This is a genomic window from Pedobacter duraquae (assembly GCF_004362245.1).
In the GTDB taxonomy this organism is placed as follows: Bacteria; Bacteroidota; Bacteroidia; order Sphingobacteriales; family Sphingobacteriaceae; genus Pedobacter; species Pedobacter duraquae.
On the sequence record NZ_SNWM01000005.1, the window covers coordinates 230,686 to 346,028 of the forward strand.

Here is a 115,343-nt window from a genome sequence, read left to right on the forward strand (position 1 = left end):
TTTATCTAATGTTTGTACGGTTGAGCTGGCTGGCATTTTACTTGCCGACTGGTAATTGGCATTTTTAGTGTTGCTATGCTCATTTTCATCGAGCTGAAGCCAGATATAAGTTAATACATCAGGAGAGTTATTAAAATAGGTAATGGTTTCATTACCCGTGAGGGTCAATTTCTTTTCGTCCAGGCTACACTTGATATCATAGTCGGCCCGCTGTTGCCAATATTTTACGCCGGGTGCACCACTGGCTGTGCGCTGTTCGTTGGAGGTGGGAAGGATTGTTCCCAATTGTTCAAATTTGTTGCCATGGTTACTTTCAGGGTTGTTCATGATATTCTGAGCAAAGGTTCCCTGAATAGAAACTGCAGCAACGAGTAGAGAAGTGTAGAATCTTTTCATTTCTAATTGTTAGGAGAAGTTTAAATTTAAGTGTTTTTTTGTAAACAGAAAAAATAATCCACGCATGATGGCGATATTCAAAAAAACGATACTAATTTGTTACCTGATTTGCGGAATTTTAATCCCGGAAGGAGTAAAAGCAGAAAAAAAACATCCGTTTCACCTGAGTTCCACAGAAGTGGAGTATAATGCAAAATCTTTAACACTTGAAGTTAGCTGCAGGATCTTTACCGACGACTTCGAGACGGTGCTAGCCAAGAATTTTAGGCAAAAAGTAGATCTTTCTGCCGCTACTCAACATAAAGCAATGGAAGAACTCGTAAAAAAATATGTGTTGACTAACCTGGCATTTCAAGGAAATGGGAAAGCGTTAGCCTTAACCTATGTTGGTTTTGAGCGGGACAACGAGGCCATAGTAGTGTATGTGGAAACAGAACCAGTAAAAAGTCTGAAAAAATTAGAAACGACAAATACTATTCTTTATGACTTGTTTGATGATCAAACCAATATCGTTCATTTTACGGTTGGTGGTAATCGAAAGAGTGCTAAACTAGACTATCCGAACAGAAGGTTAAACACAGATTTTTAATGACTATGAATCCGTATTTGAGTCAGTTATCCAAAATTGGATCTGCATCTTCAAGAAAAATTGTGGGGCTGATGTCTGGCACTTCATTGGACGGGCTTGACATTGCCTTATGTGAGTTTAGTGGTTATGGATTGGAAACTCAGGTTAAGCTTCTTAATTTCAGGACGATAAGTTATAGTTCGGAACTGAAATCGGCACTCAAGCTGATCAGTTCTAAACCCAGAGTTGATTTGGAACAAGTTACAGTATTGAATGCTTATCTGGGTAATATCTATGGGGAGATGGTGTTAGCATGCCTCGGGGATTGGAATGTTGAGGTGACAGATGTTGATTTAATAGCCAGTCACGGACAAACCATCTACCATGCGCCGAAACATCAACATGGTCTGGAGTTTTATCCAAATGCTACCTTTCAAATCGGTGATGGGGATCATGTTGCTGTGAAAACTGGGATAATAACCCTCAGTGATTTTCGGCAGAAACATGTGGCTGCGGGTGGTGAGGGAGCACCTTTATCGATTTATGGTGACTACCTGTTATTCTCGAGCGATACTGAACACCGGGTATTGCTAAATATCGGGGGAATTTCAAACTTTACCTATTTGCCTGCGACTGGTTCTGGGCTGGCGGTAATGTCTACAGATGTGGGACCAGGGAACACGTTAATGGATCAATTTGTACAGCGGGAGTACCCAGGTCTAGGCTATGATGATGGGGGGAGCATAGCTGCTGCCGGTGAGATAAACGAGTCATTGTTGAATCTATTACTTGATGATGCCTTTTTTAAGCGGTCTTTTCCAAAAACGACAGGCCCCGAAGTTTTCAGCTTGAGTTATCTGGATAATGTTTTAGGTAAAGCTGGATTAATTGAATTGACGAATGCAGATGTGCTGGCTACATTATCTGCTTTTACCGTCGCAGGGATTGAACTCGGTCTATCTGCTTGTATTCCGGATAACACGGATTTTAGTTTATATATCAGCGGTGGTGGCATGCACAACACTTTTCTTCGGCAACAGCTTGAAGCAAAGCTTGGACTCAGTATAAAAAGTACGGCTCTGCTGGACATTGATCCGGATGCCAAGGAAGCAGTATTATTTGCTGTATTGGCGAACGAATGTATCAGCGGAGCCGCACTTCAATATCCAACAACTTCAGGTTTGTTGCCTGTAGCTATGGGTAAAATCAGTTTGCCTAGATAGCCTGGGTTTCTGCCCGCAGCCATTCAGCCTCTTCGGCGGTTAACAAAGGACTTAGTTTTTCGTATACGATGCCGTTGTATAGATTCAACCAGTCGATCTGGCTCTGTTCCAACAGGTGCTTCTGAACGATCTTTGTACTGATTGGAGCTATAGTAAGCGTTTCAAACGCATAAAAATCATTGAACTCGTTGCTTACCGATTGAATGGTATTGACGAGATTCTCTATTCTAATTCCATGTTTCCCTGGTCTGTAAACGCCGGGCTCCACGGAAGTAATCATTCCCAGTTCTATAGCTACTGGATTGTTTGTTGGGTTAAAAACCTGAGGACCTTCATGAACGTTAAGCAGATACCCTACACCGTGACCAGTTCCATGGCCATAATTGATGGCGTGATCCCATAGTGGTTTACGGGTGATGGCATCAATCTGGTACCCGCATGTTCCTTTAGGAAAGCGTGCTTTACATCCATCGATCATGCCCTTAAGAACAAGCGTGTAATCCGTATTTTCTTCTTCCGTAGTAGGTCCCATAGGAATTGTACGGGTGATGTCTGTGGTGCCATAAAAATACTGACCGCCAGAATCTACAAGAAATAAGCCTTTTGGCTCAACTTCTACATCGCTTTCTGCTGAGGCGCCATAATGTGGTAACGCACCATGGGCGGCATAGGCGCTGATCGTATTAAAGCTGTCTCCGATATAACCTTCCTGCGCTTTTCTGAATTCCTGCAGTTTCGCTGCTGCCGAAAGTTCAGTAATTCTTGTTTGACCGATGTTTTCAGAAAGCCATTTTAAGAAGCGTGTTATAGCAACTCCATCTTTAACCATTGCAGAACGGGTATTAGCCAGCTCGGTAGTATTTTTAACGGCTTTTAAGTTTGTTGATGGATTGGTGTCTTTTATGATCCTTACAGATTTGGGCAGGAGCTTGGAAAAAGCAAAGCAATTCCTTTTAGGATCAATAAAAATGGAAGAATCTTCAGGAATTTCGGTTAGGGCCTGCTCGATGCTGGTATACGGTGCAAGTGTTACATCGCAGTTTTGTAATGTAGTTTTTGCGGCCTCATCCAGTTTGTTCAGGTCTATAAATAAAGTTGCTTCAGTTTGGCTAATTAAGGCAAAGCTAAGCACAACGGGGTTGTAATTGACATCTTTACCTCTGATGTTAAAAATCCATGCCATGTCATCTAAAGAAGATACAAGATGCCACTGAGCAGACGACGCCTTTAGCGCAGTACGGATTGAGGATAATTTATCTTTTATTGATTCGCCGGTGTGTTCGTCTTCGAGTAGAAACGCAGCCTCAATAGGTAAAGCTGGTCTGTCTGCCCAGATCGGACTGAGGTAGTCTTTGTTGGCCAGGCTGATGCCTTTTAAGTTTAATTTCTCTGTCAGCATTTCGCCCAATAAAATAGAGAGCAATTGTTCATCTGCGCCAACGATGGCGCCAGGCCGTAGCTGCTCTCCCAACCATTGGATGTATTCGGGGGCATGCTGTACCTTTTGTTTAACGAGTTCAAAACCGCTTCCTTCAAGCTCTTCAGCTGCCTGTTCGAAATATCTGAAATCTGTCCAGAGTCCGGCAAAGTCATGTGTGATTACCAATGTACCGGCAGATCCCCTAAAGCCAGAGGCAAAAGGGATGCATTTGTAATATTTAGGAAGGTATTCACTGATATGCGGATCTGCAGATGGAATGATATAAGCATCCACCTGGTCTGCTTTTATCTGTCTGCGGATCTCGCTAAGTTTTTCTTTATAAGTCATGTTGTGCTGTTTAACCTAATATTCAATCAAACAAAGCTAGCATTTTCTGTTATAAAGCTTTTTAATTGGCCGTGTCTTTTTTGGTTTCTACAGCATCCTGAACACTTTGTGACAATGCGGAAAGGAAGTTATAGCCGGTAGCTTTCTCGATGTCACGAACGGTCACGCGGTATTTTTTCCAGTCTTTATCAATGGTGTTTATGTTCGGTGTGTTAACCGCTATCACCCGGGTATTTGCATCAACTCGTTGGAGATCTCCGTTCCCAACAGGTAAAATCACTGCGATTTTCCAGACATTTGATGGAACGGTAACTTTTCCACCATTGATGGTTGTCGCTGATCCATTAGAGCCAACTCCACCAGCTCCGTAACTTCCCATGATAATGAATACTTCATTGCCGAGGATAACCTGAGCTCTGAGGTAAGACTCTAACGACTCCCAGGTCTGTTGATTATTTTGCGGCGCTTGCGGAATCATGTTAGTCATCAAGAACGTTGCACTGTTAGCGTTAGTAGAGCTTGTCCTGTCGCCAGAAGGACAGTTATGTCCCCTGTCAAAACCAGTACCGGAGTAGCTGGTGTTTTGGACAATGTAATAACTTGCAGGGAGCCCACTAAAACCGGCAAAGTTATCTAGTCTTTTCACTGCATTGGAAGCGGTGCTTGCATCTAAATGCCAGCTCACCCAATTTGGCGTGCCACGTGAATTACTATAAGACTCAGTATAATATTTTTGATCAATGTAAAAGTTATCCGCTGTGGCAGAGGTTGCGTTAGACGGATTTCCAAAAATCATATTGCTATTATCTCCACTCATCGGTTGCGCATCTGCTCCTGCGACTACAGTACGTGGTTTTTCCGGAGTTGTAGTTTTCACAGTATCTGCGGGCGCAGTATCTGGAGTTCCAACCACAATTCCCGGATCGCCGCTTCCTTTGAAGATGATATCATCCAGGTTAATCCGTGCGGCATCTGTTGATCCTGCACTGGTGATGCGGAAACGTAGTTTACCAGGGATGCTTACTTTAAAAGAATCTGTTACCAGCTTAGTGCTGGTTTCGGTAATTTGTGCGCCGAGTGCAGTATAATTTGTTCCGCCGTCAGCAGATACATACAGTTGCCAGGTTGATGCGGGATCTGTTCCGTATTTTCCATGGGAAATATATACCATGGTTAAGCCCTCAATATCAAAATTCATGGAGATTTTTCCACTGCGCATGCGTACGCTCTTATTGCCATTTTTTAAATCTGCAGCGAGGTTTCCGATCAAGGCGTTGTCCATGCTCCACGTGCCGGTCGGCATAGTTGCATCGCCAAGGGCATAAGCTCCTTTTACAGCGTTTTCAAAATCCTCAGTAATTTTATAAGATTTAGGAGTAGACAATACCGGATCTTGTGCAGTTTCCGTTGTCGATTTTGCGCAGCCCGCCAGCCCTATTGCCAATCCGGCATATAGAATGAAATTTTTAATAGACATCAATGCTTTCTTTTAATCAAAAATTAGGAGGGCGAATTCAGATTATAAATCTAAGCAATTGTAGATTCTTTCCTGCAAAATTAGGTAAAAAATCGAAAGCCAATGTGTAGTTTGTGTTAATTTTCCGCTTTTCAGACCTCAAGAATTTATTTAAGTTGGTAATCGATAACAATCCCGCTCGCAAGCAATTGGTTTCCTTTAGCGCTCGATTTCTTTGAAGCGGGAATGGATACGATCAGTACAGACGATTTTGCATTGATGGTAACCGAAGTTTTACCCTTAACTCCTTTTGCTATGAACTTGTGATTTATGGAGTCGTACAGGTCGGATTTTTCAGCACAAATTAAGGTTATAGATTTTGTCGATGTATATGGGTTGTAGTATAGGTGGGTCGGGTAGGCGTTGTTTCTGTAAAAGTCTGTCGCCAGAACGTCCAACTCCAATATTCCCTTTACGTTTGTTTCTTTCACAATACTTCCAAAAATTCCTGCATGGCCACTGCCATAAACGCTAAATTGGGAAACATTTGGATTTTGGCCAGGAACCCATTTAGGTCCGTCACCCTGTGCTACCGGAGAAGGCAACTTAGTATATAGCGTATCGAAAGTAGAGGTTTTAGCAATTCCTTCATAGGCAATCACTCCTTTTGTAACCTCGGCAAATTCTGGTAGTGTCTGGTGTTCTTTAGGCATATATTGCGGATAGAAATATCTCGATGCGCTAACCGCATTTAGCATCCATTTACCAATCGCATTGGCATATGCCGGCTGATATCTCACTAAAGGGACCAGGGGCCATGCAGCATCAAAAGTGTTCATTAAAAAACCATAACCGCCATGATCTACTGTACTTCCTACTGTTCCGGATATATCAATGCCATTCCAATTTCCGATAAGAAAGCCCCAGCCTTCGCGACAAACGGCCGTGCCTGCAAAAGTCCAATCCAGCATTTTGGCCAGGTCAAAATTTGTGTGTTGCTCAACGTTCATCCTTGCTGCGAGGTAAGCTCCAAAGGGCATTAATAGTTCATAGGTAGGATTGATTTTTTGACTTTCCAATGCTTTCATCGCGCTAATTGCACCTTTCAGATAACGCGGATCGCCGAATTTTTTGTAGGCGGCGTAAAGCACATAAGCATGACCGGCAGCGGCATCAGGTTGAGCGCAAATGGTATTGGTCATCGGTTTCATTTTGCCGTAGTCAAAATAGGAATAATTGTAATTCCCATTCAGAATGGAATCGGCCTTAAAGAATTTTTCTGCTATGCTTCTGGCAATTTTATCAAAATCTTTTTGTGCAGGGTATTTGGTGTAGATGGCGTAAAACAACAAATTCGGGTATACATCATACCACCAGTCGCGCCCATACCCGCCACCCAATAAGGCAACTTCGGGCGCCGTATTGTTCATCATAATATCCCATCCGGTATCGATATTATAATAGTTTTTAAGCATGGCTACATAGTTCATACCGTTCTGATTGCTCTTATCGATACCAACAAGAGAGGCACCTAATACAGCGCCCATGTTGGTAAGCGCTTCATGAAACATACCCTTATTATGTGCGGCTCCCTGTCTGACATCACCGATTGCGGTATACATACCTAATACCGGCTGTTTAAAATTTTTGCCTGTACTATCCATCCAGACTAAAGGCCAGTATTTGCCTTTTGCGTTGAAGTCATATACTGTTTTGTCAAATTTTAAGGCCATCTTTCTCCAGTCTATAATCTGTAGGGCCTGTGGTATATCAGCCATTTGATTTACCCTGGGAATATCGACTTGTTTAACCTGTGTAAAGGCAGTGGTGGTAAAAAGAAAAAGGAGGCAGGTGAGCGGAAGAAATTTCATTTTCATATCATTCTATTAAATAGCTGCTTCAGCAACTTTAGCATCAATTTGGTTTTCTGTTGGTGTGTGATTTGCAAATTCGCCGTTCATGATTTTGCCTTTTCTGATGATACCTTTTGCTACCCAATAAGAACTGAGTTGTAATACCGCTACAATAATAATGGCATAACGGAGTGCAATTTCGTTAGAGAAAGTGTAGGCAAGTATCAGGAAAGTTCCTGCGCCCGACAAACGCCCTATGTATAGTCCTGCTTCGTGGTTCAGGATATAGGCAAATTCACTTCTCTTTTCTTTTTTTGTCAGGATATCGATCACACTAAATTGTATCGGGAAATAAGCCAAATCCAGCAGCGGTTTAGCAAGCAATAAAAACAGCATAAACAAGATCACTCCAGTTCCATTAAATAAGACTCCATTGATCAGGGCTGCTATAGTAAATAAAACTAATCCTGCACCGAATACATAAATCCGGTGTTCAGGTGTTGTTTTTCGCCCAATGATATACATGAGGATAGCTGCAAATATAGCGCCTACTGATTGGGCGGTACCGAGCGCACCTTCTTTGCCCAGTAATAGCATAATCAGCATTGCTGGCGCAGTTACCAGAAAGCCCTGTACTAATCCTTTTAATACCGCAAGAAACATCAATCTGTACCAGTATGGATCAAACTTAAAATAGATAAATTTTTTGCTGGTCGGGTTGTTGAACTTGCCTTTGAAGCACATGATCGAAGCAAGTATGGTAATAACAAATACAATTCCTGTAACAATCTTATACGCCAGTTTTGCGTCGCCTGTGTTGGCAGAGAATTCAATGAACCAACCGATCATTACCGGAATGACTACCGCAATTATGGTATAGAAAAACGTTTCAAGTCCGTAGTAATAATTCCTGTTCTTATCATTTGTAATCGCCAAAGCCAGGAAATCGCGGTTGGCCCAATAGAACCCGAAAGACATGCCCATTACGATCCCTGCGATTCCGACACCTGTAATATCCAAGGTTTTCAGCGACATCATGATCATCATAGACACTCCGCTTAGTACCATTCCGAGCGAATACAGCACTTTGATCGGGAATTTATTTAAGAGCCATCCGTTAATCAGGAATGTTATGGGAATACCAGTATAGATTGTTAACTGGTAAACCACTACCTTTGTCGGGTCGTTGGAACTCCGCATAACATAGGCAGCAACAAAAATATCGATTACCGGTAACACAATGCTATAAATCAGGTTGGTCAACGTAAGTATTTTGAAATTATGCGTCTGATCCTTAAAATGCGTGATTTCAGATTTTAATTTATTCAGCATGATGATAGGTTAATGAGGACAGAATCTCCTCAATTGAAAACTTAGCGCCGCAAACAAATTCATCTGCAGCTCCATAATATATTGTGAGTTCATCACCATTCACCACGTGTCCGTTTGTAAAAACGACGTGTCCAAAAAAGCCACTTACTTCATATTCAGCGGTAGGTGCCATAATCGGCTCTTCGCTGCGCGCAATAACTTTTGAGGGATCGTTGAGGTCCATCAGAAAAGCGCCTAGGCAATAGCGGTGTTCGGCGTTTGCGCCATGATAGATCTCCAACCAGCCTTTTTCAGTTTTGATGGGTGCTGCGCCTGCACCAACACGTTTACTATCCCAGTGATCTTTGCGGGTTTTGATGATGCATTTATGCCTGCCCCAATGGATGCCATCAGGCGATTCGGCAAGCCAAATGAAATTGCCCCCCAGATCGACACTACTCGGGCGGTGTAAGGCATAATATTTTCCATTAATTCGTTCTTCAAAGATTGCGCAATCTTTATTGTGTGGGGGGATAATCATGCCCTCTGATTTGAAGGTCTTCCAATCTTTTGTTGTCTTCAGACCCACCCCAACACCATTTTCAGATACTGAGGTAAATGTAAGATAATACGTGTCGTCTATCAACGCCACCCGGCAATCCTCAATACCGAAAGATTCCAGATTACCTTCGCCTTGCAAGAGGTTATATCCCGCGGGTTCAATGAAGTTGACGCCATCTTCACTGCACAGTAATCTCAAATGAGAAAGCGTGGTTAGGTAATCGAGCCCTTTAAAATTGATTACTCGAGGATCAGTGGCGATCAGTTCAGGGTGACTCGTTTCAATGGTCATAATCTCTATCCCAGTTGGGGTTAGGATAGGGAACGATATAATTTCTTCAAGTTGCGATGGGCGTTCTGCCACGCGTACCAATAACCATGTTTTTCCTTGAAAGGTGAATACACCGGGGTTAAGCAGGCAGGTTATTTCCAGTCCTTCTAAACTTGGTTTAAGGTCTGCGGGACTTAACAATGGGTTTTGGGAAAATCTTTGAGCAAGGTCTTTCATCAGCATATAGGATTAAGTTGTGCAAGACGGTACAAGCGGCAGGCCTTGTCGGCATGCGCTTATACGATCTGTTTCTTTAAGAATTGAAGTCAGGAATTAATAACCTGGATTTTGTGTGATTGTTCCTCCGGATTTGTCGATATCTCCCTGAGGAATAGGATACAGGTAGTTTTTATCCTGGAAGTTTTTGCCTTGAGCAGTCAATACTGTTTTTGCCGTTTTCCATCTTTTCAGGTCCAGGAAGCGTTGACTTTCTAAGCCAAGCTCTACACGTCTTTCCTGCATCAGCCAATTTTTAACAACGGTCTTGTCTGAAGAAGCAGGGCGATCCGGTAAGGTTCCGGCTGGAGCAGTAGTGCCTGTAATGGTTACTGTATTTCTTGCTCTTGCACGAATCTGGTTAAGGATAGTGACTGCTCCCTGAGTATCACCAGTCTCATTTAACGCTTCAGCCTTCCAAAGGAGCACATCGGCATAACGGATATAAATCTTGTTGCTACCGGCATCGTCATTTCCTTTGTTGGCACCTGTTTTATCACCCAGCAATTTGTAGATGTTTTGTTTGCTTACATCAACGGTATATCCTAAACGCGGATCGTTAGTTTCGAAAGCAGCGATAAAATTCGCTGTAGGTGCAAAAAATCCCCAGCCTAATGGAGCACAATAGCCATTGCCATTTTTAGGGGTTTTTCCAGACTGGTGATCATAGGCAAAGATCACTTCATTATCGGCGAATTCCTTGGTCTGATCAAAGCTATCGAAGTAATTTGTGTTCAGGCTGTAGAAGTTTAATGTTTGCAATTCATTTACAAGACTTACTACCTCGGCATATTTCTCATTGTATAAGGCAGATTTGGCCTGTAAAGCAATTACTGCACCTTTAGACACGCGCCATTTATCCGTAGCGTCAGAAAATTTCGAGGACGGTAATAAAGCTTTCGCTTTAGTAAGATCGGCATTAATCTGATCCCATATCTGCGCTTTAGGAATTCTTTTAGCCACATCATAGGCATCATTAAAGTTGGCAAGCGGTTTTAGGACTAAGGGAACATCACCAAAATTTGTGACCAGGTCAAAATAGTAATAGGCTCTCAGGAAATAAGCTTCTCCAAGCGATCGGTTTCTAATCGCAGCGCTTAAGCCAACTTTGGTTACAATGGCGTCGTCAGTCAGGTAGCTTAATGCAAGGTTAGTTCTTGATACACCTTCGTAATCATAACTCCAGATACCATTGAATGCTTGATTTGTAGAGATGAACCTGAAGTTGTCAACTTCATCCATCCATGCCTGATCACCATCCTGAGCCCATTTTTTCATGGCATCATCAGATGCAATATCCTGAACGATAAAATCATTTCTGAACACTGTACCGTTTGCCCAGTCCCATTGACCTAATAAATTGAGGGTATTCGAGAGCATTTGGTAAGAAGATGTTACAGATGACGTGAGTGTGTTTGCCGTTGGGTCTGTATTTACCTGATCAGGAGTTAACAGGCCGATCGGATCTTTATACAATTCTTTTTTACAGCTTACAGTGAGGATTAACAGCACTGCAAATAATGATGTATATATGGTTTTCATAGTGATTTAGAATTTAACGTTAATACCAAACAAATAAGCTTTTGATTGCGGATAAGTACCATAATCAACAGCATCGATAGATTCAGGATCCAGACCTGTGTACTTAGTGTGGGTATATAAATTTTGTCCGGAGGCATAAATCCGGATATCCTGTACCCCAAGTTTCAGTTTTTTCACTGCTGCCCCAAAAGAGTAACCTATCTCAAGATTTTTTAAGCGGTAGTATGAAGCGTCTTCAACATAGATACTAGATACACGGCTACTACCATTGTCTGTAAAGCTTACCCTTGGAATGGTATTCGATGTACCCTCACCGTGCCAGCTATCTAATACTGCGGTGGTGTGGTTAAACGGTCTGGTATCGTAGTCGATAATCTGTTTCAGGTTGTTGTACTTATCTATCCCATGAACACCTTGGATCAATGCAGAGATGTCGAATCCTTTGTAAGAACCAGAAAGGGTTAAACCATAAGTTAGTTTTGGGATGTTACTTCCAATATAAGTTCTGTCATTGTCGTCGATCACACCATCTCCGTTCAGGTCTGCAAACTTAATGTCGCCGGGTTGTTCAGATGGGTTTGGTGTTCCTTTGAGGTAATTAGTGATTTCGGCTCTGTTCTGATAGATGCCTACCATTTGATAGCCATAGAACTCGTTAAGTGCATGTCCCACCGCTGTTCTGCTTACCGGACCAATGATAGTTGGCAGGTTAGGATGAAGTTTAGTCACTTCATTTGTTAATGTTGCCAGGTTACCATTGATGGTATATTTAAAAGCATTGTTGTTGTTGGTATAGTTGATGCCCAGCTCAAAACCCTTGTTTCTTACTTCGCCTGCATTAACAATTGTAGGTTTTACATCGCCAACGAATTTAGGTAATGACACCGGAAGTAGAATACCAGTTGTTTTTTTATCGAAATAATCGGCGGTGATGTAGAGGCTATTTTTGATCAGACCCAGATCCAAACCTATGTTTGCCTGTGTTGTCGTTTCCCATTTAAGGTCTGGATTTCCGTACCTGTCAGTTACATATTTGTCGCCGTCTTTCCGAATCAGGGTCAGATAGCTGTAATCACCGATTTCTTGATTTCCTAACTGACCGTAACTTCCTCTTAACTTCAGATCAGAAATCCAGGTTACATCTTTCATGAAACCTTCCTGAGAGATTTTCCATCCTGCAGATACTGAAGGGAAATAGCCCCATCTGTTATTTTCGGCAAAGCGTGATGAGGCATCAGCTCTTAAATTACCGGTTAAAAAGTATTTGTTTGCATAGGTATAAGTTGCTGATGCAAATAAAGAGAACAGGCTGGATTCGGCACCAGAACCGCCGTTAAATAAGTCGTTTGCGGTACTACCGAAGTCTATATATTGAAACGATCCTGACGTATAGTCATACCGTCTTCTGGACGCGGAGATTGCATCTGATTTGTTGCTGATATATTCTGTTCCGACTAATGCACTGATTGCATGCTGACCAAAAGTTTTATCATAGTTCAGCGTATTGTTCCAGGTAAAATTTGTCTGTTGACCGCGTTCTTCGTTCAAACCATTTGGTCGGTTGATTCTTCCCTGACCAGCATCAAGAGGATTTGCGCTACCGTCATCATCGCCGAAATTTTCTAAAAAGGCTTTATTATGTCTGTATAATAAATCCACACCCAGGTTGGTTCTGATTTTTAAAGATTTGTCTGCCAGTAGTGCATATTCGCCATAAGCATTTCCAAAAGTGCGGAAGTTGTTGCGTGTATCATTGCTGAAATAGGCTAAAGCTATAGGATTCTGAGATCTTTCGAAATTGGCATCCCAGCCACCTGCTGATAAATTGTTGTTTTTGTAGAAAGGAAGATCTGTAAAAGGATTTCTTGCAGAATAAGTAGGGTCAGTAGTGTTTTTATATACACCTAAAACTGGTGGTCTTAAGAAAGCGTGGCGGATAATCCCTGGAGCATCACCTTTAGACGATAAGGCATCCTGCATTTCATTAGAGATTTGCAGGTTTGTACCCACTTTAAAGCGATCTGTGACATTAGCATTTACATTAGCTCTGAAGTTAACCCTGCGATATTGGTCATTGTTGTAAACTACAATACCGTCCTGTTTGTAAAATCCACCAGAAAGCAGGTAAGTCACTTTTTCTGATCCGCCACTGGCAGTAAGCTGTGCACTTTGTGAGCGACCAGTATCAAACAGTTCATTCAGCCAGTCTGTGTTGGAGAGGTCTGTCCGGGCTTTTTCGGCGGTATAAGGATTTGTGCCAGTATAGCCAGCATTGTTCCATGCTTCTTCAGATTTCATTAAGTACTGCGACGCATTGAGCATGTGTGGCAAATTGGTAACCTTTTGAATCCCGTTGAAATAGTTGAGATCTAAAGTCGATTTTCCGGCAACGCCCTGATTGGTTGTGATTACAACAACACCGGCCGATGCCCGCGATCCGTAGATTGCTGCTGCGGATGCATCTTTAAGCACTGTTAAAGACTTGATGTCATTTGTATTCAGGAAAGAGATATCTCTCGATGGGACACCGTCTACAATAAATAGAGGACTATTATTCCCTATGGTTCCCTCTCCACGAATACGGATATTGATGGGATCGCCAGGCGCACCAGTACTTTGCGTAACCTGTACACCTGCTACCTGACCTTGCAGGAGCTGTGCAACATCTGGTACGCGGCGTTTTTCTGCTTCCGCCATATTTACCGTCCCTATAGATCCGGTAACGGTTGATTTTTTCTGGCTAGTATAACCAAGCACAACTACTTCATTTAGATCTGAAGAACTCGGTTTCAGGTTGATGTTCATCGTCGCACTACCGGTAAATGGCATCGTAACAGATTGGTAACCGATGTAGGTAAAGATGAGTGACTGACTGCCACCTTCCTGTAAGGTGATGGTATATACACCATCTTTATTTGTTGCTGCTCTGTTTTGAGTGTTTGCCTGTTGGACGGTAACGCCTGGTACCGGCAAGTTGGTTTCATCTACAACCTTACCCGTAATCCTGACTTGTGCCATTGCGGTAAAACCTGTAAATAACATCAATAATGCAAAACCGAGCGATAAGTATTGGCTTCTTTTCATATGAATTAATATTTGGTTAAGGCAAATGTATATGGATACACTTTTGAAGTAGTATACTATAGTTTCAAACTAGTTCACTATAGTTACAAAATAGGCGTATAGGCCTCAAATTGACGTTGACGGTACTCATTGGGTGCACATTGGTAGATCTTTTTGAATTCTCTGAAAAAGTAAGATCTATTATTGAACCCAGTGCGGTAAAAGATTTCTGAAACTGTAAACTGTGATGCAAGGAGCATATCGGCAGCATGTTTTAACCGGATTCGTTTGATGAACTCAGCTGGTGTCATCCCTGCTAGAGATTTTAATTTCCGGTAGAGTTGCATCTTGCTAATTGCCAAAGCATCTTCCAACATGGCGGCATTAAGCTCAGGTTCGTTCAAGTTGTTCTCAATCACTTTGAGTAGTGATTCCAGGAATTTTTTATCTGTATCCTCAATATCAGCATCCATAAACTGGGTACTGATATGCTGGTCTTTGATCAGGTGCTCCATTTTTAGTTTATAATCGAGCAGTTTCCTGATGCGTACATGCAAATAATTGATATGAAAAGGTTTAGGGATGTAAGCATCGGCACCTACTTCGTAACCTTCGGCTTTATTTTCTACTGAGCCTCTTGCCGAAAGGATGATGAATGGGACTTGCGCGGTGGCAGGTGTGTTTTTGACTTCGGCACATAATTGCAAGCCGTCCATATCAGGCATCATCACATCGCTGATAATCAAATCGGGAATCGTTTTCTTTAAGAAGGCTAACGCCTCGGTACCGTTTCCTGCCTCGTAAATAATATATTGCTCTTTTAACACATTACGGATCAGGTATCGTAGCTCAGGTTCATCTTCAACTAATAAAATACTGTGTTCTGCCCGCTGATGAAGTTCGTCGATCAGGCTATTCTTGTTCTCATGTTCCGCTGAGGGCTGTTCAAATTGTTTTACCAGTGATTCGTAAACATATGAAGGCGCTGAGGTGATCACTTCATCTTCTTTACCGGCTACAGCGATGGCCTCCAGGTGAATAAGCAACGTAAAATGAATCCAGTTTTGTTCTATAGTGACGTTGATCCTGGCACCGATCAGGTTCACGAGCTCTTTGGTAAATGCCAGGCCAATACCTGTGCTGAATTTCTTTTGCTTCTGTTCATTGGTTACAAAAAACCTATCGAATAAATGATCCAGATCTTGCGGGTCCAGCGTACATCCCGAGTTTGAAACCTGTATTTTGAGCAGGTGGTCTTTTTCTGTATATATGGCCTCGAACGTTACTTCGTCGGTTATGTCTGAATGTTTAAATGCATTTGATAAGAGGTTGTACAAGATTTTTTCAAACTTGTCCTTATCTATAAATCCCGCAATTCCATCCTGAACCCGGATGTTATATGGGCGTACTGATTTTTCACTCTGTGGCCTAAACAGTTCTGCCAATCCGTTGAGCATTTTGGTAAGGTCGACATAGTCATCGTTTCTTTTCAGGTAACCCGCTTCTGCTTTTCTGAATTCCAGAAGTTGCTGAACCAGATAGGTCAATCTTACAGTGTGTTGATGAACGATGGAAAGGAAGTAGTTATTTTCTTTATTTCTGAACAATTCATTCTTCCTGGATTGTAGGAAATGCTCTACCGATCCCATAATCATTGTAAGAGGTGTCTGGATTTCGTGGGCAATATTTGTGAAAAAGTTAATTCGTTGCTGGTGCTCATTCTCGTCCTTTTCGCGCATCAGGTGTTCCATCGCCAATCGATAGCGCATCTGAAGTTTGTTTTTACGATAAGCATGGAATGCATAGGCCGATGCCAGAATGATCAGAAGATATAAGGCAATTGCCGGGTAAGTTAACCAGAGGTATTGCTCAACTTTAAGATTGAAAACTTCGATGCCCTCTGTCCAGATACCTTCACCATTGGACCATCTTACCATCATTCGGTATTTTCCTGGCGGAATATTGTTATACATTACATTTCCCATGGCGCCAGAGTAGTTCCAGTTTTTGTCGAGTCCCTCCAGCTTGTAGGAGAATTCATTTTTTTCAGGATTGAGATAGCTCATGGATTTGAGGCTGATCTGAAAGAAATTACTTTTTCGTTCTAAAGTGTATGCGGGGATATCGCCAGGGGAAGTGCTTAAGATCTGCAGCCTGTTTGGATTTAGTGTTTGACCACCCATCTGTAACATGGATACCAGCAGATTTGGCTGCTGTGTATTGCCTTTGATGGTTTGGGGCATGAAGTAATTAAAACCATAGATACCTCCGAAAAAAATATGGCCTGTGGCAGATCTCCATACGGCCCCATCACTAAATTCATTGCTTTGAAGTCCATCGCTTTCTCTGAAACTGGCAATGGCAAGATTTTCTGCATTTAGCCTGGCGAGGCCTTTGTTTGTGCTTACCCAGATATCGCCATCGGCAGCTTCTTCAATAGCATGGATGGTGTTATTAGGGAGTCCGTCGGCCATAATGAACTTCCTGAAAATCGGCTGCGTTTTTTTAGACTCTTCAGGTGTTAGTCTGTTTAGGCCATAGCTTGTGCCTATCCAAAGATTGTTTTTATGATCACGATACAGGGAAAGAACGTCGTTATTGGAAAGGCTTTGTTGGTAGGCAGAGGCTTTGAATGTTTTGAACTGGCCTGATTTTTTATCGAGAACACTCAATCCCCCATAGCGGCAGGCAATCCATAGCCGGTTGTCCTGACCATTTGCAAGGGCATAGATGATATCGTTAGCAGGGCCTGTAGCATCGGCAGATAAATACTGTTTGAAATTTTTGACGCTGAATTCGCCGTTTTCTGTCCGGCTAAGCGATAAGTGGATTAAGCCGCTGCCACTTGTCCCAAGCCAAAGCGAGCTATCCGGATCTTGCAGGATGGCGTACACCGAACTGAAGACGGGAAGTTTTGTAGTGCCTTTGATGCTTGACCACGGGATAATCTTCTTTTTTTGCAGGTCGTAAATATTAATTCCCTGACCATCTGTCCCGATATACATTACGTTGTCTAATCCTTTTTTTAGAGAAAAGACGGAGTTATTGGGAAGGCCATTACCGGTGTTGATATTTTCTTTACGCTGATCTACAGGGTTAGCTGCCCAGAAGTTATTGATCTTTAAGATGCCTTTTCCTTTAGTGCCGATCCATAGTTCGCCATTCGTTTCACTAAATGCACGGACAGGATTACTCAGCGCATATCCGTTAGCGGTATTGATGAGTCCAAAATGATTTAAACGCGGATATATTTTAATCAGTCCATTTCCGTCTGTTCCAACCCATAAGACCTGCCCTTTATTTACTGCCAACGTTGTTACGCGAGTTGCGGCCAGCTGTCTAACCTCGGTTGTCATAAATGCTGAGGGCCTAAAATTAGGGTCGAACGTGCTGATCCCCTGATTCTCCCAGGCAATAACATAGTTGTTGTGATACCAGGCGATAGCCTTGACTCCATCTGTTTGTCCGATTAATGGTTTAATCTGATCATTGGAATTTAGTTCATCAAGTCCGTTATTCCGTGCAAGCAGTACTTTACCATTGATCAGGAAAAAACTTTTATAGAGCCGATGTCCAGGAAATTGTTTGACTAACGTTATTGCTGAGCTATCTATTTTTGCAAGAATAAGATCGCCGTTATCAAGCATCAGCCAAAGTCTGTTTTGTTGATCACCTTCCACCTTTATGACTTTCCGGCCATTTAGGGGCAAGTTCATCGGGAGGAACTTATCCTGTTTTTCATCGAAATGGCTGAGTCCGCCAGATTTGCTGTAGCAGAAAACCTGGCCGTTTCCGGTAACGGCTACTTCATATTCCTTTTCAGCAATTCTATTCTTCTTGTTCTGGTTATAGAAATAACGATAGAATGTGCCGGTAGACTTTTTAAATCTGGTAATCCCTCCAATAGTGCTGATCCATACATTATAGTCCAAGTCTTCCTTGATATCCTGGATTACATTGTTTCCTATACTTCCTGACTGCGTGTCGTTATTGTAGTTGAATATCCTAAAGTCGGTGCCGTCATACATATTTAGGCCATCCCAAGTGCCGACCCAAACCAATTGATCTTTATCCTGCAAGACAATGTTCACGGCACTGTTGGACAAGCCATTTCTATTGTCCATCTGCTGATAATAGAAAGTTTCAGCCTGTGCAGATTGCATTTTTTGCCCGAAAACACCAACTGACATCGTTAGACAGAACAAGATGGAATACAAAAAAAGTTTCATTCTTAGATATGGATTTACAAGGTAGGGAAACCAAAGATAAGCTCCTATTTCTTAACCACATTGTGACCTTGAATATCAGCTTTGGACAGCGCAATAACAATCGGGTTCCATAAAAGTTCTCGAAGAAATTTCGGTAAACAAATTGTAAAGCACAGGCGTTGACTACTGAAATTAATGGGGAACAATGGAGCAAAAGCAAATTAACCTAAGAGATGGCGACTGTGTAAGTCTGTGGCAATCAGAAGTGGTGTCGTCATACAGCGATTCTGCACTGGACATAGCTAAAATATTTGATGTGGTCATTGTTGGTGCGGGGATCACAGGACTGACCACGGCGATCCTGCTACAGCAACAGGGGAAAAAATGTATTCTTTTAGACGGGAATGGTGTTGGTTTCGGAACAACCGGAGGTACAACGGCACATCTGAATACTTTTTTCGATACCACTTATCCTGAAGTGGAAAAAGATTTTGGAGATGGAGAGGCGCGTCTTTTTGCAGAAGCAGGAAAAGAAGGAATCGATACCATTCAGGAACTGACGCGTACTTATGGCATCGCATGTGATCTGGAATACCGCGAAGGCATTCTTTATTCTGAAACTGAAAAGGAAACAAAGCAATTGCTGGAGATCCTTGAAGCATCAAGAAGGGCAGGTGTCGATGCTGTTGAAACGCGTGACAATGGCATTCCCGTGGAGATGCAGTTTGCCGTGTCATTTAAAGATCAGGCACAATTTCATCCTTTAAAATACTGTAAAGGCCTGCTGCAGGAATTTATAGATTTGGGAGGAGTGATTCTAGATCAGGCTTTTGTTTCGGAAGTGAGTTCGCAAGATGATTTGCAGATCGCTCATGTGGGCGAACAACGCATTGCCGGTAAAAGTTTGGTATATGCTACACACGTGCCCCCTGGTGTTACCATCTTCAATTTTGAATGCGCGGCATACCGTAGCTATGTACTTGGAATAAAACTTAAAAATGGGGATTATCCCGAAGCATTGGTTTATGATATGCAGGAGCCTTACCATTATTTCAGGACGCATGAAATTGAGGGGCAACCCTATTTGATTTTAGGTGGTGAAGATCATAAGACAGGACATGAAAATCCAGAGCAAGCTTTTAAAGCATTAGAGGACTACACACGAAAATATTATTATGTGGAAAGTGTTGACTACAAGTGGTCTTCACAATATTATGTGCCTTCAGACGGACTGCCCTTTATCGGTTTGATACCTGGTGAATCAAATACCTACGTCGCCACAGGTTACAATGGGAACGGAATGATGCTTGGAACTATAGCCGGTAAGCTCATTAGTGATCTTATCTTAGGAAAGGAAAATAAGTATCAAAAGCTTTTTAGTCCTTCACGCATCAAGCCGGTTGCTGGATTTTCAGAATTCATTAAAGAGAATGCTGATGTTGCTTACCATTTTGTGGCAGACAGATTTGCTGCTGAAGACATTGATTCTTTTAAGGATTTAGCCGCAGGGACAGGAGCAGTTGTGGATTATAAAGGTGATCAGCTTGCTGTTTATAAAGATGATCAAGGAAAGATTACTGCTTTAAACCCCACTTGTACACATGCAGGGTGTACTGTAAAATTTAATGCTGAAGAGAAAAGTTGGGACTGTCCGTGTCACGGGGGGAGGTTTGATCTGCAAGGACAAGTAATCAGCGGCCCGCCGAGAAAAAATCTGGTCGGCAAAAATGTTATTAATTAAATTTTTAAACTTAATTGTGTTTTTATGGAGAATAATAGATCGAATAATCCGGCAACTAAATATCCAGTGCCACCTTTTCCGGTTCAAAAACAGAATGTTCCTGGCACAGAGGCTGAGCTAAAGCCACTGGCCGATCACGGAGAGTTTTCTTACAAGGGCACAGGAAAATTAGCCGGGAAGAAAGCCATCATCACTGGTGCAGACTCTGGGATAGGTAAAGCCGTTGCTATAGCTTTTGCACGGGAGGGTGCTGATGTTTTGATAAGCTATTTGGATGATCCTGAAGATCAGGATGCACAGGACACTGCTGCGCATGTTTTAGAAGCAGGAAGGGAAGTGATTGTAATAAAAGGAGATATTAGAAGCGAGGAACATTGTAAATATATCGTTGACCAGGCTGTATCCAAATTTGGTCAGATTGACATCCTCGTGAATAATGCGGCGTTCCAAATGGGCAGGAAGACCTTACAGGAAATTCCATCTGATGAATGGCAGAAAACTTTTGATACCAATATCACAGCGATGTTTTATTTGTGTAAAGCAGCGGAGCCGCACATGAAGCCCGGCAGTAATATAATTAATACCGCATCGGTGAACGCTTACCATCCTACACCAGTATTATACACTATGCTGCAACTAAAGCAGCAATACAAAACTTTACGGCAAACTTAAGTCAGATTTTGTTAGAGGGCGGGAATGGCATCCGTGTAAATGCAGTTGCGCCCGGACCAATCTGGACACCATTGATTCCATCAACTATGCCGGAACCAGAGAATTTTGGAAAGGATACGCCTATGGGTAGACCGGACCAGCCCGTTGAGGTTGCTTATGCTTATGTATTTTTGGCGGCTGATGAAGCGAGTTATATTTCAGGGGCAACAATACCTGTGACAGGGGGTAGGATAACGATTTAAATGGAGTATGACAAGGATAGGTAATGGGTAGGTAAAGGATCAGATAAGAAAGGCATCGAAATAGGGTACAAGTAGGGTATGCATAGGGTATGAATAGGGTCCGCAAAGGGTAATTTGTCCTTGGAAAATCCTTACCGGTGCCTTTGCATTTCAAATACTTTTAAGAGCCGTATCAGGCACATCTGGTACTGAATATGAGTGTGTGTAAATGTACTGGCTTGCAGATGAATTTAGGTCTAAGTTTTTATTCCTACTTTTACGCCTATGTCTTTATTATCGTCAGGTCGGATTGCTGTTATTGGGTTGGGATATGTCGGATTGCCACTAGCAATTGAATTCGCCAAGAAATTTGATGTGCTGGGTTTTGATATTAATGCGGCTAGGATTACTGACCTGCAGCAGGGTGTCGACAAGACTAAAGAGGCGGATCTTGAAACTTTGACAACGGTGTTGAAATCAAAAGGTCTTGCGCTATCTTCAGATGAGTCTGACCTACTGGGTTGCTCGGTCTATATCGTTACCGTTCCTACTCCAATCGACCAATATAAGCAACCAGATCTTAAGCCATTATTGGCTGCAACTGAGCAGATCGGAAAATACCTCGTTCCAGGCGATGTGGTTATTTATGAATCAACCGTATACCCTGGTTGCACAGAGGAAGATTGTGTGCCTGTTTTAGAAAAACATTCTGGTTTAAAGTTTAACAAGGATTTCTTTTGTGGCTATTCTCCTGAAAGGATTAATCCCGGGGACAAGATTAATACATTAACTAAAATTAAGAAAGTTACATCTGGTTCTACACCAGAAATTGCTGAACAGGTTGATGCATTGTATCGGTCGATTATTACTGCGGGAACCCATAAGGCACCAAGTATAAAAGTTGCCGAGGCATCAAAGGCAATTGAAAATGCGCAGCGCGACGTGAACATATCTTTTGTAAACGAGTTGGCTTTGATTTTTGATAAGCTGGATATTGATACTACTGATGTATTAGAGGCTGCGGCTACAAAATGGAATTTTTTAAAATACAAACCTGGATTGGTAGGTGGACATTGTATTGGGGTTGACCCTTATTATCTCGCTTACAAAGCAAATGCGCTTGGTTATAACCCACAAGTTATTCTTTCAGGAAGGCAGGTTAACGAGAATATGGGGATATTTGTTGCCGGAAAAATTGTAAAGTTATTAATTGCCCGCGGAACGGTAATGAAAGGCTCCAAAGCACTAATCCTTGGTTTTGCATTTAAAGAAAATTGTCCGGATATTAGGAATACACGGGTAATTGATATTTATACGGAATTGAAGCAGTTTGGGATGGAAGTGGATGTGTATGATCCATGGGCAAATGCCGATGAAGTAGAGAAAGAATATCACTTCAGATTATTGGATTCACTGACAGGGCACAGCTATGATGCTGTGATCATTGCTGTGTCTCATCATCAGTTTCTTGCGATAGACTATCAGAAATACCGGCTGCAAAATGCATTGATTTTTGATACAAAATCTTTCATTCATCGGGATTTAGTTCATGTAAGGCTTTAGTTACCACTAATACCTATAAAAGGGTAATTAACGTGACAGATTATTTACACATCAAATAATTGCCTATATTCGCTCCCTAATCTAGTTAATTGGTAAATTGATGAAAGTCGCGTTGATAACGGGTGTAACAGGTCAGGATGGAGCATACCTTGCAGAATTTTTGCTGAAAAAAGGCTACATGGTTCATGGCCTGAAAAGAAGATCGTCGTTGTTTAATACAGATCGGATTGATCATTTATACCAAGACCAACATGAGAACAATGTGAATTTTAAGCTTCATTTTGGTGATTTAACGGATTCCACTAATCTGATCAGAATTATTCAGGAAACGCAGCCTGATGAGATTTATAACCTTGCGGCGATGAGCCATGTTAAGGTCAGTTTCGACACACCAGAATATACGGCTAATGCAGATGGTATTGGGACATTAAGACTGTTGGAGGCTATCAGAATTTTAGGATTAACAAAAAAAACGAGAATTTATCAGGCTTCAACTTCGGAGTTATATGGACTTGTTCAAGCGGTGCCGCAAAGTGAAACCACACCCTTCTACCCGAGATCACCTTATGCTGTAGCTAAGATTTATGGCTACTGGATCACGGTTAACTACCGGGAGGCTTATGGAATGTATGCATGTAATGGAATACTATTCAATCATGAAAGCCCGTTAAGGGGAGAAACTTTTGTTACGCGGAAAATCACTCGTGCCGCAGCAAAAATTGCTTTGGGACTTCAAAAATGTTTGTACCTGGGGAATTTATCTGCACAACGAGACTGGGGGCATGCCAAAGATTATATAGAGGCTATGTGGTTAATTCTTCAGCAAGAAAAGGCAGAAGATTATGTGATTGCCACAGGTGTTACTACAACTGTCAGGGATTTTGTTAAAATGAGTTTCTCAGAACTGGGGATTGAGGTTGAGTTCAGCGGTAAAGATGAACACGAGCGTGGAGTCATCATCGATGTAGATCAACAATTAGCATCTAGTTTGGGTTTGAATATTGATAAGTTACATATGGGCATGGAAGTGGTTCGTGTTGATCCAAAATATTTCAGGCCAACTGAAGTTGATCTTTTATTGGGAGACCCTACGAAGTCTAAAACGCAGCTTGGTTGGGAACCAAAGTATGATCTACAGTTATTGGTAAAGGACATGATTCAATCGGATTTGCAGCTGATGAAAAAAGATGAATACTTGAAAAAGGGAGGTTTTAAAACTTTAAATTACTTTGAATAATAGTGTACTATCAAATAACATATAGACTAGAAGTGTTGTTAAATCTTTTTATAATTAATCATAGAAATCTTGTTTAGTCAGATTAACATAGTTCCACGATGGATCATTTTTACGCTTGATCTAATGATTTGTTTCGTTTCGTTGACGATAGCATATTTAATTAAATATAATTTTGATTTTAGTGGCATGAACTACACGGAGTTCAGTCGCAATGTTTTGATTATGGCATTGATTAATTCTGTCGTATTCGTGAATGTTAAAACATACTCTGGTATTATAAGATACACAAGTGCCCAAGATACGTTCCGAATTCTTTTTTCTGTGCTGATCAGTAATGGATTGTTTTTTTTTGTTGATATTGTTCTTGTTGCTTTTAACGAACCTATATATATTTCAGGCAGTGTTTTAATAATTAATGGACTGGCTAGTTTTCTGTTGCTTATTACTTATCGCGTATTGATAAAATACTTCTTTCTATATATTAAAAATCTGAAATTAGATAAAAAACGAGTGATGATCTATGGTGCAGGAGAAGCTGGGGTAGCGACAAAGCGTACATTTGATCATGACAATAAGGTAAACAAGAATATAATAGCATTTGTAGATGATGATGAGCGGAAGATAGGGAAAACCATAGATGGTGTTAAAATTTTAGACGCAAAAAATCTTGTCCACTTGATAATAGAGCATGAACTTGATGAGATTATTTTTGCTTCATATACTATTCCATTAGAGCGAAAAAATCAAATCGTAGATGTGTGTTTGGAGAATGATATAAAGGTTCTTAATATACCTCCACCAGATGTTTGGAGCGAAGGTAAGTTACAACCTGCACAAATTCAAAAACTTAATATCGAAGATTTATTGGAACGTAAATCTATTCAAATAGATATTGATGGCATTGGGAAACAACTGAAAAACAAGCGTATTTTAATCACTGGTGCAGCAGGATCGATTGGTAGCGAAATTGTACGGCAGTTAATTCAATTTGAAATTGGATTAATTATTTTAAATGATCAGTCCGAAACGGGACTTCACGATTTATATCTGGAGCTCGAAGAGAAAACAAAAAATCAAAATTTCCATTCTTTTATAGGTGATGTTAGAGATGAAAAGCGTATGGAATATCTATTCGCAACCTATAAGCCTCATTACGTTTATCATGCGGCTGCATATAAACATGTTCCTTTGATGGAAGATAATCCTTCAGAAGCTATAAAAACGAATGTCTTAGGAACTAAGACGATAGCCGACAAGTCGGTAAAGTATGGTGTTCAGAAATTCGTTATGATTTCTACAGATAAAGCTGTAAATCCGACTAATGTAATGGGAGCTTCAAAGCGAATAGCAGAGATTTATGTTCAGTCTTTAAACAATTCATTAACTAAACATAATTTCATTTTCAGTAACGGCCTTAGTTACATTAATGATTTAAACATAAAACCACTTACTAAATTCATAACGACTCGTTTCGGTAATGTACTAGGCTCGAATGGATCAGTAATCCCCCGGTTTAAAGCACAAATAGAAAAAGGCGGACCAGTGACTGTTACACATCCCGAAATAACACGATATTTTATGACGATACCTGAAGCTTGTCGACTCGTGCTAGAGGCCGGATGTATGGGTAAGGGGGGAGAAATCTTTTTATTTGATATGGGCAAGTCTGTCAGAATAATAGAATTAGCTAAGAAGATGATAAGGCTAGCTGGCCTAATTCCAAATCAAGATATCAAGATAGAATATTCTGGTTTGAGACCGGGAGAAAAGTTATTTGAAGAATTGCTTAATGATTCTGAGAACACTATGCCCACTCACCATGAGAAAATAATGATTGGGAAGGTCAGGGAATATGATTTTACAGATGTTGAGTCGCAGATATATTCTTTGATTGATTACGCGAAAAATAGCGATGATATGCAAGTGGTTAAGCGGATGAAGGAATTAGTGCGTGAGTATAAAAGTAACAACTCAATTTTTGAAGAGTTGGATCGTAAATTTTAAGATGCCTATAATGAGTAGAAAACTACTAGCTATCATTTTTCTTTTCGGAATTTTAGGCTGTAAAAAAAATGTTAGAAGTGAGGTCGAGGTATATACCAATGATTTCGAAAGCAATAAACTGGAAGATATTTATAATGGGCAAATCGAGGCTTTTGACGGCGGACATGTGCTTGGAAGATATAATAATCAGGAATTCCAACTTTTGCTTAAAGATCTACCGAAACATTCAATGGTTGAAGTGTCGTTCGACTTGAACATACATGACTCGTGGGACGGGAATACTACGGTGGAAAACAATATTGGTGGACCGGATATATGGAAATTGAATATCGATAAAAATAATTATATAACTACGACCTTTTCAAATGGTTATTGCGATGTAGGCGTATTCTGCGCCCCTCAATCTTATCCAAGCAATTATTTAAATAGCAATAATAACCCCAAGGCCGGGGCGTCTAGAACAGACCTTCCAGGAGTTTGTCACGATGCGGGTGTTATTGGTGGAACTACACAATATAAGATCACAAAGACAATAAAGCACTCAGAAAGTACATTGTTGATTCAGTGTATGGATGAACTAATTCAGAAAAATACAGAAGACAAGAAGTGTGATGAGAGCTGGTCTGTAGATAATGTCAGTGTTAAAGTGATAGATTTATGAGGATTTTGAGGACTATAGTTTGCTATCTTGGATTACTGTCTTTTGGATATAAGGTTAAGGCGCAATCGTTGCCGGTTGGATCCGTCGGGGTAGAAGATTATTACCGTCGCGCGCAGCTACTTGGAGTCCTAGACTCAAATATTTCTTTTACTGTTAGGCCATTGTTTAAGGCTGGATTAAAGGTTAAAGATATTCAATATCCAGATCTAAAGGAAGTCCGGTATAATCTTCTTAATACGGAGTCGGCTTTCAGATCGAACGATGGTAAAATCAATGGCTTGATATTACCATTGAGTATGCAAACACAATTTAACTCCCACCACCCATATGGATGGAATGATGGGGCCATGATTCCGGCAAAGGGATTTCAAACAGTTATAAGTGGAGGATTATTCGCTGAATATGGTCCATTAAGTATTCAGTTCAAGCCAGAACTTGCCATAGCAGGGAATTCTGCCTTTGACACCTTTGATAAAGATCATTATGATATTATTGTAGCGCGATATTATGATTTTTATAACAACATTGATCTTCCTGCTCGTTTCGGCAACCAGGAATATAGCCATGCTTATTGGGGTCAAAGTAGCATACGATTAAATTATAGTTCTTTATCTGTAGGCCTATCAACTGAAAATCTCTGGTGGGGACCAGGTATGCGTAATTCACTCCTGATGAGCAACACGGCACCTGGATTTAAACATCTCACTTTAAATACAGTAAAGCCTATTAAAACTCCTATCGGATCTTTTGAGGGACAACTTATTGCTGGGCGTCTTGAGGGTTCTGGCTTTGGACCACTTGAGCCAAACCGACAATATTTCTACAGTGATCTATATTTACCAAAACCAGACGACTGGCGATATTTAAGTGGTATTGTTTTTACTTACCAGCCAAAATGGGTTTCAGGATTATTTCTTGGATTTACGCAAACTCGCCAGATGTACAGTAAGGACTTAAACGGATTTTCTGATTATTTGCCATTTTTTTTACCTGTAAAAGCTGTTAATGCTGATCAGCCGATTAATAAGCCAGATGAGAGAAATTCTATATTTATGCGGTGGTTATGGCCGGCTGAGCATGCTGAAGTATATTTCGAATTTGGACGTAATAATTTTTCTGGGGATTTTAGAAACAATTTATTAGAACCCAATACATCCAGGGCGTATATTTTTGGATTGAGGAAAATGCTGCCGTTCAACAGACGGACTGACGAAAATATACTAATTGGCGTCGAGGTTACACAGCTTGCAGAAACTTTAGTTGATAAGGTTTTATCGGCTTCCGGGTGGTACACAAGTCCAGGTGTGCGACATGGGTACACGAATAGAGGAGAAGTTTTGGGAGCGGGGATTGGACCTGGAGGTAATTTGCAATCTTTGGATGTAAGTTGGGTTAGAGGTATTAAAAGACTTGGTTTACAAATCGAGAGGTATGTGCATAATGATGATTTTTATTATTATGCTTATCAGGATACTAAAGACTTCAGAAGACATTGGACTGATTTGAGTATAGGGGCTAGTGGAGAATGGAATTATAAGAATTTAATTTTCAATGCTAAACTACAATATATTAAATCCCTAAATTATCAATGGTATTTACTACAGCAACCAGGAGAACCATATATGGTAAACGGTAAGGATGCTAATAATTTGCAAATACAAGCTGGTGCAACTTATCGGTTTTAATCTTGCTGAAACTGTTTCTTTCTAAACATCATTAAAAACAGCGCTGTAAAAAATCCTGCAAGAACTACTCCTGTAAATATACCTGTAGAATATTTAAGTTTGTTTTTCTTTAACGGTGTATCCGGGCTGTCAATTACCTGAAAGGTTGGAGTTTCCTGCATCAACATTGTTCTGCTAACCTCTAGATTTTTAATGATTTCAGAATAAATAGTTTGTAATACGCGTTTATCTCTTTCCTGCAGCTCTGCACTAACTCCAGCTGTAGTATAAGCAGGGTTAAGATCGAGCATTACGCTATTTGCTGCAGATGCAGAATATGTCTTTTTATTAAGGATCCGGCCAATGCTGTCTGCTCTTGTCTGCAAGCGGTCGACATTGGTTCTAAGTTTCTTTGTTTTTGTTGCAATATAAAAATCACTAGCTTCATCAATCAGTCGGTTGCAGAATAGCGCTGCCAGTTTCTCGTCTTTCATCGTGGCATTTAAAGCAAAAAAACTTAGTTTTTTGTCTGGTTTGTTTACAGAAACATCTTTCTCACCAATACGGGTAATCATATCCTGCAATAAACTATCCTGTAACCTTGTGTAATTTTTTGTATTACCAGGAAAGTTGATAGGACCTTTCGCTTCTTCCAATTTTTCCCACTTGCTTTTTAGCTTATTAGATTCAGCATAGCGATCAGCAAGTGTATAATTAGGATCCTTATCAAAGGGGCTAAGCAAGGTTTGCTTTAGCATTTTAGAGCTTACCAATAGTTGAAGTACGTTATCACCAGCCAGCACGCCGCTACTGCCTCCGCTCGCTAAACCGCCAATATCAAATCCCATTTGACTAGCTAAGCCCGATAGTAACGATCCGCCGCCTTTACTATCTTCTACAATGAAAGTTAGTTTCGCAGTGTAAGTGACTGGCCATTTCCATGCAGTGAGCGCGCCAAATAAGCCTCCTAGCAAGCAGAATAATATAATTTTAAGTCTATGCTTCCATAGATAGTTAAAGTCTTTTAAGCGCGTTAAAACAGATTGTTTGAAAGAAAAGTCTTCTTCCGGCTCTGTGTTATTATAATTAGGTTTTTCTAAAACTGACATTTTATTTAACTAGGATTGCTATAAGTGTCACCAATGCACCGATAGCGGAGGTTATTGCAGATATTTCACCCACACCTAGCTTCAGCTTAAATGTTTTTTCTGGAACAACAATTTTACTTCCCGGGGTTACAGTTGGATAATTCCTGAAAAAGAGAAAATGTTTTACAGGCTGATTTGTACCATTGGCATATTGAACATAAGCACCTTTCAATCTCGCGTTTTCCTTAGTGCCACCTGCAGCGTTAGTATAGTATTTGAAGCTACGACTAACGTAATTTAGTAATTGAGGGTTATTTACCGCACCCACAACCTCTACAAAAGGGGTTTCCCTTGGGATATAAACACTATCCCCGGCCATAAATATCATGCTGCTTTTTACCTGTCTTTTATCCTGACCAGTGAGGTCGATATCTACCCGGGTACCATTTCTGTAAATCTTTGCATTGGCAAGAGAGCCCACTGGGGTTATCCCTCCAGCACGTATAATAAACTCATTTCCCGTCTCATCTCTACGTTGAACCGGGTAATCACCAGGGAATAATACTTCCCCACGGATTCTTACAGAGCCCAATGTCCTATAATTGACAAGTCTTGGGACATATAAATAGTCAAGAGGCTCTAAAGGAAGGTCACCTGCTGAGGAACTCAACGCAGAATCCAGATTCACTGTGATGATTGTTAATAATTGATTAGACACAACATCAGATGTGTTTTTAACTAGTCTTGAGATTTCCAATCGATGGCTAGCTGCGTCATTGGTAAAACCACCAGCCATGGCAACAGCGTCTCCAACAGTCATGCCTTTTCGGTAGGTAAAGTTACCCGGCATTCTAACAAATCCGCCCATCGTAATCGAAGACTCATCCTTAAGATCCTGAACAGAAAATATCATTACTGAATCTTCACGAAGAAGTGGGATATCATTAGAGCCAGATAAGAGTTTGCTTAGATCAAAAGGGATCATCAACTTATCCAAGTTGGGGGATATTCTTTTAATGTATCCTTGATTAAGAGATGCATCGTCACGGAGACCATCTGCTTTAGCGATCAGTGACTTAAGTGTTGTGTTTGGAGTAAGTTCAAAAGTTCCGGGCCTGTATACTGCTCCTTCAATTACAACTCGATTTGCAAACCGGCTCAACACAGCCCCAAAATAAACAGAGTCTGCATTGCGCAATACAAAACGATCGAATAGATCTGCAGGGATATCTTTCACACTTCTTTCTTTATTTGTTATCTGAGTAACTTTAGCAATATCTCGATAGGCTAAGTCACTGAATCCACCTGTATACGTGATTAAGTCAGACAGAGTTTCTGCATTTTTCAACTCATACAATCCCGGCCTTTTAACCTGCCCATCAATTGCAACACGTTTAGTATAAACAGGGATGCGGATCACATCCTGATCTTGAAGACTAACATTTCCTTCCAATACACCGCGTTGGAGAAATGTGTAGAAATCCACAGTTTTAATCACCCGGTTACCTCTAATCACCTCAATGTTTCTAAGAGATCCACCAGGAGCGGGACCTCCGCTTAAGTATAAAGCATTAAAAAGGGTTGATAAGGATGACAATGTATATGTTCCTGGTTGCATCGCTTCCCCTATAACGGTTACTCTAATACTACGTACTGAGCCCAGATTTACAGTTAATTTTGTTTGTCCGCTGGCTAATGCAGGATATACCTTTTGCATCTTTTGTTTGATCAGGTTAGTAGCCTGTTCTATCGTGTAACCGTTTAGGTAAACCAATCCGGCATTGGGGATTTTTAAATTTCCATCAGGACTTATCTTTGCAGTTACGCTGGTTTCATTTAATCCATTTAATAGAACGACAACCTCGTCATCAGGACCTAATACATATCCTTTTGGAGTAGCGAGCCTGAGGTTCGGTTCAAATTTCAGGTTCGGATTACTGAAGAAATCAGAGCCGTATATTTTTGATGGTTTAATTACCGGTTTAGGGCTAACTACTGGGGTGGTATCACGGCCAACCTTCAACTCTGGTTTTTTTATTGATACCGTAGCATCGGATTTGCCTTTGCCTCCGGCCTGAACCTCACTTAAACGTTTTTTGAACTTATCTGCTTCGGTAGGATCTAGGCCCCTATCAATGAGCATTTTCATAGCAGCATCTTCAGACAAACCGGAGGCCTCAAACTTTGCCCATATAGCCAAAATCTGTTGGTCGGAAAGCTGATCCACTTTTACTTTGCTGATATTGTCTGTAGATATGGTTTGTGCCGAACCTCTGAAATTAATCAGGGTTAATCCAGTAAACAATATAAAAAGTATGATTTTAAAACGCATGCAGATAGGTGTTAGCTTTTGGTAGTGGTTGCAAATATAAAGTAATAATATTTCAGGATATAAATTCTTTTTACAGCCCAAATCTCACGTTCAGCTGAACTTGCTGAATTTTTTGGTTCCCCTGACTTAATATATTATTCTCCGTATTCCAGAGTACATTTCCTTCTACATATAAATTGTTAAACCATTCGTAGGATGCTTTAAACTGTACCTGGGTATCAGCTCGAAGTACAGTTGACAGGAATTGGGGCTGTGGAAGCGCAAAATACTGATCCAACAAAGATCCCGGATCACCTTTTCTTGTATGTTGTACAAATAAGCTTGTTTTTAAACGGGCCACTGGGGTATATTTTATATAGCCCATAAGTCGGTCGGCATTTGCCCCCATCCAATCACCCAACACATATTTTTGACTTGTGTAGTTCTGTGAAGGAACTAAATTCTGATATGAAAATGGATTGATCCTCGTATATTCGGCTCCAAGGGTGAGGTAAGGCACAAATACATCTGTTATAGATCCGCCGAAGTTAAATCCGATCTGGTTTCTGCTTTTGGATCTATTAAACGCATCTCCTAATCTGATCTCATCAATAAACAGCGTAGCATACAGATGCGTGTTTTTTAAATGGTCTCTTGAATTTGCCTGAAGGAAAAATTGACCGTTGGATCCAGTTGTGATTTTATACCGACTTGCATATTGATCGTACACTTTAAAAAACATTATCGGAATAAGGTAACCGGCTTCGAGATTGCCGCTGTAAATCATTGATTCTCCTACACTTAAAGAAAGTCCTTTTGTAGGGAAGAATGTAAGGCTGTGGGAAGCCATAAATTTAGGAATATAAGATTCTCTATAATTGCCGAAGATGTCGTTGCCTTTGTTATAAGTTCTTGTAGAATCTATGATTGCAGATTGAAGGAAGGCATGCGTATAGTTGAAACTCAACCATTTTAAAGGATGGTAATCCAGTCTGATAAATGGATAGGCGGGAGCTTTGTCGGATAATACCACTCTACCATTTTCTCCATAGCCATAGGTAAGCTGATCTTGTCCTACACTGATCAAGCCGTTATTCCAGCTATAACTGATATATCCTCTGAAATTACTATAATTTAAAGATTTTGCATTCAGGCTTTCCGTTTTGATAACTCCAGTTTCAGGCGTGAAGATTCTGAGACTATCAATCCCCTTCCCGCGTTCGGTATTATCCTGAAAAGAAAATTGAAAAGCGAAGTGATTGCCCGCATGACCCCAGAACTCCAATCCGTTGGCCAATTTGGAACGGTTGCCAGGTGTAGATGCCGTTCCTGTGAAGGATAATGAGGGATCTCCGTTTAATAGAAAACCATCTTTGCGAACTGATAGAAAACGCCATCTCCCGACCTGATCTTTTTTAAAAAAGGTGGTTGTGTCTTTTAAGCCTTCATTAAATTCCGCAAACTCTTTTTGATAAAATGCCAGTTCTTTTTGTTCTGTTGCGCTAAGTTTAGACAGGTCCTCCTGAAGTACTCCAAGCTGAGTTGCAATCTGCTTCCTGGTAATGGGCTGGATGAGATCCCGAAAGGCAATGTTTCCTTTTTGTGCCTGGCGCGAGAGAAAATCATAAACCTGGTGTTTTGGATTTTCGAATACCGCCTGTCCTTGTGATATAAAGGGAAACATCAAAAGTATTGAACAGAGCGTAATCAGAATATAGGAGCGTAGTTGTTGCATCATACGGTTGTTTTTTGAGATACTGTTCTTAAAATGGCATCATGAAATGCCTTGAGGGAATAATGGTTCCGGATTCTTCCGGCTGCTTGCAGACCCATTGTTTTTCTTTTGCCCTCAGCGATAATAATGCCAGTAATTTTTTTTGCTGCTTCGACAGCATTGTTATAGGGAATCAGGATGCCCGTTTCTCCATCCAGGATCATCTCCGTTGCACCACCATGATTAGTCGCCACAACAGGTTTTCCACTGGCCATAGCCTCAAGAATCACTGTTGGAAAAGGGTCAGGCAGGATAGAAGGCAATATGAAAATATCTAACGAATTCAGGATGTTGGCAATATCGGTTCTATAACCGAGATTAGTGACCCGTCCCTGAAGGGCTGGGTTTAATAAGTTATTAGTCAGCTGTTCATAAAGGTGTTCGTTACCCGGATAAGCATCGCCAACCATGATAAATTGTAAGTTTGAATGATCTTTAAGCAGCACCGAGGCCATCTCTAGAAAGTAGTCCTGTCCTTTCCAGTTATTTACCCGGCCAATCATTCCTATCAAGAGCTGGTCTTCCGGGATTTTTAACTCCGTCCTGAGTTTGCCCATCGTGTTTTCGAAGGAGGTGGTTTCAATTCCATTGTAAACACGTTCCAATTTTGCAGGATCTACATATTTAGCCCAATGATTTTTTACGGCTTCAGATACTACGATAATCTGATCAGTATATTTCTTAAACAGATATGCAATCAGTTTAACAAAAGGCATTGGCTTTAAGGTAATCTCATGCACGTGCCAGATGTGCCGGATTCTTTTTCGCTTTGCGAAAAAGGCACCAATGAGGACGCCAATGGTATTTGAATAAACCAGGTCTATTTGTCTGCCTTCGATAAGGTTGCTCAAAGATTTCCATGCAGCAGTTGAAACTACCATTCTGTTGAGAATTCCCTTAGGATTCATATATTTATGGCGGAGTATTCCTAGCCTGATGATGTGAATTTCTACGCCAAGCTTTTCCAGCTCGGGAACTAAGGGGCCGTCTTCCGACAAAACCAAAATGGGTGTGTGTTTCCCCTCTTTAAGAATCTGTACGACAATTAATAAAATGCGACTTCCGCCATACAGATCAGACGTGTTATTGAGGATTAGGATATTCATATGGAAGGACGTATTTTAATTACGCGGGCAGGAACTCCGGCGACCACACTATAGGGAGGGACACTTTTTGTAACAACGCTTCCAGCAGCAATAACTGAGCCTTTACCTATGGTTACTCCAGCCAAAATGACCGTATTTGCCGCGATCCAGCAATCATCTTCAATAATCACAAATTCACGTTTTACCCCCTGTTTCATTATAGGAAGATCGGGGCGGTCGTATAAGTGGTTCTCTGCATAGATACTTACCCTTGGCGACATAATCACATTATTTCCAATTTCGATGTAACCTGAACAGCCTATGTATGCATATGGGCCTATACTTGAATTGTTTCCTATTTTCAAACCTACACCGATTTCTGAACCATATGCATTAACCGGTCTTATAATCGCATATTTTCCGATCGTTACCCTGTCGCCTGCAACAATACCCTGGTGCGCCATACAGTTTACCTCCGCGTAATCCTCGATGATAAAATCTTTACCAACAGATAAATGTCGAGCATAACGAACAGAAACTCCTTTGCCTACCAGCACCATGCCTTGTGAACGTTTGAAGAATAGCCTATGCCAGGTTCCCCTCCATAAAAAGAAAGATAATCTAAATAAAGTTGTTAGAATATCCTGTGTTTTCCAGTCGCCTGGAAAACGTTCTTTAATGAAATTTAAACGTCCCGAAATTAAACTCATAAGCGATTGCTGAGTCACAAAACTATTACTTTTTTTCTAATTTGCTTTTTTTGAAAATCTTTACTAATTCCAGAGCAGTGATTTTCCATGCAAACTCAGAAAGACGCCGGTTACCTTTTTCAATAAGTTCTATCCTTTTTTGTGGGTTGTTGAGGAGGAGTGTGATTTTTTTATAGATATCCTGCACATTAAAGGGGTCAAAGCTAATTACTGCATCTCCACCTACTTCTGGCAAGCAACTGTTATTGGCGATCAGTACGGGAAGCTGATGGTCAAAAGCTTCTAATATCGGGATCCCGAAGCCCTCATTGATGCTGGGAAATATATAGAATAACGCTTTTGAATAATAAGTGCCAAGTAGCCCGTCCGGAACATATCCAGGGAAGATTACCTGTTCTTCCAGCTTATGTAAAGCGATGAAATTTTGAATAGCGACTTTGTCATCCATGTCCGTTTTAGGACTAAACTGTCCGATTAGAACCAGTTTAAGCCCAGGGTCGTCAATCAATACTAAAATGAATGCCTCCAGAAGTCTGACAATATTCTTTCGAATCTCCATCGTGCCCACATGTAACAGGTATCTTTGTTGGAGTACCGGAATACTGGAAGTATCTACTGGGTCGATGTCTTTGATTAATGTTTTAGGCCCTTCAGGAATGGCTACTATTTTTTCTTTGGGGATGCCAGATAGTTTGGCGATAGTTTCTTTCGTGTAATCAGTTGGCGTAACAATCCGATACGCCCTTTTCGCGGATGATATTCCAAAATATTTAAAAAGAAATAACCATGCTTTATTGTAATGTTCAGGATACTCAAAAAAGAAAGCATCATGGAGTACCGGCACAGTTTCATATCCTAAATGAATGTATGGGACAAAAAAATCGCTACAGAAAACGATGTTGCAGCCATGTAACCAGGCTTTAATCGGCAAAATGAGTTGTTTCCAGAGGATGAAACGAATATGTTCTATCAGTTTTAGGAATTTATTTTTACCTGTATATACCGGAAAATTGGTGTCGAAAAAATAAAAGCGTAGCTCAGCGTCCTCCAATAGTTTGAATTCTCTTACCAATTCTTCAAGGTAAGTTCTTGCACCCGTTTTTGCGATTCGGAGATCCCTTATATCAATCCCTATTTTTAACATTGAACTCCCATAAATCAGATCAAAGATACAAACTGAATTTAAGGAGGCAAAGTTTAAGAAGCTTGGTTTAAAAAGCTATATTTGCGCACACATCAAAAAAAATACATGCAGCTTGCAATCGTAGGTATCAGGGGTCTCCCAAACACATATGGCGGTTTCGAAACCCTTGCTGAAAATTTGGTGCATCACCTTTCCAAAGATTTAGATATTACTGTATATTGCTCCTCAAAGGATATGGAAAGCCGGATGGACACTTTTGATGGCGCGCGATTGAAGTACATCCCTGTGACTTCACATGGTGCGTTTGGAATTATTTACGATAGTATCGCGCTTGTCAGGGCTGTACTGAAAAACGATAAAGTTTTGTTTCTGGGCTTCGGCGGAGGATTTGTGGTTCCATTTTTGTGGAGGTACAGGTCAAAACTGATCCTAAACATTGGCGGACTTGACTGGCAGCGTAGCAAATGGTCTGGGTTTGCCCAAAAAATAATTAGAAAAGCGGAAGCATTGTTAATGAAAAACTGTGGAACTCTTATTTCAGACAATGTTGGCATTCAGCAATACATACAAGAAGAGTACGGGAGAAGTAGTACACTGATTGCATATGGTGGTGATCAGGCTATTGCACAAGAGATTCTTCCCGAACACTTAACGATTTATCCTTTCTTATCAAGTCCCTATGCATTTGCGGTGTGCAGGATTCAGCATGATAATAATATCAATATGATTTTGGATGCTTTTGTAGAAAATCCGCTCATTCCGCTTGTACTGGTGGGGAATTTTGTTGATTCAGAATATGGGATTAAAACTAAGAGTGACTATTCTGCAGAACAAAATTTAATATTACTGGATGCAATTTACGACAGAAAACTCCTGGATGTATTGAGGAGTAACTGTACACTTTACATTCACGGACATTCTGCAGGGGGTACCAATCCATCACTTGCCGAAGCCATGTATCTGGGGCTTCCGGTTTTTGCCTTTGCATCTGGGTACAACGAACATACTACCAACTATCAGGCGCTTTATTTCCGAAACCTGACTGAATTAAAGGAATTAATACGTGCCTATTCATCTGTTGATCTGGAGGAGATGGGGAACTCATTGCGGGAAGTCGCTGTAAAAGCTTATCGCTGGAGTACAATAGCAGATCAATACAAACAACTGATTTTAGATTGAAAATAAAACTACACTACACTATATGATAAATGTTGCTTTAATTGGTGCAGGTAAAATGGGATTATCGCATTTGGCTATTTTGGGAGCTCACCCTGAAGTCAAAGTTGTTGGCGTTTGTGATACTGCGAAGTTAATCACGGAAGCGCTGACAAAATATTCCGGATTTAACTGTTACACTGATTATTTGGAAATGATCGAAGAAGTTAAGCCAGACGCAGTCTTCGTTGCTGTTCCAACCAAACTACACGCTCCAATAGTAGAAAAACTGATTGCTAAGGGCATTCACATATTTGCCGAAAAACCTTTTGGCCTAAATCCTGAAGAAGGGATTCCACTGGTTAAAATGGCGAAAGAACACAATATTGTGAATATGGTAGGATATCATACCAAATTCGTGGGGACATTTCAGGAGGTTAAGAAAATCGTAGACCTGAATTTAATTGGTGATATATACCATTTTCAAGCAGAAGCGTATGGCCCTGTTGTAATCAAAAATAAACAGAATAACTGGCGTGCTGATCCATCGGAAGGCGGTGGTTGTTTAATGGATTACACTTGCCACGTTATAGATTTGCTTAATTATCTGATCGCGCCTGTAACGGAAGTATACTCTAGTATCATTAAACCTATATTCTCTTCGCATGTTGATGATGCAGTATATGCTTTGATGAAATTGGATAATGATGTTACCGGAGTTTTGTCTGTTAATTGGAGTGATGAAACTTACCGTAAAATGTCGACGTCTATTACGATTATAGGGACAAAGGGTAAGATCATATCTGATGCAAGTGAACTTAAAGTTTACTTTAAGAATGAATTTGATTGCCCTCCAGGATATAGTAAGGGATGGAACGTTAAAAACGTAACCGAACTAACTGAAGATGTTGACTTCTACTTGAGAGGTGAAGAATATTCGGCTCAGATCGACTATTTTATTCAGGCAATTATGGGTAAAACGGAAAATAATATCAACACATTTGAAACCGCTTGTCAGACTGATCAAATTATCCAGATGATTAAGCAAAAAGCAGTAGCACTTTAATATGGAAAGAATTTTATTTGGAGATAATCAATTTTTTGCGGTAAATCACATATCTGACGAAAAATCTAGATCACAAGCGATTCGTTTCAAAAGTGATGAGGCAATTGTAAAAACCCTGGATAATGCGATGGAAAGTGGCGTAAATACATTTATGTGTACCACGCATGACCGTATTGGGAATATTTGTGGCGTAATCCGCAATAATCCAGAGAAATATAAAGATTTCAAAATTTATCCATGTATGCCTTATGCACACAAATATGCTAACGCAGTAACAGAGCTTGGTATTATGGGAACATTAAAGGCATTTGTTCCTGGTAATTTTCTGGGGTCTATGTTCAAAGGTGGAGTAGCATTTTTATCTAAAGATTATATCTCTATGATGGAGTTGCTGATTGATGCAGAAATGAAGATGTTTAAGGGGATTAATACTCCTGTTATTTTTCTTCAGAACGTAGTAACTGACCTTTTGCTGGGATTGAATATGACCGATATTCTTGTCGGATTCTATAACCATGTGAAGAAAAAATACAATGCAGAGGCTGGTTTTATCACGATGAATATGCCGAAGTTGTTACAGATACTTGAGGATGCTGGGATACAAAATCCTATTATTTGCTCCTCTATAAACAAGTCAGGCTTCAGGATGTCAGGAGGAAGAGCATTATACGAGAAAGTTCTGGCTGAAAAGAAGTTCCGTCCTATTGCAATGCAAGTTTTTGGTGGAGGTGCGATACAGGCCAAAGAAGCATTGGAATATGTTTGTAGTCTCCCTCAGATCGAATCTATACTTTTTGGTGCTTCTTCCAAAGCTAATATTGAAGATACTGTTTCAACTATTCATGCCTTTGATTCAAAGCCTGCGATTGCTGAAGCTGAGCATTAACATCAATAATAGATTTAGAAGTTTGTTTTTCTGAGATCATTTGTACAAGTAATCCCGATAGAAACCAACTCAGATAGCTGATGTAGCTATATGATTCGAATTCTGCAGTTAATAATGGAATAATAAATCCTACTTTCATCAGAAGGAGTGTAAGACAAACTTTACGCTCCTTTCCTTTTAATTTTGGATACCATTTCAGACTCATCCGAATTAGTGAGATTAAAATACTTGCATACAAAAATGCGGTTAAAATCCCTGCCTGTACACCCAAAATTATGAATTGGTTTTCTCCTCCTGTAGTGCTGTTATTGGACATGCCAACCCGTCCGGATTCGCCAAGACCAAGTCCGAACGGATTTTTGATTATTGCATCTATACCCTCGAGCCAGGCAACAATATGCCCTATACTGGATGGATTCGTGAATGTTATTGTTTCATATATGAATTCGTAGAGATCGGGATGGACTACAAAAAGGAAGAATATAAAATAAATTATCCCTGCTATAATACTAAAATGTATAAAGTTTAGGAGACGTCTGTTTTTCGTAACCCAAGCGTAGATATAAATCATGATGAGATAGCTTGCCAGCGATGCCCTGGATACCGCAAGCAAAATGGTAAACTGGGTTGTTATAATCGCGATTATCCCCAAAGTATTTACTTTCAGCTTGTTTTCTGATGTTGTATAAAGACCAGCTATGACAGCCAACGCGACTAGGGTAGCTGCTCCAAATTCAAGTGGGTTAGCGAAAAAACTAGCGAAGCGTTTAATTCCTGTAGAAGTTTCAAAGGTCCAAGACAAGCCGTAATTGCCTTCAGGATCCTGGTTGTAGTAATAGAAATTATAATCTGCATAACCTGTTAATGTTTGCAGTTGCTGATCAGTCATTAACTCGAAAAATAGCACGCCTGCGGCTAGAATGATTACAATAAGGATGTAATTGAAAGCTTTGTTAATGGAAATCTCCCTAGGATTAAAAACCCGTCCGGCTAAATATATAAATGTAAAAAACGAGCTACTTTTAAAAGCAATAGCCTTGTCAAAAAATGAATTTGTTCCGATTGGTAAAAAAACATACAGCAGCGTTACAAAAAAGTAAGAAAGAACAAGATAGTCAACAGTTAGAACCTTCATTCTTTTCTTGAGATCCCAAACGCATGTTCCAATCGTAATTAATACAAGCACCTCTTTAAAGGGCAGCATAAAAGGAACAAGACTTTTAAATCCGGTATTGAATGCCGTTGACAGACTAGTGATATAAATGGGTAAACCAAAAATCAGGAAAATCATGATCCCCTCTTTATTACGGTTGAATAGTTGCTTAAGTGCGTAAACAAATACTGTGAAATAAATTAGCGGGAAAATAATCATTTGTTAAAGATATATAAACTTTCGGCATGGCCTGATATACCATCTTTGATACCGAGCAAGAAAACCTTAAACTTACTGATCCGCCACCTCAACAAAAAGTAGATAAGAACTGCAGAAAAATAAAAAAAAGTATATGGATAAGCTGTCAGCTTTTGCCAGGGATTTAGAAATTTTTTTATGATCCATATCCTATTTCGTGCGTTGTGATAATGCACATGGTGATTCATACTACCTTCCTTTGACTTTTCGCCTAATTGAAAGGCTCCACCAGCGATATGGTAAATCACACTGGTGGGTAAATATGTCAATTTGTAACCAAGACGCTTAATCCTGAAGGATAGATCTGTGTCTTCATAATACATGAAATAACTTTCGTCAAGAAGCCCGGAAACAAGCAGGAGTTTTGTCCTAACCATAAAAGCACAACCTGTAACGCTGTCGACTTCTTTGATTTGATCGCTTCCGGCATCAACATGTTTGTTATAGCCGTAAGTTGTGGCCTTTCCCAACCATGAATTGAAATATGAGCCTCCATTCCAAAGCAGGCTCCTGTCATGTTCGAAATATATCTTAGGCTGGATTACCCCTACCTCCGGATGTTCTTCCATATAATCAACCAGGAGATTCAAGAAATCAGGTTCAACGGTCGTATCATTATTTAATAAGATTGAGTAATTGAAATCGTGTGAGATCGCATATCTTAATGCGAGATTATTTCCGCCAGCAAATCCGCTATTTACATCACTCTGGAGATAGATACATTCTGGAAACTCTTCTTTTAATCTTTGCCCTGATTGGTCTGCAGAGGCATTATCGACTAAAATAATCTCGAAATCCTCAAATACCATTTTACGTAAAGAACGTATGCAGCCGGCAGAGACATCGTAGCTATTCCAATTTACCAATATAATTGCTACCGCTTTACCCATATGTAGATTTCATGATTATCTTATGCTTCTTTACTAAAATATGATACAGTGATAGTGCGGTAAGCTCAATGGCTAATGTATAAACTCCATACCATTGGAAAGAATTGCTTTTTACCAGAAAAAAAGAAGCTCCTATAGATATGAGTAATAAAATCGTGGCAATTTTAAATATCGTGGTTCGATCATTTCTTAGTAGCAGGTCAATAGCATTAAATGAATTCCAAGCAGCGACTATTGGTACAAACGCCATACTTCTAAGCAATGACACTGCAGTTGAATTTACTTCTCCAGATACGATATTGATTGCCAACGGTGCGAGAAAAAACAATGATAAAGATCCACAAAGAAATACTCCGGTGATCGCGTAGCGAATTTTTTTCATAAAATCATACCAAAGCTGGGTTTTTTCATGGTAAAGCTGTGCTGCTTTTGGATAGATTGCGTTTGAAATTGCAATAATCAATATACGAATAGATCCAATGATTTTGTCAGCGACGGAATAAGCACCCAATTCTGAAGGAGTGCCCCATCTCCCGATTGCAAAAACCATTAAAGACTGTTGAAGCTGAACCGAAACATCGTTCATTGCGAGGCTGAAATTCTGTCTTATTAATAACAATTGAGCAGCGGGTCTGGGCAAATAGAATTTGATTTTATTTTCCGACAAACCATAAATCAAGAGGCATAGGTAGGAAATTAAACTTGTCGAACCCATGATGAAATTTACCCACACGGCGTCTTTCTGGCCATGGATAAATAGTATTACAAGAACGATCATCAGTGCTTTGGACAACATGTTCGTGATATTGTAAAAACGCAATTTCTGTATTCCAAGGAAAAAAAACAGAGGATTAAATACCTCTGATAATACAATGGGGATAGCAAACAGTATAAAACGGTAATACTTAACGTTAAGTAAATCTATTGCTAATATCAAAATGATAAAAAAAATAAACATAATTAACCTTACTGCAATGGTAGTATAAAAAACCTTGCTGACAGATTTAAGGTCATGGGAATTTATGGCTATATCTCTGACGGCGGATTGATTAGTGCCGTAGTTAATTAAAATTGCAAATACCCATGCGAAATTGTAGGCAACGTTGTAATAGCCATATGCACTAAGTCCAATCAAATGAGTAATAATTGGGAATATTAAAAATCCGAGTACAATATTTGATAATTGAATACTACCCATATTCAGAAAGTTTGAGAGTATGGGAGTTCCTTTTATATTTTGGAGTGATTGATTTATGATTCGCTTCAATATCTTAATTGTTACAACTTGACGTAATCTGTTGGTAAATTGATGGCTAAATATCGGACATTTATTAGCAAATTGATGAATGTGGGCAGAGTGAAATTAATAAATGTGTTTTCAATTTATTGGTTCTGATTTGGAAATTAACATCGCGGGTGTGTTAGTTCAGTGACAATAACTTGTTTAATTGGTATATCTCTTAATTCTTATATTTAGCGAACTTTTAATTGTTTAATAATCAAATGACAAAAAAATACATCCGTAATATCCGGTTGAGTTTCGGTATATCAATACTCATTCTCCTGATCAGCTCTATCGCTTCGTATTTCAGCATAACCAAGTTATTGGAGAGTGAAAAGTGGGTTTCACATACTTTTCAGGTTATAGATAAATTAGATTTTATTGTCTCCAGAATGAAAGATGCCGAAACGGGTCAAAGGGGGTTTTTATTAACAGGCGATAAGGTGTTTTTGGAACCTTATACAGGATCACAGAATGAAGTTGCAGCGGCATTAGAAGCCGTATCGGGATTAACAATCGATAATTCGGTTCAACAACAGGATATTCCCGTTTTGGAGCAGATGATTGACCAGAAGTATACCTTGATTAAAAAGACAATTGTCGATAAAGAGCGTGGCATACCTGTTACTGAGCCGATCTTACTTCAGGGTAAAGAGATTATGGATGGGATAAGAGTTCAGGTTATAAAAATGGAAGTGGCAGAAAATCAGTTGTTACTTAGAAGACAAAAAGAACTGAAAAAATTTATCACATATACTCCAATTTTCGTTGCTATAGGAGCAATACTGTCATTGCTCATTACAGGATTCTTTTATAACCGCATTCAAAGAAATCTGGACGAAAACAGCAAGTTAGAACAAGATCTGAATGTAAAGAATCAAACTACGCAAAAGGAGATAGAAGAAATAACAAAGATGGCGAAGAAAATATCAGAAGGTAATTACAGTGCCAGAATCGATAATTCTGATTCGTAATAACACAACGATCGATATCTTTGCCCACTTATTATAAAGAACTGTGAAATCGGAAATTCAAAGAATACAAGAGGAGATTGCTCCATTACGTGAAGCAATTATCAACCATTCAGTATACAACAACATCAATACGCTTTCGGATCTACGGATATTTATGGGATACCATGTATATGCGGTCTGGGACTTTATGTCACTTTTGAAAGCGCTTCAAATTAATTTAACATGCGTTAGCTTACCGTGGTTTCCTATTGGCTCAGGAAAAATCCGTTCATTAATCAATGAAATCGTAGCCGGGGAAGAATCTGATTTGGATAATACTGGAAATCAAATGAGCCACTTCGAATTATATCTGGATGCAATGGCGCAATGTGGAGCTGATACCAAAGGGATAAACGTATTTATAAACAGCCTAAGAAATGGATCTGATTTTGATGAGGCCTTTCGGGCGGCAGGTACGCCACTTGCCGCACAGGATTTTGTAAACTTTACATTTGATGTGATCAATACTGGTAAGACCCATTCTCAGGCAAGTGTATTCACATTTGGCAGGGAGGACTTAATTCCAAATATGTTCACTACTATGGTAAATGATTTGAATAAGGCATTTCCCGACGAACTGTCTATTTATAAATATTATCTGGATCGACATATAGAAGTTGATGGAGACCATCATAGTCAGTTAGCCCTTGACATGACGGCAGAGCTTTGTGGTGATCAAGAAATCTTTTGGGATGAAGCACTGGAGTATACAAAAAAAGCACTGAAACAGAGAGCTGCTTTATGGAATGGTGCCCTTGAGGATATCCTCATTAATAAGCAGTCGTTAATTTAGGCCAGTTTCTATTTTTTCAACTCAAATTTTTCAACCAGAATATTTATTTGATCGTTAAGGTGAACGGTATCTCCAAATACCTTTACAGGATCTCCTACATTTAGCTGCGTATAAGCCTTTTCCAGTCGCATAATACTCATGGTTATAATGTAAGTTTTGCCGTCTTTACCGGTGAGGGTGGCCATATAACCATCTTTTCCGGGCACAGTAGCTTTTACAATTCCTTCAGCAGTAAAAGGTTGTTTTAAGTCGACGCCGGGTTTAGTAGCTGTATCAATATGTTTTGTGTTGCTGTCGGTTATCTGAGAAGATTGTGTTTTGTCTGACTGCTGGCATGCTGGCAAAATTCCTGTACCTATTAGCAGGAGGGCCACCAAACTATATATAGTTTTTTTAAACGCTTTCATATGTATTTCTCAGCAAGATTCCTGCCGTTAATTGCTAATTGATAGACAACTATTTTTTTATGCCCATTCGTTTTGTTTTTGTTACATACTGATGCCTCGCTAAATCAGTTAAAACATGTATTTTCTCGAAAAATTTGATATCATTGTCCGGGATTAATTGTCAGGTTATTGTGTTGAAGTATTTTTGTGTAGGAATAATTATCTTATTTTGTTTGAATCCTGCTATGGGGCAGTATGTTTTTAAAGAAGGCACCTTGCCTGCGCAAGTCTCTTTAACTCCCTATGCGAAGATAGCCGACATTGGCCTCAATCCAATTTCTTTTACTGAGGTACAACGAAAATCTGCTCAGATAAATTTCATGCCGATCAAAGACAGGGTCGGTAATCTAGGCTTTACCAATCATATCTATTGGGTTAGATTTCAAATTCAAAATCATACACTTGATCACATCAGCTATTATTTAGAAACGGCAGAACCAGTTACAGACATCGTCAATTTATATGGTATAAGTAATGGAGGAGCTGTTGATCTGCAAAGAAGCGGCGATAAACTTGATTTTTCTGCCCGGGCACTCCCTTTCAATGCCACCCTGTTTAGGATAAAACTGGCACCAGCAGAATCAAAAACATTTTTTATGGAAGTAAGGAATGATGGTGAAAAGAATACGCTCCCTATTGAGCTGATGAGTCCCGAAATGTTATTGAAGAAAATGTATCAGGAGCAGCTGATTATGGGACTTTTTTACGGTGTGCTGCTGATTATTGTCGTGACTTACTTCTTCTTTTATTTCGCACTTAAAGAGTATTCGTTCTTGTATTATGCACTTTATGTATTTAGCCTTATTATTTGTCACGCTGCACTCGATGGTTTTTTACATCAGTATGTAACAAAAGATAACTCATGGCTTAATCTTCATGCAGTTATCTTATCTGCAATAGCAGGATCTTATTTTTTTGGTAAATACAGCGAACTCATATTAAATATCAAGGTGGATTTGCCAATTGTATACCGGATTTTACAAGGGATGTATTTGCTCCTGGGAACGATAACAGTTGGTGTAATTTTTATTCCATCATTCCTTAGTTATACTTATCCCATTGTCAATATAATTACCTTATTTGGCATGGTGATTATCGGTTTATCAGTAGTTGTCAGGATAATTAAACAACAAAAAACTGATCTGTTTTTCAGCGGCGGGCTCCTGATACTTTTTGTATGTTTCTTTTTGGTAATTCTCAGGAATTTCGGAATAAATTTTCCGACATTTTTAATGGACAACATCTCCAAAATAGGAATAGGACTGCAAATTATATCTCTATCACTTTCCATGGCCAATAGGATTTGGGTAATGAAGGTAAAGGAAAAGGAGTTGCATGCAATTGCTTTACAAAGAGCTGAAGAAATGAACGATGTAAAGTCCTTTTTTATGTCTAATATGAGCCATGAGTTAAGGACTCCGTTAAATGCTATTGTAGGTTTAACAAACATTATTGACCAGGAAACAAAGGAGCCTGCTACCAGTGCTAATCTGCAATTGATTAGGAGTGCTTCTGATTCCTTGATATCTTCTCTAGATGATATTTTTGATTTTGCTAAGATAGAAAAAGGCGAATTGCAGCTGGATCAACTGCCATTTCTACTCGCCCCTTTAATGGAAAAGGTATCCCGAAGATTTACGATCCTCGCGCTGGAAAAAAATCTGGATTTCAAAACAGATTTCAGGTTCAATACAGATATACAGGTAATTGGGGATCCGCTTCGGCTGGAGCAAATATTAAATAATATCCTAAGCAATGCAATTAAGTTTACTGTTCATGGCGGCGTGTTGTTTAGCGTATCCAGTAAAATCGACGAACAGCATAAGTTGACACTGGATATTGTAATTACTGACACGGGAATCGGAATCGTACCTGAAAAATTAGATGCAGTTTTTGAGGCATTTTCACAGGTTGAGGCTACCAATACTCGCAGGTTTGGCGGATTCGGAATCGGGCTAAGTATTGTTAAAACTTTAATTGACCGGAAAAAGGGAAAAATAACAATTCAGAGTAAATTGGGTGTCGGAACCACCTGCTCCATTTCTTTGGTCTTCCCGGTAACAGCATATCCTGCGGCAGTTCAAAACCGTTTTCCTCAAAACAGATACGATCTGCTCGGTTCAAAAATCCTCGTTGTAGAGGATAATAAGATGAACCAAATGGTTCTCAAGATGATGTTTAGTAAATGGGGGGGTACCACCGCTTCTTTTGCGGATCATGGAGCTGATGCACTTGAACAACTTTTATTGGAGGAAATTGATCTGGTATTAATGGATCTTCAGATGCCCGTAATGGATGGCTATGAAGCAACCGCCGCAATACGTGGTGGTAAAGCCGGCGATAGGAATATAATGGTGCCAATTATTGCTTTAACAGCCGATCTAATGGATTCTACAAAAAACACGGTTTTTGAGTTAGGGGTGAACGACTTTATGACAAAGCCTGTGGATCAAAAGACATTGTACGAAAAAATTACGTCACTACTTTCCTGAGAATTTAACACACCTTTACCAAAAATTGATTTATCTTGTTTGACCCAAAAACATAGACTATGTCAAAGAAATACTGTTGGATATTGCTGGTTACCGTTCTCGCAATATCAAATTCAACTCATGCTCAGCAGAACTTGATTCAGAACATCCAATCTAGGAAGATTCTTAGCTTGAATGGCAAATGGAATTACATTGTAGATCCATACGAAAACGGTTACTATGACTATCGGCATGAGCCTTTCGATCAATCGGCATCCAAAACCGGTGGCTTTTATGATGATAGGCAGCAGAAGGAAAAATCTGAACTGATTGAATATGATTTTGATCATTCGCCAACAATTAATGTTCCTGGTGATTGGAATTCACAAGCAGAGAAATTGGAATTTTATGAGGGTACAGTTTGGTTAAGAAGACAGTTTAATGCTAGTCCAGTCGATGGCAATCGCTATTACATATATTTTGGTGCAGCAAATTATGAAGCTCATGTATACCTTAACGGCAAGAAACTTGGGGTACATAAAGGAGGGTTTACTCCCTTACAATATGAGGTTACAGGTAAGTTGAAGGTTGGCGTCAATTCCGTTGTAGTTAAAGTGGATAATACCCGAAGGCAAGATGAAATCCCGACAATAAATACAGATTGGTGGAATTATGGTGGGTTGACAAGAGACGTGTTTTTAGCAGAGCTGCCAAAGCAATTTATAGCAGATTATCAGGTGCAATTAGCAAAAGGTAATACGCAACGCATCGAGGGTTTTGTGCAGTTGTCCGATAGTGTAGCTGGAAGAAAGGTAAATATTTCAATACCAGAACTTAAGTGGAATCTGGAGGTAACCACAGATCAGTTTGGCAGGGCACCAATTGGTTCTAAAATTTCAAAATTGTCTTTATGGTCTCCAGAAAGCCCTAAGTTGTATACTGTTACTGTGAGCTCCAATGAAGAAAAAATCCAGGATAAGATAGGGTTTCGGACTATTGAGACGAGTGGAAATAACATTCTGTTAAACGGTAAATCTGTATTCTTAAGAGGAATTTCTCTCCATGATGAAAATCCTTTGCTTGCAGGAAGATTGCGTTCTGAAGGTGATATGCGGATGATGTTGCAATGGGCAAAAGATATGAACTGCAACTACGTGCGACTGGCACATTACCCTCATAATGAGGAGATGGTTAGTTTAGCAGACGAAATGGGGTTATTGGTTTGGGCCGAAGTACCCGTCTACTGGACAATCAGCTGGACTAATCCAGGTACTTATAAAAACGCTGAGCAGCAACTTACGGACCTCATTGTAAGAGATAAAAACAGAGCAAGTGTTATCGTATGGTCTATTGGAAATGAAACGCCACTTAGTGAGCCTCGTCATGTTTTTATGGGGAAACTTGCAGAACACGCCCGACTACTCGATCAAACAAGACTCATTGCTGCGGCATTGGAGGTACATAGAGAAGGGAAGACAATTATCCTCAATGATCCACTTGGGGAAAAAATTGACCTGGTTAGTTTCAACGAATATGCTGGCTGGTACTGGGGCGGAACACCTAAAGAAATCACAGCCTATCAGTTCAATATCAAATATAATAAACCTGTTGTGATCACTGAGTTTGGCGGGGATGCGCTGGGTGGTTTCCATGCCGATGAAGATACCCGTTGGAGCGAAGAGTACCAGGAGGCACTCTATAAAAATCAAATTATACTGCTATCGAAAATTGATGCATTAAGAGGCATGACTCCATGGATCCTCACCGATTTTAGGTCACCCCGTAGACAACACCCGATATACCAGAATTTCTGGAATAGAAAGGGTTTAATCAGTGAAACCGGTAAAAAGAAGAAAGCTTATTACGTGCTGCAGGATTACTACAAGCAGATGGAAGCAAAATATAAACAAGTAAAATAGACATCTGCGTAATCGACGTTATTTCAATCGTAAAAAAAACCAAATATAAAAAATGAGAAAACACCATTATGCCCTGATACTTTTTTTGTTGATTACTCAGGGAGTAGTTGCACAGCGTAAATCCATTGACCAGCGCGTGGATTCTGTGCTCAAGCTGATGACGCTTGATGAAAAAATTGGGCAGCTTAACCAATATACCGGGGATCGTGATGCTACAGGTCCGATCACGAATAATCCGAACAAACTAATAGAAATCAGAGACGGTAAATTGGGCTCTATGCTAAATGTTCGCGGTGCAAAAGAGACGCGCGAGGTACAGGAAGTTGCAATGCAATCGCGTTTGAGGATACCGCTTATTTTTGGTCTAGATGTTATCCACGGTTACAGAGTGACCTTTCCTATTCCGTTAGCAGAGGCTGCGAGTTGGGATTTGCCTGCCATGGAACTTGCAGCGCGCGTTGCGGCACGTGAGACTGCTGCTTCCGGCATCCATTGGACATTTGCACCTATGGTGGATATAGCGCGTGATCCAAGATGGGGCCGGGTAATGGAAGGGGCCGGGGAAGACACCTACCTGGGTAGCCAAATCGCTATTGCAAGAGTTAAAGGTTTTCAGGGTAAAGGTCTTGGGGATTTGGATGCAATTATGGCCTGTGCAAAACATTTTGCGGCATATGGTGCTGCAATTGCCGGTCGCGACTATAACGCTGTAGACATGAGTGAGCACACTTTGTGGGAATTTTATCTACCTCCTTTTAAGGCTGCTGTTGATGCAGGCGCGGCGACTTTTATGAATGCCTTTAATACATTAAATGGTATCCCAGCAACCGCAAACTCCTACCTTCAACGTGATATCCTGAAAGGGAAGTGGGGATTTAAAGGTTTCGTTGTGAGCGACTGGGGCTCAATAGGGGAGATGGTTCCGCATGGTTTTGCAAAAGATAAAAGTCAGGCAGCAGAGCAGGCAATCAAAGGAGGAAGCGATATGGATATGGAAAGTCGCAGCTACTTACCGAACCTTGCGAAGCTGGTTGCGGAAAAGAAAGTACCTGTAGCCCTGATTGACGATGCGGTTAAACGTGTGCTTCGTAAGAAGTTTGAATTAGGACTTTTTGAGGATCCATATCGATTTAGTAATGTGGAACGCCAGGAGAAAGAGCTTAATTCAGCAGAAAATAAAAAGGCTGCATTGAGCATGGCTGAAAAAAGCATGGTTTTACTTAAGAATGAAGGGCAGATTTTGCCACTTTCAAAAAATCTTAAGAAAATTGCGGTAATAGGTCCGCTTGCAAAATCGGAAGAAGACATGCATGGATTCTGGTCCGTACTCTGGCCAAATGATAAGTTGATTTCGCTATATCAAGGATTGCAGGATAAAGTAGGTAAAGGCACTGAGCTTGTTTATGCAAAGGGCTGCGGTATTAGTGATACCTCCAAAACGGGTTTTGCAGAAGCTATTGCTGCGGCAAAATCTGCAGATGTTGTAATTATCGCAGCGGGTGAGGCATTTGATATGACTGGTGAAGCAAAGAGTAAAACCAATATACATTTGCCTGGCGTACAAGAAGATTTAATTAAGGAGATACAGGCTACAGGTAAGCCTGTGGTTGTTCTTATGATGGCTGGTCGTCCTTTGATCTTTAATTGGACTGCCGATCATGTTCCATCCATATTGTATACCTGGTGGCTGGGTAGTGAAGCTGGTCATGCTATGGCTAATGTTTTATTTGGAGATTATAATCCTGCAGGTAAGTTGCCTATGACTTTCCCCAGGGACGAGGGACAAATTCCAGTATATTATAATTATTACAGTACAGGGCGTCCAAGTATGAACGATAGGGATACCAGATATAGGTCAGCATATTTGGATATGCCCAATAGTCCTAAGTTTGCGTTCGGACATGGATTAAGTTATACCACCTTTGCATATTCTAACTTAAAACTAAGTTCCAAGCAAATTAATGCTACTGGTCAAATTAAGGTTGACTTGACCCTAAAAAACACAGGGAAATATGATGGCGAAGAAGTGGTGCAGCTATACCTTCAGGATAAAGTAGCCTCTGTAGTTCGTCCTGTTAAAGAGCTTAAGGATTTTCAAAAGGTAATGCTAAAAGCTGGAGAAACAAAAACTATCTCCTTTACAATAAACAAAGAGAAATTGGCTTTCTTTAACCAACAACTGAAGTGGGGGACTGAGCCTGGTGATTTTAAATTAATGATTGGTACAGCGTCTGACCAGATTAAACTGGAAGATACCTTTGTTTTAAATTAATTTTTTAAGCCTGGTTATAGTGACCGGGCTTTTTTATGCCTTAATGTGATCGAAAGCTGTTCCTTATGAGTGTCAATCACAGTTGGTAATTGCTTGTTGACAGAAATGCGCCTACACTCAATGAAGTTTATTTCCTTATACCGATAAGGAATGAGTCGTGAATTGTATGTATTGTTGAAATCCCTCCTTTGCATAGTCGTTTACGTGGTAGTTGAAGTTTGGACTTGGAAAGGTGATCTGGAAACTCAATTCAGGCTCTATAGATGAGGCAACTAGAAATCAATATCTGGAGTTAAACAAAATTTAATTTGTTAAATAAATCTCGAATAAAAATCTGAAGTTTGCCTAATCTGTTAAAAGTAAAGATATGAGCGATAAAAAAGGATTTACAACTACCATACTTCATTCCGACCGTTTACTAAAACCTGAATTCGGTGCACTTCATCAACCTGTTCATACGGCTGTTACCTGGGGATACGATGATGTTCAAGGTTTGGTTAACGTATTTCAGAATAAAGCGAAGGGGTATGCTTATTCTCGCCAGGGAAATCCTACTGTAACCGCGTTAGAGCATAAAGTTACACAGATGGAGGAAGGCATGGCTACAGTCGCATTTTCGACAGGTATGGCAGCTATTACAGCTACCATTCTTGCTTTACTTAAAAATAATGATCATATAATTGCGAGTTCTTACCTTTTTGGTAATTCAAGGAGCATTATGCAGACTTTCATGGATATCGGTATTGACATCACTTTTGTTGATGCCACGGATGTCGTGAATATTATTAACGCGAGGCAAGAAAACACAAAGATGGTTTTCGTAGAAACGATTGCAAATCCCGCAACACAGGTAGCTGATCTCCCGGCTATCGGAGATTTTTGTGCAGAAGGAGGATTGATATTTGTAATAGATAATACAATGACTTCGCCCTACTTATTTAAGCCAGTTACTGTGAAAGCGAGTCTTGTTATTAATTCATTAACGAAATACATTGGTGGACATGGTAATGCGCTGGGTGGAAGTGTTACTGATACCGGGTTATTCAATTGGAAATCCTTTGGGAATATTGCCCCAATTATCAGGGAACAGATTAGGCCAGAGATGCAAGGACTAACGCAGATTCGTAAACGGGGATTGCGTGACGGTGGTGGAACCCTCTCTCCTGAAGCAGCACATAGTATTTCAGTAGGTGCTGAGACCATCGCACTGAGATTAGACCGTGCTTGTAGTAATGCAATGATGCTGGCTAAGTACTTAGATGCGCACGATAAGGTTAGTCACGTATACTATCCGGGATTGGAAGCACACCCTCAACATGGTCTTTCCACTGGGATTTTTTATCGATATGGTGGCTTAATGAGCTTTGCTCTTAAGGATGGAATTGATTGTTTTTCCTTCCTAAATGAATTGAAGCTGGTTATCAAGTCTAGCAACTTGGGAGATACAAGAACGCTAGCAATACCGGTGGCACACACTATTTTCTTTGAGCTTGGTGCTGAAAGAAGAGCGGAGATGGGGATTCCAGATTCAATGATTCGCCTTTCCGTTGGGATTGAAGATCCAGAAGATTTGTTGGCCGATTTTGAAGAGGCACTTAAAAACGTTTAATAAAAGCAAATCCGGTAACTCCGTTTTGATAAGTCGGGATAACAATACTTGACTTAGTTTCATTGTCTACCCTGAACAGTGTATTTCTTATTAATGGATATAGAAGGTATGCTGCCTTTGTAGAAAGTATACCAACACCTGCGCCTGTGATAATGTCGCTGAACCAATGGTCGCGATTATAAACCCGCAGCACTGCGGTCGCTGTGGCGAAGGAGTAGCCAATTACACCAAACCATGGTGATTTCTCTGCATACTCCTGAGCCATAAATTCGGCAGCGGCGAAAGCATTAGCAGTATGGCCTGAAGGAAAAGAATAATTGTCAGAACGATCTGGTCGTTCTCTGCTTATCACTCTTTTTGTAGCAAAGGTAGTTCCCTGAGCGATAACATTGGATAATAAATACAACGCGGATCTATCAATAAAGGTGTTTTTTCCTTGTATTCCAGCGAGATTTAAGCCGTAAACAATCATGGCAGGAGCATATTGAAAATAATTTTCAATGTGATTCCTGAAGGTCGGATGTTTTCTAATTAAATCATCATAAACATTATAGTCTACCTGTCTTATTCCTTTTACTTCAAGTGAAAGTATTCCGTAACTGATAAACACTGCGGGAGGTATGAAGGATAAAAATCGACTTTCGAGATGCCTTACTGTATCTGGAAGTGCCAATATTTTGGCAGAATCAATTTTAGCTGTTGTATCTGGATTTTGGGCTTTTGCCAAAAATCCAGATACACATAATAATATGGCGATGATGTTTTTCAAATGGATGAATTGTGTTCTACGATCTTTTATTTCTTGCCCTTTTTGGTAGTGTGGGTGCAAAAACAATTATACTGATTTAATTTGAATGGCATTACTCTATTTCGAGAAACATATTAGAAAATTCTAATGATAATTTAACTTTTTTTAGTTTCTTATCAAGAATTTAATGTTTAAATTGCTTGATAAATAGGAGGTTGTCTCTCGTGGTGTGATAACGGGAGACTCGAGATTGATAAGTTTCTTTTTTTAGGTTTGAAGGATAGGGATTATGAATCTCTCAAATTCTTAAAGGTTTACTTCATCCCTATGGAAACTTTTTGCAATTCAAGCATAACGCTCAAAAAAATTATCATGGGATGAAATAAACCAGGTAATAGTTAATAGTAATTAAGGCGCAGAATTTGGATGAAGGCTGCGCCTTATTTTAGTATAGAAAAACTGTGCCACAATTCTTCCTGTTGATATATTAATCCGCTGCCGAATGTTTATCTTGGTCATTTAAATTCCTATGAAGTCATCTAAAGGTTTGAAGCCGTTATTTTTTATTTTCTTTTTTGTTGCTATTAGTTTCTGTGCTCTAGCGCAACAAACTACAGTTCACATTGGTGGAGATGTGTCAAAGCCATTTGATCTTGATGAAAAACTTTTCTCGGAAATGAAGCAAAACCACGTTAAAGTTGTTGGCAGAGATAGTGTAAGTCGTAATTACACGGGGGTTTCTCTGTATGATATAGTTGTTAAGGCAGGGGGAATAGTAGGTGGTCAGCTTAAGGGTAAAGAGCTTGCAAAATACATACTTGTGACCGCTGCAGATGGCTACAGGATTGTCCTGGCGATTGCTGAAATTGACCCTGGTTTTTCTAACCAGAAGATATTACTTGTGAATAAGGAGAATGGATCTTCATTAGCACCCAATTATGGGCCTTATAGGCTAATTGTTGCAGGAGATAACAGACCTGCGAGAAGTGCAATGCGCGTAGTTTCAATCGACATATTTTCTGCAGATAAGCGATGAGAAGTTTTTCAGCCTAATTCATATTGAAACGGCGGTCGTTTATGAAGTTGAGGTCCGTTAGGGTTTTTAGAAATGAAATTAAAGCTTCCTGATCGGCCGTCTTTAATTTTAATCCGTTTCTTCCGCTATCTAGAAGTGGATCTAGGTTTTTATGAGCTTTTATGCCTGAACTATAATGTGTAATCACCTGTTGTAACGTGCGAAATCGACCGTCATGCATATACGGTGCGGTAATTTCGATGTTTCTCAAACTTGGTGTTCTGAACTTTCCGATATCGGCTAAATTGTGTGTTAAGCTATCACGACCAACATCACTATAGGCTATGTCCAGTCCGTTGTTATGGTAACCTTTATCGGTAAACAGTGGTTCAGTGTGGCAGCTGGCACATTTGTCCCGAAAAATCAAGTAACCTACTCTCTCTGTATTCGAAAATTCCAGTTCCTTTTTTTTGACGCGATCGTATTTTGAGTCTGCGGAAATTAGCATTGATGTGAATTGTGCTAATGCATTTAGCACGTATTTTTGATTAATCTTCTTAGTGCCATAGACCTGTTCAAATATTCTTGGATATGCCTCATCTTGTTGTAAAACATAAAGCACGCGTTCCATTGAGTTATCCATTTCAGAGGGGCTAGTTAGTGCATTAATGGGGACAGTCTCCAAGATTTTTTGCCTACCATCCCACATGAATTCTTTTTGCCACATCAGGTTAAAAAGTGCAGGAGTATTTCTTGTGCCTTTGCGTTGTTCGATCCCGCGGCTTACTTGAGTATTGAGATTGGCGAAAGCCGCCGATTGCTGGTGACAGTTGGCGCAAGAGATTGTACCGTCGCGAGATAGCCTGGAGTCATAAAAAAGCCTTTTCCCTAAAAGAAATCCATTATTTGAGACCGGATTAAATTTTGGCTGAACTTCGGGATGGGGAAAGTTCGTTGGGACAGTAAATATATTTATATCGCTAATACTGCCTATACATAGCATAGCGCACAAACAAAATAAAATAACTGAATTTCTGTGTTTCAATGATTTGATATTCGATAGCTGATAGAGCGCAATATGTATTGTGAGTGCTCAGTATAAAGATAGTAGATTTTTGTGTTGTAGATAAAGGTTGAGCTAATTTTATGCTTATCAGTTATTAGTATTCTTAAAAGCTATATTTTTTTAAAAGCAGACGAAAAAGCGGTATAATTGTTTGTATTATTTTTATTACATGAAAGATAAGGTTCGGGCATTAATTGCTAAAACAGGAGTGCCTGGTAGGTTTTACAAATCCCATAAATTTGTTTTTAGTCTTTGGATGTTGGTGACGCTGATATTTGTTGTTCAAAGTCTAGTAACGCATCGATATAATAACTACCTGATATTCGAAAATACTTTTCGAAATCTGCTACTTCAGCAGTCGTTATATGCTGAATATCCAACTTACCATGGCGATGTTAATCACTACGGACCGGTATTCAGTATTCTGATTGCCCCTTTTGCCCTTCTAAATAATTCACTAGGGTTATTGCTGTGGAATATATTCAATTGCGTTGTCCTTTTCAAAGCGATTGGTTCACTTCCTTTGAAGAGCAATGATAAGTTGTTAATCGGGTATATCGCAATTCCATGCTTGGTTGCCAGTATGCTCAATCAACAATTTAATGCTGCAGCGGCGGCTTTCATTATTTTAAGTTACACTATGTTAAATAAAGACAAAGGCATTTGGTCTGCATTATTTATTGCATTGGGTACGTTTGTAAAATTATATGGTGTAGTTGGACTTGCCTTCTTTTTCTTCGTCAAAGACAAACCGAGATTCATCGGTGCATTAATATTGTGGTCTCTTTTGCTATTTAGTTTGCCTATTTGCTTCTCGTCACTATCATTTGTCCTCCATTCCTATGCGGATTGGGAGGCCTCCCTCACAGAGAAAAATATTAGTAATATCTTAGGTGCTGCAAGTGATATATCGATCATGGGATTTTTCAGGAATTTATTGAGCGGGCTAACAATATCGAATGCGTTTTTTCTCGGAATAGGATGCCTCCTTTTCCTCGTGCCCTATGTTAATATAAAAGCGTATAAGATTAGGGATTTTCAATTGATTATCCTTGCTTCTGCTTTACTTTTTCCTGTCCTTTTTAGCACCGGATCTGAAGACTGTACTTATATAATCGCCATTCCAGCTGTTGGTATTTGGTACATCCTTGAGCAAAATAGAAAACTAAAACGATACATCTTACCGTTGACAATGATATTCGCTTGCGATTTTCCGCTGCTCTTTTTTCCTAAGTTTTCAAATGACTATCCCATTGTGTTGGCGATGATCAGTGTTCCCTTTTTTATTGTTTGGATTAGGCTGTTGTACCTCGCTGTTTTATTGAAGCCAGCTCAGACCGTAACGAGAACGGAATTTAATAAAGGTTAGAGCCATTTGTTCTTCATGCACTTATGACAACGATATCGCTTTACTGGGTGTAAAAATGTAAATATTTTTATCCAGATATTACGTTTGATACGTTCCATGTCGCTTCTAAGTCCTTTTCCACAAGGACAGGAAGAGTTGGGATTTATAGTTAATTCGTTAGTCATGATTGGAGGTTTAAGTTGCGAGAAACCCTATCCAATCAGTTTATAATGGTTAACGTAAATATACTAATCTTGAAGTAAAACTAAAAGTTAAAATTAACTATCGGTATTTTATGTGTCGTTATGGGTGATAAAAACGGTGAGATTGTTATTTTAAACGAGAATTTAGGTGCTAGAACCAGATGCTTAATCTGGAATTGATCACTTATTTCTTCTCCCTTAACTCTTCGTATAAATCTATCAGTTTCTTGCTAAGTTTAAGAATCTCTTCTTCTTTAGCTCTTAATTGCTCTTTTAGTTGTCCAAGTTCGACAGAGTGGTTTTCGGCAGCAGGATTCTGACCATCCTTTAAAATCTCTGTGATTGGAACTTGAAATAGTTCTGCGATTTGGTACAACCTTGTAATATTGATATCGGTAAATCCAGTTTCAATTTTTGAATACGCAGGAATTGAAATTTTTAGACGCTTCGAAATTTCCTGTTGGTTCACATTTAACTTATGCCTAAGCTGTCTGATATTATAACCAATGTTTTTCATGCCCAATATTTAAGTTAATTAAGTTTATTAATCTAAGATAAAATTAAAATTCTCATTAATCAATATTTTGTTGCAAATTCTTTTTACAGCGTATTAACTCGGTATTTTGCAGCGTATTAACCGCGAATACGGCTATCTGCTGAAAATAATATTAACTTGCATATGCAATTACCTTGATATGAAATCTTTTTTAGTTACAGTTCATGGATTAATAATCTTGTTGACTATTTTATCTTGTAAACAAGATAAAATACAAAAGGCAATTCACGGAAGTAACCAAAAGGAAGTTGACCGGCTCATAAAGAAAGCAAAAGGCTATCAGAATAGCAATAATGATTCTTTGATTGTATATGCGCAGCAATTGCAAGTTATTGGCAACAAAAGTCTGAATCGTTCGGCAGTAGTGTATGGAGCTATGTTTGCTGCGCAAGTGTATTGGCATGCCGGTAATCATAAAGAGGCGATGATCACAGCAATGAAGGGCTTGGAAAAAGCAGAGCGATATCACGTTACTGAGCCCATACCTATGCTCTATGGATTAATTGCTAATCTTCATAAAGAAAATTCGAATTACAAATTGGCCTTTAACGCCCAGGAAAAGGGATTCCTTGAGGCGGAGCGTTTTAAAGACACTGCGGCCATGATCAAATTGATCAGTAACAAGGCTATGTTTATACATAGCTTCCACCTGCATGACCATACACCTCAATCACAGGATTCATCGATTTCTGTACATCTGAAAGGTTTACTATTAGCAGAATCGAAGGCTGAATATATGTTGCTCAGAATCCCATTTTACAATAATATTGCTCAATACTATAAAGATCAGAAGCAATATCATAAAGCAATTGAATATGCAAATAGAGCAGTAAGCATTGCTACTGATAGAAAACAATATCGATCTTTGACTTATAGTTATGCGTGGCTGGGACAATCTTGGTATGCTTTACATGATCAGGCTAAAGGATTCCGATATTTAAATCAGGGTCTGCAAATTTCTCAACGTCTCAAGCAGCCTTATAGGGAGATGGAGTTACTATCAGATTTATACCAAATGTACTATCAGAGTAAAGATTATAAAAGGGCGTTAGATCTTCATATCAGGGGACAGGAAATTCATGACTCTCTTCAGGTTCAGATGAACGAGAAGCAAATCAGCGAACTGCAAATTAGATATGAGAGTGCTCAGAAAGACAAACAATTGCTATTACTCGACAGTGAACATAAAAAGCAGAATCAAAAACTTTTAGCGGTGCTTGCCGGTGCGTTAATTTTACTTATGCTTCTGCTGTTGCTTATCAATCGTTATAGAATAATCCGTGTCAATAATAGGATGATGCAGAAGAGTAATGCAGATAAAACTATTGCTTTAGAACACATTGCTGTTATCCAGGCACATGATTTAAGGAAGCCATTGTCTTCAATTTTAGGACTCATTCATGTTATTAAAGAAATGGGTGATGAGGTTGATCCCGATTGCCTTAATAATCTTGAAATTGCCGGCCGGGAACTTGATCTTGCTATTCATACGGTCATCTCTACTGTTGAAAAGGCTGAGGCGCGTTTTTAGTGCGTGATTCATCAATCAAAATACCAATGCTCTTCACCATAGGTTTTAGATTGTCGTAATTTGTTTTCCAAGCCGATGGAATCACCTTTTCATCATAAAAAATTTTTCCCATGAGCCGCCCATCTTTAAAGACACAATAGAGATTAGAATCCAAAGCAGGACTGTAAATGGTAAGCGTGACTTTGTTGTATGTGGTAAATGAGTAAGTCATGGGTGTAATATCGTGTGTAAATTTAGCTGTAATCGATATACAGCGCAACAATTTTATAATTACTTTGTAGTAGTATTACATCTTTAAAGATATAAGCACTATGAAAAAAATTATTTGGATGTTTATGGCCTGTATTACCCTAGCTAGTTGCTCGACGCGTAAGGCGAATGTTGACAACACAATTCAACTTTCAGGAACTGTGGAGCAATTAGGCATGTCAACTTTTCAATATGGCACACATTTGATTAAATCTTCCGGGACAACATATTCACTTAAAAGTAACAAAGTAAATTTAGATAGCTTTTCTGGTAAGTCGGTCACTTTGATCGGTATTAAAGTACAAGGATATCCTGTGGAAAATGGACCTGAACTCGTGGACGTCATGTCAATACAAATTAACTAAATGACTCGATTTCTTGTTGGTAATACCTACTTGCAAAGGGAAAAAACTAGAAATTAGCGACCAGTACAATGCCCATTGTTCCTCCAAGCCCATCTCTAACCGGGGTGTATGAATAAATAACACCTTGTACCGTATGTGTGTAAGGCAGCCCGGTATGAAAAACATAGTTCAGTTCTCGCACACCCATGTATTCATATTTTTTCCATAACTCAAGCATGTGTGTATTTACAGTGTTAACTTTGTGGTGTTCGCCTTGAAAATAGCACATTGCTACTGGAGCTGTGGTAATTACTGCTTTTAGTGTACGAATGCTTTCAGCCCTGAAAAGTCTGTCGTTTTCTCGGTCGGTGACGTCGGTCGCCGTGATGAGTAAAGCTATCGCCTTGTCGTTTTGCCCAAGGATCGGCTTATAACAAAAATCTACAAATATAGTCTCAGATTTTCCATTACGCATGAGTACTGCTTTGCCAGCCTTTTGTTTATGAACAACTTTGGTAGTTAATACTTGTTGTATCAATTCTGGATAATGTTGGCCGATTAATTCTGGCATGACATCAAGTAGTCCATATCCGACAGCCGACTTATCCCGTCCCCAGATTTCCAGAATTTCGTCATTCGCCTGTTCGATTCGAAGATTTTCTGCATCAAGTATGCCGCAGGCCATTGGCACATCAATAAAAAGATTGTTGTAGAGTGATAGTTTTTCGTTGTGCATGTGAGCGTATAAATTAACGATATATCGCAAATATATTTTACATACGTACAACTTATAGTTTTGGTTTGCCGGGATTGAAAATAAACCGCTGATTTATAGTGTTGTATTAACTATTTTTTTCGTCTAAATCGCTTGAGTTGACCCAAGTGTTCAGTAGGGACTGTGTCACCAAGTAATTTTCCCCAAGGCTGGAGGCCGTCAATCCTATCGAAAATGATTTTCAGAACTGAGATAAAGGGAATAGATAGGAACATGCCTGAAATTCCCCAAAGTGATGCTCCCATCAATACAATAACAATAGATATAAGCGCATTAATCTCCACTTTTGAAGAGACTATTCTCGGAACGAGAATGTTGTTGTCGATAAATTGTATAATGGCGTAGGCTCCCACAACAAGCAGCTGTGTGCTGAAGCCATCCATACTGATTGTTGCCATAAGTACAGGCAATGCAATAGCTATAATTCCTCCTATATATGGTAACAAGTTGAGGATGGCTCCAATTACTCCAATCAGGATCGCGTTTGGAACCCCTAGTAATAGCAGTGCGGCAGAATTCATGATCGCTACAATTGTGGTCTCGATAAGCAATCCGACAATATAACTTTGTATAGCAGACTTTGTTTGTGTTAATATTTCAGCTACTTTTTGTTTGTGTTCATCAGAAAAAACGTCATAGAAAAAATTAAGAATCAGAGGCTTGTAAAACAAAATCAGAAATGTGTAAACGGGTATTAGAAATACAACACTTAAAATTCCCAATAATCCATTTAACGTTTGCCCAATCACAGCTCTGCTGTTATTAGCTGCTTCCTTCACCATTTGGTTCTGTTTAATTGTGCTCATTCCAAACCGCTCTTCTACCCAGTTTTGAATGTCATGTTGCAACTCTGTTAGTTTCGCGTGAATTGTTTCAACATCGTCAAAGAAATGAGCCACTTGCGTCGATAAAAAATATAAAAGAATAATCAGCAATAATATGGCTAGAAACATGGCTAACGCGATGCTAACTGCTTTAGGTAATTTCCGTTCAAAGCGATTGCACACTGGATTTAACAAAATAGCGATAAAGGTTGCGAAGGCCAGTGGAACTAACACATCTCGTAATATGAACAGGATAAATACAGTAATGACCAAGCCCAGCATTATAATAGGAGCCTTGATATAGAAGGGGACGGTGATATTCATTGGATCTGAATCAGCATCCAAAGTAGCTAAAAAGATTTGCTTCTGCGCATTACTTATTTTCCGTTGATATAATCACGAAGATAACTGCACTCTCTGACTGCTGTTTCGTAAAAAGAGGTATTGCTGTATGTTTTTAATTCTTTAAAATACGCAGATGTACGCAGCGAAGCATCAAATTCTTGTTCTAATTTCTGGTACTGTTTATAATCCATGTTACTGGAATATTCCGGACGGATATGCTGTTTTTGATCGCACTTTGCAAGCATATATGTACAACGTGCTTTCATTTCTGAATCTGTACTCTCCTCCCTGGCTTTGAGGAAATAGCTTTGTGCAAGTGTTGCCCGAATATAGTCGCCGTCGTAATAATAAAAAGGAGCTCTGCCAAGGTCTGTAGAGGACCAAGTGTAAGAAATGTTTCTCCAGGAATTCCCGTCAACCGAAGTACTATACAAGCCAAGACCCAACTTGAACAATGCATTTGCATCCTTAGGATTTGCCTTCAGCTTTCGCTGCGTAACATCCATCTCCCGGGCAAACTGAAGTTTGTTTAGTGCCTTAGTTGAGTAATCCCTTGGATAATCACTGAGCTGCATAAGAAAAGGATCTCCCTGAAGTTGCGTAGTTCCGGAATAGGCCGATTCCTGTCGGATGCTCAACAATTTAGGATTCTGTATTTTTGAGAAAGCAGTTACTGCCAGATTATACTGATGCTCACGTAAATACATCGTACCCAATAATTCATAAAGCAAATCACTCGGGATTCTTTTGATGTCTCTGGCAAGAAATGAAAGATAAGGAGCTGTCACACCTTTTGTCCGCCAATCAACAAGTTGTTTCATAGGTGCTGAATGCATAAAGTTGAACCAGAAATCGGGCATCACGTAGCCAGGGTAAAGTGCAGATGCATCATTCTTTATTTCCTGAAATCCCTGTTGGGTGGTTTTCATCAGTGCGATTGCGGCCATTGCAGTATCCCGCTGCCGCAAATAAGCAGGAGCAAGTACGTACACATAAAAATCACGTTCAGTTTTTTCAAAGTTACTTCCTTTAGTCGCTTTTGCATTTAACCATTGCAATGCAGGTAGCAAAGCATCCTCATCAACTTTTTTAATGCTTTTAAGGCGCTGTGCAGATAATAGTAATTTAACGATCTGCTTCTGGTCATTTAGTTTTGATGTAAGCTGTTTATTGTCAAGTTTACTTAACTCTTGCAGGCCCTCTTCTGGTTTATTCTGCATAAAATATAGATAGGCGTTTGCAAGGTTTCCTATGTTTGGCTCAGGATATTTGTTATCACTAACCAGCTTATTGCAAAAAGTTCTGAGTTTTTCAATATGACCGTTGTATAAGGTCTGCACACTATCTGGCTGTGTTACAAAAAAACTTCCTTCAGATTCTGCGACAGGAATTTTTGCGTCTTTTTTTCCAGATGAAAAAGCAAACCAAATAATCCCCGCCAGACCTAAAACTGATAGTGCTAAAGCAGATCCAAATATTGGCTTTGAACGAACAGATCTTTTATAATAAAATAAAAATATACCTATTGCTATGCCAAGTAGCGCCAATCCGACGTATAAAGGCCATTTTGGGTTTTTGACAATTGTTCTCTGGGCAGGAGTATTAATGCTAGCGGTGCGATAACTATAATCAGAGGCATTATTTAGTAGCGGACTTAAATAATTTTGTTCAAGCTTGTTTATTTCTCTTACCAAAAGCACACCTACCATTGGTGACTGAGGTTGGTATTGATAAACCTTTTCCAAATCCCATATGCTCATATCGGCTTTTCCAAAGCCATTGATGGCATAAATAAATGATTTTTCAGAATCATTTTTAGCCAGTTTAATCTGTGGTTCCAAGTCATTATTCATGTAATGATAGTTTCGATAAGCTTGAACTCTACGTTCAGGATAACCTGCAAAAACTTTTGAGAAAAGGTAGGCTGCCAATATGGTGTCACCCATTTTTCTGGCCTCGCCGGCTTTGAAGGAAAGTGCCCAGCCTTTTACATGACTCGTTGATTTGTGCGAAACAATGTTTTTCTGATAAACGGCAGAGGCTTCTTCGTACTTGAAGCCGAAATGGTAAAGGCGCTGAGCCTGGTAGTAATATCTTAGTTTCACAAAGTCATCAGCAACGCCATCTGCCAGTCGCAATGCTTTTTCAGCGGCAATGCTTAAGGCGGTACTGTCAGGTAAGGTGGGGTTCCATAAATCGTACGCCCGATTGGCAATAGGTTCAACTTCACGGGCGAATCTAAAGTATCCCAATGCAGGTTCACTGCCTGGTGTAGATAATGCTTTTAAAAAGGTATTCCCACTGAGGCTATCCGGCAGGATACCATTTCCTGCTATATAATTGTCCACTGCTGCATTTGCTGTGGGGTCTAGCTGATACATGATCTTTTTAACATCTGCAGGCTTAACGTCGTCACCAAGGTGTGTAGCCCACTCTTTCGCATTGATATCGACTTCACTAGCAGGCTCCTCGTCGTCATATAAGAAAGAGTAGTCTGTAAAGTAGAAAGCTTTGTAATCTTTCCCACCCTGAATATCGGAATGGAAAAATGAGGTATAATAATCGTAGGGGTCAATCTCACCTCCACAAGCCCAAATAACAAGGTTGCCCGTAGAGACAAGGGCGATTAAACTAGCGGAAAATAGCAGTAGTTTTTTCCAAATCTTCATAACTGAATTTTTTGAGTAGCTGTTCGTCTAAATGAAAGTAGATCATGTTGATCTTATTGGTATTGAGGTACTGTGCTATATAAACAGCGGCAGCCTGCAGTTGTTTGATCGGAACAGATTCCCAGCGTAATTCATCATTAATTGTCAGTCCGTACTCTGGTAGGTCCTTTTTTGCAAGAAAGCGATTTGGCTTGATCTCCTTAAATAATGCGGTATCGTGAAGGACAACTTCGGTGATTTTTTTAGGAATTCCGATGTAGGCCTGCTTTCTGAATGCCACAGCCCAGCTAAACAGTGGTAAGCCCACATCTACCGGCAGGGGGTAATTTCCTATGTTTTTACCAATATACTTCTCCAGTTCTGCTTGTTCGAGAATAGAATTTTGATCGCCATACTGACGGAGATTACCCATGTTATAGCACATGAGCATCACACGATCTACCGGAGGAATGCCGCTTGCTATCAGATTTTTAAGTTGATGTAGTCGTAAGGTAGCAGAGAGATTAGTTTGTTGTTTAGATAACTTGTGTTTTAATTCAGTAAGTAAGAAGAAGTAATTTTCCCGTGTGCTTTTTGTCCAGTCGCAGTCTATCTGAAGTTCAGCAATCTTATTTTTTCCAGCTTGGCTTACCTTACCTTTAACAAAGAAAAGAATCTTGGTAGCAAGATCACTTAGTTGCTGGTGCGATCTATTCTTGAGTACATTATTTACAATAAATACCACTGGCACGAGTTCACGACGAGCTGGGATCTTATCCTTAAAAATGACTGGTGAGATCGGTACTGGGGCAGATCCGTTTTCAGATATGTCAATATCCATAATTCGGACATACATTCTGGTGCTGTGCAGCGTATCTAGCCAAGTATCTTCGATTGAACTAGCTTCGTAACTTGTTTTCCAATAATAGAATGACGCATCAACCTCCCGCTTTTTGTGGCAAGAACTGAAGAGAGCGAAAAATAATAACAACACACCTAATCGAAACATACTCAAATATGAATTAATTTGTCGGTACTTTTATTCCAATGATAGTTACATTTATCGCGATATTAACAAGCCTAAATCTTATTGTATGAGTAGCCAGCTGATTACACATATGGAAAAATTCGTGAATTTGTCTCCAGAAGATCGGTTCGCACTCGTTAATTACTTCAAATCTATTGCCTATAAAAAGAAAGAATTGTTACTCAGTTCTGAAGATGTGTGCCGTTCAACTTACTTTGTGATTAAGGGGTGCTTACGGATGTATTTTATTACTGAAAAGGGGGTAGAACAAACGATGCAATTTGCATTGGAAAATTGGTGGATAAGCGACTATATGGCGTTTACAAATCAACAAAGGACCGAATTCTATATACAGGCTGTTGAGGCAACAGAAGTATTGGTTATTGACTACCATTCGCTCGAATTGCTGTATCAACAGGTGCCTGTTACCGAACGGTATTTTAGATTAGTTTATCAAAAAATGGCCGCTGCCGCCCAACAGAGAGCAAAGTATTTCCAAGACTTTTCAAAGGAAGAAATCTATAACCATTTCAATAAGCGTTTTCCGGAGTTTATTCAACGTGTTCCACAATACCTTATCGCCTCTTATCTTGGCTTTACTCCAGAATATCTAAGTGAAATCAGAAAAAAAAATCTTTCTTAAACCAGTTTAAGTTTCCTGGATGTCAGTCCAACTAATTTTGGCTATCAAATTAAACATCATGAAACAAAGAGTAAACATTGAACAAACATTTCCCAAAGGGTATAAAGCGATGTTCGGACTGGAGCTTGCATTACAAGGCGGAAATCTTTCAAAAAGCCATAAAAATCTTATCAAAATCCGGGCTTCTCAAATAAATGGATGTGCATACTGCATTGATATGCATACCAAGGAAGCACTTAAGGCAGGCGAATCCCAACAGCGACTGTTTCTGGTTTCGGCTTGGAGCGAGACAACACTTTTTAATGAAGAAGAAAAAGCAATATTTTCACTGGTGGAAGCTGTAACACTGATTCATCGGGCTGGTGTGTCAGATGAAATATATGAAGAAGTTAGTCGATTTTTTGATGCAGATTATATTGCAGAACTTATCATGGCCATTATCACAATAAATGGATGGAACCGGCTTGCTATAGCAACGCATCTGCAAGTTATAGCCGATTAATAACCGGAAATGTCCATTTTGAAGATTTCACTCAAAATGGGCATGTTCCTTTTACTACGTTATTGTGATTTCGCCCAGTCATCCATCTTGGCTTCAAAGACACTCAGCGGCATAGCTCCGTCTTTCAAAACCTGGTTGTGGAATTCGGCCAAATTAAATTTCTTACCCAAAAGCTGTTCATATTTTTTGCGGAGCTCACGAATTTTAAGTGCACCGGTTTTATATCCTAATGCTTGTGCCGGGATCCCCATGTAACGTTCGATTTCTGCGGTAGCCCCCTGTTCGCTGATCGCTTCATTGTCCATCATATAACTAATTGCCTGATCCCGGGTCATCGCTTTGGTGTGTATAGCCACGTCGACTACCAATCGGATTGCACGGTGCATCTCATCACCCAAAGCTCCCATGTGTTGATAAGGGTCAGTATACAAACCTAGTTCTTTCCCTAAAGACTCGCAGTACAGCGCCCAGCCTTCTACATAAGCGTTTTCGAAAATCAAAAACCGGCGAAATTTTGGTAATGTAGTATTTTCCTGTGTTAAGGAAATCTGATAATGATGACCCGGAATAGCCTCGTGCAGAAAAAGAGATTCCATGCCCGACGTGATATTAAATGTTTTTGCATCCAAAATGGGAACATAAAAAATACCCGGTCGTTTACCGTCTGCAGATCCTGGATTATATTCGGCACTAGCCGAAGCAGCTCTGAATGCTTCAGTCTGTTTGATCATGAATGGTGTTTTTGGTACGTGATTAAACATCTTTTCCAGGTTTGGCTTTATTCGCTGATGAATATTTTCAAAAGCAGCAAGTACTTCCGCCGGGTTTTTATAGGGTGTGAATTTTTTGTCGGTTTTCATGTATTCGAAAAATGCTTTTCTGTCACCCTTAAAGCCGACAACATTTTTGATGCTGTCCATTTTTTTACTGATCCGTACCACTTCACTCAAGCCTGTTTGATAGATTTCTTCAGGTGTAAGCGTAGTGGAAGTTTGTTGTTTAACAAGGTAGGCATATTTAGCCTTCCCGTCTGTTACTGAAGATAAACCCGATGTGTTGCGCGCATGAGCAAGGTATGTGTTTTGTAAATAGTTAGCCAGTTTCTGATAAGCAGGTACTGCGGCATGCATAATGGTAGCGCGATAGGCATCCGTCAACATCTTTTTGTCTACTGTAGAAAAGTTTGCAGGAATATTCTTAATCGGATCGTAGAAAATGCTCTTACTCGGGTCCGTCACCACAAAACTTTGCATTTGCGGAATCATTTTAACAACCAATGCCCTCGGAAGGACTACTCCGGTTTTAATTCCCCTGTCAAAGTTAGCAATTGCAGTGTCGGTCCAGGACGTAAAAGCTGTAAGACGCTTTAGCCAGTCCTCATAGTTTCTAACGGTGTTGAAGGGTTGAGCGTTGCTCCCAGATCCATACTGCCCAATAGTCAAGGGAAGGGCGAACATCTGGTTAAATGGCATGTATTCAAGGTGGTATTTAAACCCATCCAAATTTGTCTGGAGCTCGTATGCGAAAATATCATAGGAGAGTTTATCGTTTGCATTTAACATCGCACGATTAAAGGTCTTGACACTATCAAGATAAGATTGGAAAAAATCCTTGGCAATTTTAAGATCTGCAGCACCTGTATTTGGCAGCAGGTCGTTATAACGTTCATCGCCGATTGAAGTCGCCGTTAATGGATCAATCCTAAGGTATCCTTCATAATAGTTATCAAAAAGCCTTGCTAGTTCTTTATTGGTGCTGATCGGGCTATTTTGATCACTGGTGCCATTTTGTTTACAAGCTGCAATCGCAAGTGTGATACACAATGCAAATACTATTTTTTTCATCTTGATGGGATTTATTATTTAAAGCTAATTGTTTTAGGCGTTAAAGCTGTAAAATTTTCAATGACCGAATTTATAATTCCTTAATGATTCCTTATTGTGGAAGGTAAGGCATTCTGTATACATTAGTCCGATATTGAAAATCTTACTATGAGACGTAGAGACTTCGTTAAAGGCACCGCCATCGCGGCCCTGGGTGCTGTATTAGTTGATCCCTTGGATACCTTTGCCGAAACTGGTGAAACACAATTATCGAGTGACGATGTGTCAATGAGCTCTGCCTTACCTGATGATTACAGCCTACATTTTATGGCGGTGGGGGACTGGGGGCGCAATGGGGAATATGACCAGACTAAAGTAGCCCAACAGATGGGGCTTTGGGCTGCGCAGAGACCTAATAATTTCATCATCTCGACCGGAGATAATATTTATCCCAAAGGAGTAGTCAGTGAGATGGATCCGCAATGGCATTATTGCTTTGAAAGTATCTACACCGCACATTCATTACAATGTGATTGGTTTCCTGTTTTAGGTAACCATGATCATTTGTCTGACCCAGATGCGCAACTCCGCTATTCAAAAATTAGCAGACGGTGGAATATGCCAGCAAAGTATTACACCAAAGAAGTGGATTTGAAAAACGGAAATGGAAAGGTACTCTTCGTAATGATTGATACCGATCCTATGCTTTTTGATGAGAAAAAGGATTACACTACTAAGCAACTAACCTGGATAAATGATACGCTTAAAAATGCTTCGTCAGACATAAAGTGGAAGATTGTTGTTGGCCACCATCCTTATTACACCGTTGGCCCCAGAATCAAAAATTATGACACCTTAAAGATAAGGGAGATCATGACGAAGGTATTTCAGGAGCATAAAGTAGATGTCTATCTTTCCGGTCACGACCACTCCCTGCAGCACATTAAACCGGAAGGTGTTACACATCAATTTATCAGTGGTGCGGGGTCGGAACTTACACCCGTAACATCAGGTGTAGCCAACACACGTTTTCAGGCTTCAGAGCATGGTTTCATGTATTTCTCTATCGATAAAAACAGACTTAATGTAAAAGCTGTAAATATGGATGGTAAGATGTTGTATGAGACCGAATTAACTAAGTAGTTCTTTCTGATGTGTTGTTCGGCTTTTAAATGGCTAGTGTTAAGGCAACGTGTATATTAATTTTAACATTGTTTAGCGTTACTTAACAATTACTATATAATTGAATCGATTTCCTAATGTTAAAGTAAACAAAAGTTGTTGATTAATACCCAATCACTTAACAATCACAGCCTAGTTTTACCGGAAATTAGAAAACGATGAGAAAAACTTTACTACAATTTTCACGATGGCTGTTTACTATAGCTATACTATTTGTATGTGGCAATTTATTTGCCCAAAATAATACCATAAGGGGTATTGTTCTTGACGAGGCAAATCAGCCAATAGCAGGAGTATCTGTATTGGTTAAAGGCACCAAACAAGGTGCTGCCACTGGTGCAAACGGGCGTTTCACAATTTCTGGTTCAAAAGGACAAATTTTAGTATTTAGCTCTATTGGATTTAACAATCAGGAACTCACATTGGGTGACGCAGCGGACGTGTCAGTTAAATTGACATCCAACTCAAATGAATTAACAGAAGTTGTTGTCACTGCTTATGGTATCAAGAAAGAAGTAAAAAAATTAGGCTATTCGGTACAAGAAGTGAAAGGCTCTGACCTGATTAAAGCGCGTGAGCCAAATCCAATTAACGGCCTTGCGGGAAAAGTGGCGGGTTTGACTATTGGTGCCAATGCGGAAATGCTCGGAAGACCAGAAATTGTACTTCGTGGAAGTAAGGATTTACTCTTTGTAGTAGACGGATCACCAATCAATTCTGACACTTGGAACATCAGTCCTGACGATATCGAGACCTATAGTGTGTTAAAAGGTCCTAATGCTGCGGCATTATATGGTTCAAGAGGTATCAATGGTGCCATTGTAATCACGACAAAAAAAGGCACCAATGATGCTAAAGGTTTTCAGGTTGATTTTAACAGTAGTACGCTGTTTGAAGGTGGATTTGTTGCTTCACCAAAAGCTCAAAATGAATACGGACGTGGAAATGCTTACCATTACGAATATCAGGCTAAGGATAATGCCAACGTATATGTACCTGCAGCTGATGTACTCTATGATAACACAAACCGTTTAGGAGAATATGGGCCACGTTTTGAAGGTCAGTTACTGCGTCAATATGATAGTCCCTATAATCCCGTTACTGGCGTTAGAACCCCAACTCCCTGGACAGCGAGAGGTGTAGATAACTTTGATAATTTTGTTCAAACTGGTTTAATATCAACTAACAACGTTGCAGTTGCAGCAGCAGGTTCAAATTATAATATGCGGATGTCTTATACGCATAGTTATCAAAAAGGAATTTTTCCGAATACAAAATTGAACTCTGATAATTTTAACCTAAGCACTTCGTATAATATCTCGTCAAAACTAACTGTTGACGGGAATATCAATTTTAACAAACAATACTCTCCAAATATTCCGGATGTAAGTTACGGACCTAACAGTTATATCTATATGTTTAAGGTATACGGATCGGCAGATTATGATGTTCGTGACCTGGAAGATATTTATAAAGGTCCACAAGGTGTTCAGGATTTAACCCAATATGCTCAGGAATACGGACGCTTGAACAACCCATGGTTTATGGCGAAAAAATGGCTACGTGGCCATGATAAAACAGATGTTTACGCTTACTTAAGATTAAACTATAAAATTACAGATGATCTGAACTTTAGTGTACGTTCTCAGATTTCTACCTGGAACCAGAAAAGAACAGAACAGGTTCCGGCGTCTGCAAACTTAAATGCTTATACACCATGGTATTATTTTGGATGGTATGGAGATTATCGTGAAGATACACGACAACTGTTTGAGAGCAATACTGATGCGCAGTTAAACTACAACAAGACCTTTGGTAAGTTCGCTTTAACGGCTTTAGTTGGTGGTAACAACAGAACTTTTACGTATGATTCGTTTTATGGAACTACGAAGGCGCTACAGTTGCCAAATGTGTATGTGTTATCCAACTCCCAACAACCGGCATTGTCTTATACCTGGGGCAGTAAGATGCAAGTATATAGTGGCTTCTACTCGGTGGATATGTCTTACGACAAGTATTTAAATGTTAATACGACTGGCCGTTATGATGATGCATCAACTTTAGGAACTGGGTATTTCTATCCTTCTGTCTCGTTATCAACACCAGTTTCCGATTATGTTAAGCTTCCAAAATTCATCAGTTTCTTAAAATTAAGGGGTTCGGTGGCGGAAGTTAAAGCAGCACTGACTAAGGCGAGCATTGGTTCTGCTTATCAACAGGTTACAGGGTCAAGTACTTATAACTTGTTAAACTATGGTACAGAATTGATGAGTTCATATGATGGACCAACGTACCTGAACGAAAATAAAGCGGTTACCAATACATATTATAATGGAACGCCTTCTATTCAATATTCAAATATACTAGCCAACCCCAATTTGAAGCCACTAAATCGTAGATCTTACGAAGCAGGCGCCGATATCAAATTTTTGAATAACAGGTTAGGACTTGATCTTACCTATTTCTCAACCCATAATGGGAAAACCATTTTCCAGATCGGTACTGCACCGTCGACAGGTAATGATGCAAGCCTACAAAACGCGGTATCCACAAAGAGATCTGGTTTTGAACTTGCTTTAACTGGATCACCTTTCAAAAAAGCTGATGGCTTTTCTTGGGATATCAGTGCTAATATTGCAACATTCAGAGAAACGATTGCAGAAATTGGATATGGCGATTTAACCGAAATTACTTTGGGTAACCACAACTATAAAATTGGTGATCGTGTTGATGAGATCTATGGAACTAAATATTTAAGGGATCAAAATAACAATATCGTTTATGATGCGAGTGGAGCAATATTAAAGGCAGCAGGTTCATTAAGTCAGACTACAGGATCATTAGGCTTTTTAAATCCAGATTTTACTTTTGGCATCAACAACAGATTTTCTTATAAGAATTTAAGCTTTAGTTTCCAGTTTGATGGCCGTATTGGTGGTGTGATTTACGATTATAACTATTATGCAGCAAGACAAGGTGGAAGTGATTTGTCAACAGTAGAGGGGGCAATTGGAGCTGCACGTTTAGCCGAATGGAATTCTACTGCTAAAGGTACTAAAGCGCCAACGCCGTCTTTCCTTGGGAATGAATTTGGTCCAGGCGTGAAAATAGTTTCAGGAACACCTAGATATGTTAATGGTCAAATTGCCAATCTAAATGAGCTTACTTTCGCACCTAATACAACGCCAATTACAGTTCAGGCTTACTTAAATGGTAACGTTAAAGCAATTGACGAATCATTTATGATTAGCAGGTCTTATGCTAAGCTTCGCGAGGTAACAATTGGTTATTCGTTACCGGCACGAATGCTCAAAGGATCATACATCAAAAATGTAACGTTTTCACTGGTTGGTAGGAACCTGTTATACTTTGCAGCACGTAAAGATTTTGATATTGATCAATATGCTTCAGGTTATGATTTTGCTTCGGGTACCACAGGTGGCGCACCTGCTAATGGTGCTTTGCAAAGCAGTACCACCAGAAGATATGGTTTCAACTTAAATGTTACTTTCTAAGTAATTCTAAAAATACAGACATGAAAAATATAAAGTTTAACTTCATCATAACAAGTCTCGTCCTGATATTTTCAGTGAGCAGCTGTCAAAAAGGAGATCTGATCAATGATCCCAACGCAGTGAATTCAAATGCTTTAGTTCCGGTTTCTCTAATCCTGAATCACCTGACCGCAACATTTATCAGAACAGAAGAATTTCCTTTCGGAACAGTAAACAAGACAAACCAATTTCAGGTTTCAAACTACGATAAATATTGGGGTACCAACGAATATAACTACTCATACTCTACCCATAGTTACGACATTTTGAAATATGCCGTTCAATTAGAAGTTCAGGCGGCAACTCAGGTTGGTCCCAATTCAAAATATGCTGCGGTAGCTAAGTTTTTTAGAGCTTATTCTGCAATCTGGTTGGCACAAAGAGTGGGAGATATTCCTATGACGCAGGCTGGTGATCCTTCATTTATTACGCCTGCCTTTGATACACAGCATGACGTTTATAAAAACTCGCTCAAGTTACTCGAAGATGCCAACGCGATATTTAATACTGCTATAGCTCCAGCTACACAGAATACTGTTTTCAATACAGGAGATATCTTTGGTTTTACCAATTTGCAATGGCAAAAGTTGATCAATACTTACCGTTTAAGGGTGTTATTGAGTTTGAGCAAGAGGGCTGATGATAACGCAGATTTAAATGTAAAAACCCAGTTTGCTACAATCGTGAATAATCCGGCAACCAATCCGATCATGACCAGCAATTCTGATAATATGGTTTATAAGTTTACTGCCATTACTTTATATCCAATTTTCGCAACAGGAAATAGCTCATACAACAATTTCATGAACGTTGGTAAAACAGTATTAGACATTACCACTGCAAGTAAAGATCCACGTACCTTTTTAATGGCTACGCCGATAACAGGAACAACTGCAACAAACGCTGGCGACTTCAGCAGATATGTGGGTGCAGATCCAGGTACAGCACTTGCAACATTACAAAATACTGCTGCTACAGGTATTTACTCTTTCTTTAATGCTAAGCGCTATTTGGGATCAAATACAGGAAGTACTGCTGAGCCTTTTATCTTTATCGGATATCCTGAGTTGTGTTTCAATATTGCCGAAGGAATTAACAGGGGATGGGCACCGGCATTAGCGGCTACGGATGCCAAATCGTATTACGATAAAGGTATTGCAGCTTCATTCGCTAACTTCGGTCTTAATGTTGCCACTAACTCTTCAGTAAATATATCTGATGTGGGTGGTGCAACAGTGGGCACTACAACTACAGATAATGCCACTTTCTTAGCCAATGTTGCATACAATACAGCCACACCTGCAACAGCATTAACTCAGATACTGAGTCAGAAATATGTTGCATTCTTTATGAACTCTGGCTATGAAGCTTTTTTCAACTACCGTAGAACGGGCCTGCCTAACTTTAGTAAAGGTGGTGTAGGTATCGGAACTGCTGGTGGAGCTTTACCGCGCCGTTGGTTATATCCATTAGCCGAAATTAATAACAACTCGGCAAACTATAAAGCTGCCATAAGTTCGCAGTTTGGTGGATCTGAAGATATCTTTAAAGATACCTGGTTAACAAAATAGGATTACACTTAAATAAAAAACCTCTGGATTATTCCGGAGGTTTTTTATTTAAGGATGTTTAGAACCTGTAGGCAACAGTACCCATAAACGTTCTAGGCGGAATAGGATTCACACTATAGTTTTCATGAACATAATAGTTCAACTCGTCAGTGATATTTGAAACTTTGGCTAAAAACGATAATTTTTTGTAAGTATAGCCCGCCGTTAGATCAATTGTGGTAAACCCAGATACCTTAACCGGTAGCCCACGTGCGGCGTAGGGCGGTTTAAGCGTTTGGAAACCGCTGAATCTTTTGCCAGTAACAAATGCCGACGCACCTAGTTTCAAGCCTTTGACGATGCCTTCACTAAAAGTATAAAAGAGAGTTCCATTGGCTGTTGCTTTTGTACTTCCAATAACACGCTCACCTTCCGTAATTCCCGAAGCAAGGGTTTTAGTGTATCTGTAATAATTGTAACTGTATCCGGCTAGGAAATTTAACCCTTTTGCAATTTTTCCGGTTACATCTATCTCCAGCCCATCACTGGTTGTGGCTCCACTAAATTCTTTAACCGTGGCGTCAGCATTTGGCTGGCCAAATTGGTCTAATAGTGCAGTTTGTGCTAGGTTACTGTTTTTGATTTTATAAGCCGTTACGTTAAACGACATTTTACCATCCCAAAAATCATTTTTAATCCCCATTTCGTACTGATCAATGATTGATGGATCAAGTGCTGCCTTGTAGATATCTGTACCAGTATTAGAGGTAAAGTTACTGGCGTAGCTCGCATACAATGAAGTACTCTTCAAAGGTTGATAGATCAGTCCAAATTTTGGAGAAAATGCATGTTCTACCTTCGATCCTGGAAGACTGTTACTAGCCAAGGTTGTTGTGTTGTTGTCTTGGTCATAGGTCACAGCCCTCGGCATTTTTTGGAAGGTATACCTGACGCCAGCTAATACTTTAAATTTCTCTGTTAAACTAATCAAGTCCTGAACAAATGCCCCCATTCTGTAAACCGGAGTATAGGTGTTGCCAGAAATACGTGTATTAGGAATATCTTGGCGTGTATTGTAAGTGCTTGGATCAAGAATGTTGAAATTCCCATAGTTGGCACCAGTAGGCGTATCATACTTAAACGCATAGGAGGTTGTATTTGATTGATCTGCGTCTCCACCAATCAGAATCTGATGTCTAATACGGCCGGTATTGGCTATTCCAGTAAGAGTTAGTTGTTGATTGTATGTGTACTCTTGGGATTTTGATCTCGTGAGTGATCGAGGAGATATACCGGTGGCTGTTCCAACAGGTCTTTCGGCTCCGAAGTAATCGCGGTTGTAAGATTGATAAGCAACTACTGCATTTAACTTCCAGCTATCACTAAAACGATGCGTAACATTTGCTTGAGCTGTTGCAGTATTCGTATTGTTATAAGCCCACACGGTATTCAAAAATGCGCTGCGTGGAATATTCGGGATGGCGCCACCAACGGTTCCTAACCCAAAATCTGGTGTATAATCACTTTTTAAATAGTCGCCCTGAACAAGTAATTCTGTTTTTGTGCCAAGTTTAAAAAGTAATGACGGATTAATATATAAACGATCTGATTTTACGATATCACGGAAACTGTTTGCATTTTCTTTTGTTGCAATTACGCGAAAGGCAATAGTTTTTGAAATCGGGCCATAAATGTCTGCAGTTGGTTTGTAAAAATCATAGCTGCCAACGCGCATGCTTACCTCGCCACCATAGTTAAACTTCGGTTTCTTAGTTACCATATTAACAACAGCACCTCCAGTTACACCACCATACAACAAGGCAGCACTTCCCTTTAAAACTTCCACAGATTCCAAAGTGCTCGCCTCAGGAACACCGCCTGAGGAAGAACGAACACCATTTTTTAATACGTTATTTGCACCAAGGCTATATCCACGTGCAAAAAAAGATTCGTTGACGGAGCCTCTGTTCTCGCCTAAAGCAACACCATTCACATTCTTTAGTACATCGGCGAGTCTGTTAACCTGCTGATCTCTGATCACCGTACTATCCAATATCTGAACACTTTGTGGTAGATCTCGTGCAAGTATTCCGCTCTTTCCAACAGTTACTGTTTTTTGATTTGCAGACTTACGGGAGATGATCTGTATTTCTGTTAATCTGTTCGCACTTTCTGCCAAGTTAAAATCAGTATGAGTGGTTTGGCCAGCAATAACGTCAACAGTTTTCTCCTGGGTTTGCAGGCCAGTAAAACTGATCTTTAAAATGTAGTTGCCTGGTTTAAGGCCTTTGATTGTAAATTCTCCATTTTCTGAGGTAATAGTTCCCTTTTTTGTGTCTTTTATAACTACAGTTACAAAAGATGCAGGGGCACCGTCGCTTGTTTTCACGGTTCCTGATAGACTACCATTTTGATTTTGTGCGTATGCCTGTATGTTAAGCATTGTTGCAAAAATCAAAATACATGACGTTAAGTGCTTGTATAAGTTTCGCATATTGTTATTTAGATTAATTCTATTTTGCGGCAAAAGTATACATGTAGCACTAAAGTTCCAAATTCTAATACCTTTTTAATTTCTTTTAATTTGTCGACAAATTTTTGCGGTATCTCAGACATGCAAATGTTGCAGGCATAGTATATACACTAACAAAGAGGTAACCTAAAAAATTACCATAGATCAATTGAAGTGTTTAACACAAACTGTACTTTTGTCTTAACTTAAAAATCAAGAAAATGAAATTAAAAATTAATGCATTCGTTGCAATGGTAGCTATACTAGCTCTATCGGCTTTCAAACCGGTTGTTTATAACGTCGATGTAACGAAATCTTCTATTACCTGGGTTGGTAAAAAAGTAGCTGGTTCTCACAACGGAACTATTGCGATCAAATCAGGAACATTGAATGTGGACGGAAAAAACGTAACAGGTGGATCATTTGTAATTGATATGACTGCGATCAAAGATGCTGATGGTAGTGACAAATTGGAAGGTCACTTAAAAGCAGACGATTTCTTTGGTTCTGCAAAATATCCAACTTCAACTTTCGTGATCACTAAAGTTACCGGAACATCGGCAAACTTAACTGTTACAGGTAATTTGACGATCAAAGGGATCACTAAACCTTTGAGCTTCCCGGCAACTACAACTGTTAATGCTGATGGTACTGTTTCTGCTCTGGCAGGAAAAATCACTGTTGATCGCACTAAATATGATATCAGATATGGTTCTAAATCATTCTTCGATAGCATTGGAGATAAAGCAATCGATGACAACTTCGAAATCGGCGTGAAATTAGTAGCAAAGAAATAATTCCTTTACAGGATTGAAAAGCCTGCTCAATTGAGCAGGCTTTTTGCGTTTATAAACTCACGTATTCTATTTCAGTAATTTCGATGCCCTCCGGAGATTATCGGTCGACTGAAGTATTTTGTCTTTTAATTTAGGATTGTAATTCGGATGCTGCGCCAGAAATCCAGCTACTACTTGGTATGCTTCAGGACTTTGATAGCTGCCGAAAATCGAGGCCAGCCAAGATTGAGGGAAAAAGATATCGCCCGTAGCTTGTATCTCTTCTAATATGTCGAGGCTTTCACTAAGGAATTTTATGGATGTAGACTGTCTTAAGGGGTGATGCAAATAGCCGAGTCCTGTAGTAACCCAAGATTCTTTTTGTCTATTCTTTCTTTCCTTTAAGCTGTAAAAGAATCGCTCCCGTTCACCCGGATCTGCAGACAGTGCAGGTATTAAAAATGTAAGTCGATCCTTACGGTCCTGGTTATTCATACGGCCAATCTGTTGTGTTAATATGTTCGTGGCAGTATCAGTCTTTAAGGCAATCGATAAGGCCAAAGAAATATAGTCCTCCTCGGTTAGTTTTATGCCTTTCGGTGGCGACTGCAATTGCCAGATGTTATAAATATTCTTAGCGGCATTTGCACTCAGGTAAACGCTTTGATAAGCGCTAAATAATATCTTTTTATTGTTAGCCGCAGACTGTGCCTCCATTGCATTCCAGAGAATAGTTTCTAAACCGACACTTTGTTTTGCTCTGTCTTCAGGCAAGAGATATGTCCAATAGAGATTATTTATATATCCTGTTATCACCTTTAAATTCATCTCGTTTGTTTCCAGAATCAGACATTTTTTAAATAGCTCAAGTAAATCTTCAGGCTTATTCGTATTTCCAGAAAGCGTATTTTCATAAGCATTTATGTATATAGAAGCTCTTTCCAGGGCGCTGTTACGGGCAAATGCATCCTTAAACAAAAGAGGATCTTCAGGAAAAAGTCCATATCCCGTTCCGTCAGCATTAAATAAAATGTACTGTGGCTTATCTAAGCCCAACATAGAATCTATTTCCAGTGTTTGGTTCGTCATATTAACAACAATCGTACGCGTGCTGCCCGGATAAAACAATTTGAGCGTGAATGACTGTGGCCAGGTACGCTGACTTCCACTTTCTGCGACTTGCGTAATACTGAAATGGCTAATCTTATTATCTCTAATGTCCATCTTATAACTAAACACCGGACGCCCTGGTTGATTTACCCACACCTTATTCCAGGCATACAGATCCCTGCTTGTTTTTCTACTCAATATGCCGATAAGATCGTCCCAGGTTGCATTTCGAAAAGCGAAGGTGGTCAAATATTCCCTTATTCCTTGTTGAAATTTATCAGCACCCATCATAGATTCCAGCTGCCTCATCATAATGGGCGCTTTGTGGTAAATAATGTTGCCATACAGTGATCCTGCATCCTGAAGATTATCAAGTTGCTGACGAATTGGATTGGCACCTAATGTTCTGTCGACACCGTATGCCGCAGGATAGTGGTCCTGAAGAAACTTAAGATCAAATGTACTTTTGCCCATCAGCTTTTCTGTAACCTTATCAGCCATAAAATTGGCAAACACCTCTTTCATCCAAACATCGTTAAACCACTTCATCGTTACTAAATCGCCAAACCACATGTGTGCCGTCTCGTGAGAAATTAGATTGGAGCGGGAAATAAATTGGTCTTTGGTCGATCCTTCGTCTAAAAATAAACTGGATGCTTTATAATCAACTGTTCCCGGGTGTTCCATGCCGCCAAATTGAAAATCTGGAATTGCATTAAATCCCACTGATTGAAATGGGTAAGGAATGCCCGTCCATTTTTCCAAAAAGGTCAATGCATCCAAATGTGCCGTAAAGATGCTATCAACGCTATACTGTATTTTTTTGAAATCTGTCTCACGATGCAGGAAAGTCATTGGCTTATTTGAGCGTACCTGGCTTACTTTTTTGAATTTCCCTGCGGTAAATGAGAAAAGATAAGTTGGTAACTTATCTGAATTAGAAAATCTATAGGTACTGGTCATTCCGTTGTTTATAGAATCCTGCAGTTTTCCATTAGCCAATGCACTCCAGCCACTGGGTACAGTAAGGTCGAGCTTGAATCTGGCTTTGAGGTCAGGTTGATCAAAACAAGGAAACATGGTTCTTGCGTGATCTGGTACAAAAAGTGCGTATAGATAATCGTCGTTTCTGTTGAGCGAAGTGCTACCTGCAATAAATTTGATGTCGATTTTATTCCGTCCTTTAATTAGTTGCTTGCCTTCAATTACCAGGTGTTCGTGTTTCCAATTTTTACCAACCTCAGCGCCATTGATAAACAAGCTTTTTATGTCTTCAGCGTTCGATTTAAAATCCAATTGCAAAATCTCAGGAACACTCTTCAGGTCAAATTCAATCTGCTCGACGCCAATAATATCCTGACTTTTAGCAGCTGGTATTACTAAGTTTATGTTGTATTGTATATTGCTTAATAGCGCCGCGCGCGATTTTGCAAGGGAAAGAGAGACGCCGTTTTCTATAACAGCACTTTTTGAGCCAGGTTGAGCAAATGTCGACGTAGAAAAGCACAATAGGATAATTAATTTGTTTAATGATTTCATTGCAGAATATTTAATATTGTTCCATAACCCATATACACCATAATCACCACTACGCCAGCACCCGCCAGCGTTAGCCACAGGGGTTGCTTATAAGTTGAAACGATTTTGTACCGGTATGCGGCCAATAACATAACCCCAAGTGCGATTGGTAAGATAAGACCGTTAATTGCACCTACGGCAAGTAATATTTTTACTGGCTTTCCAATCAACAAAAAGATCGCACAGGAAACGAGTATAAAGATGATCGTAATCAGTCGATTGTATTTAAGTATTTTAGGATGGAAACTTTTAATAAAAGATATAGAAGTATAGGCAGAGCCTACAACAGAAGATATTCCTGCTGCCCAGATTACGAGTCCGAAAATCTTGTAACCAAGCTGTCCGCTGGCGAGCTGGAATACAGACGCGGCAGGGTTACCTGGGTCGAGCTTTGCACCAGTGCTGACCACACCTAACGCAGCTATAAACAGCAAGATCCGCATTATTGATGCAAGTCCTATAGCGCTTAGTGCCCCCTTGTTTACTGAGCGCAAATTGTCGATACCTGTTTGTCTGGCATCGAGCAGTCGATGTGCACCGGAGAACGTAATGTAACCTCCTACAGTTCCGCCCACAATAATCAGAACGGCACTAAAGCTGAATTGTGTTGGGTTAATCGAGCGAGCCGCAGCTTCTGCCAGAGGTGGGTCGCTGATGTAAGCAATAAATAGTGCGAGTCCTATCTTTAACAAGCCCATAGTTTTTGCAAACAGATCCATTGCCTTTCCAGCCTCCTTGTATACAAAGATGCCGATAGCAATCACAGCACTAATCATAGCTCCCTGCCCGGTACTGATGCCAAAAAGCACGTTCATCCCTAAACCCGCACCGGCAATGTTTCCAATATTAAACGCCAATCCTCCTAGAAACACCAGAAATGACAGGAAATAGCCTAGTCCCGGAAAAACCTGGTTTGCAATATCCTGGGCGGGTTTATCAGCAACAGCTATAATCCGCCAGATGTTGAGTTGGGCTATAGCATCAAGAACAACAGATAATAGGATCACAAAGCCAAAGCTCGCGCCCAGTTGTTCTGTAAACACAGCTGTTTGAGTTAGAAAGCCAGGCCCGATAGCCGATGAAGCCATCAAAAAGGCTGCGCCGATCAGGATACTCCAATTTGTTTTCTTTTTCATCTACGGAATGTTTCAATTGTAATTCCATTATTCTTCAATCCTAAGCTGATTGATTTAGCGAACGCTACAGCATGTGCTCCATCGCCATGAAGGCAAACCGTTTCGGCCTTCATGGTAACAATATTTTGCTGGACTGAGATAACTTGCTGATGTTTCGCCATCATCAAGACTTGATCCAGTGCCGACTGCGCATCTTCCAACAGCGCATTTTTTTGACTGCGAGGCGTAAGGGTGCCGTCATCCTGATAGCTGCGATCGGCAAATACTTCAGATGCCGAATAAAGCCCGGCGGCGTTCGCAGCCTTTATCATTTCGCTGCCAGAGAGTGCATATAGTATTAACTGAGGGTCAAAATCCTTCACTGCCTGCACAATGGCTTCTGCCAAAGCATAATCTTTTGCTGCCATATTGTAAAGTGCGCCATGTGGCTTAACATGATTTAACTTTCCCTTTGCCGCCTTTACGAACCCATGTAGTGCGCCAATTTGGTAAAGCGTAATTTGGTATGCTTCGGCAGGAGAGATTTTCAGCTCACGCCGGCCAAAACCTTGTAAGTCGGGGAGCCCCGGATGGGCGCCTACAGCAATTCCTTTTTGTATTGCCATGGATACAGTGTTTTGCATTACTGCGGGATCTCCGGCATGAAAACCACAAGCGATATTTGCCGAAGTAATATAATCCATTAGTATGGCATCTTCCGGACTTTGGTAGTTGCCAAATCCTTCGCCAAGATCGCAGTTTAAGTCAATTGTTTGCATAATCAAATTTCTACTTTAAGTTCCACCGCCCGTGTTAGTCTGGCTAGATCTCGTTCACGCCGAATGGCCAAGTCTTCCGCTTCCTGTCTGCTTATTTCAATAAATCGAAAGGTGTCTCCAGGTCTTAGTTGCGCGCATAATGGAAGGTCAACCAATGCAACCTGAGCGATACGGGGATAGCCACCCGTTGTCTGGCAATCTGCCATTAATAATATCATACCTCCATCTCCGCTAACCTGGACAGTCCCAGGACAGATTGCCGTGCTCAAAAGTTCTTGTTGTCTAACACGTTTCATCTTGGCACCACCTAATTGATAACCCATCCTATTGCTTTTTGCCCCTACTGAAAACTCTGCGCTGAGCAGATCTAATATTGATTGCGCATCAAACCAGCCAAATTCTCTTCCAGGAACTATCCGAATTTCATAAAGATGACCAGGAAGCATTTTTCTTTTTGCGATGCTCCACTTCGGATAATTGATCCGGTCACCGCATAAGAATTTTAAAAACGCTAAAGACACATCGCTGAGTTGTTTAGCATTGTTTAATAGGTCACCTTTCTTCAACACACGACCCAGGTAGCCACCAAAGCCCGCTGGAAGGTAAGTGCTTTTGCTTCCCATCACCAATGGAACATCCCAGCCTCCAGCAATTGCCAGATAGATCCGCGCACCATAGACAGCGTGGTTTATCAAAATAATGTTCCCTGCGGGGATAAATAGCGGGCGCTCCATTGGCAACGTTTCTTCGTTCACAGTTAATATTGATCCCGATCCTGCGTAAGCAATAAGGAGATCTGTTTTGGATTCAATAGCTGCATCGCCATAAGTAAATTCAATTGTAGCACAATCGTCCTGATTTCCGAGAGCTTTATTAGCTACTCTTGCGGATAACGAATCCATCGCCCCCGACTGGGGTATAGCTTCAGACAAATAACTCATACGGCCAAGATCCTGGATGGTGCTAAGTACCCCGGTTTTTAGAACCTTAATTTTCATCGTTGTGGGCTTTTAGGTACTCGAATTCTTTCATTGTGACAGGCTTAAAAACAACTTCATATCCCGACTGTAATAAGGACGGTTGCTGGCGTTCAGCGTCAAACATTCGTAATGGGGTTCTGCCAATTATCTGCCAGCCTCCTGGAGTGTCCAATGAATATATTCCTGTTTGCGCACCTGCAATCCCAACTGAGCCCGCCTTTACAATTGCACGCGGTTGTGTTTTTCTAGGCATGTTTAGTTCTGGATTCATGCCCCCTAAATATGCAAATCCAGGTACAAACCCAATCATGTGAACATAGTATGTGGCTGAGCTGTGGAATTCGATAATTTCTGCTGATGTTAGTTTTTTAGCAGTAGCAACAAGATCAAGATCCGGACCCATGGTTCCCCCGTAGCATACAGGCACTACTATCTTTGTCGGCATAACTTCATCGAGGTTAGTTTCAATTGCCAAATTTTTTAGATAGTGTGTAATTTTATCAAAATTGGATAGCCCTGGTAAACCTGCACCGAAAAGAGTCACTGGATCATAAAACACAGTTAATGATGTATATGCAGCCACAGTAGTAATCATTCCAGGGAAAGGATATCTGGAAATCGTTTCATTAAACCTTCGGATTTTGCCTGCCAAAATCAAATTAATTTCTTCCCCAAATACCACCGTTACCGCTCCTTCATTTAATGCGTATATATCGATGAATAAATTAGTCATGGGTTAGAAAGAGGTTTGGTACTTGATTTTAAAAATACAGTATGTCCATGATAATTAGTGCTGTTTTCATAATTGTTTTTTTATTTACTCGGTGATGGCGCTGTGTTTTTTAAACTTATCCTGCAGCGGATTGTTAAGCTTTAAATAGATAACTATGGAAAAATATTTGTTTGAAGGAGAAATACAAGGGCAGTATAAGTCTTTAGAGATCTATCCAAAACCTGAACTTCCAAATCAATATCTGGTACACTGGGACGGATTTCAGGTAGGTACTATAAAAAAAGAGAAAAATATCTGGCATAGTGATGATGCTTCGTTGGCCGATTTTGTTGGCGAGATTGGAGCCTTCATCGATAAGCATGAAGCGGCAATAAAAGCCGAAAAGTAAATTAAGCCCTCCCGGGTCACTATGCTGTGTAAAGCTTAAGACCTTAAATTGGTGTCAAATGATATTTGTTTAGTAGCCTTTCAAAGCAAGTACATGCCAAAATCTTGTATGATCTAACTAAAATAGTACATTTGCATAATTGATTATGTAATTAGCTATGGGAATGGATTTATTTGAAAAGACAGGTAAAATGGCATTAGGAAGTCGTCTTAGATTGCTAACCGCCAAGGTAACTGAAGATGCTGGAAATATTTATGAGCTGTATAGCGTAGAATTTTCCCCTAAATGGTTTCCGGTATTTTTTGTGTTGGCTGAAGATGGTGAAAATACGATCACAGAACTAGCCCTTGCTATAGGACATTCCCAACCGTCCGTTACAAAAATTATTCAGGAAATGACTGCGGCAGGCTTAGTTGCTGAAAATAGAAACTCATCAGACAAACGGCGGACTCTAGTGGCTTTAACCGAAAAAGGGATGTCGATTTCTGCCCGTATAAAAATCCAATGTGCCGATGTGGAGGCTGCGATTGATGGAATTATTTCAGAGGCAAAAATTAATCTGTGGGAGGCTATTCAGGAGTGGGAACAGCTTCTCAATCAAAAGTCGTTATTCAAAAGAGTGGCGGAACAAAAGAAACTACGCGAAAGTAGAGATGTTGAAATTGTGCCTTATCAAGATAAATATCAAACAGCTTTTCGCAGCCTCAATGAAGAGTGGATTTCTGCTTACTTTAAAATGGAGGCAGCAGATTACAAAGCGCTGGATCATCCAACAGAATATATTCTTAACAAAGGAGGTCAAATATTTGTAGCGCTATATAATAATGAACCCGTTGGTGTATGTGCCCTGATAAAAATGAACGATCCTGATTATGATTTCGAACTTGCCAAAATGGCTGTATCACCTAAAGTTCAGGGAAAGAACATTGGTTGGCTATTAGCCCAAAAGATCATCACAGCAGCAAAACATGCAGGTGCAGGCAATATATACCTTGAAAGTAATACCGCGTTAAAACCAGCAATTAATCTTTATCATAAACTTGGTTTTAAAAAGGTCTTTGGACGTACTACACCTTACGAACGCTGCAACATCCAAATGGAACTGAATTTGAAAGACATCGCATAATTTATGAAATTAACACTCCTAGTTTTTTTAATATTATTATCCTTGGGCACAGTCGCTCAAGATGAACAAAATCGGCGAAAAACACCCTTTGTTCTGGGATCTATCGAAACAGTACACTCAAAAATTTTAGGGGAAGACAGAGTTCTTAACATATACCTTCCTGAGGATTATAATGAGAAATTAAAGTACCCGGTTATCTATCTCCTGGATGGATCGGCGGATGAGGATTTCATTCATGTTGTTGGGATTGTTCAATTCAATACGTTTTCCTGGATCAATAGAATCCCAAAATCCATTGTAGTTGGTATCGCGAATAAACAACGCAAATATGATTTTACACCCCCTAGCAATCGTGTAGGTGATCAAAAGCTTATTCCTAAAAATGGAGGCTCCGCGCAGTTCATTGCATTCATAGAAAAAGAGTTGCAGCCTTATGTAGAAAAGCACTATAGTACGGGCCATACGAGAACAATCATCGGTCAGTCTCTGGGCGGGCTTTTGGCAACTGAAATTCTTTTTACCAAACCAGAACTATTCGACAAGTACGTCATTATCAGTCCAAGTCTTTGGTGGCAAGATGGTGCTTTACTAAAAAGTCAACCCCAGATTCTGAAGAACAGCTTTAAGCAGCATTTGGCTATCTATATTGGGGTGGGAAAGGAGGGCTCTATAGATGGCTCTACAACCCATATAATGGAGCATGACGCAAAATTATTATATCAGAAAATCAAACTAGGTCATTCCGGAACCGTAAAAGTAAATTTCAATTACTTACCCGAGGAGAACCATGCAACAGTGACTCACCAGGCAATTTTTAATGCATTCAGGACTCTATATCCAAAGAAGTAACCATTTAACATAATCTAAATCATAATCCATCAAGTTGACGGTAAATCAAAGCGTGAAAAATAGTCCCGATACACCACGGAACCGGTAACTTTTTTTCTCATCTATCGCAGCTCAATAATCAAGTCTGCCAAACTCACTATACACAAGTTGTTTCAACTCGTTATTCCTCAGGGTTCTGGAAAAGATTGTGAATAATTCGCACTTTGGCACCATCTGTGCAATTCGCAGTATACAAAATTACCAATGCTGATAATCAAGTCTCAATTTTCAATCGGTAATAAAAGAATACTATGAAGAATCCAATAAAATTTATAAATCAGAATTTTTTAATTAGAAAGGAAACAGAATTGATGCAGGGGCTAATCTTCAACAGAGTATGTCTTATTATTTTAGTAGCTATTCCATTTTCATTAATCATAAATTTATTTACCAAAATTCCATATGTTTCGGGGGGCTTGCTCTCTGGTTTCGTGGTAACTGCTTTTCTATATTATAATTCAAGGGTATTGGGCAATCTTCAAAGTAGCGTGTTCATCTTTGCGGTCGGGCTACATGTTTTACTTATCCTCAACTACTACTTCAACTCGGGGGTTGAAGGGCCCAGTCTGATGTTGTTCCTGGTTTCACTAATTTTCATTATTGCGGTGATGCCTAACAGGCACTATGCGTTTTGGGTTCCTCTAAATTTGCTTATTGCCGGCACGTTGATCGGCATAGACTATGCTTATCCAAATCTCGTAGATAACAGCTATCATAGCAGGAGGGGCTTATTTACCGATACCGGCTTTACCTATGGAGTAGCCGCAGCATGTATATCTATTGTGCTCAGCTTTATCCTGCGTAGCTATCAAAAAGAGCGAAACAAAGCTTTGCTTGCTGTAAATGAGCTTGCGGAAGCAAATGAGACAAAAACGAAACTACTCTCTATTTTGTCACACGATCTTAAAGCTCCACTCAATTCAATAGAGAATTTCCTCGAAGTGTTGGCTTCCTACGAACTCAATGAAGAAGAAAAAGCCGACATCCAGACGAAGTTGCTTACGGAAACTAAAAACACGCAAAATATGTTGGGAAACATGCTATTTTGGACCAAGGCACAAATGGAAGGTCGTATTGAGCCTAAGTTGATTGCTATTAATTTGTTGGAAACTTTAAAAGTATCTATCGCTTTACAACAGGTTGCAGCTGCAGAGAAAAATATCAAATTGAAAACGGATATCGATTCTTCACTAAGCATTTATGCTGATGTGGAGATGATTAAACTGGTGATCAGAAATCTGCTTAACAACGCTGTAAAATTTACTAATGCTGACGGGCTGATTATTTTGTCGGGGAAAGCGCAGGGAGCAGTAGCACTTATCACAGTAAAAGATAATGGGATAGGAATTTCAAAAGAAAAGCAGCAAACATTATTTTCTTTAAATTCCGGGCCTACCTATGGAACCAAAAATGAAAAAGGGGTTGGCCTTGGACTAAAGTTGTGTAAGGAATTTACAGAACTTCAGGGTGGCAAAATATCTTTTAGCAGCTCTCCATCGGGGACAATATTTACGGTAGCAATTCCATTGGGCAAAAGGCCCGTAAAGCCCGTTGTTTTAACAGATTCTGAAGCGGAAATTCAAGTGTGTGTGTAAGCGTTTTCCAGTACATTGTTTTTAAGTCTTTATTCCTTAAAGTGCTAGATTTAAAGGCGATATTTAATGCATTTTCCGTACCTTTTTTGCAACTTGAGCGGTATTAAATTTGGGAATACATATACCAGGATCTTAACTCATAAAACAAGCTGATGAACGTACTTATTGTTGAAGACGAGTTAATCGTTAGGGACGGTATCAAAATGATATTGGAAGAAAGCGAATCTATTCATGTGGCCGGCGTAGCAAAACATGGCGTTGAAGCGCTAGAAATTCTTGCCTGCGACAGCAGTATAGATATTGTACTTACCGATACTAAAATGCCGGTAATGGATGGTCGCGATCTCTGTAAAAACATCGTTCTGCAAAAGATTCCAGTTAAAGTTATTATCTTGTCTATGCTTAATGCTGAGCAGGAAGTTGTGGATGCTTTTGCTGCTGGAGCAAAGGGATACATGTTAAAGTCGGTTAATCCAGGCGAGCTGATTTATAGTCTGCAGCATGTACAAAACGGAGGAACTTATCTTTGTTCTGAATTGGCCATGAAATATTTCCACAGACTTTATTTTGGTATGCACGGCGATAGCCGCGTAATAGAACTATCTGCACGCGAAACAGAGATATTGTCGTTTCTTGCAAAAGGACTTACAAGTACAGAAATTTCCGATAAAATGTTTTTGAGCAGAAGGACTGTAGAAGGTTACCGTCAGGAGCTCATGGATAAAACAGGATCAAAAAATACCGCTGAGTTGATTCATTATGCAGCACGTAACAAGTTGATCATATAATGATATCACGTAGGTGAGGATTTGATTTACCTGTATCCTTTCTTATATTTGGCGCGTGGGCAAAGTTGTTATCTTCTTCATGTTGCCAATTTTTATCTTTAACACGTCTATTCGTGAAGTGCTGAAGACACCCCAATTGTTTTTTCATTTTACCCAACACCAGAAGCTCAATGCCAACATTGGCTTTCTGGATTTTTTGGATATGCATTATTTGGGACACGACCTCAATGATAATGATGAAGAAGAAGACATGAAATTGCCTTTCAAGAAGGTCGACAGTGCACATGTGCACATCTCTATAGGTGTTCCGACCGAAAAACTGGTGCTAATTAAAGCCTCGGTATTCCATATTCTTAATGCAGTACGTTTTTATGCCAATGTCACGCATAGTGACCCTACTGGTGGCAGTCTCTTTCGCCCCCCAATTGTAACCACGTAAAGCTGATTTTTCAATTAAGTTCAACTCATAATCTGTGGGTTGACTATTTACGTTTTTGCTTAAAAATTTGATTATGTTAAATAAGATTATTGGCTTTTCCATTAGGAATAAGCTGATCATTGCTTTATTTGTGCTCTCACTAATTGGTTGGGGAGCTTTTGAAGTAACTAAACTACCTATTGATGCCTTACCAGATATTACAGACAATCAGGTGCAGGTCATCACTGTATCTCCATCACTTGGTGCACCCGATATCGAACGACTCATTACTTTTCCAATTGAACAGGCCTGTAGTAGCATTTCAGGGCTCAAACAAATCAGAAGCTTTTCCCGATTCGGCCTGTCTCTGGTAACCATTGTGTTTAATGAAGAAACGGATGTGTATTGGGCCAGACAACAAATTGCTGAACGCCTCCAGCAGGTGCAGCAGGAAATCCCGGATGGCATCGGATCTCCGCAAATGGCTCCGGTGTCTACAGGACTCGGTGAAATTTACCAATATGTGGTTCGCCCAAAAAAGGGTTACGAAGGTAAATTTAATGCCACTGACCTGCGTACTATTCAGGATTGGATTGTTCGTCGTCAACTGTTAGGAACACCTGGAGTCGCGGAAGTTTCCAGCTTCGGCGGCAAACTCAAACAATATGAAGTCGCCGTTAGGCAGGATCAGCTCAAAGCCTACGGCATCACCATTGGTGATATCTTCACCGCACTTGAGAAAAACAACGAAAATACTGGTGGTGCCTATATTGAAAAGGGTCCCACAGTATTGTATATCAGGAGCGAGGGGCTCACTACAAGCCTGGCCGATATTGAGAAGATCGTTGTGAAAACATTGAGCAACGGGATGCCAGTACTCATGAGCCAGGTTGCTAAAGTACAGTTTGGTTCTGCCATACGTTATGGTGCCATGACCTACAATGCCCAGGGTGAGGTGGCAGGTGCTGTAGTCATGATGCTGAAAGGAGAAAACTCTTCGGTAGTCGTAAAACGGGTGAAAGATAAGGTAGCACAGATTCAGAAAATGGTTCCTGAAGGAGTGGTTATTGAGCCTTTTCTTGACCGCACCAAGATGGTAGATAATGCCATAAGTACAGTTGAAACAAACCTGATGGAGGGTGCCCTGATTGTAATCTTTGTGCTTGTGTTCTTCCTCGGAAATTTGCGTGCCGGGCTCATTGTCTCGTCTGTAATTCCCTTGTCGATGCTTTTTGCAATCATTCTGATGAACAAATTTGGTGTAGGAGGTAATTTGATGTCATTGGGAGCCATAGATTTTGGTTTAATTGTAGACGGCTCCGTAATTGTAGTAGAGGCCATCCTTCATCGTTTCTCACATAGCAATCACTTTAAAAATATAGGCCTTATTGATCAGGAACAAATGGATACTGAGGTCGAGAAATCTACTGGCTCGATGATTAAATCGGCCGTTTTCAGCCAGATCATTATCCTGATTGTCTATCTGCCTATTCTTTCGCTCGAAGGAGTAGAAGGAAAAATGTTTAAACCTATGGCCTGGACCATTGCTTTTGCAATTCTAGGTGCATTTATTCTTTCTATTACTTATGTGCCGATGATGTCCGCACTATGCTTAAATAAAACGATCAGTCATAAGAAAAATTTGACCGACAAGCTGATGGCCTGGATCGAACGACGCTATCAACCATTGCTTAGCAGGGTGCTCAATTTTCCGAAGACTATTCTTGCTGTCACACTCGTAATGTTTGCTATTGCTGTTTTTATCATGAGTGGCCTCGGAGGAGAATTTATACCGCAGTTGGAGGAAGGAGACTTTGCCGTCGAAACCAGATTGCTCACAGGAAGCAACCTGAACAACACGATAGAAACTACACAAAAAGCATCTAAGGTTTTGCTGGAGAAATTTCCAGAGGTTCAAAAGATTGTAACCAAGATTGGAAGCGCGGAGGTACCCACAGATCCCATGCCTTTTGAAGCGGGCGACATGATGGTTATCCTGAAGCCTAAGAAGGACTGGGTATCGGCACACTCATTTCCAGAGCTCAGCGCAAAAATGACTGAAGCGTTAGAAGTTGTTCCGGGAATTACAGTCGGTTTCCAATTTCCTGTCCAGATGCGTTTCAACGAGCTCATGACGGGCGCCCGACAGGACGTAGTATGTAAGATTTTTGGCGAAGATTTGGACTCACTTGCACACTATGCGCAACAACTGGGTGCTATCATCGGCACCGTTAAAGGCGCAACCAATATCTACGAAGAACAAGTAACAGGCATGCCTCAGGTGGTGATCAGGTACAACCGGGATGGAATGGCTAAATACGGCTTAAATGTAGACGATGTAAATCGCGTAGTTAACACTGCTTTTGCTGGTCAGGTTGCAGGCCAGGTTTATGAGGGAGAGAAGCGTTTTGATATGGTTGTACGCCTGGATCAGTCAGCAAGAAGGAATATCCGGGATGTTGAAGACCTTATGGTTTTAACAAAGTCTGGAAACCAAATACCGTTAAATATGGTTGCCAGCGTAAATGAGGTGGAAGGTGTCAACCAAATCCAACGGGAAGATACTAAGCGACGTATTATTGTCGGATTTAATGTTAAAGATCGTGATGTACAGTCGATCGTCGAAGAACTGCAACAAAAGACTGCCAGGGATCTTAAGTTAACCAGAGGATATACGATTTTTTATGGGGGCTCCTTTGAAAACATGACGGCTGCTAAAGCACGACTAGCTATTGTAGTGCCTATTGCATTACTGTTAATTTTCTTGTTGTTATATTTTGCTTTCAGTTCAGTTAAGCAAGGGCTATTAATTTATACAGCCATACCATTGTCGGCAATAGGAGGTATTCTTGCGCTTTGGATAAGGGATCTGCCTTTTAGCATTTCTGCAGGAGTGGGCTTCATTGCACTGTTCGGCGTCGCGGTACTTAACGGCATCCTGTTGGTGACGGAATTTAACAGACTTCAAAAACTAGGGTGGACAGATGTGAAACGTATTGTTATCCACGCTACCAAATCTAAGTTGCGTGCTGTATTGATGACAGCTCTTGTGCCATCGCTTGGTTTCATTCCAATGGCAATCAGCACTGGTGCAGGGGGCGCGGTACAAAAGCCATTGGCAACGGTTGTGATCGGCGGGTTACTCGTTTCCACCTTACTTACTTTATTCGTTTTACCGATGTTGTATGTTTTATTTGAACGTGGATTTGGATATTTCCGACCTAAAAAAGGAATCTCTTCGTTAAACTTAGGGACGTTAGTTCCTGTCTTAATCATATCCTTCCTCCATGCATCAAATCCTGTAAAGGCGCAGCAGCGTGTTAGTTTACAGGCTGCATTGGATACTGCTTTAAAAAACAACGTGTCGCTGAAAATTGCGAAAACAGAGACCAGCTACTACCAACAATTAGCTAAATCCAGTTTTGACCTTCCTAAAACGGCACTGACGTTTGATTATGGTAAGCTTAACAGTCTTGAGAATGATAATAAGTTTTCCATCGTGCAGAGTGTAGAATTCCCGTCTGTATACTCCAGACAAAAACAACTTGCTAATACCCACGCACGGATGAGCGAAATTCGTCTGAATGGTTCGCTATTTAACCTAAAGACAACACTTAAGTCAAATTATTACAACCTGCTGTTACTGCAACAAAAGCGAGAACTACTGCTTTGGGCCGATAGTCTCTATGGAGCCTTTCTGGATAGGTCTACTCAACGATTTAAATCAGGTGATGTTGATATCCTTGAATTGAGGACTGCCCAAAACCAAAAGCAGCAGGTAGAGAATCAGCTGGAATTGCTTAAAACCGATTACATGCAATTGCTGAATAGGTTTAACTACTTGTTGAATGGTGCCTTGGTAATGGAACCTGAAGCGCAAGATGTTATTTATGCCAGTTCTACACCTGTCCTGCACGAGATTGGGAATAATCCGAGTTACCAAATGAGTGAAACTCAGATAACGCTGGCTATGCAGCAACAGGCATTGGAAAAAAGCAAATTACTCCCATCTCTACTAATCGGCTATAACAACAGCAGCATTGTTGGTACCCAAACAAATAGCATGGGACTACCGCAATATTTTGATCAGCATAAACGCTTCTCATCTGTCAGTGTAGGTTTGGGGATTCCCTTATTTTACGGCGCGCAGCATGCCAGGATCAAAGCTTCCGCTATCGGCGTAGAGCAAAAGAGGCAAGAGCTGGAACTCAGCCGTAAAACCCTTACGCAAGAATTGGCAAATGCTGTTCAGCGCTATCAACAGCTAACTAAACTGATCAGTTCCTACCGTCAGGTGAGCCTTAGCAACGCCGACGATATCATCAGAACAGCAACATTAAAGCTCAATGCCGGCGAAATAGCCTACCTGGATTGGGTTATCCTCATTAATCAATCCATCCAGTTGAGGGCAGAATATTATGATAAAGTTATGCAGTTTAATGAAGCAGCATTTGAAATCGAGCGAATTACAGCCATAGATAAATAACAAAAATGAAGAAAGTATATATAAGCGGGCTGTTTTGCCTTGCGCTATTGATTGCCTGTGGCAGTCCAGATAAAACAGAAGAAAATGTCGCCAATGAAAAACCAGTGGCAACAGAGACCAATGACGTTCAACTTACAGCTGCACAGGTAAAGAATGCAGGAATTGAAATTGGAGCACTGGAAGCTAAGAACATACATAAGACTATTCATGTAAATGGCGTTGTAGATGTTCCACCAGAAAATACTTATTCGGTGAGTGTACCCTTAGGTGGATACGTTCGGCAAATGACCTTAATTCCGGGGATGTATGTTAAAAAAGGATCAGTATTGGCTGTGGTTGAAGATCAGCAATATATTCAGTTGCAGCAGGACTATCTGACCGCAAAAAATAGGCTTAAGTTTACTGCCGACGATTATACCAGACAAAAGGGGCTTAACCAAACCAAAGCTACCAGCGATAAAATCTTTCAGCAGGTAGAAAGTGATTTCAATAATCAGAAAGTATCAGTTAATGGGCTGGCAGAAAAGCTGCGTTTAATAGGCATTAATCCGGCGTCACTTAATGAACATAACATTACCAGAAACATCAGGGTATATGCGCCTATTAGTGGATATATTACTGAGGTCAATACCAATACTGGCAAATATGCTAATCCTACAGATGTACTTTTTGAAGTAATTAATCCCGGCGGCTATCATGTAAACCTCACTGTTTTCGAAGGAGATGCGGCGAATCTCAGAGTGGGGCAGGAGATTACCTGCAGTACTTCGTCAAATCCTAATAAAAGATACATTGCCAAAGTACATCTCATTAAGCCAAGCATTGCTGATGACAGGACTACCAGTGTACACTGTGATCTTGAAGGTGGAGACGATCTGCTGCCTGGGACATTCCTGAATGCAACAATATCTCTTGCTGCAAGCTCTGCAGATGCTGCGCCGGATGAAGCGATTGTAAAATGGGAGAACAAAAATTATGTATTCGCTGCGTTAGGGAATAACAACTATAAGATGATTCCTGTAGAAACGGGTACCAGCCTGGATGGCTTTACCGAAATAAAAACTAGTGAAAAATTGGGTAATATCGTGGTCAAGAATGCCTATGCAGTTTTGATGAAGATGAAAAATGCCGGAGAATAGAGTCGTTGTTTTAATTGTCCTTGCTGCTCAGTAGCAAGGACAATAATTAAATTCTATAACGCTTTTTTAGCAGTCCAGCTGCCTGCGACTTCATATTTCACATTGTTGATTGTGCCGGCTTCCTTAAACGTACCCGTTGCAACATCACCACTAACCGTACCTGTAGCAGTAATTACGCCAGTACCGGAGTTTGTCGTTACCGTAATTTTATTACTCACAACACTGCCTTTAAAATTGACAATCTTATTGTCTGTAGTCTTGAGCATTCCCGTCAATGAGGTGTCTCCTTTAAGTACAAAGTTGAAATTGCTGGAAGTTGTTCCGGTGGTAAATGTACCTTCATAGGATTTGGTTAAACTGGACGACTGCTCTTTTAAAATAGCAACAGCAACAGTATGTCCTGGAACGGTTATCGAAATTACCGGATTAGTACCTGCAGCACTTACAGAAAATACAACTTTCCAGTCTCCCGATGTGAAAGTCGCATTGGTTACTGCCTGGCCGCTCGCCCAGCTTCCCAAATCTGTAGTTGTTAATGTTCTTGAAACACCGTCAAACACCATGTAGGCTACTTTAGTATCACCAACCAATACCACTTTTAAAGATCCGGTAGAACCAATTAAAGTGCCTTTGTATACTCCGCCGCTTTTAGCATCGTTGGCGCTGCTGGCAACAACTGTAGCTGCATCAACTTTTTCTGTTTTTATCTCATCTTCTGTATCGTCCTCTTTGGTACACGAATAAACGAAGATAGATGCCAATATCCCTAATGGCATGATTACTTTAAATAATGATGTTTTCATAATTCCCCGATAATTTTTTCTGTAAAAATAGTCGGGCTTTAAACGCTGTGCAATACCCATAAATAGGTATTGTTTAGGACTTTAAGTATTTAATCGTTTGGAGTAAGCCACTTCCTTAATATACCTATAACTAGGTATTTTTTTTCTCCATCACCTATGCTATTTTTAAGCCTTCCGGGTATTCAGTGCGTTAACAAAATGTCAGTTAAAAAATTTGAAGAGGCAAAAAAAATATGGCATGGAATAGCAAAGCATGTTGATCATAACCATGAAGCATTAGAACTTGAGTTTTATAAGCAACTCCTAAACATATTTCATATTGGGCCACATTATTACTTTATCTTCAATTGTGCTACTGCCAAGATCGAATACACCAGTGATGCTGTGAAAGATATTCTCGGTTATCAAAACACAGAGTTCACAATTGATCTTTTACTAAACTTGATACATCCAGACGATCTGCCATATTTCATGGCTTTCGAAAACAGGGTTACCCAATTTTTCAACGCCCTACCACCAGATAAAATTTTAAACTACAAAGTGAGTTACGACTACCGTATGCGCCGTAAAGATGGGAGTTACGTTAGACTGCTTCAACAAGCTACCACCATCCAGAGCGATGAAAGGGGGGCGGTAATCAGGGTTCTGGACGTCCACACAGACATTAGTCATTTAAACAAGCCACAAGGATCCACGCTGTCATTTATCGGGCTTGCAGGCGAACCGAGCTACCATCACGTATGCTCCAGTTTTTTTGCTTTACAAATACAAAAAGATATTTTAACCAGACGTGAAAAGCAAGTGCTAAAGCACATCATTCAGGGTAAGACAAGTCAGGAAATAGCTGCGGAATTGTTTATTAGTATACTGACGGTGAATGAACACCGAAAAAAATTATTGAAGAAAACAGACTCTGCATCTACAGTAGAATTAACAATTAAAGCAGTGCAGCAAAACTGGGTTGATTAGATTTTTTTTAACTCCGCAACCATCTTCTTTGCCGAGTCCAGCGTAGGATCCAGTTTTAAAGCAATGACATAGTTTTCCAATGCCTTACTTTTATCTCCCTGCACATAATATGCTTCACCTAAGCTGTCATACATATTTCCCGAATTTGGAAACAACCTGGTATTTAATGTGAATACTGAAATCGCATCAGCCACTTTCTTTTTGTTCAAAAAATAATAGCCTACTTCATTCAGTGTACCCTCTTCTGCGAAGGCATATTTATCTGAAAAGTCAGATTTTGTCTGGTTGTATAGGGCTATCGTCTGTTGTCCAGTTAAATTTTCAAATTGTGCCTGAAAATCATTGATGAAGGACCGCTTTAAATTAGCGTACGGTTTACCCGCTAAAATAGAAAAAACCGATCTGTTTATTGTGCCCAAATTATTTTGTTTATTATTGGTCATCAAAATAACCGTTATTCCCTTAGCTGCATCGCTGGTTAATAGTGCCTGGTAATTTTTTGCAGTGCCATCATGACTGTGCTTTACCAATTTATTTCCTTCCATGGTGCCATGCCCAAGGCCAGTTTGGTTATCACCAGAAAATGCGATGCAAAGTTCCCTTGTTGCTGCCGGAGAGATCAGTCGGAAGCTATTGAGGACTTCAGACCACTTGTAAAACTCCAATAGATTCAACGCAGGCCAACCAGCAATTTCATAAGTCATGTTATCCTGTTTTTTTTGGTCATTGTAGGATTTGGCCACCAATTCTACAGTTTCCCCAGGATTAAATACAGCATGAGTAATGCCGCAGGGAATAAACATCTTTTCCTGTACAAAAGATTCATAGCTCATCCCACTAATACGTTCGATAATTCTACGCTGCAAGAAAACGTCATTATTGTTATACGCATACTTCGTTCCTGGTTCAAAATCAAGTGTCGTTACCACTTTTAAATTATTCAAATTATCTGCATCACCCTTGGTATTGCGCCAAACACTCTGGGGCACCCCACTCGTGTATTGCAGCAGATTCCTGATTTTTATTCTTTCCGCCCAGCCGGGCAGTTCTGGTAAATACTTAGCTACGTGATCATCGAGACTCAGCTTCCCTTGTTCTTTCAATATCATGATAGCTACAGCATTAAACTCTTTGGCAATAGAGCCAATATGAAGACGATAATCCGCAGTAAGTCTCGTTTGCTCGGTCGCATCCGTCCAACCGATTGTTTTTTGATAAATTATTTTACCTTTTTCAGCTACCAGTAAATTGCCTTTAAAAACACCAAGGTCATATGCCTTTGCCAACAGCGTATCCAACTGTTTTAGATTTCGACGATTTTGCGCGTAACCCAAAGTTGCAGTTGACAAGCAGATAAAGAATAATGAAATAGTAAAAGGTCTGGTCATGATTGTGATGTTGTTCACCATAAGACGTTGCATATACAGATAAGTTGCAGATTGATCTATAAAAAAATAACCTCATTTAAAACAAAGTTACACGGATCTAATTCCTCTCAGTTGTCGTATATGGACTAGACATGCTTTTTAATTCCCTAAGTTTCGCCCTATTTCTGCCTGTTGTTTTTATACTCTATTGGTTTGCTACAAAGGGAAATTTAAGGTGGCAAAACATACTCCTACTGGCTTCCAGTTATTTCTTCTATGGTTGCTGGGACTGGCGTTTCATGCTTCTGCTGATATTTTCAACGCTGTTGGATTATTTTACGGGTATCAAGATTTACGAATCAAATACCCGCCGAAGACGCTTGTTCTGGTTATGGCTCAGCATCGGTATCAATCTCGGTTTTCTGGGAGTTTTTAAATATTATAACTTCTTTGCAGCCTCATTTGTCGAAGGACTGAATTTACTTGGGTTTCAGGCGAATATTAGTACCCTGAAGATTCTGCTGCCTGTGGGGATATCTTTTTATACTTTTCATGGACTTTCTTACGTGATCGACCTCTATAAAAAACGGATTACGCCAGAACGTAATTTTATTGATTACTCGCTATTTGTAAGTTTTTTTCCTCTGCTAGTTGCCGGACCAATTGAGCGGGCTACACACTTGCTGCCGCAGATCAAAAAGAAAAGGGTTTTTGACTATGCCGATGCTGTCGATGGCCTCAAACAAATCCTTTGGGGTCTGTTCAAGAAAATGGTTATCGCCGATAACCTGGCACAATATGCCAATACGATTTTTAACCAGTCAGAAGGTTATGCAGGTAGTACTTTACTTTTGGGAGCTTTGTTTTTTACAATACAGATTTATTGTGATTTTTCAGGATATTCAGATATCGCTTTAGGTACTGCCAGGCTTTTCGGAATGGATCTGCTGCGAAACTTCGCCTTTCCTTATTTCTCCAGAGATATTGCTGAGTTCTGGCGACGCTGGCATATTTCGCTTTCTTCCTGGTTTAAAGATTATCTCTATATTCCCCTTGGGGGGAGTAAAGGTGGCATGTGGATGAAAATCAGAAACACCTTTATCATTTTTTTAGTCAGTGGTTTTTGGCATGGTGCCAACTGGACGTTCATCGTTTGGGGGTTTCTAAATGCACTTTATATTATGCCCTCTATCATTTTGAATACCAACAGGAATAATCTCGACATCGTAGCCAAGGGTAAATATTTCCCAACAATCCGAGAGTTTTTTGCCATGCTCATCACCTTCAGCTTAACCACATTTGCCTGGATTTTTTTTCGTGCAGATAACCTGAATCGTGCTTTCAGTTACATATCTACGTTATTTTCGCCGTCGTTATTTACCAGTCCTAACCAAGTGTATTTTTCAGAAGAAATTCTAGTTTTAACCGGTTTGTTCTTCATCGTCGAGTGGTTTGGCAGGGAGCAACAATATGCTATTGCAGCGATGTGTAGTACCTGGAAACGACCATTCCGATGGGCCGTCTATATATTGATCATCATGACGATCTGTTTATACGGTGGACACGATCAAACTTTTATTTACTTTCAGTTTTAATTGCCTGCTATGAAACGATTTTTGCTGAATCTATTGTTGTTTGTTGCCATCGTGTTAAGTTTGGCAGTCATCGGCGTATTACTACCCGCCACACCGCGGTCATCACGGTCACTGCTCTTCGAAAAGATCAGGAAAGATTCGCTACTTGTGCATGTGCCGGCACCTAGGATTATTTTTGTTGGGGGCTCTAACCTCGGACTTGGTTTAAATAGCGAACTTATCAAGGATTCATTGAAACTCAATCCCATCAATACCGCTATTCAGGCCAATATCGGATTAATATATATGTTGGATCATACAGTGCCCTATATCAAACCGGGCGATATTATCGTGGTAGCCCCTGAGTACCATCAATTTTATGATGCATATGCATACGGGCGTGAAGAGTTATTGCGTACTGTGCTCGATGTTTCTCCAGAAGATGCAGGAAAATTAAGGCATCAGCAGTGGGTAAGCATCTATCCTTTTATACCCAAGTATATCTTTTCAAAATTTAAACCAGATGAATACTTTTTTTTTAAAGACGATGTCATCTATAGCGTATCTTCCTATAACAGGTTCGGCGATGCAGTTGCACATTGGAACATGGAAAGGCAACATTTTGATCCCGATGGTCCGTTCGGTAAAGTATTCAATCCTGCTGTTGTGCAAAGCCTTGTTACATTCCGAGATCTCGTACAACAAAAAGGGGGGAGGTTGTTAATCACTTTTCCCGGTTACGAAGTCACTTCGTTCGACAAGAACAGTGTACAGGTCGATTCAATCGAAGCTAGCCTAAAAGCAAACCATTTCACCTTGCTTGGAACTCCGGCCCGCTATAAAATGCCTGATTCATTGTTTTTCAATACCAACTATCATTTAACAAAGCAAGGGACCGACTATCGTACAAAGTTGTTGATCCAGGACCTCAGAAAAGTGCTGCCATGAGCTACCACTGTGAAATTGTTTTTTGATGGTCATGTCTGTGTTGGCGCTGATACGGTACCTACCAGATGCATAATAGTTTTGATTTTTCCATCCAGTTCAACTGCGCTCTTGTTCAGCATCTCGATTTCTTTAGGTCCAATCTCAAAGTTGTCCAACTGAAAGCAATGAATCAAACCTAAAATCGAAGCCACAGGCTTGCGTAGTTCATGCGATTGGATATAGGCGATATTTTTTAATGAACCTTTCATGCGATTGATCAGCTCACTGGTATGGTCGATATCCTGGATAGAGCCATAAATGCGAACGATGCTGCCCTCGCTCCGCACCGATTGCCCCATTAACCGAATCCGCTTTTGATGCCCGGCAGCAGTGGTGATGTGTAGATGAAGATCGAAAAGCATAACTTCATTTTTTGCCCGCTTTATCGTTTCCAGGATTCGCTGGAGATGGGGACGCTCCCGAAACAATTTCCGAACGGTACTGATCAGCGGTGGATCGGAAATGTTGATTTCACAGATTTCCTTTGCGGCATCGCTGATAAATATTTGTTTGAGCGTTAAGTCCCATTCCCATAGCCCTGATAGTAAAAAATCTTTCGCGTGTGGAATCATAATCCAATATACGGTTAAGCTGTCTTTCTGGAAAGGCTGCAAAAGTTCATTTAAAAGCTGTGTAAGTCCTAAGTTTAAACCGATATCGATTTCGGAACTTAAATCTGCCAACGGGTTAGGCAGCATCAATGTTTTTTTTTGCCAGGGGATAAGAACTTTTTTCTTCCAGATATTTTCTGTAGCAGAGTGAAAAGTTATTCGGGTTTGAAAAATTAAATAAATTGGCGAGTTGCTTCTTGCTAAATCTGTTTTCGGCAAGATATGTTTCACCAAGTTGCATTTGCAGGTGCCTGTAATAATTTTTAACACTTTTATGGTGTCGTTCTTTAAAATCTCTTTTTAACTTAGACTCAGAGATAAAACATCTTTTAGCCAGTGTGGAGATGCCGGGGAATTTATTAAATAGGTTTTCTTTTAATACACTTTCTACATCATCTATTGGTGTCCTGCGACTGATTAGGTTGGGTTGCTCAACATCGGTGCTGGCGGCCTTCAGGTCAGCCTCATACACATAAAATCCCTGTACAATGCCATCTTTGATGTCGGGGAAGTAAGCGGCTTGCATTAATCGAACCACCCCGGTATACATGACCAGACTACGTTCAAACATCTGGACTTTCCCTGCCAATGCACCAGTTATATATGGTAGGCTCACTGTGAAGCCAGCTCCCAGAAGTTCCCTCAATGTTACCTTGCCAATAAGTTCATCAGGAGTTCGGCCAAACCAGGTGATGTAAGCATTATTTGCAAACCGGCATACCAGATCGGTATCCCAATAGGCAATTAAAGTATTTGTGTTCTTTGTAATGTAATGACTATGCGGCATAAGAATTATAGTAAAACAAAGGTAGTCCGTTAACGAATTTCCGATGTGAACAGAAATGCCATCTTCGTTAAGAGAAGTGACAAATAATCCTTACTGAGTCTTTTAATGAACTAGATAGGGCCTATAGCGCAAACCGCAAGAAAAACTAGCGGCATAGCACTATAGGTTATTCTATCATCCCGTTCCGTTTTTTTACGCGTCGAATTTTGGCAAGCGGGACATTCAAATGTAACTAAATGATGTGTTGCCAGACAAGGGCATTGCCTAACAAATAATTGGAATTATGATCAGATTTTTAGTAAGCTTAACCAGTAAGTTTCAAATTACTGTACTGACATTGTAGGATAAACGGCATTATAGGTTTTTAAGAGCTTGCCCTTACTTGAATACTCCGAAATTTTATCACCCGAATTTGAAGGGGTCAATAATTCATAACTCCCGTCTCTATTGATCGTCTTCTTCCTGCCATCTGCATAATTAATTTCTTTATTAATCAGCATTCCTTTTTCGTCAAATTTCTCTTCCATTGCGGTAATGCCTTTTCCGAGGTTTTTACCGTAACTACGACTCTGAATTCGATCAGTTTTCCCATAATAAAATGTCCGGGTACCCTTAATCTCGTCCTGGATATCCCAGCCAGATAGATTCATACGCTTTGAATAAAATGTCTTGCCGTTCCTGGATCTTGACTCACTCTTGAAGTCGCCATTGTCTTCAAACTCCTTTTCGTAGAAAACATCCCCATCAAAATAGTTGCTTTCCACAAGCATACCGTTAATCTTCTTGTCTACCCTAACTAACGTATCATTTTTATATAATCCTCTTATTTCAAATGTTTTATCTGGTAAATCAAAGTTCATCTCCCCATCAATCTTTCCAGTATTGTTAACCTGAAAAGATACCTTCATTCCTTGCGCATTCCGTCCTTCCTGGTCCATCAAAACCACGTAACTGCCGGCTGATAAAGGCTTCCCATCTTTATACCTCACATTTTGTGGCTCATGCTTTTCCATGCGCTTGCCAATGCTAAATCCCTGGAGTTCGCTCTGTTTGATATTTGTCTGCCCATGAGTTAATATGGTAAGCAGCATCAGAGAGGCGATAATTAATGGGTATTTCATAAGGTTGATCGTTTCTATGTTAATAGTCCTCATCTTCCAACATTCATGCCACGCCAGAAACGAATCTGCGTCAATAATTGTAATTTATACTCGGCAACAAATTATTTTCCAATAAAAGTTATCTTTTAGTTGTAAATCAGTAACTTGTGATTGTTTTTTAGATAAACTAACGGTTACGGCTTCCCGTACGATGCTACCATAGGGATAGGGTAAATTGGCATCTGCCAACATCGTAGTCTTTTATCTAACTATGACAACCAAATATAGTCTGTTAATCAAATGAAACGAAAGGTAACTTTAATGCTCTCGCTGTTGATCATTGTTCAGGTATCCTGCAAAAAAGACGTGTCTGATCTAGATATTTTAGCGGAAACTATTACCATTGATGGTACGCTATATACCACAGTAGCAATCGGAACAAAAACATGGACAGCCTCCAACTACAATGGGGTAGGAGGTGTAAACTATAAGGACGGTGTCAATGATCCCTTTCTTGGAAAACTGTATTCCTGGCCAGAAATCAAGGCAATAGCCAATTTGCCTAAAGGCTGGCGTATTCCTACCGAAGCAGATGTGAAATCGTTAATGACTCTTGTTGGAACGAAGGTGGATCTTACACAAACATACACCGACGCTACTTCCTGCGCAAAGCTGATATCAACAACCGGCTGGACAAATGTGCTCTACACAGGCTTAAATACAACAAAACTAAATTTACATCCAACAGGATACTTATCAATTTCCGCTTTGGGAACAAAAACCTTCTCAGATAAAGGTATTCGCGCATCCTTCTGGACGTCAACAACTGTTCAATCCGGTGGCAAATATCTTCCTTTGCTATTCGAGATTTCTACCAGTAGTGTGGATGCCAGAAATCAGCCTGCGGGTCTACGTGGCGGTATTTATAGCACTACGGCTAATGGAGACGGGGTCACAACAATGTTAGCTGAGAAAAGATCACTGCGTTTTGTTAAAGATAATTAGGCTTTCCATTTTTACACTGGCAAACTAAAGTGAAATACAGATCCTTTACCAGGCTCACTTTCTGCCCAAATTTTACCATTATGATGTTGCACAATCTCTGCACTGAGGTATAGCCCAATGCCAAAACCAGAAATAAGATGCATAGCCTCACTTTCCACCCGGTAGAAGCGATCGAATAAGCGTGGCAAATCCTTCGCCGGCACCCCCATGCCATGGTCTTTAACACTAATCTGCGCAACATCGTCCTTGATATCACAAAGAATCTCTATATCTGCACCAGACGGTGAATATTTGATAGCGTTACTGATGAGATTTGATATTACTGATCCAATTTTGTCTTTGTCGGCAAAAACTTTAACCGGTGCACAAGGTTCAAAGATGATCTTATGGTGTGTAGAAAGAATTTGTGCATCCTCGATGTACTCTTTTACCAGTTGATCCAGGTTGAAATGCTGTTTATTCAGCTGGATCTTGCCAGACTCCAATCTGGAGATATTTAAGAATCCATTGATCAGGGTAGTCATTTTTTTAACTTGATCCGTAACTTTGCCCAGTGCACTTACACCAAAGGTATCTTCATTTTTAACAGCTTTTGCTTGCAGTACTTGAGCGTAAGCATTTAAAGAGGTGAGTGGTGTTTTAAGCTCATGGCTCACCATTCCTATGAAGTCATTCTTACGCTGCTCATCCTTTTTCTGCTCAGTAATATCCATTACTACGCCAGAGAAAATAGTGTATTTACCCAACTCGTCCTTGCTGATCCTACCTACCGAGCGTAACCAGATTACTTCGCCATTGTCAAAGCGGTTTTGGGTAAAAGAGACATCATATAAGCCACCATCTTTAATGGCTTGCTCAATATCCTTAACCACCAACTCACGATGTTCTTCGGTAATTTGCCCAATTGCCTGGTCGTATGTCATCGGCGTCTGGCCTTCATAACCATAAAGTCTGGCCAGCACGGCATTGTAATGCAAGTCTTTTGTTATCGGGTCTATGTGCCATGATCCAAGTCCGGCAGCCTCTATGGCTAGTTCCAGTTTAGCTTCAGCGCTTTCCTTTTCCCTGATCAGTTGCTGCAGGTGATCGCGTGATTCGTTCAGCTCTTCATTTGTGGCTGCAAGTTCTTCGTTTGTCGTAGCAAGTTCTTCATTAGCAGCAGCTAGTTCTTCATTGATGGCTGATTGCTCCTCCATCAGTTCCTGCTCTCTTAAGCGTGCAATCGCGCGTTCTGTTACATCTATACTTAGCGAAAGGATGCTATGCGTATTTCCTTCCGCATCTTTAATCGGTGTATAGGAATAGTCCCGATAAAATTTTTGTTTTACGCCATCAATCACCAACTCTGCTTCAGCCTCAAATCTGCTATACGCAATTCCGGTGCGGTATACTTCCGCTAATATCTCTGGGAAAGCCTGTGTTTTAATTTCAGGGAGAATCTCCAAAAGCGGCAACCCTATGATGCTTTCATCTCTGTTCCAAAGCTCCAAAAGGGCATTGTTGATGGTTTTCATCTTCATCTCCGGGCCTTCCATTACGCAGATGCCGGCGGGCACTTCATTTACAATAGTATCCAAAAGCTGATGCTGGGCAATAAGGTCTGTCTGGACTTTAAATAGCTCAGCAGCGCGTCGCATTACGCGCTGTTCCAGTTCCTTATTTAGTGTTACTAAGCTTTCCTGGCTCTCTTTTAAGCTTTCTACAGTTTTGCTTAGTTCTTCATTCGTTGCAAAAAGCTCTTCGTTGGTCGCAGCAAGCTCTTCATGTAAAGTCTGTTCACGGTGATGTGCATCATGTAGTTCCTTCTGACTGAGGATATGGCGGGTGATATTTCTGGTTGTTACGATCAGATAGGCTGGTTGCTCGGCCTCTTCGGCTACGGGCATTAGTTCGACTTGCCACCAGGCTACGGGATCTGCTTCATCATTTAAAGATGAGATTTCAAATTCTTCAATATTAATCTGCTCATTGGTTTGCAGGGAGTTCGTTAGTGCTTCTTCTAGTTTAATCCGCTCAGGTGTAACTTCGCCAGGGTTGCAAAATAGGTTGATAAGCGATTGATTCAGAATGTTTTCTTTTAATGCACCTGTTGTTTCAAGATAAGAATTATTTACTTCCATTATTGTGTATTCTGGAAAGTTGGTTCTTACAACAAGGCGTGGTACAGGCATCCTAAAATAAGCCTGAAAGAAAGAGTTTTTAAGTTTATCCATTCGAGATTGCTGAGCAATTGCGAATGTAAGCAAGCTACTTTATAGATACTAACCTAAGTGGTAATAATTTAGCAGTATTGTTGTGAATTTGTTCTTATTAACTTCAGTCCAACGAAGCGTTTAATATAATCCGGGCCGAACTATTTAAATCAAGCCGCTCCTTCAGTCACTAATAATGACAATGTAAGGGGTATATTGCCAAAGTTTACACACTCAGAATTTCTGACCATATAGGATAATAAACGGCCTTTCTATATGTTCCCCCTTTGAATTTAATATGTGCTCCGTTCTGTGCAGCACTTGTATGTCGCCAAAGCCACAAGTCTCAAAAAATGTCCTCACCTCTGACACCGAATAAAACCTGAAATCGAAAACCGTCCATGGAAGTGCTGCACCAAACTCTTTTTCTACAAAAGCTACAACAAACCTGCCCTTTGCTTTTAACGCGCGATGCACTGCCGCAAACTGGTTGATGGGTTTCTCCCAGAAATAAATCGTATTGAGCGCATAGCAGCAATCCAGAGACGCAGATGGGACATTTCCACACCCGTCAAAGTCGATCTCTAAAATTTTTGTTTCCGCAGGCAACCACATCGCTGCTATCACATCCAGTACTATCCGATTGGCTGTTGTCAAAGTTGTTTCCCTGCTACGGTTGTCCAAAACTTTTTTTTCCCTCAATTTCATCTGCTGTTCCATACATTAAGCATTGGTAAGCCTGCAAATAGACGAATGACCTTGCTCAAAATCTTTACACAAACCGGAGTTTGCTTTATACAAAATGGATTTTTGTTAAAACTTTTTAATCAGTTTCTTTATTTTTTTACCATAATTGTAATTATGGGCATTAATGTGGGTAAGCAGTATGGGAGTTGGAAAAATGTTGGTGGCAGGTTTATTCCCATCACTAACGAAGGCCAATTGCTCAAAGAAACCAGACAGACATACACATTTTCTTTCAGCGAGGCCGAGTTGGTGCAGATCACCGCTCCGGATTTTTATATCGTTTATGGCGATATCTTATTTAAACAACACCAGCTCTATTTTAAGCCTACGGCGGATAAACCTGATATGCTTAAATTGCGTTTCACGCTCTCCGGAAGCGGAGCTATATATAACCAGGTAAACAAGCAACAATATTTGTTCAATGCCAACCAGCAGAACATTATTTATATGCCTGAGTTGGATGGGACGGCCCAATATGATACCGACCACAATTACTGCTTCTTTGAAGTCCACTTTGCCAAAGAAAGATTTTTGCAACTTGCCGAACACGCTTCTCAGGCCTTAAAAATCTTAGCCGATCATATGGATGCCGGCCGCTATGCGCAAATAGCTGTGCAAAGTTTGCCTATATCACTGGACATGCACGAATGTATCCGTGAGATCCTGAATTGCGACTATCCTGAAGGACTAAAGCTTATGTTTTTACAGTCAAAATGTATAGAACTACTCGTGCTTCAGGCAAATGCCTTTGAACGGGCAGCCTCCAAGAAAAACCTGTACTCTGATTACGATCAGGACTGCTTATACCACGCACGCGATTACCTGATTCAAAATATTCAACAACCACCGTCAGTTACTGAACTTGCCAGGGTATGTGGAATCAATGAGTTTAAGCTGAAGCAGGGATTTAGGAAGCTGTTCGACAATAGTGTGATTGGTTACTTGAGCGATTACAAACTAAAACATGCTAAAACATTGTTGTTAGACGGTGTTGCGATAAAATCTGTGGCATTCGACCTTGGTTATTCTTCCGTCCAGCACTTCAGCACTGCATTCCGTAAAAAGTTTGGTCAACCTCCAGGATCTTTAAAAAATTAAAGTTTGCTTGCCCCAACTCCCTCAAATGTAATTTGGACAGGTTTTATATACCCATTCTCGTCAAACTCCATTTTCTCTATGCAGGTTACCCTGTGATTGCCATTCGTTTCTCCCAAAGGCCTGCGGTGGTATAAGATGTAATATTCTTTGGTCTTTGGATTTTGAATAACGGAGTTGTGCCCCGCTCCGGTAGCGATAGCTGTATCTTGCTTAAGAATCCTGTCGATGCGCTTAAATGGTCCAATGGGGGAGTCTGCAATTGCATAGGCAACAAAATAATTAGGGCCTGTCCAACCACCCTCAGACCACATAAAGTAATATTTGCCATTGCGCATAAACATAAACGGTCCCTCAACATAGTTTTCAGGTGTAATTTCTTTATAGGTAGAGCCATCAGGAAATGGCACTACGCTTTTAAAATCATCGCTAAGCTTCACAACATTACAGTGTTTCCAGCCACCGTAATACAAGTAATACTGTCCGTCTTTATCGTTGAAAATATATTGGTCTATAGGCTGAGCGCCATTATGGAACTTATCGATCAGCGGCTTGCCAATATGGTCTATAAACGGACCTTCAGGCTTATTTGATACCGCTACGCCGATTCCACCAAGCTCATCGTTGTTTTGTATATCATTGGCGCCAAAGAATAGATAATATTTATTGTCCTTTTTTGTAATCGATGGAGCCCACATTGCCTTGTCGGCCCACTTAACATCTTTGTTCTGTAGAATGTTAGGGTGCTTTGTCCAGTTAATCAGGTCTTTGGAGCTAAAGGCATCCATAAAAACCTGTTCTTTATACTTTGCTGAGTAGGTAGGATATACCCAGTACTCTCTTCCAAATATTGCCCCCTCTGGATCGGCATACCAACCTGGAAATATAGGATTACCAGACGTTTTTTGAGCTGCTTTCTGTTGTGCAAAAATAGCAGAGGTAAAGAAAACTAAACAAAGTAACAGATTAGATGTGCGCATTTGGTTTTTTTTGATCAAGCATTAAAGCTACATTTTTTTGTAAATGCGGCAAAACCATTTTAGACGATTCATAGTAAACTTGAAGGCGTAGTTGAACCTGTAATTTGCAAATAAAATTACTGAGCACGATAATTGTAAGCTAGCCTCTGAAAATCAAAACGCTATACTATGAACCACGCTACAAAGAAAACCAATAACAGGCTGACTAGTCTATTGTACACCGGTGTTCTGGCTACTTGCTTAACCGCATGCAGTTCTTCTGGTAAAAAGGGAGATACACCTGCTGATACTACAGTCACAACAACTTCGGCTACAACTTCAACCAGCACCGCAGCCCCATCCATCTCATCAGAAACTCCTGGAACTACAGAAGTATTTAAAGATTTTGACTGGAATACCGTCCCGGTGTCGACAGCTGAAATTGGTGCATTTCCTTACCTTACAGCTCCATCAGGCTTTTACATCGGAGAGAAGGATAGCTATTCAGAATCTAAAACGGGATATTCTACAGTCTCGGATTTCAACAAATTGTTCATATTTACAGGATCGTCTTTTTATAATGCTGAAGGAAAAGTTGGTAAGTTGAAGTTCCGGATGAAAGGCGACAATGTGGAATGGAACCAATATAAATTTGATAGTAGTGTCGAAAAATATCTGACAAGCATTGGTGCTAAGCTGATTGGTAAGATGAAACTCGACGATGCCAAGAAGAAATTTCTTAACAAAGATGATGACATGGCGATCCATAACCACATGGTTGGTGATCCTTATAACGTTCCAGTACGTTTTTACGCCTTAAATCATGCAAAAGGTAAAGTCATGTTTCAGGTATTCTCTAATACTGCGGAGGGCGATGTTGGTGTTGTAGAGCTAGCAGGATTTGAACAGACAATCAAGGCGCCTACGGCTGCACAAATGAAGAAAGATATCGATGCAACCGGAAAAGCAATCCTGAATATTAATTTCGATACTGATAAATCAACATTACAGCCTGAAGGCCAAAAGGCCGTTGATGAGATCTTAGCCTTATTGAAAAATGATGGCTCATTAAAACTAGCCATCGAAGGGCATACAGATAATGCAGGCGCAGCTGCGCACAATAAAATGTTGTCAGCAGCACGTGCAAATACCATCCTGAAATCTTTAACCAGTCGCGGGATAGCAACCAACAGATTAACCGCTACTGGCTTCGGAGCAGAACGGCCCTTAGTTGCTAACGATAGCGAAGCCAACATGGCACGTAATAGAAGAGTAGAATTGGTTAAGAAATAATGTCGCCTACCTTTTCCGAAGAAACTCCAGGTGTCTTGCCTTAAGTTCTTCGGAAAAGGTTGCATTAACAAATTTGTCGTCAATCTGGCCATTGCTGCCAAAATACCCCTTCCGTATTTCCTGCCTCCCAAATTCGGCTAGTTTCCCCATAGCCACTTTACCAACCTGTGGCATCCTGTCTCTGGGAATCACAAATGTAGGAAGTCCGGCAAAGTAGATCGTCCATTTAGACATATTCTGTGCGGCATACAGCACGTAGACATAATCCAGCGCTGCCGATGTATCGTTATCCTGTATCAGTAACAACAGATACGCCCTGTCTTTTCTTGTGTTAAAAAATATTTCATCATCAACCTTCCATGTGCACTCTTTGAGAAATCGTACCTCCTCAATATTATCCCCAATCCATTTGTTGATGTTCTGGTCAGCGATTTTTTGTAATGCGCTATACCTGACGTCTGCGCTGCGTTGGTTGATTGGTACCATTGGTAATTGTGGCTTCTCATTGGCATTCGAACAGGCACCGAGCAGTACCGATGTAAAAAGGACTGAAACCAGCATTATCCTGTATGTCGTCATGGCCAAAAGAGATCAACATTCAAGCCAGTATCTGTCTTAAACTTTGACGTACTGTTCTGTCGCAATTGTCAATATTCCCCCCGTAATTATTAACGTATCTTAAACCGTCAGTTAAGTTGTATTAAATTGAAACTTTTAGATAGTCAGCTAGTTGTATTTTAAACTGCCCGATTTTATGAAGAAGATATTAGTTGTTGAAGATAATGAAGTAATTCTTCAAATGATCACGTTGTTGCTAGAACTAGAAGGCTATACCGTGGTGCCTTTGGCCGAAGGCTGTGCTTTAAAGACAGTGATCGAAAACGTTTACCCAGACGTAATTTTGATGGATGTTTTGCTGGGTGACATGGATGGTCGTCTTTTATGTTCTGCCATAAAGAAGGATCCTATCACTGCTACGATCCCTGTGATCCTCATGTCTGCTGGAGACGAGTGTCAGCTTGCTCAAATGGAGCAGCAATGTTTACCTAACGATTTCCTTGCTAAACCATTCGATATAAGTTGCCTCGTTCAAAAAGTTAAGCGCCAACTTATTAAAATTCAGTGATGTAATTATTCGTTACCCCTCATCCATTCAATTCCGGGAACAAGGTTTTTGTAACTTCTTTCCAGGCTCTTTTTGAAACATCCTTGTCAAGGCATTCTTCCAGAAGTGTTTTGAACTGTTCCTGTTCGCTTGCTCCATCAATAATCAGCGATTTACTGTACATGAAATACTGTAATGCCCGTTTTCGTGTTTCTTTGTTTTCATAGGGATCAAACAGGATTTGCCGGCATAACTCCACATTTTTATTGGTAATGGGATGTTTCTTATATTCCTTGTATTTTTTTCCGTAAAGCTGGTTGTTGATAAAAGACTGCCTCTTATTATATGACTGGTTGTTCTTTAGCGCTGAAGCGAAAAGCGCTGAGATTTGGTTTATGATAGCCTGTTCCAAACCAAAATCCTGATAGCCTATAATCCCCATCTGGTTATAGCGGTTGCAGGTTTCTAAATAGGCCATCTTTGCAAATAATGTGCTTTCTCTAACCTGATAAGTTGTAGCTCCCCTGTATACATCATAGGTAGGTTGGTAACACAAAATAATAAGATTTTTACCCTGCTCGCTGGCGTATTCGAATTCCTCTTCCCAGGTTATATCAGCATATGTACTCTTGATCACAAAAATGATAAGATCAGATGCATCGATAGTCAATTGAGAACTGAACTTATGGGCCTTAGGCCCGCCAAACTGGTCGAAGAAAAATATACCGTTGATAAAGGTAACGGGCTTTTGCAGATTTAGCGATCTGCAAGCGTTAAAATAATCTTCAAGGTAACATTGTGTATCGGCAGCACCGCAAAACATGACAGATGGTGAAAGCATAAATTATGGGTATACTATCAAAACTATGTTTTGTGCATGCATACCACAATACCTAAATGTTGGTATTTGTGTTACTGGCTTGATTTTAGATATCTCTTGATAATAACATTGACTTCGATGTTGATCTATTGGTAAATTGATTCATACCGTTATGGGAAATTTTAAAAAGCCAATTCTCAAAATCCTGAAATGGGTTGGAATTGTCGTGGTATCTATCTTGTTTTTAATGTTTATCATCCCCTTGCTGTTTCCGGGAACTATCTCAGAGCAGGTAAAGATATTTGCAAACAAGCGCCTGGCAGGTAAGCTCGACTTTAAAAAGACACACCTAACGTTCTTCCGCCATTTTCCTTCACTAACGGTATCAGTGGATGAATTAATCCTGCGTGGATCCAAGCCTTTTCAACAAGATACCTTATTGGCCGCAAAGGAAGTGGCTGCAGGGATCAATCTTAAGAGTCTGATTTTTGATAATGAGATTCGGATCAATGAAATTTATGTTACTGATGCCTTTGCAAATGTGCTCGTAAATAGTAAAGGACAGGCTAATTACAATGTGTACGTTGCCAGTCCGGCTACAACTCCAAAAGATACATCGGGAAAGGGTACTTCTATTAAGTTGGATCTGATCAAATTCAGAAACTGGCACGTTAGATACAATGACCGCCCGGCAGCAGTATCTCTGGATGCTAAAGGTCTAGACTACACGGGTAAAGGTGGTTTAAGCGAGGATATCTTTGACCTGAAAACTGACCTGGATATCGATCTACTTGATTTTAGTCTGAACAGGATTTATTACGCCCAGCAGAAATCTCTGCATGCAGATCTCATCACCAGAATAAATACCAATGCGCTTACCTTTGTGCTCAAAAAAAATGAACTTAGGATAAATGATCTCCCCCTGAAATTTACAGGCTTCGTAAGCATTCTTAAGGATGGTTACGACCTGGATATTAAAGCGGCTTCAGAAAACACAACCATCCGGGACATGATTTCCGTACTTCCGCCCCAATATCTTGACTGGGCCAAAGACACTAAACTGGAGGGTAAAAGTGATTTGTTCTTCGCCCTAAAAGGTCAGTTCAGTGAACCCAGAAAGATAAAGCCAGATTTTAAAGCCCGTTTATTTGTTCAGGATGGTACCGTATCCAGCGCAAAGGCACCGGTGCCCATGAACAACCTGAATGTTGATCTGAATATAGATTTACCTGCACTGGATCCTGAACAGTTGGGTCTGGATCTCAAAAAACTAAACTTCGACCTGGGTGGGAAAAATACGTTTCGTGCTGCGGTAAAAACTAAAGGACTCAGCGAGATGACTGTAAATGCCAATCTCAAAGGTGCTGTTAACTTACAGACGCTGGATCAGGCCCTTGGCCTAAAGGATCTTGAGGTTAGGGGACTGATGGATGCAGACATTAAGGCCAATGGTGTCTTTAACATGGATAAAAAGTTATTCCCCAAAGCTAATGGATATCTTAAACTCCGAAACGGCTGGTTAAAAACAAGTAGCTATCCTAACCCGATCACGAATATTAACCTGACAGCTAATATCAAAAACACCGACGGTACCTTCCGAAGTCTCGGGGTAGACATCAATCCCTTCAAGTTTGATTTTGAGGGAAATCCGGTATTCATCAATGTCAGCCTCCAGGACTTTGAAGACCTGCTTTATAAAGTACGTGCACAGGGGGTGCTTAACATCGGAAAAATCTATCAGGTATTCGCCAAAAAAGGATTGGACGTTAGCGGCCTGGTAAAGGCAGATCTTTCATTGAACGGCCGATTAAGCTATGCCACAACAGGCCAGTACAGCAAGCTTGATAATAAAGGCACGCTAAACCTGAAAAATATTAAAGCAACTACCTCATACCTTCCTAAGTCGTTTTACCTTAAAGAAGGGAACTTCGAGTTTGAGAACGAGAAAATGTGGTTCCGCAAATTTAACGCTACCTACGGTAAGTCAGACTTTGCATTAAA

Annotated in this window: 86 protein-coding genes and 1 pseudogene (2 of these 87 only partly in view); 44 read left to right on the plus strand and 43 right to left on the minus strand. The window is 40.2% G+C overall.

Going from position 1 to position 115,343, the window contains the following annotated elements:
• On the minus strand, nt 1–396 hold the start of the coding sequence (locus tag CLV32_RS18935; protein ID WP_133558488.1) for a M1 family metallopeptidase. It extends 1,974 nt beyond the left edge of the window; 396 of the gene's 2,370 nt are visible here — the first part of the coding sequence; its start codon is at nt 394–396; its stop codon lies off the left edge, out of view.
• Between the two features lie 64 nt (nt 397–460).
• Between CLV32_RS18935 and CLV32_RS18940 the strand changes: the two genes are divergently transcribed.
• Nucleotides 461–985 carry a DUF6702 family protein gene (locus CLV32_RS18940; RefSeq protein ID WP_133558490.1) on the plus strand — a complete coding sequence of 175 codons (525 nt, stop codon included), beginning with the start codon at nt 461–463 and terminating at the stop codon, nt 983–985.
• A complete protein-coding gene (locus tag CLV32_RS18945) occupies nt 985–2,187 on the plus strand; it encodes an anhydro-N-acetylmuramic acid kinase (protein ID WP_243732357.1) in 1,203 nt (400 codons plus the stop codon). Before CLV32_RS18940 ends, CLV32_RS18945 begins: the two co-directional genes overlap by 1 nt.
• On the opposite strand, the gene CLV32_RS18950 is transcribed toward CLV32_RS18945, so the two are convergent.
• The 8 genes from CLV32_RS18950 to CLV32_RS18985 all read right to left on the minus strand — a co-directional run bounded on the left by CLV32_RS18950 (nt 2,180) and on the right by CLV32_RS18985 (nt 18,517).
• Nucleotides 2,180–3,955, minus strand: coding sequence for an aminopeptidase P family protein (locus CLV32_RS18950; protein ID WP_133558492.1), 1,776 nt, complete (start codon nt 3,953–3,955; stop codon nt 2,180–2,182). The two genes, CLV32_RS18945 and CLV32_RS18950, sit on opposite strands and share 8 nt — an antisense overlap.
• A gap of 61 nt (nt 3,956–4,016) precedes the next feature.
• Nucleotides 4,017–5,432: a DNA/RNA non-specific endonuclease gene (locus CLV32_RS18955; protein ID WP_133558494.1), complete on the minus strand. Its 1,416-nt coding sequence runs from the start codon at nt 5,430–5,432 to the stop codon at nt 4,017–4,019.
• A 146-nt stretch (nt 5,433–5,578) separates the two neighbouring features.
• Nucleotides 5,579–7,288 carry a glycoside hydrolase family protein gene (locus CLV32_RS18960; RefSeq protein ID WP_133558497.1) on the minus strand — a complete coding sequence of 570 codons (1,710 nt, stop codon included), beginning with the start codon at nt 7,286–7,288 and terminating at the stop codon, nt 5,579–5,581.
• A gap of 9 nt (nt 7,289–7,297) precedes the next feature.
• Nucleotides 7,298–8,596 (minus strand): MFS transporter, encoded by a 1,299-nt coding sequence (locus CLV32_RS18965; RefSeq protein WP_243732358.1) that lies wholly within the window; start codon nt 8,594–8,596, stop codon nt 7,298–7,300.
• On the minus strand, nt 8,586–9,644 hold the full coding sequence (locus CLV32_RS18970; RefSeq protein WP_133558499.1) for a glycoside hydrolase family 130 protein: 1,059 nt from the start codon (nt 9,642–9,644) through the stop codon (nt 8,586–8,588). Before CLV32_RS18970 ends, CLV32_RS18965 begins: the two co-directional genes overlap by 11 nt.
• A 96-nt stretch (nt 9,645–9,740) precedes the next feature.
• Nucleotides 9,741–11,225, minus strand: coding sequence for a RagB/SusD family nutrient uptake outer membrane protein (locus CLV32_RS18975; protein ID WP_133558500.1), 1,485 nt, complete (start codon nt 11,223–11,225; stop codon nt 9,741–9,743).
• 6 nt (nt 11,226–11,231) lie between these two features.
• Nucleotides 11,232–14,309, minus strand: a complete 3,078-nt coding sequence (locus CLV32_RS18980) for a SusC/RagA family TonB-linked outer membrane protein (RefSeq protein WP_166641984.1) — start codon at nt 14,307–14,309, stop codon at nt 11,232–11,234.
• An 83-nt stretch (nt 14,310–14,392) separates the two neighbouring features.
• Nucleotides 14,393–18,517, minus strand: a complete 4,125-nt coding sequence (locus tag CLV32_RS18985) for a hybrid sensor histidine kinase/response regulator transcription factor (RefSeq protein ID WP_243732359.1) — start codon at nt 18,515–18,517, stop codon at nt 14,393–14,395.
• A gap of 184 nt (nt 18,518–18,701) precedes the next feature.
• Here CLV32_RS18985 and CLV32_RS18990 point away from each other — a divergent pair, with 184 nt between their 5' ends.
• From CLV32_RS18990 to CLV32_RS19020, 7 genes and pseudogenes are all read left to right on the plus strand, one after another.
• Nucleotides 18,702–20,237, plus strand: coding sequence for an FAD-dependent oxidoreductase (locus CLV32_RS18990; protein WP_133558502.1), 1,536 nt, complete (start codon nt 18,702–18,704; stop codon nt 20,235–20,237).
• Between the two features lie 24 nt (nt 20,238–20,261).
• Nucleotides 20,262–21,151 (plus strand): annotated as a pseudogene (locus CLV32_RS18995) (SDR family oxidoreductase).
• Between the two features lie 264 nt (nt 21,152–21,415).
• A complete protein-coding gene (locus tag CLV32_RS19000; RefSeq protein WP_133558504.1) occupies nt 21,416–22,693 on the plus strand; it encodes a nucleotide sugar dehydrogenase in 1,278 nt (425 codons plus the stop codon).
• Nucleotides 22,694–22,793: 100 nt separating this feature from the next.
• Nucleotides 22,794–23,930 (plus strand): GDP-mannose 4,6-dehydratase, encoded by a 1,137-nt coding sequence (gene gmd / locus CLV32_RS19005; RefSeq protein WP_133558506.1) that lies wholly within the window; start codon nt 22,794–22,796, stop codon nt 23,928–23,930.
• A 186-nt stretch (nt 23,931–24,116) separates the two neighbouring features.
• Nucleotides 24,117–25,934 (plus strand): polysaccharide biosynthesis protein, encoded by a 1,818-nt coding sequence (locus CLV32_RS19010; protein ID WP_394346180.1) that lies wholly within the window; start codon nt 24,117–24,119, stop codon nt 25,932–25,934.
• 1 nt (nt 25,935) lies between these two features.
• Nucleotides 25,936–26,595: a hypothetical protein gene (locus CLV32_RS19015; protein WP_133558510.1), complete on the plus strand. Its 660-nt coding sequence runs from the start codon at nt 25,936–25,938 to the stop codon at nt 26,593–26,595.
• Nucleotides 26,592–28,280: a capsule assembly Wzi family protein gene (locus CLV32_RS19020; protein WP_133558512.1), complete on the plus strand. Its 1,689-nt coding sequence runs from the start codon at nt 26,592–26,594 to the stop codon at nt 28,278–28,280. Before CLV32_RS19015 ends, CLV32_RS19020 begins: the two co-directional genes overlap by 4 nt.
• Here CLV32_RS19020 and CLV32_RS19025 read toward each other — a convergent pair.
• The 6 genes from CLV32_RS19025 to CLV32_RS19050 all read right to left on the minus strand — a co-directional run bounded on the left by CLV32_RS19025 (nt 28,277) and on the right by CLV32_RS19050 (nt 36,371).
• The gene (locus CLV32_RS19025; protein WP_133558514.1) at nt 28,277–29,368 is read right to left on the minus strand and encodes a GumC domain-containing protein; all 1,092 of its coding nucleotides are present in this window, start codon (nt 29,366–29,368) and stop codon (nt 28,277–28,279) included. The genes CLV32_RS19020 and CLV32_RS19025 overlap by 4 nt on opposite strands.
• A gap of 1 nt (nt 29,369) precedes the next feature.
• Complete coding sequence (locus CLV32_RS19030) at nt 29,370–31,679, minus strand: SLBB domain-containing protein (protein WP_133558516.1); 2,310 nt, start codon at nt 31,677–31,679, stop codon at nt 29,370–29,372.
• Nucleotides 31,680–31,749: 70 nt separating this feature from the next.
• On the minus strand, nt 31,750–33,396 hold the full coding sequence (locus CLV32_RS19035; RefSeq protein ID WP_133558518.1) for a capsule assembly Wzi family protein: 1,647 nt from the start codon (nt 33,394–33,396) through the stop codon (nt 31,750–31,752).
• Nucleotides 33,393–34,538 carry a glycosyltransferase family 4 protein gene (locus CLV32_RS19040; RefSeq protein ID WP_133558520.1) on the minus strand — a complete coding sequence of 382 codons (1,146 nt, stop codon included), beginning with the start codon at nt 34,536–34,538 and terminating at the stop codon, nt 33,393–33,395. Before CLV32_RS19040 ends, CLV32_RS19035 begins: the two co-directional genes overlap by 4 nt.
• Nucleotides 34,535–35,227: an acyltransferase gene (locus CLV32_RS19045; protein WP_133558522.1), complete on the minus strand. Its 693-nt coding sequence runs from the start codon at nt 35,225–35,227 to the stop codon at nt 34,535–34,537. The genes CLV32_RS19040 and CLV32_RS19045 overlap by 4 nt, the downstream gene beginning before the upstream one ends.
• Nucleotides 35,228–35,252: 25 nt before the next feature.
• Entirely contained in the window at nt 35,253–36,371 is a 1,119-nt protein-coding gene (locus CLV32_RS19050; RefSeq protein WP_133558524.1) for a glycosyltransferase family 4 protein, read from the minus strand.
• A gap of 105 nt (nt 36,372–36,476) precedes the next feature.
• On the opposite strand from CLV32_RS19050, the gene CLV32_RS19055 reads away from it, so the two are divergent.
• The 3 genes from CLV32_RS19055 to CLV32_RS19065 are packed head-to-tail and all read left to right on the plus strand — an operon-like array spanning nt 36,477 to nt 39,478.
• Nucleotides 36,477–37,550, plus strand: a complete 1,074-nt coding sequence (locus tag CLV32_RS19055) for a DUF1972 domain-containing protein (protein WP_133558526.1) — start codon at nt 36,477–36,479, stop codon at nt 37,548–37,550.
• A 22-nt stretch (nt 37,551–37,572) separates the two neighbouring features.
• A complete protein-coding gene (locus CLV32_RS19060) occupies nt 37,573–38,592 on the plus strand; it encodes a Gfo/Idh/MocA family protein (RefSeq protein WP_133558528.1) in 1,020 nt (339 codons plus the stop codon).
• 1 nt (nt 38,593) lies between these two features.
• On the plus strand, nt 38,594–39,478 hold the full coding sequence (locus tag CLV32_RS19065) for a hypothetical protein (RefSeq protein ID WP_133558530.1): 885 nt from the start codon (nt 38,594–38,596) through the stop codon (nt 39,476–39,478).
• Here CLV32_RS19065 and CLV32_RS19070 read toward each other — a convergent pair.
• The 3 genes from CLV32_RS19070 to CLV32_RS19080 are packed head-to-tail and all read right to left on the minus strand — an operon-like array spanning nt 39,429 to nt 43,046.
• The gene (locus CLV32_RS19070; protein ID WP_133558532.1) at nt 39,429–40,850 is read right to left on the minus strand and encodes an O-antigen ligase family protein; all 1,422 of its coding nucleotides are present in this window, start codon (nt 40,848–40,850) and stop codon (nt 39,429–39,431) included. The genes CLV32_RS19065 and CLV32_RS19070 overlap by 50 nt on opposite strands.
• Complete coding sequence (locus CLV32_RS19075) at nt 40,847–41,779, minus strand: glycosyltransferase family 2 protein (RefSeq protein ID WP_133558534.1); 933 nt, start codon at nt 41,777–41,779, stop codon at nt 40,847–40,849. Before CLV32_RS19075 ends, CLV32_RS19070 begins: the two co-directional genes overlap by 4 nt.
• Complete coding sequence (locus tag CLV32_RS19080) at nt 41,772–43,046, minus strand: oligosaccharide flippase family protein (RefSeq protein WP_262711529.1); 1,275 nt, start codon at nt 43,044–43,046, stop codon at nt 41,772–41,774. The genes CLV32_RS19075 and CLV32_RS19080 overlap by 8 nt, the downstream gene beginning before the upstream one ends.
• A 236-nt stretch (nt 43,047–43,282) precedes the next feature.
• Between CLV32_RS19080 and CLV32_RS19085 the strand changes: the two genes are divergently transcribed.
• Nucleotides 43,283–44,035, plus strand: a complete 753-nt coding sequence (locus CLV32_RS19085; protein WP_133558538.1) for a CHASE3 domain-containing protein — start codon at nt 43,283–43,285, stop codon at nt 44,033–44,035.
• A 43-nt stretch (nt 44,036–44,078) separates the two neighbouring features.
• Nucleotides 44,079–44,867 carry a DUF3050 domain-containing protein gene (locus CLV32_RS19090; RefSeq protein WP_133558540.1) on the plus strand — a complete coding sequence of 263 codons (789 nt, stop codon included), beginning with the start codon at nt 44,079–44,081 and terminating at the stop codon, nt 44,865–44,867.
• Between the two features lie 8 nt (nt 44,868–44,875).
• On the opposite strand, the gene CLV32_RS19095 is transcribed toward CLV32_RS19090, so the two are convergent.
• The gene (locus CLV32_RS19095) at nt 44,876–45,274 is read right to left on the minus strand and encodes a hypothetical protein (RefSeq protein ID WP_133558542.1); all 399 of its coding nucleotides are present in this window, start codon (nt 45,272–45,274) and stop codon (nt 44,876–44,878) included.
• A gap of 224 nt (nt 45,275–45,498) precedes the next feature.
• On the opposite strand from CLV32_RS19095, the gene CLV32_RS19100 reads away from it, so the two are divergent.
• The 4 genes from CLV32_RS19100 to CLV32_RS19115 all read left to right on the plus strand — a co-directional run bounded on the left by CLV32_RS19100 (nt 45,499) and on the right by CLV32_RS19115 (nt 53,584).
• Entirely contained in the window at nt 45,499–47,805 is a 2,307-nt protein-coding gene (locus CLV32_RS19100; protein ID WP_133558544.1) for a hybrid sensor histidine kinase/response regulator, read from the plus strand.
• A gap of 59 nt (nt 47,806–47,864) precedes the next feature.
• Nucleotides 47,865–49,703: a glycoside hydrolase family 2 protein gene (locus CLV32_RS19105; RefSeq protein ID WP_133558546.1), complete on the plus strand. Its 1,839-nt coding sequence runs from the start codon at nt 47,865–47,867 to the stop codon at nt 49,701–49,703.
• A gap of 52 nt (nt 49,704–49,755) precedes the next feature.
• A complete protein-coding gene (locus CLV32_RS19110) occupies nt 49,756–51,975 on the plus strand; it encodes a glycoside hydrolase family 3 N-terminal domain-containing protein (RefSeq protein WP_133558548.1) in 2,220 nt (739 codons plus the stop codon).
• A 367-nt stretch (nt 51,976–52,342) separates the two neighbouring features.
• Nucleotides 52,343–53,584, plus strand: coding sequence for a cystathionine gamma-synthase family protein (locus CLV32_RS19115; protein WP_133558550.1), 1,242 nt, complete (start codon nt 52,343–52,345; stop codon nt 53,582–53,584).
• Here CLV32_RS19115 and CLV32_RS19120 read toward each other — a convergent pair.
• Complete coding sequence (locus CLV32_RS19120; protein ID WP_133558552.1) at nt 53,571–54,353, minus strand: phosphatase PAP2 family protein; 783 nt, start codon at nt 54,351–54,353, stop codon at nt 53,571–53,573. The two genes, CLV32_RS19115 and CLV32_RS19120, sit on opposite strands and share 14 nt — an antisense overlap.
• A 508-nt stretch (nt 54,354–54,861) precedes the next feature.
• Here CLV32_RS19120 and CLV32_RS19125 point away from each other — a divergent pair.
• On the plus strand, nt 54,862–55,368 hold the full coding sequence (locus CLV32_RS19125) for a molybdopterin-binding protein (protein WP_133558554.1): 507 nt from the start codon (nt 54,862–54,864) through the stop codon (nt 55,366–55,368).
• Nucleotides 55,369–55,381: 13 nt separating this feature from the next.
• Here the strand turns inward: CLV32_RS19125 and CLV32_RS19130 are convergent, their stop codons facing one another.
• Entirely contained in the window at nt 55,382–56,392 is a 1,011-nt protein-coding gene (locus CLV32_RS19130) for a cytochrome-c peroxidase (RefSeq protein WP_243732360.1), read from the minus strand.
• Between the two features lie 190 nt (nt 56,393–56,582).
• On the opposite strand from CLV32_RS19130, the gene CLV32_RS19135 reads away from it, so the two are divergent.
• Entirely contained in the window at nt 56,583–57,782 is a 1,200-nt protein-coding gene (locus CLV32_RS19135) for a glycosyltransferase family 87 protein (protein WP_133558556.1), read from the plus strand.
• A 366-nt stretch (nt 57,783–58,148) separates the two neighbouring features.
• Here the strand turns inward: CLV32_RS19135 and CLV32_RS19140 are convergent, their stop codons facing one another.
• Nucleotides 58,149–58,481 carry a helix-turn-helix domain-containing protein gene (locus tag CLV32_RS19140; protein ID WP_133558558.1) on the minus strand — a complete coding sequence of 111 codons (333 nt, stop codon included), beginning with the start codon at nt 58,479–58,481 and terminating at the stop codon, nt 58,149–58,151.
• 178 nt (nt 58,482–58,659) lie between these two features.
• Between CLV32_RS19140 and CLV32_RS19145 the strand changes: the two genes are divergently transcribed.
• Nucleotides 58,660–60,051, plus strand: coding sequence for a hypothetical protein (locus tag CLV32_RS19145; protein ID WP_133558560.1), 1,392 nt, complete (start codon nt 58,660–58,662; stop codon nt 60,049–60,051).
• 311 nt (nt 60,052–60,362) lie between these two features.
• Nucleotides 60,363–60,665: a hypothetical protein gene (locus tag CLV32_RS19150; RefSeq protein ID WP_133558562.1), complete on the plus strand. Its 303-nt coding sequence runs from the start codon at nt 60,363–60,365 to the stop codon at nt 60,663–60,665.
• A gap of 46 nt (nt 60,666–60,711) precedes the next feature.
• Here the strand turns inward: CLV32_RS19150 and CLV32_RS19155 are convergent, their stop codons facing one another.
• The 4 genes from CLV32_RS19155 to CLV32_RS19170 all read right to left on the minus strand — a co-directional run bounded on the left by CLV32_RS19155 (nt 60,712) and on the right by CLV32_RS19170 (nt 66,245).
• Nucleotides 60,712–61,410, minus strand: coding sequence for a PAS domain-containing protein (locus tag CLV32_RS19155; protein WP_133558564.1), 699 nt, complete (start codon nt 61,408–61,410; stop codon nt 60,712–60,714).
• Between the two features lie 80 nt (nt 61,411–61,490).
• The gene (locus CLV32_RS19160) at nt 61,491–62,567 is read right to left on the minus strand and encodes an AI-2E family transporter (RefSeq protein ID WP_133558565.1); all 1,077 of its coding nucleotides are present in this window, start codon (nt 62,565–62,567) and stop codon (nt 61,491–61,493) included.
• A 53-nt stretch (nt 62,568–62,620) separates the two neighbouring features.
• Nucleotides 62,621–65,257 (minus strand): hypothetical protein, encoded by a 2,637-nt coding sequence (locus tag CLV32_RS19165; protein ID WP_133558566.1) that lies wholly within the window; start codon nt 65,255–65,257, stop codon nt 62,621–62,623.
• Nucleotides 65,220–66,245 (minus strand): hypothetical protein, encoded by a 1,026-nt coding sequence (locus CLV32_RS19170; RefSeq protein ID WP_133558567.1) that lies wholly within the window; start codon nt 66,243–66,245, stop codon nt 65,220–65,222. The genes CLV32_RS19165 and CLV32_RS19170 overlap by 38 nt, the downstream gene beginning before the upstream one ends.
• Before the next feature lie 85 nt (nt 66,246–66,330).
• On the opposite strand from CLV32_RS19170, the gene CLV32_RS19175 reads away from it, so the two are divergent.
• Both CLV32_RS19175 and CLV32_RS19180 read left to right on the plus strand, forming a co-directional pair.
• Complete coding sequence (locus CLV32_RS19175) at nt 66,331–66,906, plus strand: Crp/Fnr family transcriptional regulator (protein WP_133558568.1); 576 nt, start codon at nt 66,331–66,333, stop codon at nt 66,904–66,906.
• Nucleotides 66,907–66,964: 58 nt separating this feature from the next.
• Nucleotides 66,965–67,408 carry a carboxymuconolactone decarboxylase family protein gene (locus CLV32_RS19180; protein WP_133558569.1) on the plus strand — a complete coding sequence of 148 codons (444 nt, stop codon included), beginning with the start codon at nt 66,965–66,967 and terminating at the stop codon, nt 67,406–67,408.
• Between the two features lie 59 nt (nt 67,409–67,467).
• Here CLV32_RS19180 and CLV32_RS19185 read toward each other — a convergent pair whose 3' ends face one another.
• A complete protein-coding gene (locus tag CLV32_RS19185; protein WP_133558570.1) occupies nt 67,468–69,252 on the minus strand; it encodes a DUF885 domain-containing protein in 1,785 nt (594 codons plus the stop codon).
• Between the two features lie 147 nt (nt 69,253–69,399).
• Here CLV32_RS19185 and CLV32_RS19190 point away from each other — a divergent pair, with 147 nt between their 5' ends.
• The 3 genes from CLV32_RS19190 (at nt 69,400) to CLV32_RS19200 (ending at nt 75,538) form a co-directional block, all read left to right on the plus strand.
• Nucleotides 69,400–70,374, plus strand: a complete 975-nt coding sequence (locus CLV32_RS19190) for a metallophosphoesterase (protein WP_133558571.1) — start codon at nt 69,400–69,402, stop codon at nt 70,372–70,374.
• Nucleotides 70,375–70,571: 197 nt separating this feature from the next.
• Entirely contained in the window at nt 70,572–73,928 is a 3,357-nt protein-coding gene (locus tag CLV32_RS19195; RefSeq protein ID WP_133558572.1) for a SusC/RagA family TonB-linked outer membrane protein, read from the plus strand.
• Between the two features lie 20 nt (nt 73,929–73,948).
• The gene (locus CLV32_RS19200; RefSeq protein WP_133558573.1) at nt 73,949–75,538 is read left to right on the plus strand and encodes a SusD/RagB family nutrient-binding outer membrane lipoprotein; all 1,590 of its coding nucleotides are present in this window, start codon (nt 73,949–73,951) and stop codon (nt 75,536–75,538) included.
• 58 nt (nt 75,539–75,596) lie between these two features.
• Here CLV32_RS19200 and CLV32_RS19205 read toward each other — a convergent pair whose 3' ends face one another.
• Nucleotides 75,597–77,960 (minus strand): TonB-dependent receptor, encoded by a 2,364-nt coding sequence (locus tag CLV32_RS19205; RefSeq protein ID WP_243732361.1) that lies wholly within the window; start codon nt 77,958–77,960, stop codon nt 75,597–75,599.
• 290 nt (nt 77,961–78,250) lie between these two features.
• On the opposite strand from CLV32_RS19205, the gene CLV32_RS19210 reads away from it, so the two are divergent.
• Nucleotides 78,251–78,826 (plus strand): YceI family protein, encoded by a 576-nt coding sequence (locus CLV32_RS19210; RefSeq protein ID WP_133558575.1) that lies wholly within the window; start codon nt 78,251–78,253, stop codon nt 78,824–78,826.
• Between the two features lie 66 nt (nt 78,827–78,892).
• Here the strand turns inward: CLV32_RS19210 and CLV32_RS19215 are convergent, their stop codons facing one another.
• The 5 genes from CLV32_RS19215 to pxpB are packed head-to-tail and all read right to left on the minus strand — an operon-like array spanning nt 78,893 to nt 85,100.
• Nucleotides 78,893–81,454, minus strand: a complete 2,562-nt coding sequence (locus CLV32_RS19215) for a M1 family metallopeptidase (protein WP_133558576.1) — start codon at nt 81,452–81,454, stop codon at nt 78,893–78,895.
• Entirely contained in the window at nt 81,451–82,629 is a 1,179-nt protein-coding gene (locus tag CLV32_RS19220) for an NRAMP family divalent metal transporter (RefSeq protein ID WP_133558577.1), read from the minus strand. The genes CLV32_RS19215 and CLV32_RS19220 overlap by 4 nt, the downstream gene beginning before the upstream one ends.
• The gene (locus CLV32_RS19225; RefSeq protein ID WP_133558578.1) at nt 82,626–83,387 is read right to left on the minus strand and encodes a LamB/YcsF family protein; all 762 of its coding nucleotides are present in this window, start codon (nt 83,385–83,387) and stop codon (nt 82,626–82,628) included. The genes CLV32_RS19220 and CLV32_RS19225 overlap by 4 nt, the downstream gene beginning before the upstream one ends.
• Before the next feature lie 2 nt (nt 83,388–83,389).
• Nucleotides 83,390–84,385, minus strand: a complete 996-nt coding sequence (locus tag CLV32_RS19230; protein ID WP_133558579.1) for a 5-oxoprolinase subunit C family protein — start codon at nt 84,383–84,385, stop codon at nt 83,390–83,392.
• The gene (pxpB, locus tag CLV32_RS19235) at nt 84,375–85,100 is read right to left on the minus strand and encodes a 5-oxoprolinase subunit PxpB (RefSeq protein ID WP_133558580.1); all 726 of its coding nucleotides are present in this window, start codon (nt 85,098–85,100) and stop codon (nt 84,375–84,377) included. Before pxpB ends, CLV32_RS19230 begins: the two co-directional genes overlap by 11 nt.
• Before the next feature lie 154 nt (nt 85,101–85,254).
• Here pxpB and CLV32_RS19240 point away from each other — a divergent pair, with 154 nt between their 5' ends.
• The 8 genes from CLV32_RS19240 to CLV32_RS19275 all read left to right on the plus strand — a co-directional run bounded on the left by CLV32_RS19240 (nt 85,255) and on the right by CLV32_RS19275 (nt 95,928).
• Nucleotides 85,255–85,488: a hypothetical protein gene (locus tag CLV32_RS19240; protein WP_133558581.1), complete on the plus strand. Its 234-nt coding sequence runs from the start codon at nt 85,255–85,257 to the stop codon at nt 85,486–85,488.
• A 163-nt stretch (nt 85,489–85,651) separates the two neighbouring features.
• Nucleotides 85,652–86,614 (plus strand): bifunctional helix-turn-helix transcriptional regulator/GNAT family N-acetyltransferase, encoded by a 963-nt coding sequence (locus tag CLV32_RS19245; protein WP_133558582.1) that lies wholly within the window; start codon nt 85,652–85,654, stop codon nt 86,612–86,614.
• A gap of 3 nt (nt 86,615–86,617) precedes the next feature.
• Nucleotides 86,618–87,463: an alpha/beta hydrolase gene (locus tag CLV32_RS19250; protein ID WP_133558583.1), complete on the plus strand. Its 846-nt coding sequence runs from the start codon at nt 86,618–86,620 to the stop codon at nt 87,461–87,463.
• A 290-nt stretch (nt 87,464–87,753) separates the two neighbouring features.
• On the plus strand, nt 87,754–89,097 hold the full coding sequence (locus CLV32_RS19255) for a sensor histidine kinase (RefSeq protein ID WP_133558584.1): 1,344 nt from the start codon (nt 87,754–87,756) through the stop codon (nt 89,095–89,097).
• 152 nt (nt 89,098–89,249) lie between these two features.
• A complete protein-coding gene (locus tag CLV32_RS19260; protein WP_133558585.1) occupies nt 89,250–89,885 on the plus strand; it encodes a response regulator transcription factor in 636 nt (211 codons plus the stop codon).
• Nucleotides 89,886–89,940: 55 nt separating this feature from the next.
• Entirely contained in the window at nt 89,941–90,324 is a 384-nt protein-coding gene (locus tag CLV32_RS19265) for a hypothetical protein (protein ID WP_133558586.1), read from the plus strand.
• A gap of 73 nt (nt 90,325–90,397) precedes the next feature.
• A complete protein-coding gene (locus CLV32_RS19270; protein WP_133558587.1) occupies nt 90,398–94,789 on the plus strand; it encodes a CusA/CzcA family heavy metal efflux RND transporter in 4,392 nt (1,463 codons plus the stop codon).
• A 5-nt stretch (nt 94,790–94,794) separates the two neighbouring features.
• A complete protein-coding gene (locus tag CLV32_RS19275; RefSeq protein ID WP_133558588.1) occupies nt 94,795–95,928 on the plus strand; it encodes an efflux RND transporter periplasmic adaptor subunit in 1,134 nt (377 codons plus the stop codon).
• Between the two features lie 53 nt (nt 95,929–95,981).
• On the opposite strand, the gene CLV32_RS19280 is transcribed toward CLV32_RS19275, so the two are convergent.
• Nucleotides 95,982–96,731 carry a hypothetical protein gene (locus tag CLV32_RS19280; protein WP_133558589.1) on the minus strand — a complete coding sequence of 250 codons (750 nt, stop codon included), beginning with the start codon at nt 96,729–96,731 and terminating at the stop codon, nt 95,982–95,984.
• Nucleotides 96,732–96,929: 198 nt separating this feature from the next.
• Here CLV32_RS19280 and CLV32_RS23380 point away from each other — a divergent pair, with 198 nt between their 5' ends.
• A complete protein-coding gene (locus CLV32_RS23380; protein WP_243732362.1) occupies nt 96,930–97,700 on the plus strand; it encodes a LuxR C-terminal-related transcriptional regulator in 771 nt (256 codons plus the stop codon).
• Here the strand turns inward: CLV32_RS23380 and CLV32_RS19290 are convergent.
• Nucleotides 97,697–99,121, minus strand: a complete 1,425-nt coding sequence (locus tag CLV32_RS19290) for a serine hydrolase (protein ID WP_133558591.1) — start codon at nt 99,119–99,121, stop codon at nt 97,697–97,699. The genes CLV32_RS23380 and CLV32_RS19290 overlap by 4 nt on opposite strands.
• 98 nt (nt 99,122–99,219) lie before the next feature.
• On the opposite strand from CLV32_RS19290, the gene CLV32_RS19295 reads away from it, so the two are divergent.
• Both CLV32_RS19295 and CLV32_RS19300 read left to right on the plus strand, forming a co-directional pair.
• Nucleotides 99,220–100,662, plus strand: a complete 1,443-nt coding sequence (locus CLV32_RS19295) for an MBOAT family O-acyltransferase (RefSeq protein WP_133558592.1) — start codon at nt 99,220–99,222, stop codon at nt 100,660–100,662.
• Between the two features lie 9 nt (nt 100,663–100,671).
• Complete coding sequence (locus tag CLV32_RS19300) at nt 100,672–101,589, plus strand: hypothetical protein (protein ID WP_133558593.1); 918 nt, start codon at nt 100,672–100,674, stop codon at nt 101,587–101,589.
• 29 nt (nt 101,590–101,618) lie between these two features.
• Here the strand turns inward: CLV32_RS19300 and CLV32_RS19305 are convergent, their stop codons facing one another.
• The 3 genes from CLV32_RS19305 to CLV32_RS19315 all read right to left on the minus strand — a co-directional run bounded on the left by CLV32_RS19305 (nt 101,619) and on the right by CLV32_RS19315 (nt 104,147).
• Nucleotides 101,619–102,326, minus strand: coding sequence for a hypothetical protein (locus tag CLV32_RS19305; RefSeq protein WP_133558594.1), 708 nt, complete (start codon nt 102,324–102,326; stop codon nt 101,619–101,621).
• Entirely contained in the window at nt 102,316–103,026 is a 711-nt protein-coding gene (locus CLV32_RS19310) for an AraC family transcriptional regulator (RefSeq protein ID WP_133558595.1), read from the minus strand. Before CLV32_RS19310 ends, CLV32_RS19305 begins: the two co-directional genes overlap by 11 nt.
• A gap of 323 nt (nt 103,027–103,349) precedes the next feature.
• Nucleotides 103,350–104,147, minus strand: coding sequence for a hypothetical protein (locus CLV32_RS19315; RefSeq protein WP_133558596.1), 798 nt, complete (start codon nt 104,145–104,147; stop codon nt 103,350–103,352).
• A 279-nt stretch (nt 104,148–104,426) separates the two neighbouring features.
• Here CLV32_RS19315 and CLV32_RS19320 point away from each other — a divergent pair, with 279 nt between their 5' ends.
• The gene (locus CLV32_RS19320) at nt 104,427–105,131 is read left to right on the plus strand and encodes an FISUMP domain-containing protein (RefSeq protein ID WP_133558597.1); all 705 of its coding nucleotides are present in this window, start codon (nt 104,427–104,429) and stop codon (nt 105,129–105,131) included.
• Nucleotides 105,132–105,142: 11 nt separating this feature from the next.
• On the opposite strand, the gene CLV32_RS19325 is transcribed toward CLV32_RS19320, so the two are convergent.
• The gene (locus CLV32_RS19325) at nt 105,143–107,344 is read right to left on the minus strand and encodes an ATP-binding protein (protein ID WP_133558598.1); all 2,202 of its coding nucleotides are present in this window, start codon (nt 107,342–107,344) and stop codon (nt 105,143–105,145) included.
• 213 nt (nt 107,345–107,557) lie between these two features.
• A complete protein-coding gene (locus CLV32_RS19330) occupies nt 107,558–108,031 on the minus strand; it encodes a class I SAM-dependent methyltransferase (RefSeq protein ID WP_133558599.1) in 474 nt (157 codons plus the stop codon).
• Nucleotides 108,032–108,184: 153 nt separating this feature from the next.
• On the opposite strand from CLV32_RS19330, the gene CLV32_RS19335 reads away from it, so the two are divergent.
• Entirely contained in the window at nt 108,185–109,168 is a 984-nt protein-coding gene (locus CLV32_RS19335; protein ID WP_166641985.1) for a helix-turn-helix domain-containing protein, read from the plus strand.
• Here the strand turns inward: CLV32_RS19335 and CLV32_RS19340 are convergent.
• Nucleotides 109,165–110,145 (minus strand): glycoside hydrolase family 43 protein, encoded by a 981-nt coding sequence (locus CLV32_RS19340; RefSeq protein WP_133558601.1) that lies wholly within the window; start codon nt 110,143–110,145, stop codon nt 109,165–109,167. The genes CLV32_RS19335 and CLV32_RS19340 overlap by 4 nt on opposite strands.
• A 168-nt stretch (nt 110,146–110,313) precedes the next feature.
• Between CLV32_RS19340 and CLV32_RS19345 the strand changes: the two genes are divergently transcribed.
• The gene (locus CLV32_RS19345; protein ID WP_133558602.1) at nt 110,314–111,417 is read left to right on the plus strand and encodes an OmpA family protein; all 1,104 of its coding nucleotides are present in this window, start codon (nt 110,314–110,316) and stop codon (nt 111,415–111,417) included.
• Nucleotides 111,418–111,423: 6 nt separating this feature from the next.
• On the opposite strand, the gene CLV32_RS19350 is transcribed toward CLV32_RS19345, so the two are convergent.
• Complete coding sequence (locus CLV32_RS19350; protein ID WP_133558603.1) at nt 111,424–111,996, minus strand: hypothetical protein; 573 nt, start codon at nt 111,994–111,996, stop codon at nt 111,424–111,426.
• 175 nt (nt 111,997–112,171) lie between these two features.
• On the opposite strand from CLV32_RS19350, the gene CLV32_RS19355 reads away from it, so the two are divergent.
• Complete coding sequence (locus CLV32_RS19355) at nt 112,172–112,543, plus strand: response regulator (RefSeq protein WP_133558604.1); 372 nt, start codon at nt 112,172–112,174, stop codon at nt 112,541–112,543.
• Between the two features lie 19 nt (nt 112,544–112,562).
• Here CLV32_RS19355 and CLV32_RS19360 read toward each other — a convergent pair whose 3' ends face one another.
• A complete protein-coding gene (locus CLV32_RS19360; protein ID WP_133558605.1) occupies nt 112,563–113,363 on the minus strand; it encodes a hypothetical protein in 801 nt (266 codons plus the stop codon).
• A 151-nt stretch (nt 113,364–113,514) separates the two neighbouring features.
• Here CLV32_RS19360 and CLV32_RS19365 point away from each other — a divergent pair, with 151 nt between their 5' ends.
• Nucleotides 113,515–115,343, plus strand: the 5' portion of a protein-coding gene (locus CLV32_RS19365; protein ID WP_133558606.1) for an AsmA family protein. 1,060 nt of this gene lie beyond the right edge of the window; 1,829 of the gene's 2,889 nt are visible here — the first part of the coding sequence; its start codon is at nt 113,515–113,517; its stop codon lies beyond the right edge, outside the window.

Bases quoted from the DNA above. Each gene is read 5' to 3' on its own strand.
- CLV32_RS18940 (WP_133558490.1), top strand. From the start codon at position 461: ATGATGGCGATATTCAAAAAAACGATACTAATTTGTTACCTGATTTGC.
- CLV32_RS18945 (WP_243732357.1), top strand. From the start codon at position 985: ATGACTATGAATCCGTATTTGAGTCAGTTATCCAAAATTGGATCTGCA.
- CLV32_RS18950 (WP_133558492.1), bottom strand. From the start codon at position 3,955: ATGACTTATAAAGAAAAACTTAGCGAGATCCGCAGACAGATAAAAGCA.
- CLV32_RS18955 (WP_133558494.1), bottom strand. From the start codon at position 5,432: ATGTCTATTAAAAATTTCATTCTATATGCCGGATTGGCAATAGGGCTG.
- CLV32_RS18960 (WP_133558497.1), bottom strand. From the start codon at position 7,288: ATGAAAATGAAATTTCTTCCGCTCACCTGCCTCCTTTTTCTTTTTACC.
- CLV32_RS18965 (WP_243732358.1), bottom strand. From the start codon at position 8,596: ATGCTGAATAAATTAAAATCTGAAATCACGCATTTTAAGGATCAGACG.
- CLV32_RS18970 (WP_133558499.1), bottom strand. From the start codon at position 9,644: ATGAAAGACCTTGCTCAAAGATTTTCCCAAAACCCATTGTTAAGTCCC.
- CLV32_RS18975 (WP_133558500.1), bottom strand. From the start codon at position 11,225: ATGAAAACCATATATACATCATTATTTGCAGTGCTGTTAATCCTCACT.
- CLV32_RS18980 (WP_166641984.1), bottom strand. From the start codon at position 14,309: ATGAAAAGAAGCCAATACTTATCGCTCGGTTTTGCATTATTGATGTTA.
- CLV32_RS18985 (WP_243732359.1), bottom strand. From the start codon at position 18,517: ATGAAACTTTTTTTGTATTCCATCTTGTTCTGTCTAACGATGTCAGTT.
- CLV32_RS18990 (WP_133558502.1), top strand. From the start codon at position 18,702: ATGGAGCAAAAGCAAATTAACCTAAGAGATGGCGACTGTGTAAGTCTG.
- CLV32_RS19000 (WP_133558504.1), top strand. From the start codon at position 21,416: ATGTCTTTATTATCGTCAGGTCGGATTGCTGTTATTGGGTTGGGATAT.
- gmd (WP_133558506.1), top strand. From the start codon at position 22,794: ATGAAAGTCGCGTTGATAACGGGTGTAACAGGTCAGGATGGAGCATAC.
- CLV32_RS19010 (WP_394346180.1), top strand. From the start codon at position 24,117: ATGAACTACACGGAGTTCAGTCGCAATGTTTTGATTATGGCATTGATT.
- CLV32_RS19015 (WP_133558510.1), top strand. From the start codon at position 25,936: ATGCCTATAATGAGTAGAAAACTACTAGCTATCATTTTTCTTTTCGGA.
- CLV32_RS19020 (WP_133558512.1), top strand. From the start codon at position 26,592: ATGAGGATTTTGAGGACTATAGTTTGCTATCTTGGATTACTGTCTTTT.
- CLV32_RS19025 (WP_133558514.1), bottom strand. From the start codon at position 29,368: ATGTCAGTTTTAGAAAAACCTAATTATAATAACACAGAGCCGGAAGAA.
- CLV32_RS19030 (WP_133558516.1), bottom strand. From the start codon at position 31,679: ATGCGTTTTAAAATCATACTTTTTATATTGTTTACTGGATTAACCCTG.
- CLV32_RS19035 (WP_133558518.1), bottom strand. From the start codon at position 33,396: ATGATGCAACAACTACGCTCCTATATTCTGATTACGCTCTGTTCAATA.
- CLV32_RS19040 (WP_133558520.1), bottom strand. From the start codon at position 34,538: ATGAATATCCTAATCCTCAATAACACGTCTGATCTGTATGGCGGAAGT.
- CLV32_RS19045 (WP_133558522.1), bottom strand. From the start codon at position 35,227: ATGAGTTTAATTTCGGGACGTTTAAATTTCATTAAAGAACGTTTTCCA.
- CLV32_RS19050 (WP_133558524.1), bottom strand. From the start codon at position 36,371: ATGTTAAAAATAGGGATTGATATAAGGGATCTCCGAATCGCAAAAACG.
- CLV32_RS19055 (WP_133558526.1), top strand. From the start codon at position 36,477: ATGCAGCTTGCAATCGTAGGTATCAGGGGTCTCCCAAACACATATGGC.
- CLV32_RS19060 (WP_133558528.1), top strand. From the start codon at position 37,573: ATGATAAATGTTGCTTTAATTGGTGCAGGTAAAATGGGATTATCGCAT.
- CLV32_RS19065 (WP_133558530.1), top strand. From the start codon at position 38,594: ATGGAAAGAATTTTATTTGGAGATAATCAATTTTTTGCGGTAAATCAC.
- CLV32_RS19070 (WP_133558532.1), bottom strand. From the start codon at position 40,850: ATGATTATTTTCCCGCTAATTTATTTCACAGTATTTGTTTACGCACTT.
- CLV32_RS19075 (WP_133558534.1), bottom strand. From the start codon at position 41,779: ATGGGTAAAGCGGTAGCAATTATATTGGTAAATTGGAATAGCTACGAT.
- CLV32_RS19085 (WP_133558538.1), top strand. From the start codon at position 43,283: ATGACAAAAAAATACATCCGTAATATCCGGTTGAGTTTCGGTATATCA.
- CLV32_RS19095 (WP_133558542.1), bottom strand. From the start codon at position 45,274: ATGAAAGCGTTTAAAAAAACTATATATAGTTTGGTGGCCCTCCTGCTA.
- CLV32_RS19100 (WP_133558544.1), top strand. From the start codon at position 45,499: ATGGGGCAGTATGTTTTTAAAGAAGGCACCTTGCCTGCGCAAGTCTCT.
- CLV32_RS19105 (WP_133558546.1), top strand. From the start codon at position 47,865: ATGTCAAAGAAATACTGTTGGATATTGCTGGTTACCGTTCTCGCAATA.
- CLV32_RS19110 (WP_133558548.1), top strand. From the start codon at position 49,756: ATGAGAAAACACCATTATGCCCTGATACTTTTTTTGTTGATTACTCAG.
- CLV32_RS19115 (WP_133558550.1), top strand. From the start codon at position 52,343: ATGAGCGATAAAAAAGGATTTACAACTACCATACTTCATTCCGACCGT.
- CLV32_RS19125 (WP_133558554.1), top strand. From the start codon at position 54,862: ATGAAGTCATCTAAAGGTTTGAAGCCGTTATTTTTTATTTTCTTTTTT.
- CLV32_RS19135 (WP_133558556.1), top strand. From the start codon at position 56,583: ATGAAAGATAAGGTTCGGGCATTAATTGCTAAAACAGGAGTGCCTGGT.
- CLV32_RS19140 (WP_133558558.1), bottom strand. From the start codon at position 58,481: ATGAAAAACATTGGTTATAATATCAGACAGCTTAGGCATAAGTTAAAT.
- CLV32_RS19145 (WP_133558560.1), top strand. From the start codon at position 58,660: ATGAAATCTTTTTTAGTTACAGTTCATGGATTAATAATCTTGTTGACT.
- CLV32_RS19150 (WP_133558562.1), top strand. From the start codon at position 60,363: ATGAAAAAAATTATTTGGATGTTTATGGCCTGTATTACCCTAGCTAGT.
- CLV32_RS19160 (WP_133558565.1), bottom strand. From the start codon at position 62,567: ATGAATATCACCGTCCCCTTCTATATCAAGGCTCCTATTATAATGCTG.
- CLV32_RS19165 (WP_133558566.1), bottom strand. From the start codon at position 65,257: ATGAAGATTTGGAAAAAACTACTGCTATTTTCCGCTAGTTTAATCGCC.
- CLV32_RS19170 (WP_133558567.1), bottom strand. From the start codon at position 66,245: ATGTTTCGATTAGGTGTGTTGTTATTATTTTTCGCTCTCTTCAGTTCT.
- CLV32_RS19175 (WP_133558568.1), top strand. From the start codon at position 66,331: ATGAGTAGCCAGCTGATTACACATATGGAAAAATTCGTGAATTTGTCT.
- CLV32_RS19180 (WP_133558569.1), top strand. From the start codon at position 66,965: ATGAAACAAAGAGTAAACATTGAACAAACATTTCCCAAAGGGTATAAA.
- CLV32_RS19185 (WP_133558570.1), bottom strand. From the start codon at position 69,252: ATGAAAAAAATAGTATTTGCATTGTGTATCACACTTGCGATTGCAGCT.
- CLV32_RS19190 (WP_133558571.1), top strand. From the start codon at position 69,400: ATGAGACGTAGAGACTTCGTTAAAGGCACCGCCATCGCGGCCCTGGGT.
- CLV32_RS19195 (WP_133558572.1), top strand. From the start codon at position 70,572: ATGAGAAAAACTTTACTACAATTTTCACGATGGCTGTTTACTATAGCT.
- CLV32_RS19200 (WP_133558573.1), top strand. From the start codon at position 73,949: ATGAAAAATATAAAGTTTAACTTCATCATAACAAGTCTCGTCCTGATA.
- CLV32_RS19205 (WP_243732361.1), bottom strand. From the start codon at position 77,960: ATGCTTAACATACAGGCATACGCACAAAATCAAAATGGTAGTCTATCA.
- CLV32_RS19210 (WP_133558575.1), top strand. From the start codon at position 78,251: ATGAAATTAAAAATTAATGCATTCGTTGCAATGGTAGCTATACTAGCT.
- CLV32_RS19215 (WP_133558576.1), bottom strand. From the start codon at position 81,454: ATGAAATCATTAAACAAATTAATTATCCTATTGTGCTTTTCTACGTCG.
- CLV32_RS19220 (WP_133558577.1), bottom strand. From the start codon at position 82,629: ATGAAAAAGAAAACAAATTGGAGTATCCTGATCGGCGCAGCCTTTTTG.
- CLV32_RS19225 (WP_133558578.1), bottom strand. From the start codon at position 83,387: ATGCAAACAATTGACTTAAACTGCGATCTTGGCGAAGGATTTGGCAAC.
- CLV32_RS19230 (WP_133558579.1), bottom strand. From the start codon at position 84,385: ATGAAAATTAAGGTTCTAAAAACCGGGGTACTTAGCACCATCCAGGAT.
- pxpB (WP_133558580.1), bottom strand. From the start codon at position 85,100: ATGACTAATTTATTCATCGATATATACGCATTAAATGAAGGAGCGGTA.
- CLV32_RS19240 (WP_133558581.1), top strand. From the start codon at position 85,255: ATGGAAAAATATTTGTTTGAAGGAGAAATACAAGGGCAGTATAAGTCT.
- CLV32_RS19245 (WP_133558582.1), top strand. From the start codon at position 85,652: ATGGATTTATTTGAAAAGACAGGTAAAATGGCATTAGGAAGTCGTCTT.
- CLV32_RS19250 (WP_133558583.1), top strand. From the start codon at position 86,618: ATGAAATTAACACTCCTAGTTTTTTTAATATTATTATCCTTGGGCACA.
- CLV32_RS19255 (WP_133558584.1), top strand. From the start codon at position 87,754: ATGAAGAATCCAATAAAATTTATAAATCAGAATTTTTTAATTAGAAAG.
- CLV32_RS19260 (WP_133558585.1), top strand. From the start codon at position 89,250: ATGAACGTACTTATTGTTGAAGACGAGTTAATCGTTAGGGACGGTATC.
- CLV32_RS19270 (WP_133558587.1), top strand. From the start codon at position 90,398: ATGTTAAATAAGATTATTGGCTTTTCCATTAGGAATAAGCTGATCATT.
- CLV32_RS19275 (WP_133558588.1), top strand. From the start codon at position 94,795: ATGAAGAAAGTATATATAAGCGGGCTGTTTTGCCTTGCGCTATTGATT.
- CLV32_RS19280 (WP_133558589.1), bottom strand. From the start codon at position 96,731: ATGAAAACATCATTATTTAAAGTAATCATGCCATTAGGGATATTGGCA.
- CLV32_RS23380 (WP_243732362.1), top strand. From the start codon at position 96,930: ATGTCAGTTAAAAAATTTGAAGAGGCAAAAAAAATATGGCATGGAATA.
- CLV32_RS19290 (WP_133558591.1), bottom strand. From the start codon at position 99,121: ATGCAACGTCTTATGGTGAACAACATCACAATCATGACCAGACCTTTT.
- CLV32_RS19295 (WP_133558592.1), top strand. From the start codon at position 99,220: ATGCTTTTTAATTCCCTAAGTTTCGCCCTATTTCTGCCTGTTGTTTTT.
- CLV32_RS19300 (WP_133558593.1), top strand. From the start codon at position 100,672: ATGAAACGATTTTTGCTGAATCTATTGTTGTTTGTTGCCATCGTGTTA.
- CLV32_RS19305 (WP_133558594.1), bottom strand. From the start codon at position 102,326: ATGCTGCCTAACCCGTTGGCAGATTTAAGTTCCGAAATCGATATCGGT.
- CLV32_RS19310 (WP_133558595.1), bottom strand. From the start codon at position 103,026: ATGCCGCATAGTCATTACATTACAAAGAACACAAATACTTTAATTGCC.
- CLV32_RS19315 (WP_133558596.1), bottom strand. From the start codon at position 104,147: ATGAAATACCCATTAATTATCGCCTCTCTGATGCTGCTTACCATATTA.
- CLV32_RS19320 (WP_133558597.1), top strand. From the start codon at position 104,427: ATGAAACGAAAGGTAACTTTAATGCTCTCGCTGTTGATCATTGTTCAG.
- CLV32_RS19325 (WP_133558598.1), bottom strand. From the start codon at position 107,344: ATGGATAAACTTAAAAACTCTTTCTTTCAGGCTTATTTTAGGATGCCT.
- CLV32_RS19330 (WP_133558599.1), bottom strand. From the start codon at position 108,031: ATGAAATTGAGGGAAAAAAAAGTTTTGGACAACCGTAGCAGGGAAACA.
- CLV32_RS19335 (WP_166641985.1), top strand. From the start codon at position 108,185: ATGGGCATTAATGTGGGTAAGCAGTATGGGAGTTGGAAAAATGTTGGT.
- CLV32_RS19340 (WP_133558601.1), bottom strand. From the start codon at position 110,145: ATGCGCACATCTAATCTGTTACTTTGTTTAGTTTTCTTTACCTCTGCT.
- CLV32_RS19345 (WP_133558602.1), top strand. From the start codon at position 110,314: ATGAACCACGCTACAAAGAAAACCAATAACAGGCTGACTAGTCTATTG.
- CLV32_RS19350 (WP_133558603.1), bottom strand. From the start codon at position 111,996: ATGACGACATACAGGATAATGCTGGTTTCAGTCCTTTTTACATCGGTA.
- CLV32_RS19355 (WP_133558604.1), top strand. From the start codon at position 112,172: ATGAAGAAGATATTAGTTGTTGAAGATAATGAAGTAATTCTTCAAATG.
- CLV32_RS19360 (WP_133558605.1), bottom strand. From the start codon at position 113,363: ATGCTTTCACCATCTGTCATGTTTTGCGGTGCTGCCGATACACAATGT.